We start from the raw sequence: 110,725 nt of genomic DNA, 5'->3' as shown, positions 1-110,725 counted from the left end.
CGACTGCCGCTTCGTGCTCGACTACTACCGCCTGACGGCCGACAAGCGCCTGCTGTTCGGTGGCGGAGCCAACTACTCGGGCAAGGATTCGCGCGATATCGAAGGCGAACTGCGCCCGTGCATCGAGCGCACCTTCCCGGCGCTCAAGGGTGTGCCGATCGAGTTCAAGTGGAGCTGTGCGATGGGCATCGTGGTCAACCGCATCCCGCAACTGGGCAAGCTGTCGGACAACGTATGGTACTGCCAGGGCTATTCCGGGCACGGCATCGCCACCAGCCACATCATGGGCGAGATCATGGCTGAGGCACTGACCGGAACGCTGGAGAAGTTCGACACCTTCGCGCAGTGCAAGCACGTGCGGGTACCGATGGGGGACTTGCTGGGCAACCCGCTGCTGGCGGCGGGGATGTGGTACTACCAGATGCTGGAAAAACTGCGCTGACTTCACTGGCCCTGTGGGAGCGGCCTTGTGTCGCGAAAGGGCCGCAGAGCGGCCCCAGCAATTTCAGCATCACTGCTGAGACCCTGGGGCCGCTTTGCGGCCCTTTCGCGACACAAGGCCGCTCCCACACTGACCGTGCAGGTCTGGATCAGGCGATCTTCTTCAGCCCCTGTTTCTTCAGCTCTTCATCGCGCAATTCACGACGCAGGATCTTGCCGACGTTGGTGGTCGGCAGTGCATCGCGGAACTCGATGTAACGCGGCACCTTGTAGCCGGTGACGTTGGCGCGCATGTGCTCCATCACCTGCTCCTTGGTCACGGTCATGCCCGGCTTGACCACGATGAACACCTTGATCACTTCACCCGACTTCTCGTCCGGCACACCGATGGCTGCGCACTGCAGCACGCCCGGCAAGGCGGCGAGCACGTCTTCCAGCTCGTTGGGGTACACGTTGAAGCCCGAGACCAGGATCATGTCCTTCTTGCGGTCGACGATGCGCATGTAACCATCGGGCTGGATCAGTGCGATATCGCCGGTCTTCAGCCAGCCATCCGCGTCGAGGATCTCACTCGTGGCGTCCTCGCGCTGCCAGTAGCCTTTCATGACCTGCGGGCCCTTGACGCACAGCTCGCCGGTTTCGCCCAGCGGCAGTTCGTTGCCGGCATCGTCGATGACCTTGCACAGGGTCGACGGCACCGGGATGCCGATGGTGCCTACCTGGTTGGCCTCGGCCGGGTTCACCGCCGCCACCGGGCTGGTTTCGGTCATGCCGTAGCCTTCGCAGATGGCGCAGCCGGTGACGCTCTTCCAGCGCTCGGCCACGCTCAGTTGCAAGGCCATGCCCCCGGACAGGGTGATTTTCAGCGCGGAGAAGTCCAGGGCACGGAATGCCTCGTTGTTGCACAGGGCCACGAACAGCGTGTTGAGGCCGACGAAACCGCTGAACTTCCACTTGCCCAGCTCCTTGACCATTGCCGGCAGGTCGCGTGGGTTGCTGATCAGCACGTTGTGGTTGCCGATCAGCATCATCGCCATGCAATGGAAGGTAAAGGCATAGATGTGGTACAGCGGCAGCGGGGTGATGAGGATCTCGCAGCCTTCCTTCAGGTTGGCCCCCATCAGCGCCCGGCATTGCAACATGTTGGCCACAAGGTTGCGGTGGGTCAGCATCGCGCCCTTGGCCACCCCTGTGGTACCACCGGTGTACTGCAGCACGGCCACGTCGTTGGCCTGGGGGTTGGCTTCAGTGACCGGCTGGCCCTTGCCCAGTGCCAGCGTATCGTTGAAGCGCACGGCATGCGGCAGGTTGTAGGCCGGCACCATCTTCTTCACGTACTTGATCACGCTGTTGATCAGCAGGCGCTTGAGCGGTGGCAGCAGGTCGGCTACTTCGGTGACGATGACATGCCTGACCTGGGTCTTGGGCACCACCTTCTCGGCCAGGTGCGCCATGTTGGCCAGGCACACCAGCGCCTTGGCACCGGAGTCGTTGAACTGGTGCTCCATCTCCCGCACGGTATACAGTGGGTTGGTGTTGACCACGATCAGGCCGGCGCGCATGGCACCGAATACCGCTACCGGGTATTGCAGGACATTGGGCAGCTGGACGGCAATGCGGTCACCCGGCTTGAGGTCGGTGTGCTGCTGCAGCCAGGCAGCGAAAGCGCCTGACAGCGCGTAGAGCTCGCCGTAGGTGATGGTCTTGCCCAGGTTGCTAAAGGCCGGTTTATTGGCAAAGCGTTGGCAGGATTGCTTGAGTACCGCCTGGATATTGGGGAATTCGTCAGGATTGATTTCCGCCGTAATCCCGGCTGGGTATTTATCCTTCCAAAAATTTTCGATCATGGAAGCCCACTCCTTCAGCAACAGCGAAGTTCGATTCACGCGTCTATGCGTTTATTATTGATATGAGATGGCGGTTCGTTGCAAACCGGATCATCTGAAAAGCGCGCCGAGAGTAACAGCTTTGACTGGGGTCGCCTAGAGGCCAAGATAGGCCTCACGGTCATAAAAATGACTCAATGAAATATACGAGTCATTTTTAGAGTAATTGACCAAAATGTCGCAAATCGGGCTGCAAGCTGCCTGCTAGAGCACCTCCCGGCTTTCGCGGGCAAATTCGCTCCCGCAGGTGCAACACAAGCTTCAAGCCTGTGCGGTCTCTGTGAAAGCGGGCGCCCGCGAAGAAGCCAGCGCGCTATCAAGCGATGTCGCGCAACTCCCTGCGCAGGATCTTGCCCACGGGTGTCATGGGCAGCGACTCGCGCACCACGATGTGCTTGGGCACCTTGTAGGCGGTGAAATTGGCCTTGCAATAGGCCTTGAGGTCGTCGACATTCACCCCACCTTCCCGCGCCACCACGAACAGCTTCACCGCCTCGCCCGAGCGCTCGTCCGGCACGCCGATGGCGGCGCAGCTGGCTACCTGCGGATGGCCCATCACCACATCCTCGATCTCGTTGGGGTACACATTGAAACCGGAGACGATGATCATGTCCTTCTTGCGGTCGACGATGCGGGTGAAGCCATCCGGGTCGATCACTGCGATATCGCCGGTCTTGAACCAACCCTCGGCATCCAGTGCCTGCGCCGTGGCCTCTGGCTGTTGCCAATAGCCCTTCATCACCTGTGGCCCCTTGATGCACAACTCGCCGCGTTCGCCCAACGGCTGTTCGTTGCCGTCATCATCGATGACCTTGAAAGCCGTGCCCGCCACCGGAATGCCCACGGTACCCAGCCGCGCCAACTGGCCATAGGGGTTGGTGCTGGCTACCGGTGAAGTCTCGGTCAGGCCATAACCCTCGACGATGCGGCAGCCTGTGAGTGTTTCCCAGCGTTCGGCAGTGGCCTTGACCAGCGCCGTGCCACCGGAGTTGGTGACCTTCAGGGCGGAAAAATCCAGCTGGCGGAAGCCCGGGTGGTCCATCAGCGCGACGAACAAGGTGTTCAACCCCAGCAGCGCCGAAAACCGCCACTTGCCCAACTCCTTGATGAAGCCGGGGATATCGCGCGGGTTGGTGATCAGCACGTTATGGTTGCCGGTGACCATCATGCACATGCAGTTCGCGGTGAAGGCATAGATGTGGTACAGCGGCAGCGGTGCGATCATCACCTCCTGGCCCTCCTTGATCAGCCGCTGCCCGTCCGGGCCGTGCTGGGAGAAGCAGGCCAGCACCTGCAGCATGTTGGCCACCAGGTTGCCGTGAGTGAGCATGGCGCCCTTGGCCAGGCCCGTGGTGCCGCCGGTGTATTGCAGCACGGCGATGTCATCGAGCGAGAGCGGCACCGGCTTGTGCGTCAGGCTGCGGCCTTGGCGCAATACCTGTTTGAACGGGACGGCCTGGGGCAGATGATAGGCCGGGACCATCTTCTTGACCTTGTCGACCACGGTATTGACCAGCCAGCCCTTGGCCGCAGGCAACATGTCGCCCATCTTCGCCTCGATCAGGTACTCGATGCCGGTATCGGGCAGCACTTCCTGCACGCGCTTGCCGAACATGTTCAGGTACACCAGGGCGCGCGCGCCGGCATCCCTGAACTGGTGACGCATTTCGCGCTCGGTGTACAGCGGGTTGGTATTGACCACGATCAGCCCGGCGCGCAGCGCGCCGAACACGGCGATCGGGTATTGCAGGACGTTGGGCATCTGCACCGCGATGCGGTCACCGGGCTTGAGGTCGGTGTGCTGCTGCAGCCAGGCAGCGAAGGCTGCCGAATGGCGCTCGAGTTCGGCGTAGCTCAGGGTCACGCCGAGGTTGCTGAATGCCGGGCGCTCGGCAAAGCGCTTGCAGCTGCGCTCGAACACCTCGACGACCGAGGTGTATGCGTGGATGTCGATGGTGGAAGGCACGCCCTCGGGGCGTTTGTCATTCCAGAAGTCGGCTTGCATTTATTATTGTTCCTCTGCCTGAGCCCGCACGGATCCTTTGCCCTGCCTGCCAGATGGCAGACAGGCGTTGAACCGACGTTAGCAGGTAAGCCCGAGGCGGCATATACGCCAAGTGCCGCCATTAACATTGTGAATCTTATTTGTGCCCTTCCTGCAATTCGACCGGTTGTGCATACACTGTGCGGGTCACCTTCGCGCAAAGGACTCGCCATGCCCCATGACGCTTTCTGGCTACCTGCCAGCGAACATTGCAGGCTGTACGTGCACCAGTGGCTGCCGGCCACACCGGTCAAGGCCGTCGTGCTGCTGGCGCATGGCATGGCCGAGCACGCTGGGCGCTACCAGCGCCTGGGCGAGGCCCTGTGCACTGCTGGCTACGCCCTGCTGGCAGCGGACATGCGCGGTCACGGGCGCACCGCCGAGCAGGGCAGCCTCGGCCTGTTCGCCCGGCAGCATGGCTGGAATGCCGTGGTCAACGACCTCGGCCTGCTGGCCCAGCACATCGGCCAGCAGTTCCCTTGCACACCGCTGTTCCTGTTCGGCCACAGCATGGGCAGCTACATCGCCCAGGCCTACCTCATGCACCACAGCGCCAGCCTGCAAGGGGCGATCCTCAGCGGCTCGAACTTCCAGCCCGCTGCGCTATACCGGGTGGCGCGCCTGATTGCACGCGTGGAAGCCTGGCGCCAGGGGCCACTGGGCAAGAGCGCGCTGATCGAGTGGCTGTCGTTCGGCTCGTTCAACAACGCCTTCAAGCCCACCCGCACGGCGTTCGACTGGCTCAGCCGTGACCCGGACGAAGTGGACAAGTACGTCAACGATCCGCTGTGCGGCTTTCGCTGCAGCAACCAGCTGTGGCTCGACCTGCTCCAGGGGCTGGCGCAGATCAGCCAGGCCCGCAATCTGGCGCAGATCGACCCGAACCTGCCCCTGCTGGTGATTGGCGGTGAATGTGATCCGGTGAGTGCTGGCAAGCGTCTCACCCATCTGGCCGACGCCCTGCGTGCGACCGGCAATAGACATGTACAGCTGCGCGTCTATCCTGATGCGCGGCACGAAGTACTCAACGAACTCAACCGCGACGAGGTCACCGCTGATATCCTCGCCTGGTTAGAGCAAGCGCTGGCCCTTGGCCGCCCTGCGCGCAGTGAATGATAGGCGCCCTCGCCCGCCCCTTAAGGAAGCCCAATGACCCAGGTCACCAACACGCCGTACGAAGCCCTTGAAGTCGGCCAGAAGGCCACCTATGAAAAATCCGTGGAAGAACGTGATATCCAGCTGTTCGCCGCCATGTCCGGTGACCACAACCCCGTGCACCTGGATGCCGAGTTCGCCGCCAAGAGCATGTTCAAGGAACGCATCGCCCACGGCATGTTCAGTGGCGCGCTGATCAGCGCTGCGGTGGCCTGCACCCTGCCGGGCCCCGGCACCATCTACCTGGGCCAGCAGATGAGCTTCCAGAAGCCCGTGAAGATCGGCGACACCCTGACCGTGCGCCTGGAAATCCTCGAGAAACTGCCGAAGTTCAAGGTGCGTATCGCCACCAACGTCTACAACCAGAACGATGAGCTGGTGGTCGAGGGCGTGGCCGAGATCCTCGCGCCGCGCAAGCAACAGACCGTCGAGCTGGTATCGCCGCCGAACTTCGTCGCCAGCTGAAAATCGGCGTTGGATTCTTCGCGGGTAAACCCGCTCCCACAGTTGATCCTTGTGAGAGCGGGTTTATCCGCGAATGGGCCGGTAGAGCCACTAGATCAATCCGCGCAATCGCCTTTCGATATGCCGCCGCTCCGGCCCTTGGCTGGTCAACTCCAGCGCCCGCTGCCAGGCCGCTCGCGCCTCTTCGACATTCCCCAACTGTTGATGCATCTCTGCCCGCGACGCATGGGCCAGGTGATAGTCACGCAAATCACCCGCCGCCAGAATTGCCTCCACCGCGTCCAGCCCCGCCTGCGCACCATCGCGCTTGGCCAGCGCCACCGCCCGATTGAGCGCCACCACGGCTGACGGCCAATGCCGTTGAAGCACATCATATAGCCCGACGATTTCTGCCCAATCGGTTTCCTCAGCCGTCACGGCCTCGGCATGCACGGCCGCGATCGCCGCCTGCACGGTATAGGCACCAAAAGCCCGGCTGGCCAATGCCAGGCGCACCAGCTCGCAGCCTTCGGCGATTTGCTCGCGGTCCCACAGGCTGCGGTCTTGCTGGTCAAGCAGCACCAGATTGCCCTCGGCATCGCAGCGTGCCCGCTGCCGCGATGCCTGCAGCAGCATCAGCGCCAGCAACCCGACGGCCTCGGCGTCCGGTAGCAGTTGCACCAGCAGGCGGCCGAGGCGGATCGCCTCGTCACTCAGTTCCTGTTGCAGCACGGCCTCGCCCGAGGACGCCGAATAACCTTCGTTGAATACCAGGTAAATCACACGAAGCACGCTCTCCAGGCGCTTGGGCAGCTCATGCAGTTCCGGGACCTGATAGGGAATGCCGGCATCACGAATCTTGGCCTTGGCGCGGACGATGCGCTGGGCGATGGTCGCAGGGCTTTGCAGGAAGGCGCGGGCGATCTGCTCGGTGGTGAGGTCGCAGACTTCACGCAGGGTCAGCGGTACCTGGGCATCGGCCGCCAGGGCCGGGTGGCAGCAGGTGAAAATCAACCGCAGGCGGTCATCGGCCAGCAGTTCCTCTTCACTGGGGTTTTGCCCCTGGCCTTCGATCAACATGATCAGGTCGGCCTGGGAGCGGTCGAAGCGGGCACGCCGGCGCAATGCGTCAATGGCCTTGAAGCGCCCGGTCGAGACCAGCCAGGCCCGTGGATTGTCAGGGATGCCGTCACGCTGCCAGCGTTCGACGGCGACAAAGAAGGCATCGTGCAGGGCCTCCTCGGCCAGGTCGAAATCCCCCAGCAGGCGGATCAACGTCGCCAGGATGCGCCGTGAATCCCGCCGGTACACCGCTTCGACTTCAGCACGAACCTGCGCCGGCCCCGTCATCAGTCCGGCATCCGCTGGGTCACGACCTCCACCAGGCGGTCCAGGCTCTCTCCCCAGCCCTGATGGAAACCCATTTCTTCATGGGCGCGGCTGTCGGCCGCGTTCCAGTGCCAGGCACGTGCGGTATAGCGGGTCTTGCCGTGTTCTTCGTCAAAGCTGATCACCGCAGTCATGAAGGCTTTGTCCGACGGCACCCAACCGGGCGTGAAGGCATCGGTGAACACCAGCCGGCGCGGGGCGGCAATTTCCAGGAACACGCCCTGGGTCGGGTACTCGGAGCCATCCGGGGCACGCATGAGGGTACGGAAAAGGCCACCGACCCACAGCTGCATCTCGCATTCCGGGGTGGTCATGCCGTGGGGCCCCCACCACTGCATCAGCCATTCGGGCTCGGTCCAGGCACGGAATACCTTGGCCGGCGGGGCATCGATCAAGCGACTGATGGAGAGTTCGTGCTGCGCGGGCGCGGGTTGGACAAGTGTCATTCCTGTTGTTCTCCGATGCTGTCAGGGTTGCAGTTCACGCACTGGCCGCACTTCCACGCTGCCGACTCGCGCCGCCGGGATGCCCTTGGCGATGTTCAGCGCCTCGTTGAGGTCACGGGCATCGACCAGATAGAAACCGGCAAGCTGCTCTTTGGTCTCGGCAAATGGGCCATCGGTAATGCTCATTTGCCCGGCACGCACACGCACGGTGGTTGCGGTCTGCACGGTTTTCAGCGCCTCGGCCGCAATGATGCGACCGGAGCGGTGCAGGGCTTCGGCGTAAGCCATGCATTCGGCGTCTTCCGGGCTGTCGGGCAGGCTGTGCAGCAGCCCTTCGTCACAATAGACCAGGCAGAGGTATTTCATGGTCGTCTCCAGGCGTTGGCAACGTGCATTTGGCGATAGCCGATCAAGGCTTGAGATCGAACAGTGCTTTCTGGGTCTGCATGTCGAACGGAGCCGACCAGTGCTCGTGAATCACTTGCCACTGGCCAGCGGCCTTGCGGTAACCGACGGTGGCACGCATGAAGCCGCACTGGCTCTCGTCATCCCCGGGGCCGCAGCGGTTCAACCAGTGAGCCAGGCCCAGCTCGCCCTCGGCGTGCACGGTGAGTTGGGCAAGTTCGAAGACCATTGGCCCGGGGCACATGCCCATGCACATTTCCCAATGCGCCTGGTAGGCGGCCTTACCCTTGAACTGCAGGGACTGGATGGCATCGAAAGCGACGATGTCGTCGGCGTAGGGCGCCGTGATGGCGGGGATATCACGGTCACGCACGGCTTGCATCCAGCGGTCGATAAGCTGACGGATTTCATTTTCGGCTGCCGTGTTCATCGGGTGTTCCTCCGATCGTTCATGAGCGTTCTGGCACAAGGATGCCTTGCGCCTTCAGCTCATGGTCGAACGGTAGCCGGAGAAATCGACCGGCCACGGGATAATTTTGCTGGAGACAGGCATGTGTCCACAGCCAACAGGGTGAGTGATCAAGCCAGAGCTGCCTGCTCGAACACCTCATCCGCCCACTGATTGAGACTTTTGCCGGCAGCGCGGGCTGCAACACTGGCTGCCGCATGCACCTCTGGACGAATGCGCAGCATGACCTTGCCTGAAGCCGGTTTTTCCGGGGTAATGCCTTGCTCCGCGCAGTCGGCCAGATAATCCTCCAACGCCTCCCGGAAGGCTTCATGAAGCTCGGGCACCGAGCTTGCGTGAAAACTGATGATGTCGCGCATGCCCAGCACACGGCCAACAAAAATATCATCACGCTCATCGTATTCGATACGGGCGGCATAGCCCTTGTAGCGCATGCAACTCATAGGCTTACTCCTGCCCGCAGCAAAAATTCGCGGGCCTCTTCAATCTGATACCGTTTGGCTTCCTTGCCAGGATGGGGGCGATGGCACCTCCAGCTCTGGCCGCCAAGCACCACCTTGACCCTGGAGCCTTGCCGCTCAAGCACCTGCCCACCCAGGTGAAGCACCAGTGCTTCGACCTCGGAAAACGCCAGAGAGGCCGTGGTGGGCGTTCTGAAGATAGCGTCGTAGATTTTTCGGTATCGAGTGTTCATCGGAAAATGCTATCAAATTAAGATAGCACTTATTCCCCGATATCCATTCAGGATTTTTCCGTACCTGCCAACACCTGCGCATAACGCTCGCGGTCCACGTTGGCCCCGCTCAGCACCACGGCCACACGCTTGCCGCCCTGGCGCTGGCGCTCCTGCAGCAATGCGGCCAGCGCTGCGGCACCAGCGCCTTCGGCGGTGTTGTGGGTGGTTTCGTGATAGATGCGCATGGCCGCTGCCACTTCGCTGTCGGTAACCCGCACGATGCGTGCGGCATGTTCACGGACCAGGGCGAAAGCATCCGGGTGAGGTACCCGGCAGGCCATGCCATCAGCAAAGGTATCGGCCGTGGCCGTGGTGACGATGCGGCCTTGCTCGAAACTCTGCGCATAGGCATCGGCGGCACTGGAGACCACACCGACAATCTCGGTCTTGAGTCCCAGCAGGTTGCGCGCCTGGATCAGCCCGCAGATGCCCGAGCCCATGCCGATCGGCACGTACACGCAATCCAGCTCGCTCACCGCCTCGAACAGCTCCAGGGCATAGGTGGCCACACCGCGTACCAACTCTGGGTGGAACGACGGCACCATGTCATAACCCAGCTCCTGCGCCAGGCGGGCTGCCTCTTCGCGGGCCACGTCGAAGTCGACACCGTGTTCCACCAACTCGGCGCCCAATGCACGCATGGCAGCGTTCTTCTCTTTCGAGTTGCCCTCAGGCACCACGATCACCAGCGGCACACCCGCCTGGCTCGCAGCCAGCGCCATGCTCTGGCCGTGGTTGCCACGGGTGGCGGTAACCAGGCCCCGCGGAGGCTTGCCGGCGGCCAGTAGCGAACGCACATACACCAACCCGCCGCGCACCTTGAAGGCACCCGTAGGGGCGTGGTTTTCGTGCTTGACCCAGAGCTTGCAGCCGACTCGCTCGGCCAACAGCGGCCAGACGCGCTGTGGCGTGGGCTGGACATGCTGGTGAACGAAATCGGCGGCTTCGCGCAGGGCGGCGAGGTCGAACATGGCGATCATCCTTATCGGTCGGTAAGGCACCGATCCTAATCGCCTTGGGCAGGTTTGGTAAATTGCGCAGGGCCCTGTCACCGACCGAGCGGCGACAGGGCCATCAGCGCATCAGCCTTGCTGGCAACCTTCGCCCATCGCCCGGTACTGAATGGTATGTACCTGGCCCTGATGGTCTTCATAGGTCATGGTCGCAGGCACCACTTCGCAGACATTGGGGATGGTCGACAGGTTGATCACCCGCTTGATGTCAAGGTTCATGGAATAGTCGTACTGCTGGGCCACGGGCTCGCTGGAGGCCGGCTTGGCCTCATCGGCGAGGGCGAACGAGGACATACCGACCAGTGCAAGAATCAGTAATGGTTTCATGGGGTTTGGCCTTTAGAGCAATCCAGCTGATCGAGTGACTTCTGATGCCGTCAATGGCGCGGAGAAGTTGTCATCAACTGCAAAGATGACACGAAGTACCGATCCCGCTTCGTCTACTGCGAGTGGGAATAGCTGAAATTCTACTCTCGACCAGGAATAGTTGAACCCTGAACTCGGACATTCACCCTTGCGGGATTTGCAACAATCTGCGACAAAGCGCAACAGCTCGATGACCCTGGCCCCTGGGTAGAGCCCATCGCTCCAGGTATCGCCATGACTGCCCTGCATTGCACCCGGCTTTTCGGCCCCGAGCGTCGATTGCTCGAACATTTCTACAAGCACCAGGGTTCGCGCATGCGCGCAGCCAATGACGGTGAATCATGGGTGGCACGCAGTGATGGGATCATTGCCGGCCTCTGCCTCACTGCCGTCGCTGACGGCCACTGGCTCACCGGCTTGTTCGTCGCCCCAGACCACCGCAAGCGCGGGGTGGCCGCGCAACTGATCGAGGCGGCGCTGGCCGGGCACAGCGGCCCGACCTGGCTGTTTTGCCACCCCGACCTCACGGCTTACTACCAGCGCCTGGGCTTCAGCATCACTGCGCAACTGCCCGAAGCCCTGGCCTCGCGCCTGCAACGCTACCAACGCAGCAAGGACTTGCTGGCCATGGTACGCGCTCAGTCGTCGTGGTCATCCAGCCCCGGGAACAGCACATCGGTATAGCCGAACCGGGAAAAATCCTGAATACGCGAGGGGTACAGCCGGCCGATCAGGTGATCACACTCGTGCTGCACCACCCGCGCATGAAACCCGTCGGCAAAACGGCTGATCGGATTGCCCTGCGGGTCGATGCCTTCGTAGCTGATGTGCTTGAAACGCGGCACCACCCCGCGCAGGCCGGGCACCGAGAGGCAGCCCTCCCACCCCTCCTCGATCTCGGTGGTCAGCGGGGTGATCACCGGGTTGAGCAGGATGGTCTGTGGTACCGGCTCGGCATCCGGATAACGCTCGCTGCGTTCGAAACCAAAGATCACCAGCTGCAGGTCGATGCCGATCTGCGGTGCAGCCAGCCCTACTCCACCCACGTGGTGCATGGTTTCGAACATGTCGTCGATCAAGTGCTGCAATTCGCTGCTGCCGATCAGACGTTCAGGCACCGGCGGCGCGATGCGCAGCAGGCGCTCGTCGCCCATCTTGAGAATGTCACGGATCATCGCGGGTTCGGCTCGGTCGGTTGGGGCTCGACCGGGTGTTCATGGCCGAGCACGGTGATGGTTTCCTGGGGTTTGGCGCCCTCGAAATCCTTCTCGCCCGGGTCCTTGCCTTCGCTGGACATGTGCTCGATCACCGCGTTCATTTCAGCGCCCAGCAACAGCACGGCGGCAGAGATGTAGAAGTACAGCAGCAGCACGATGATCGCACCGATGCTGCCATACATGGCGTTGTAGTCGGCAAAGGTCTTGACGTAGTAGGCAAAGCCCAGGGAGGCGATGATCCATACTACTACCGCCAGCACCGAGCCGGGGGTGATGAAGCGAAACTTCTGTTTGACGTCCGGCATCACGTAATAGATCAACGCCACCGCGATCATCATCAGGATGATGATGGCGGGCCAGCGCAGCACGGTCCATACGGTGACGATCACTTCCTGCAGGCCGACCTGGGCGGCAATCCACTCCATCACCTGCGGCCCCAGCACCATCAGCGCGGCTGCCGCCAGCAGCATGCCGGCAATACCGACGGTATAGATGATCGACAAGGGAATGCGTTTCCACACCGGGCGGCCCTCAGGCACGTCATAGGCAGCATTCATGGCGCTCATCATCAGGCGCACGCCGGCCGATGCAGTCCACAGCGCGATCACGATACCCACCGACAACAGCCCACCCTTGGACTGCTGCAGCTGGTCGATGACCGGGTTCACCTGCTCCAGCGCCTGGGGCGGCAGCACCAGCTCTGATTGCAGGCGTAACCAGGAGAAGAAATCCGGAAGGTGCAGAAAACCGATCAGGGCAATCAGGAACAGCAGGAACGGGAACAGCGAAAACAGCATCTGGTAGGCCATTGCCGACGCATAGGTCGACATCTCGTCATCGAGGAACTCCTTGACGGTGCGTACCAGTACGCGGTGCACGGGCAGGCCGCGCAGGTCGGGGAAAATCATAGCGTCTCCTTTCGCCGCTTGATTCGTAAGTACAACGGTGAAGTCTAATAGACCGCGCCGGTGATGTACTGCTCCCGGCCATGCCAGAAGAAAATGCCTACACCTGTTTCCGCCTCTCAAAGAGGCAGAAACAGGTCCGTTCCCCTTAAGGCTTCTTCACCGCATCCTTCACATTGCCCTTGATCTGCTGTGCCTCGCCTTTGAGTTCCTGGGCCTTGCCCTCGGCCCGCAGCTTGTCGTTGTCGGTCACCTTGCCGACGCCCTGCTTGACGTTACCGACCGCTTCGTTGGCCAGGCCTTTGGCTTTGTCTTTGGTACCGCTCATGGCAAAACTCCTGCGAATAGAGACACGTGGACCGTGTCGACAGTCGGTGGACCGGACACTTTCTCCAAGAGTTTCAAACAATTTGCCAGGTTCAAGCCAAGCGGTGAATCTGCGGGCGAATATCGCACCGAATAGGGCCTGGCGCACTGCTCACGGGCCGAAGGCTGGCCTAGAATCGCTGCCAACCTGCGTATAAGAACAACAGTTTCCGGATATTTGCCCCATGCGTTTGATGCCCCTGTTCGCGGCCATGCTGCCGTTGTTGCCCTTGCCTGCCCTGGCCGCCGCACCGGCCAGCGAAACCCTGAAAGTCGAGCGTTACGCCGACGATGGCCAACCCGGCACCCTGCGCTGGGCCATCGAGACCAGCAACCAGAACCCCGGCCATTACCGCATCGAGATCGCAGCCGTCGGCAAGCCGCCGTATGTCATTCGCCCGACCCGCGCGCTGCCGGAGATCAAGGGGCCAGTGCAGATCACCGGCTTGCCCTGGGCCCGTGACGGCCAGTACATCGCCATCGACGGCTCGGGCTACATCAAGGACCAGGGCGTGCGCACCTGCCCAGGCGCCCTGCCCGGCCAGTTCGGCACCAACGTGCGCACCACCACCCACCCGGGGCTGGTGCTGCGCGACACCCAGGGCGTGCACCTGAGTGGCCTGGAGGTGCGCAACTTCTGCATTGGCATCCTGGTCAACCGCGCCAGCGGCAACGTCATCGAAGACAACCGCATCGTCGCCAACAAGGGCGGCGCCGGCATCATGCTCACCGGCGACGACGGTGCCGGCAACCCGACTGCCAGCACCACGGTCAACAACAAAGTGCTGCGCAACCAGCTGATCGACAACGGCGATGGCCTGGAGCTGACCCGCGGCGCGGCGTTCAACCTGGTGGCCGACAACCTGTTTCGCTCGACCCCGGCCAACCCTGAGCCGTCACAGGGCATCGAGATCCTGTTGGGCAACGACAACAGCGTGGTGCGCAACCGCTTCGAAAACTACTCCGACGGCCTGCAGATCAACTGGGGCAAGCGCAACTACCTGGGCGCGAACACCTTCAGCGGTAACTCGATTGGCGTCAGTGTCACTGGCGAAGGCAACATCCTCGACGGCAACCTGATCCACGGCAACCGCATCGGCGTAGCCTTGCGACCGGAACCGGACGTCACTACCACGCGCCTGAGCGGCAATCGCATCTGGGGTAACAGCCAGGACATCCGCCGCTGTGAAGCCGGTGGTTCCTGCGTGCCGAACCAGCGTACCGGCGCCATCGTCTTTGGCGTGCCGGCCCAGGCACATGCGCTGTACGTGGGATCGCGCGGGGTCGGTGCAGACCTGCCGAAAAAGGACCAGGCGATCATTTGCGATGCCAAGGGCGAACCCACGCCGTGCCAGCCGCTGCCCAACCGCAACCAGCAGGCGCCACGGCTGATCGCCCTGGACGGCAATGTACTGCGTGGCGAGGTGCAGGGGCCGGTGTCGAGCCTGTTGCGCATCGAGGTGTTTGGCAATGCCCAGGCGGATGGCACCGAGGCGGAGCAATATCTGGGGGATGTGCTGGTGAGCACGGATGAACAGGGGCAGGCGCGGTTTGCCCAGGTGCTGGAGAACATCAGTGAATTGAAGAGCTTCACTGCGACGGTCACTACGGCGGATGGCGCCACTTCCGAGTTGAGCCTGCCGGTTCGTCGCTAACGCTGATGGCCCTTTCGCGGCTGAACCCGCGCCTACAGGGATAGCACTGCCTTCGAGGTATGTGCTGAACCTGTGGCAGCGGGTTCACCTGCGAAGAGGCCGTCAAACCTTGCGAGGGGCGGTGGCACCCCTCACAATGCAGCCCTAATCAAGCGTCAACCCGCAGGAACCTGCATGAAACTCGACAAACCCACAGCCATCGCCCGCCGTAACCAGGCCTTGGCCAACCCGGTGCTGACCAGCGCCAACACCCTGTTCGCCATCCTCGACCGCAAGCGCAACCTGTGGTGGTTCGAGGTGCCGGTGGCATTGCTGCGCAAGGGCCAGCCCGACTGGGTCAACCTGCTGTTGCACACCCCGGAAAGCGACGAGTTGCAGCACCTGAAGGTGCCGGTCAACTTCCTTCGTGCTCACCAGGAGCAGATGGAAGTGCGCAACCCCGGCAAGCGCCGCTCGACCATCAGCCTGGCCTTGAGCGCCGACCGTGATTCGCTGCTGCGCGACACCCGCCCGGGTGGCGAGCAGCTGGACTTCCGCACCTTCGTGCAGGCCTGATCAGGCCTTTTCGATGCGATCGTCATGGATGACGATGCGCCCCTGCTTGAACAACCCACCAATGGCCTTCTTGAAGTTGCCCTTGCTGACGTTGAACATCTGGCTGATCACTTCCGGAGCGCTCTTGTCGCTCACCGCCAGCACTCCGCCTTCGGCCTCCAGGCGCGCCATGATCCGCGCCTGCAGGTCATCGCCCAAGGCCTTGCCGACCGGCTGCAGGCTCAGGGCGATCTTGCCGTCATGGCGCACTTCCTTGATGAAACCCTCCACATGCATGCCCGAACGCAGGAACTTGAACACTTCGTTCTTGTGGATCAGGCCCCAATGGCGGTTGTTGATGATGGCCTTGAAGCCCATCGGCGTTTCGCCGGCCACCAGCAACTGGACAGGCTGGCCAACCTGATAGTCAGCCGGGGTGCGGTCGAGGTAGCGGTCCAGGCGCGAGGTGGCGGTAATGCGCCGGGTACGCTTGTCGAGATAGGCGTGCACCACGCAGTAGTCGCCGATCTTCAACTGGCGTGACTCTTCCGAATACGGCATCAGCAAGTCCTTGGACAGGCCCCAGTCGAGGAAGATGCCAGCACCGTTGATGTCCTTGACCTTGAGGCTGGCGAACTCGCCAACCTGCACCTTGGGCTTCTCGGTGGTGGCAATCAGCTGGTCTTCGCTGTCCAGGTAGATGAACACGTTCAGCCAGTCGTCGACCTCGGTTTCGGCGTCCTTCGGGATATAGCGCCCGGGCAGCAGGATTTCGCCATCGGCGCCGCCGTCCAGGTACAGGCCGAATTCCACGTGTTTCACGATTTGCAAACTGTTGTAACGCCCAAGCAGAGCCATTTCCGATGTTCCTCAAGACAAGGCGGCTATTCTACACCTGAAGCCACTGCGCTGCCCGATCGCCGATGCGGCGGAACCGCGCTGGCGCCCATTGCGTCATACCCGTATCCGTCAGCACCAGGACCTGAACATGCCGGTACGCCTGTGCAAAGCCCTGCTCATCGCCATCGCCTGCGCCGTGGCGCTGGCGGCCTGTAGCCGCATCGACCTGGCGTACCGCAACCTCGACCACCTGGTGCCCTGGTCACTGGGCGACTACCTGGCGATGAACCGCGAGCAGAAGGCATTGCTCGACGAACGGCTCAAGGAGCACCTGGCCTGGCACTGCAAGACCCAGCTGCCGGGCTACCTCGACTGGCTCGACCGGGTGCGCGACATGGTCGCCAAGGACCAGGTGACCGACCAGGCCTTGCAGCAACGTACTGTCGAGGCACGCCAGGCAATCGGCCGGGTAGCGGAAGCGATCACCCCTTCGGCCACCGAACTGCTGCGTGGCATGAGCGACAAGCAGGTGGCCGAGATGCAGCAGGCCTTTAACGACGATATCAGCGAGCGGCAGAAGGAATACGTCGACACCCCGCTGCCCAGGCAGATAGCCCGCCGTAGCGAACGCATGGAAAAACGCCTGAACAACTGGTTTGGTGAGCTCAATGCCGCCCAACACCAGCGTGTCCAGGCCTGGTCGCAAGCGCTGGGTGACCAGAACCGCCAGTGGATCGCCAACCGCCAGCACTGGCAGCAACAGTTGATGCTCGCCATGAACCAGCGCAACGACGCCAGCTTCGCGCCGCGCATGGCCACCTTGCTGCAACGCAAGGAAAGCCTGTGGACGCCGGAATACCGCGCCGCCTACCAGAATACCGAGCAGCAGGCCCGCAGCCTGTTGATCGACCTGCTGCACCTGAGCACGCCGGCGCAACGCCAATACCTGCAAGAGCGGCTGGCCAAGGTGCGCACCGATTTCAGTGAATTGAAATGCCTGAAGGGTTGAGCTCAGCGAGCCTTGCGCCGATACGGAAACACGTCGATCACCTTGCCTTCACGGATCGCCGCCTGCAGCCCCTTCCAGTAGTCCGCATCATACAACTCCCCATGCAACCGGCTGAACAGCCGGCGCTGGCCGATATCGGCAAACAGGAACGGCGGAAACTCCTCGGGAAACACATCGTGTGGCCCGATCGAGTACCACGGCTCGCCGGACATCTCATCCTCCGGGTAGCGCGGTGGCGGGATGTGCCTGAAGTTCACCTCGGTCAGGAAGCTGATTTCGTCGTAGTCGTAGAACACCACCCGCCCATGCCGGGTAACGCCAAAGTTCTTCAGCAGCATGTCACCCGGGAAGATGTTCGCCGCCGCCAGTTGCTTGATGGCCAGCCCGTAGTCCTCGAGCGCTTCGAGCACCTGCCCTTCACTGGCATGCTCCAGGTACAGGTTGAGCGGGGTCATGCGCCGCTCGGTCCAGCAGTGGCGCACCAGCACCGTGTCGCCTTCAAGCGCCACGGTCGAGGGTGCCACTTCCAGCAGTTCGGCCAGGCACTCGGGCTCGAACTTGCCACGCGGGAAGCGGAAATCGGCGAATTCCTGGGTATCGGCCATGCGCCCTACCCGATCGACGCTTTTCACCAGCCGGTACTTGTCGATCACCGTGGCGCGGTCCACGGTCTTGGACGGCGAGAAGCGGTCCTTGATGATCTTGAACACGGTATTGAAGCCCGGCAGGGTGAACACGCTCATGACCATGCCGCGCACCCCGGGGGCCATGACGAAGCGGTCGTCGCTGCTGGCCAGGTGGTTGATCAGGGCGCGGTAGAATTCTGACTTGCCTTGCTTGTAGAAGCCGATCGACGTGTACAGCTCGGCAATGTGCTTGCCCGGCAGGATGCGCTTGAGGAAGTTGACGAACTCCGCCGGTACCGGCACATCGGCCATGAAGTACGAACGGGTGAACGAGAAAATGATCGACACCTCGGCCTCGTCGGTGATCAAGGCATCGGCCTCGATGCCATGGCCCTCACGGTGCAGCAGCGCGATCACCAGCGGCCATTGCTCGTCACTGTTGTACAGGCGGCCGACCAGGTAGGCGCCCTTGTTGCGGTACAGCACCGGTACGAACAGCTCCACGGCCAGCGCCGGGTCCTTGCATACCCAGTCTGGCAGGCATTCGCGCAGTTGCTCCTCGAGGCGTACGAGGTCGCCTTCCAGGTCACCGTAGGGCGCGTCGAACGGGTAATCGGCGAAGATGGCCCGCAGCAGGCTCTTCAGGCCGGCCCCGAGCGGGTAGGTGCGAGTCTGCGCCGCGCGCTCGTGGGCACGAATCGACGGCCGGGTGGTGTGGATGAACATGCAGCCGTCGCTGATCTGGTCGTGGCTGAACAGGCTGCAGAACAGCGAGTTGTACCAAGTCTCCGCCAGCTCGTCGTCAAGCCGCGGGTCGATCAGGCGGATGTAGGCATTTTTCACCAGCGGCCACTGCTCCACATCCAGCAACACCGCTTCCGGGAAAGCCTGGCGCAGCCAGCCGTTGACCTCGGCGACCTTTTCTTCATACAGGTTGATGCGCGCCGCCGAGGCACGCTGGATGTCCTGCCAGCGCGCCTGCTCGAAGCGCTCGCGGGCGCCCAGCGTGATCTGGCGAAAGTGCTCGCGGTAGTGGTCGAAGCCGTCGAGGATCGTCCGGGCGATATCGGCTGCGGGCCAGGGCTGGGGCATGCTAAGGACCTCGGGGCTGGGTGAGCTTATGAGATTAGCCTGTACCGGCCTCTTCGCGGGCATGCCCGCGAAGAGGCTGATACAGGTTTACAGCGCAAGAAAGCACAAGAATCACCCCAGCGAGTCACGTACACTCGCGCCCTGCCCTGTACCCGGAGACCGCTGTGAGCCCCATCGCCCTAGCCCGCCTGCTGACCCTTGCCGCTGTCTGGGGGGCGAGCTTCCTGTTCATGCGCATCATCGCCCCGGAGCTAGGCACCCTGCCCACGGCGTTCTTCCGCGTCGCCATCGCCTGCCTGGGCCTGATCGCCATCCTCGCCGCCACCCGGGTGCGCTGGAACTTCGATGGCAAGCTCGGCGCCAGCCTGGTGCTGGGCATGATCAACTCGGGGATACCCGCTACCTTCTATTCCGTGGCCGCACAAGTACTGCCCGCTGGCTATTCGGCCATCTTCAACGCCACCACTCCGCTGATGGGGGTGTTGATCGGCGCGCTGTTCTTCCGCGAAGCCATGACCCTGCCCAAGCTGGGCGGCATTTTCCTCGGCCTGTTCGGGGTCGGCATTCTCAGCGGCGCCGGCCCGGTCGCCCTGGACATGGCCCTGGTGCAAGGCGCCCTGGCCTGCCTGGCTGCCACCACCTGCTACGGCTTCGCCGGTTTCCTCGCCCGGCGCTGGATCAGCGGCCTGGACAGCCGCCTGTCGGCCCTGGGCAGCATGCTCGGCGCCACCTTGATGCTGAGCCCGCTGTTCGCCTGGAGCGCCCTGACCCAGCCACCGGCGAGCTGGGGCGGCTGGCAGGTCTGGCTGTCGCTGCTGGGCCTGGGCCTGCTGTGCACCGCCTTCGCCTACATCCTGTACTTCCGCCTGCTGGCCGAGATCGGCCCGGTCAAGGCCAGTACGGTGACCTTCCTCATCCCGGTGTTCGGTGTGCTGTGGGGCGCTTGGCTGCTGGACGAGCCGCTGTCGATGGCGCACCTGTACGGCGGCATGCTGATTGGCGTGGCGCTGTGGCTGGTGCTGCGGCCGGCGCGCACGTGAGGCGATCCGGACCATGAGCAACACAGTCAAGAAGGTGCTGTTCCGCCTGGAACAGGACGCAAGCGGTTACCCGCCAGCCTCGGTGGAAGGCTTGTGGACACGGTCGGTCGCAGGGGGCTATCGGGTCGACAGCATTCCCTTCCACGTCTATGGAATCGCCCCCGGCGACATCATCAGCATTCGCCACGAGGGCGACCAGGCCTGGTTCGACGCCTTGCAGCAAAGCGCCGGGACGTCGGTGTTCCGGGTCGTCGTCAGGCCACCGGAAACCGTGGAGCAGGTGTACGCGGCCCTGACCGAGTTCGGCTGCACCTGCGAGGTGGAAAAAGCGGTGAGGATGCTAGCTGTCGAAGTGCCGGAAAGGCTATCGGCCGACACCCTGCTCTACTACCTGCTGACCCAGCGCGAAGCCGGCACCCTGGACTTCGAGGAAGGCGTGTTGCGCCACGCCATTCCCGAAGAGTTCCGCTAGGCCTTACGCCTCGGCCAGCCGCGCCGCCGGTTTGCGGAACACGAACAGCAGGCCGACCACGATCAACCCCATGCCCAGCAGGCTCAAGGGCGCCAGGCGATTGCCGAAGATCAGCAAGTCCATCACTGCTGTCACTGCCGGCACCAGGTAGAACAGGCTGGTGACGTTGACCAGGTTCCCCTTGGCGATCAGCCGATACAGCAGCAGGGTGGCCAGCAGCGACACCACCAGCCCCATCCACAGCAGCGCACCGACGAAACCACCGGTCCACTCCACGTTCAGCGGCTGCAGCGGCGCGAATACGGCGCACAGGGCGAACCCGGCCATGTACTGCAACGGCATAGTGCCCATCGGGTTGTCGGTGATGCGCTTCTGCAGGATCGAGCCGAAGGTCATGCTGGCCAGGGCCAGCAACGCGAACAGCATGCCGAGCAGCGACACCCCGCCGAGGTTGATGCCCTGATAGACCACCATCACCAGCCCACCCAGCCCCAGGCCCAGGCCGAACAAGCGGCTCCATGAGCGCTGGCGCTCCATCAGCACCACGGTGAGGATCGGTTGCACGCCCATCACCGTGGCCATCACGCCGGGGGTGACATGGGTGTTAAGCGCCAGCAGGTAGAAGATCTGGTAGGCGCCGAGCAGCACGCAGCCAGTGCCCAGGGCACGCAAGATCGACCCACGTGTACGCGGCCAGCGCAGGCCGAGCAACGGGCCGATCAGCAGCAGGCCGGCCAGGGCCAGCGCCGAGCGCAGCAACAGGAAGGCGAAGGGGCTGGCATGGGCCAGGCCGAGTTTGGAAACGATCGCGCCACTGCTCCAGAGCAGGACGAACAGGCTGGTGGTGGCCGCCGAGGCCACGGATGCTTTGTTGAAGACAGACATGTATTGCCACCTGATGTAAGGCAAATAAGCCAGACGGCGGGCGTGAACTTCAGCTAGGGAAGGTGCCGACCGTGTTCAGTAGGTTGCGGGTGCGAAGGGATGCGGCCAGAAGCCGATCAGCCCAGTACGACCACGCAAGGAGGCGGAGCTACGCCGCCTACGACGCCACTGACAGGTGGTGGTGGGTAGTGACTGATCATGACCGGCTGCTGGCTGCCACGCACGACCATGCCCGCGACTGGCGCGAGGGCAAAGCTTGTGGTGGAAGGGATGGCTGGCATGATCGGGTCTTCAGGGAACAGACGTGGTTCGGAATATAGCGGTGAATCAGAGGATGAGCAATAGCAGGGCGGGCCTCTTCGCGGGTTTACCCGCGAAGAGGCCCGCCCTGCTATCAGAACAACCAGCGGTACAGGAAGTAAGCCACCACCACCGCCAGCACCGGCCGCAGGATGCGATAGGCCTTGGGGTTGGCGCGCTTGAACTGCTTCATGCGGCTGCTGATCCTGTTGCTGAAGCGCTTGCTCCAGGCATACGCCTGGTTGATCCCGCCGACACGCTCGTCATCGGTGTTCTGCGGCGCGGTGGCGCGGCCGAGGAAGGCACTGACCTTGCGGTTGATGCGGGTCATCAGCGGGCTGCTCAACGGGCGCTCGATATCGCAGAACAGGATCACCCGAGTCACGTCGGTTTCGTTCTTGACCCAGTGCACGTAAGTCTCGTCGAACATCACGTCCTCGCCGTCACGCCAGGCATATTCCTCACCATCGACGTAGATGCGGCAGGCGTCGGAGTTGGGGGTCGACAGGCCCAGGTGGTAGCGCAGCGAACCGGCAAACGGGTCGCGGTGCGGGTTCAGGTGGCTGCCACCGGGCAGCAGGGCGAACATCGCCCCCTTGACGTTGGGAATGCTACTGACCAGCTCGACGGTTTTCGGGCACAGGGCTTGGGCAGACGGCAGCGGCTTGTCGTACCACTTCAGGTAGAAGCGCTTCCAGCCCTTCTTGAAGAACGACCCGAAGCCGGCGTCGTTGTCCTTCTCGGCGGCACGGATGTAGCCCTCGTCGAACAGGCGCATGGCCTCCTCGCGGATCACCTGCCAGTTGTCCTTGAGCACATCCAGCTCCGGGAAGCGCTGGCGGTCCAGGTAGGGCTTGGACGGCACCCCGGAGAACAGGTACATCAAGCTGTTATAAGGTGCGAACAGCGCCGAATGGTTGACGAACTGGCGCAGTACTGGCAGGCGCGCCTTGCCGCGCAGATGCACGTACAGCACGCTGCCGAAGAACACCAGCAGCACACCTGCCTTGGCGAGGAAGGAAAAGGTCATGCAACACTCCTTGGAGTGGGAGCAGGCCAGCGCTGCCAGCTCCCAGAAAAATCATCCGGCCATCATAAACCCATCCCGCCCTGGTAAAAACAACCCGGGCGGGATCTCACTCATGAAGATTTTGCAATGAACCAGGCCGCCGAATGTTGCGCCGGGTCAGCGGCAGGGCCGATTACTGCTGGTTTTCCTGCTCGCTGAACAGGTCGCTGAACAGCATGCTGGACAGGTAGCGCTCGCCCGAGTCGGGCAGGATTACGACGATGGTCTTACCTTGCATCTCCGGTTTTTCGGCCAGACGCACCGCGGCTGCCATCGCCGCGCCACAGGAAATACCGCAGAGGATGCCTTCTTCCTGCATCAGGCGAATGGCCATGGCTTTGGACTCCTCATCCGTCACGGTCTCGACCTGGTCGACAATCGACAGGTCGAGGTTTTTCGGCACGAAACCGGCGCCGATGCCTTGGATCTTGTGCGGGCTGGGCTTGAGCTCTTCACCGGCCAGGGTCTGGCTGATCAGCGGCGAAGCCACAGGTTCCACTGCCACCGACAGGATCGACTTGCCCTGGGTGTGCTTGATGTAGCGCGACACGCCGGTAATGGTGCCACCGGTACCCACGCCGGCAACCAGCACGTCGACGGCGCCGTCGGTGTCGTTCCAGATCTCCGGCCCGGTGGTCTTCTCGTGGATCGCCGGGTTGGCCGGGTTGTCGAACTGGCCCGGCAGGAAGTACCGGGCAGGGTCGGACGCCACGATTTCGTTGGCCTTCTCGATGGCGCCCTTCATGCCCTTGGCCGGCTCGGTCAGCACCAGCTCTGCACCCAGCGCCTTGAGCACCTTGCGGCGCTCCAGGCTCATCGAGGCTGGCATGGTCAGGATCAGCTTGTAGCCACGGGCGGCGGCGACGAACGCCAGGCCGATACCGGTGTTGCCCGAAGTCGGCTCGACGATGGTCATGCCCGGCTTGAGTTTGCCGCTGCTCTCGGCATCCCAGACCATGTTCGCGCCGATCCGGCACTTGACCGAGTAGCCCGGGTTGCGCCCTTCGATCTTGGCCAGGATCGTCACCCCGCGCGGGGCGATGCGGTTGATCTGTACCAGCGGCGTATTGCCGATGGAATGGGCGTTGTCTGCGTAGATACGGCTCATGGCAGGGTCCTTGACATGAAAAGAGCAGGGAAAGACCTCAAGGGTAAGCCTGCCCCGGCACCCCGTAAAGCCCGTTCGAACCAAGCCAGGCGCGGCGTGGTCAACCGCTCGACCGGCTTTGGAGAACCCTGCGATGAAAGCTCGCTATCGCTGGCCGTTGATCGGCCTGGCCAGCTTGGTCGTGCTATTGGTGGCACTGCATGTTGCCCTGCCCTACCTGGTGCGCGACTACCTCAACGACAAACTGGCCGACATGGGCGAATACCGTGGCCAGGTCACGGATGTCGACCTGGCCTGGTGGCGCGGCGCCTATCAGATCAACGGCCTGAAAATCGTCAAGACCAGCGGCAAGGTGCCGGTTCCGTTCCTGGAGGCACCGTTGATCGACCTGTCGGTGAGCTGGCATTCGCTGATCTATGACAAAGCCGTGGTGGCCAAGGTGGCGTTCGCCCGCCCCGTGCTCAACTTTGTCGACGGCGGCAGCAAACAGGCCTCGCAGACGGGTCAGGGCACCGATTGGCGCCAGCAGCTGGACAAGCTGCTGCCCATCACCCTGAACGAGGTGCACGTCGAAAACGGTACCTTGACCTTTCGCAATTTCAACTCCACGCCACGGGTCGACCTGAAAGCCACGCAGCTGAACGCCGATATCCGCAACCTGACCAATGTGCGCGACGAAAAAGGCCGACGCGATGCCAGTTTCGACGGGACTGCGCTGATCGCCGGGGACGCCAAGGTGGAAAGCCGCGCCACCTTCGACCCGTTCAGCGATTTCGATGATTTCGAGTTCCGGCTGCGTGCCACCGGCATCGAATTGCGCCGGCTCAATGACTTCGCCAGCGCCTACGGCAAGTTCGATTTCAATGCCGGGCACGGGGATGTCGTGATCGAGGCCCAGGCCGAGAATGGCAGGCTCAATGGCTACATCAAGCCGCTGCTGCGCGATGTCGATGTATTCGACTGGCAGCAGGACGTGGAGGAAAAGGACAAAGGGTTTTTCCGCTCGGTCTGGGAAGCGGTGGTAGGTGCCACCGAGACCGTGTTGAAGAACCAGCCGAAAAACCAGTTCGCCACCCGCGTCGAGCTCAGCGGCAGTGTGCACCAGCAGAACATCAGTGGTTTCGAGGCGTTCTTGCAGATACTGCGCAACGGTTTCATCGAGGCGTTCAATGCACGTTATGAACAACCCCCACCCAAGACTGACTGATTTTTCGTGACGGGCCATTCAGGGACTGAATACCCGGTCTGCGTTTCCAGCTGCCTGGGCCCGCGTTATAGTCGTTGGCAAACTATAGGCACCCTGCAGAGGACAGACCCATGAAGTTCGAAGGCACCCGCGACTACGTCGCCACAGACGACCTGAAACTGGCGGTGAACGCGGCCATCACCCTCGAACGCCCGCTGCTGGTCAAGGGCGAGCCCGGCACCGGCAAGACCATGCTCGCCGAGCAACTCGCGGCCTCGTTCGGCGCACGCCTGATCACCTGGCACATCAAGTCCACCACCAAGGCCCACCAAGGCCTCTACGAGTACGACGCGGTCAGCCGCCTGCGCGACTCGCAGCTGGGTGTGGACAAGGTCCACGACGTGCGCAATTACCTGAAGAAAGGCAAGCTGTGGGAGGCCTTCGAGGCCGACGAGCGGGTAATCCTGCTGATCGACGAGATCGACAAGGCCGACATCGAGTTCCCCAACGACCTGCTGCAGGAACTCGACAAGATGGAGTTCTACGTCTACGAAATCGACGAGACCATCAAGGCCAAGCAGCGCCCGATCATCATCATCACCTCCAACAACGAAAAGGAGCTGCCCGACGCCTTCCTGCGCCGCTGCTTCTTCCACTACATCGCCTTCCCTGACCGCAGCACCCTGCAGCAGATCGTCGACGTGCACTACCCGAACATCAGCCAGTCGCTGGTCAGCGAGGCACTGGACGTGTTCTTCGATGTACGCAAGGTGCCGGGCCTGAAGAAAAAGCCCTCCACTTCCGAACTTGTCGACTGGCTCAAGCTGCTGATGGCCGACAACATCGGCGAAGCCGTGCTGCGCGAACGCGACCCGACCAAGGCCATCCCGCCGCTGGCCGGCGCCCTGGTGAAGAACGAGCAGGACGTGCAACTGCTCGAGCGCCTGGCCTTCATGAGCCGGCGCGGCAACCGCTGACAGGAGCCGGGCCATGCTGCTCAACCTGTTCAATGAAATGCGTGCGGCCAAGGTACCGGTTTCGGTGCGCGAACTGCTCGACCTGCATCACGCCCTGCAAAAAGGCGTGGTGTTCGCCGACATGGACGCCTTCTACTATCTGGCCCGTGCCATCCTGGTAAAGGACGAGCGCCACTTCGACAAGTTCGACCGCGCGTTCGCCGCCTACTTCAAGGGCCTGGAAAACCTCGACCGGCACATTGAGGCGCTGATTCCCGATGAATGGCTGCGCAAGGAATTCGAGCGCTCGCTGACCGACGAGGAACGCGCACAGATCCAGTCGCTGGGCGGCCTGGACAAACTCATCGAGGAATTCAAGAAGCGCCTCGAAGAGCAGAAGGAACGCCACGCCGGTGGCAACAAATGGATCGGCACCGGTGGCACCAGCCCGTTCGGCTCGGGCGGCTTCAACCCCGAAGGCATCCGCGTCGGCGAGGCCGGCAAGCGCCAGGGCAAGGCGGTCAAGGTCTGGGACCAGCGCGAGTACAAGAACCTCGACGATCAGGTCGAGCTGGGTACGCGCAACATCAAGCTGGCCCTGCGCCGCCTGCGCAAGTTCGCCCGCGAAGGTGCCGCCGAAGAGCTCGACATCGACGGCACCATCGACCACACCGCCCGTGACGCCGGCCTGCTGAACATCCAGATGCGCCCGGAACGGCGCAACACGGTGAAACTGCTGTTGCTGTTCGACATCGGCGGTTCGATGGACGCCCACGTCAAGGTCTGCGAAGAGCTGTTCTCAGCCTGCAAGACCGAGTTCAAGCACCTGGAGTACTACTACTTCCACAACTTCGTGTACGAATCGGTGTGGAAGAACAACCTGCGCCGCACCTCCGAGCGCTTCTCCACCTTCGACCTGCTGCACAAGTACGGCGATGACTACAAAGTGGTGTTCGTCGGTGATGCGGCCATGGCGCCGTACGAGATCACCCAACCAGGGGGCAGCGTCGAGCACTGGAACGAAGAAGCCGGGTATGTGTGGATGCAGCGCTTCATGGAGAAATTCAGGAAGATCATCTGGATCAACCCGTATCCCAAGCAGGCCTGGGACTACACCGCTTCGACCCATCTGGTGCGAGATCTGATCGAGGACAAGATGTATCCGCTGACCTTGCAGGGGTTGGAAGACGGGATGCGTTACCTGTCCAAATGAGGTTGCCAGGCCCGGCCCTTTCGCGGTCTTTCCCGCGAAAGGGCCGGTAGCCTTACAACCAACGCCCCAGAAATGCCTGCTGCTCCCGCCAGGCCTCCTCCTGCACCACGGCCCTGAATCGCACCACTGCACCTGGCATGCACTGCGCCAGCTGGGCCAACGCCAACGGCGTCAACGCCCCCAGCCGCGGATAGCCGCCAATGGTCTGCCGATCATTGAGCAGCACGATCGGCTGCCCATCCGGCGGCACCTGCACCGCCCCCAACGGAATCCCTTCGGAAATCATTGGCGCCCCCTGGTAGACCAGCTCTGGCCCCAGCAAACGGATCCCCATGCGATCGGCCCGGCTGTCCAGCGTCCAGTCACGGTTGAACGCTTCAAACAGGCTGGTCCCGCTGAAATCACCGATCTGCGCACCCATCACCAGGTCGAGCACAGGTTTTGCCACGTAGCGCGGGCACATGGCCGCCGGCACCTCACGCAAAGCCGGCAAACCACCGGCAAAAGTGAGCGTTTGCCCTTTGCCAAGTGCTGAACCCCGTCCATCGATACCACCCAGCCCCTCGCGCACCACCGTGGCACAGCTGCCCAGCACATCTTCACCCTGGAACCCGCCCGGGGCGGCCAGGTACACCCGTACTCCTTGCTTTGGCTGCTTCAGGGTCAAGCGCTGCCCTTTGGCCAGCACGAAGCTGCGCCATGGCAGCAGTGGCTGCTCATCCACCCGTGCATCCAGGTCAGCCCCGGCCAGCGCCAGCACACAATCCTGCTCGGCCACCAGCGCAAAGCCACCCAGCGCCACCTCGACCACCGGCGCACCCAGCGGGTTGCCCAGCAGCCAGTTGGCCCAATGCATCGCCACCCAATCCAGCGCCCCGCCCTGGGTCACGCCCAGGTGGCGCACGCCAAAACGCCCGTCATCCTGCATTTGGCACAGGGCAGTACTGGCTTCGATCTTCAACCGCGTCATCCTTGCGCCTCCACATCGCCGCCCAGGGCCAGGAACTCGTCACGCGACACCGCCACGAAGCGCACCCGGTCGCCCGGTTGCAGCAGGCTGTAGCCCTCGCGTTCGCGGTCGAACAGGCGCACCGGTGTGCGCCCGATCAGGTTCCAGCCGCCCGGCGATACCGCGGGGTAAGCCGCCGTCTGGCGTTCGGCAATGCCCACGCTGCCCGCCGCCACGCGCTTGCGCGGGGTGCTCAGCCTCGGGCTGGCCAGACGTTCGTCGACCAGCCCCATGAAGCCGAAGCCGGGGGCGAAGCCAAGGGCAAATACCGGGTACTCGCGTTCGCTGTGCAGGCGGATCACCTCGGCTTCGCTCAGCCCGCTGCGCGCTGCCAGCACGGGCAGCTCCGGGCCGACGCTGGCGTCGTACCACACCGGGATTTCATGCTGCCGGCCACCGCTGCCAGGGTCCGGCTGCAGCCCGTCCAGCGCCTGGCTGATCAGCGCCCGCGCTTCACGCGGCGGTAGATCGAACTGCACCATCAGCGTGGTGTAGGACGGCACCAGATCCACCAGGTGTTTGCCGAACGCCGCACTGAGGCGCTGGCTGGCGGCAAGCATCCACGGCATGTTGGCTTCGTCGATACGGTCGAACAGGCGCACCATCAGGCTGTCGATGGCCACGACTTCGATACGCAGCTTCATCGCGCCTCCAGCGCATCGAGGGCCTGACGGATCTGCCGCACGGCGGCTACCGAACTGTCGTTGTCGCCATGCACGCAGAGGGTGCTGGCCAACAGTTTCAGCGCACTGCCGTCCGCCGCCACCAGCGCTTCGCCGCGGGCCAGGCGCAAAGCCTGCTCGACCACCTGTGCCGGGTCATGGTGCACCGCGCCCGGCAGGCGCCGCGACACCAGGTGACCACTGGCGGTGTAGGCGCGATCGGCAAAGGCTTCGAACCACAGCGGCACGCCGACTTCATCGCCCAGCGCCTGAGCCGCGCGGTTGTCGGCGGTGGCCATGAGCATCAGCGGCAGGCCGCTGCCATAGGCCGCCACGGCTTCCAGCACGGTGCGCAGCTTGAGCGGGTCGGCCATCATGTCGTTGTACAACGCGCCGTGGGGCTTCACATAGGCCACGCGGCCGCCGAGCACCTTGCAGATGCCGTCCAGGGCACCGATCTGGTAATGCAGCAGATCGCGGATTTCTTCCGGGCTGCAGGCCATGGAGCGGCGGCCGAAGCCGACCAGGTCCGGATAGGCCGGGTGCGCGCCGACGGTCACGCCGTGCTCCAGCGCCATGGCCACGGTGCGGCGCATGATGCCCGGGTCGCCGGCGTGGTAGCCGCAGGCGATGTTGGCGCAGTCGATATAAGGCATCACTTCGGCATCCAGGCCCATGTGCCAGCTGCCGTAACTTTCGCCCATGTCGCAATTGAGTAGCAGGGGTTTCACCTGACGTGCTCCCGTGTCGATGTTCATAGGCCTACCTTAGCGCGCCTGGAGTTGTTTGCCGCGGGTTTCCGGCAGGCTCAGCGCCGCCACGATCACCACCCCATAAGACACCGCAGAGAACACGCCGATACCCAGGCCCAAAGGGATCTTTTCGCCGAGCATGCCGATCAGCAGCGGGAACAGTGCAGCGATGACCTTGCCGACGTTGTAGCAGAAGCCCTGCCCCGAACCCCGCACCCGGGTCGGGAACAGTTCGGTCAGAAACGCGCCCATGCCACTGAAGATGCCCGAAGCAAAGAAGCCCAGCGGGAACCCGAGCCACAGCATCACGCCGTCACTGACTGGCATCTGCGTATACAGCAGCACGATGATGAACGAGCCCACCGCGAACAGGATGAAGTTCTTCTTGCGCCCCAGCAGGTCGGACAGGTACGCGCTGACCACATAACCGATGTAGGACCCGACGATCACCATCGCCAGGTAGCCGCCCGTGCCGAGCACGCTCAGGCCGCGCTCGTTCTTGAGGAACGTCGGCAGCCACGAGGTGATGGCGTAGTAGCCACCCAAAGCGCCAGTGGTCAGCAGCGAGGCGCGCACGGTGGTCCAGAGCATGCCGGGGGCGAAGATCTCGTAGAAATGCGAGGGCGCCTCGGCTTTTTCCTCGGCCTTGGCCTGGCGATAGACCTCCGGGTCCTTGACCAGGCGACGGACGAAGATCACGAAGATCGCTGGCACCAGCCCCAGCAGGAACAGCGCACGCCAGGCCTGCTCGGCCGGCAGCCAGGAGAATAGCAGCGCATACAGGACCGCTGTCAGCCCCCAACCCAGCGCCCAGCCCGACTGCACCATGCCCACTGCCTTGCCACGGTCCTGGGCCCGGATGACCTCACCGATCAGCACGGCGCCAGCGGTCCACTCGCCGCCGAAACCAAAGCCCATCAACGTGCGGGCGATCAGCAGCTGGTCGTAGTTCTGGGCAAAGCCGCAGAGGAAGGTGAAAAAGGCGAACCACAGCACCGTCAATTGCAAGGTGCGCACGCGGCCGATGCGGTCGGAGAGGATGCCGGCGACCCAGCCACCGATGGCCGAGGCAATCAGCGTGCTGGTGTGGATCAGCCCGGCTTCGGCAGTGCTGATGCCCCACAGCATGATCAGGGTCGGGATGACGAAACTGAGCATCTGGGTGTCCATGCCGTCCAGGCCATAGCCGATCTTGCAGCTCCAGAATGTGCGCCGCTGCTGGTGGTCGATGTCGCGGTACCAGGCGAACGGCCCGGTCGAAGGGGGGGATTGCACCTGCTGCTGCACGCCGCTTGGGTTCATGCTTGCCTCGGCTTGTTGGTATTGTTTTACGGGCGACGTCGGGCGTCGCGGCCTGGGCGTCATGTTCAGAGGCCGTGCTGCCTGAGTCCAACGAGAAAAACCGCCGGTCTGGAACAAGAAAAACTGATCATGAACCTTCGCTTCCTCGAAACCTTCGTCTGGGTCGCTCGGCTCAAGAGCTTCCGCCTGACTGCGGAGAAGCTGTTCACCACCCAGGCCTCGGTGTCCAGCCGCATCGCCGCGCTGGAGGCCGACCTTGGCGTGAAGCTGCTGCTGCGCGACTCCCGCGGGGTCAGCCTGACGCCGGAAGGCAGCAAAGTGCTGGAGTACGCCGAGCGCATGCTCGACACGGCCAAAGCGATGAAGCAGTCGCTCGACAGCGATCGGACGAAGGTCGGGCACATTCGCATCGGGGTGATGGACACGGTGATCCACACCTGGATGAGCGCGCTGGTAGCGGAATTGACCGAGCGCTACCCGCAGGTGGAGATCGAACTGGTCGCCGACACCGCACTGAACCTGCGCGAGCAGTTGCAGAAGGGCTTTCTCGACGTGATCGTGCAGACCGACCTGCTGCGCGAGCAATCGATCCGCAGCCAGGACCTGGCGCGCTACCCGATGGGTTGGGTGGTGGCGGCCGGCTCCGTGTACCACCGCGACTTCGCCTCGCTCACTGAGCTGGGCCGCGAGCGCATCGTGACCTTTTCCAGGAACTCCCGGCCGCACCAGGAGCTGCTCAGCCTGCTGCACAGTGCCGGTGCCGAGACGCCGCGGTTGAACTGCGTGAACTCGGTGGCGGCGATTACCCGGTTGTTGCGTGACGGGTTCGGCATTGGTGCCTTGCCACCGGCGTTGGTCGATGCCGAATTGAGCCGGGGTGAGCTGGTGCTGCTGGAGGGATTGCAGCCACCGCCGAGCCTGGAGTTGGTGGTGGCCTGGCAGACCGGGGTGGCATTGGTCGATGAGGTGGTCGGCGTGTGCCGGCAGGTGCTGCAGCGCTATGCGCGGGATGTGGGTGGGCAGCGGATTGTGCTGGTCTGAAAAATCAGCGCCAGCTTTCCTTCACCACTCCACGCCGCCCGCCAAGGATCACCCAGCCAATCCCCAGCAGCAGGCTTTCGACCACAAAGGCCAGCACAAACCCGGCCCCGACGCCCCAGCCGATCGCTTCAGGCACCAGCAGAATCTGGTAGCTGTAGCCCTTGAGCGTCTCTTCGCGCAGCTGCGGATCCGGCTGCACCAGCACATGCCAGGTGCGGCTCAGCCACGACCCTTGCAGCGCCTGCCATTCGTCTTCCAGCAACTGATTGCGAATCAGCAGGCTTTCGATGCTGTTGGCATCACTGAGGAACACCGGGTCGTCACTGGTCCGGTAATGCCGCACCAGCGCCTGCAGATCACCGTTGAAGAAGCGCTCGGCAGTCTGCTTGAAGCCATCCAGCGCCTGGCGCGACTCGAACAGATGCGCCTCGGCCCGCTGGCTGTAGTCCTTGACCAGCCCAGGCACCTGGATACCGGCCAGCAGGCCGAAGGTGAACAACAGCAACCGCAGGTAACTTCTGAACATGCAGCGTCCTTAGCTCTGGCCTTGCGAAACGCACTCGCCGTGCCGCCACAGGCCCCACTGGCCGGGCTCGTAGCGCCGCCAGGTCTCGTTCTCGGTCAAGGCCTCGGTGGCGATCACCGTGACTACGTCATTGGGCGTGGTTTCGGTGTGAAAATCGACGATCAGGTCGACATCCTTCAAGCGGGCAGCACCAAAAGGCGCACGCCGTGTAATGTGTACCAGCTTGGTCGAACAGAAACAGAACAACCAGTCGCCGTCGCTGAGCAGGCAGTTGAACACGCCCTTGCCACGGTACCCGGCACAGGCTTCGACCAGCACCGGCAGTAGCTGTTCCACCTCGACCGGCTCGGGGAACGCCGCACGAATGCGGTTGAGCAAATCGCAGAAGGCCGCCTCGCTGTCCGTGTCGCCCACCGGGCGATAGAAGGTCGCTTCGCCCCTGAAATCGCCCAGTTGGCCGTTGTGCGCGAAGCACCAGTTGCGGCCCCACATTTCACGCACGAACGGGTGCGTGTTGGACAGGCACACCCGACCGACGTTGGCCTGGCGGATATGGCCAATCACCACTTCGCTCTTGATCGGGTAGCGCTGCACCAGGTTGGCCACCTCCGATTCACTGCTCGCGGCCGGGTCCTGGAACAGGCGCAGGCCGCGCCCTTCGTAGAAGCCGATACCCCAGCCATCGCGGTGCGGGCCAGTACGCCCGCCGCGCTGCATGAGCCCGGTGAAGCTGAAGACGATATCGGTGGGGACGTTGGCACTCATGCCCAAAAGTTCGCACATGATGGTGGCTCCGCTTACAGGCGTGGCTCGACCCGGCCACGGCCGCCGCCCGGCACGGCAGGTGGCGGGTCATCGCGGTAGCGATCATTGCGCTCGGCGGCCATGGGCGCTGCCGCGATGACCGCATTGTCCTCGGCCGCGCGGCGCTGGGCGGCGGCTTCGGTCTGCGCGCGGCGCTCGCGGGCGCGTTTTTCCAGCGGCCAGCGGATCAGCACGAAGACCATGTACAAGGCAAAAGCGATCATGCCGTACATGGCGAAATCGGAAATCGCCCGCCAGGCGTTGTTGCCGACCTTGAACGCAAGGTCCAGGGCGGTAATGGCAATGGCCGGGGCGAAGCTGTCCTTGACCGGGTCGACGATGGTCGGGGTCAGCAGCAGCACCGCCAGGATCACCCGCAGCGGTTCACGCAGCCAGCGCCACATCCAGCCGGTGAGTTTGAAGCCCACCAGCAGGCAACCCAGGGCGGCGACAGCGTAGAGGCCCCAGGCGAAGGTGTAGTCGTTCTCGATCATGGTGTTCGTGCAAGCCAGGCAAAGAGATGCCTATGATAAACACTTTTCAGGGCGCAGACAGCGTCTCCCTGTCCCGGCCAAGAGATCCCCGATGCCAACCAAACCTCAGCCCCCCATTGCCCGCCAGGACCAGGCCACTGATCCCTACGCCTGGCTGCAACAGCGCGACACCCAGGAAGTGCTCGATTACCTGCAGGCGGAAAACGCCTATCAGGAAGCCTGCCTGGCCGACCAGGCAGCGCTGCGCGAGCAGTTGTTCGAAGAGATCAAGGGCCGCATTCTCGAAACCGACCTGTCGCTGCCCTCGCCCTGGGGCCCCTACCTCTACTACACCCGCACCACCGCAGGCGACGAGTACCCGCGCCACTACCGCTGCCCGCGTCCGGCGGACGACTCCAACACGGTCGATGAAAGCCAGGAACAACTGCTGCTCGACCCCAATGCCCTGGCCAACGGCGGCTTCCTGTCGCTGGGCGCGTTCAGCGTCAGCCCGGACCACCGCCGGCTGGCCTACAGCCTCGACACCAGCGGTGATGAAATCTACACGCTGTACGTCAAGGACCTGAGCAGCGGCGACCTGACCGCCCTGCCCTTTGACGACTGTGACGGCAGCGTGACCTGGGCCAACGACAGCCAGACGCTGTTCTTCGCCGAGCTGGACGATACCCATCGACCCTGGCGCCTGCGCCGCCACACCCTCGGCGAAGCGGGTGCGAGCACGGTCTTCGAAGAGGCCGACGGTCGCTTCTTCCTGCACTGCTACCGCACCAGCTCCGAGCGCCAGCTGGTGCTGCTGCTCAACAGCAAGACCACCAGCGAGGCCTGGGTGCTCGACGCCGAAACGCCGCAGGCACCGTTCACCTGCCTGGCGCCACGGGTCGAAGGCCACGAGTACTTCCCGGACCACGGCCAACTCGACGGCCAATGGCGCTGGTTCATCCGGACCAACCAGGACGGCATCAACTTCGCCCTCTGCCACGCACCGGCCACCCCGGTGCCCAGCCGCGACCAGTGGCAGGTGCTGGTGGCGCACCGCGACGACATCATGCTCGAAGGCCTGAGCCTGAATGCCGAGGCACTGACCCTGAGCCTGCGCGAAGGCGGCCTGCCGATCATCGAAGTGCGCCCGCAGGGGCTGGCCCCTTACCGGGTGGAGTTGCCCGATGCGGCCTACAGCCTGTACGTGCAGGACAGCCTGGAGTTCGCCAGCCGCCGCGTACGCCTGCGCTACGAAGCGCTCAACCGCCCGGCCCAGGTGCGCCAGCTGGAGTTGGCCACGGGCGCCCAGCATGTGCTCAAGCAAACCCCGGTGCTCGGCCAGTTCGACGCCGACGACTACGTCAGCCAGCGCCTGTGGGCCACCGCGCCGGACGGCACCCAGGTACCGATCAGCCTGGTGCGCCGCCGCGAAGACCTGGGCAAGACCGTGCCGCTCTACCTGTATGGATATGGCGCCTACGGCGAAAGCCTCGACCCGTGGTTCTCCCACGCCCGCCTGAGCCTGCTGCAACGCGGCGTGGCTTTCGCCATCGCCCACGTGCGCGGCGGCGGCGAGCTGGGAGAAGCCTGGTACCGCGCCGGCAAGCAGGAACACAAGCACAACACCTTCAGCGACTTCATCGCCTGTGCCGAACACCTGATCGCCGAGGGTGTGACCGCCCCGCAGCGCCTGGCCATCAGCGGCGGCAGCGCCGGCGGCCTGCTGATCGGCGCCGTGCTCAACCTGCGCCCAGAGCTGTTCCGCTGCGCCATCGCCGAGGTACCGTTCGTCGACGTGCTCAACACCATGCTCGACCCCGAACTGCCGCTGACCGTCACCGAGTACGACGAATGGGGCAACCCGGAAGAGCCCGAGGTGTACGCGCGCATCAAGGCCTATGCGCCTTATGAGAATGTCCGCGCCCAGGCCTACCCGGCCATGCTGGTGGTGGCCGGCTACAACGACAGCCGCGTGCAGTACTGGGAAGCGGCCAAGTGGGTGGCGCGCCTGCGCACGCGCAAGACCGACGACAACCTGCTGCTGCTCAAGACCGAGATGGGCGCCGGGCATGGCGGGATGAGCGGGCGGTACCAGGGGCTGCGCGATATGGCGCTGGAATATGCGTTCGTGTTTGGCGAACTGGGTATCGCTTGAGAATGCCGGGGGCGCTTTACGCCCCTTTCGCGACACAAGGCCGCTCCCACAGGGACAGCGCAAATTCAGGACATGTGCAGTCCCTGTGGGAGCGGCCTTGTGTCGCGAAAGGGCTGCAAAGCAGCCCCAGGATCGTGCAGCCATCACACAACTTTCAGTCAATCATCCTGCGCAGGCGGTTTCGCCGGTGGTTGGCGCAACCCCGGCAAGTCCTGATCCTTGGGCGGCCCTGGCACCGGCATCGGCGGCAGCAGCGGCGCGCCCGGCGTGCTGTCGTAGGCCTTGGGCGGGATGCTCGGGGTGATTTGCGGGTAAGGCGTGGGCGTGGGCGTGCCCGGCGCCCCGGGTACCGGGGTGTTCAGCCGTGGGGGCGTGCCTGCCGCTTCAACTAGGGGCATGGCGGTCATCAGCAGCGCGGCGAGGATCGCATGAAACATCAGCAACCTCCTGTCGGGAACCTCTCTACAGGCTACGCCGATATTCGAGTTTTCGCCTGTCCGCCTGCCCCGCAAGCGCGCTAGACTCAATGGCATAACCGTCATCTGCCTGATCAGAACAAAGGAAACACCATGAGTTCGGCTTCCACCTCCGCCGCCACCGCCCGCCTCGATCGCATCCTCGCCGACGCCAAGCGCGACAAGGAGATGGGCTACCGCGACAAAGCCCTGAAAATGTACCCGCACGTGTGCGGCCGCTGCGCCCGCGAATTTTCCGGCAAGCGCTTGAGCGAGCTGACCGTGCACCACCGCGACCACAACCACGACAACAACCCGCAGGACGGCTCCAACTGGGAGCTGCTGTGCCTGTACTGCCACGACAACGAGCACTCGCGCTATACCGACCAGCAGTACTTCAGCGAAGGCTCGACCAGCACCCCAAGCATCGCCAAGGCCACCCACAACCCGTTCGCCGGGCTGGCAGGCATGCTGAAAAAAGACTGACTGTCACACCAAACCCCGCTGCTGCCGGCAAGCCCGTATAATCGCGCTCTTTTTTTTCGCGAAAGGCCCCGGCACGTGGCAAACAAACGGTACAGCTGCATCGGCCTGTTCAACCCAAAGTCCGCGGAGAACGTCGGTTCGGTGATGCGTGCAGCGGGTTGCTACGGCGTCAACTCGGTGTTCTACACTGGCAAGCGCTATGAGCGCGCGCGTGACTTCGTCACCGACACCAAGCGGGTGCACTACGACATCCCGCTGATCGGCATCGACGACCTGCAACGCATCATCCCCTTGGGTTGCACGCCGGTAGCGGTGGAGCTGGTGGACGGCGCACGGCCGCTGCCTGAATACACCCACCCGGACCGGGCGATCTATATCTTCGGGCCTGAGGATGGCTCGTTGAGCGAAGACGTGCGGGGCTGGTGCGAAGAGACCATCTACATCCCCACCGAAGGCTGCATGAACCTCGCCGCGACGGTGAATGTGGTGCTGTATGACCGCATGGCCAAAGGGCTCAATACCCGCTCAGGGCCCAAGTTCAAATAGCCGGCTGCGCGTGCGACGCCTGCGCGAGCCCGCTGGGCAAACCAAGTGAACGGTCGTTCACGGCTGCTGGTCAGCTGTTAACACTTCACACGGAGGGTTTGCCATGCTCGATATTCATTCCAGGGCTTCACGGGAACACAATGTTCAGGGGCTGGAACGCGCCGGCTCACTGGCAGGCGGCGCCTTGATGTTCACCAAGGGCATGCGCCACGGGGGCCTGATCGGGTTGCTGCAGATGGTGGCGGGCGGCCTGGCGGTAGCCCGGGGAGTCAGTGGCCACTGCGCGACCAAGGCCTGGTGGCAACGGCATCGCCAGGAATATCACCGCCTGCGTTCGGATATCGAGCGCAGTGCCGCGGAGCTGAAGGAACTCAAGACCAGTGCCGAGGCGGCTACCCAGGGGGTGACAGTGACCGGCAAGGACCCTTTGACGGGCAACTGAGTCTTGTGACGCCTCGGCCCCTTCGCAGCGGTTCGAGGCCTCGACGCGCCCGCGCCCACAGGTACAGCGCTGCCGTGAGGTCCAGCACTCTGTCAGTGGGAGCGGGCATGCCCGTGAAGAGGCCCGCAACTGGCTAGCGCAGCGCCTTGCTTTGCAGCACCTCGGAGCGGCGCCCGAGCACACTCTCGCTGATCTGGACGAATTCTTCGGTGCTCACACTGGGCAGGCGCATGAGCGCGCGGGTGACATCGTCCAGCGAACGCTTGGCCTGGGTATGGATACGGATTTCCTTGTCCAGGGCCTGCAGCAGCATCACCCCCCGGGCAACCTGTGCCGGGCTGGCGTGCTCGGCACGCAGTTGGCTGACCTGGCCGCCCAGTTTCTGCAAACGTGCCTGCGCTACCTCATAACGGTCATCGCTGATGCCGCCGGCACGGCGCAGCAGCTCGGTAGCGTAATACTCGGTCAGGCCCTGGCCCAGCCAGTCGCTGTTGTCACGTACACGAATCTGCGCGAACAGCTGCACCAGTTCGCGCAACAACAGGCTGCTGCCATTCTCGCTGACCATTGGCCGGCTGCTGTGCAAGTAGATCGAACCCTGCGCCGCCGTCGCTCCGCGCCACATGCCATCACGGGCGCCTACCAGGAGCAGCTTGGTCGGGTTGCGCGGGAATACGGCCTGCAATTGCGGCCAGACGAAGGTCAGCAGGGTCAGGCTGTCCATCCGTCGCATACCCTGCCCTACCGGCGCGGCGACGGTGACGTCGGTTTCGCCAAGGCGGGCGCGGCGGCTGCCAAGGTTCCCCGCAAGCATCCAGCCGGTCGGGCGGTCGAACAGGCGGGACACGTTGTCGATCCGGAACTTGTCCTTGCCGATACGGGGCCAGGGCGTCTCGATGCTGTTCCAGCCTTCAGGCAAGTCGACCGTCAGTCGTGCCACCAGCTCGGTACCGTCCTGCTGATCGAGGTGCGCAGGCGGCACCAACTGGTCACCGAGGAACAGCGCCCAGTGCGGGGTGATGCGGGAGGAGTAGGCACCGCTGCGCAGCTTCTGGTCCAGTTTGACCCGGTAGCTGAGGCTGGTCTTGCCATTGGCCGGGTGCCACACACCGCGCTCGCCCTGCTGCTGCCACTGGCCATCGGCCTGGAAACCACTGTAGGCACCGGCCGTGCCCAGGTCGAAATCCAGGCTGCGCACGGCGCTGCCTTCGGCCAGGGTCAGGCGCACTTCGGCCTGGCCATTGGCAGGCAGCAGGCGTACCTGGTAATCGAGGTCGACCTTTTTTGCCCAGGCCGGCGAGCAGGCCACAAGCCCGAGGAGCAGCAACAACAGGCAACGCATACCGAAACTCCTTGTTCCTCAGAGGCGACGCGGGTGGGGCGTTCAGCTGGCGCGGAAAATCAGATGGTCTTCCCAGTCGTCTTCGTCGACATCATGTTCACTGAGCATACGCCCCGATTGCGATATGCGCTGTTCATGCACCTGTTTACGGTCGCCGCACACCAGGTGATGCCACTCGGGCAAGTCCTTGCCCTCGCTGACCAGGCGATACCCACAGGTGCTCGGCAGCCATTTGAACTGGTCGGCCTTGCCTGGGGTGAGCTGGATGCAATCGGGCACATGGGCGAAGCGATTGGGGTAGTCGCTGCACTGGCAAGTATCGAGGTCGAGCAGCTTGCAGGCGATGCGCGTGTAGTAGACGCTGTTGTCGTCTTCATCCTCGAGCTTTTGCAGGCAGCACAGGCCGCAGCCGTCACACAGCGACTCCCACTCTTGCGGGCTGAGTTGTTCGAGGGTCTTGCGCCGCCAGAACGGCGCGCTGTCAGCGATCATCACACGGGTTTCCTGCAGTCTTGTTCGGGCCGCGGGGCGCGGCGGCGCCAGTCTAGAGCCTGGCCTTCGGCAACGCCAGACCGCTTGTCAGTGGCAGGCGGACGCAGTAGCGTGCAGGCTTTGCCATCCACTTGCAGGAGCCGCCATGAGCGCCACCCCCCGCATTGCCGATTACGCCATCAACGAGCAGTTCATCAACCGCTGGTCGCCGCGTGCCTTCACCGCCGAACCGATCAGCGAAGAGACCCTGCTGAGTTTCCTCGAAGCGGCACGCTGGGCGCCGTCGGCCTACAACTCGCAGCCTTGGCGCTTCCTGTATGCGCGGCGCGACACGCCGAACTGGGAGCGTTACCTGAGCCTGCTGGTACCCTTCAACCGCAGCTGGGCGCAGCAGGCTTCGGCGCTGGTGCTGATCATTTCCAAGACCACCTTCGCGGCGCCAGGCGCCAGCGAAGAAAAGCCGGCGCTGTGGCACACCTTCGATACCGGTTCGGCCTGGGGCCACCTGGCGTTGCAGGCCAGCATCAGCGGCTGGCACACCCATGGCATGGCCGGCTTCGACCAGGCACTGGCGCGCCAGGAGCTGAAGATTCCGGAAGGTTACGAACTGCATGCCATGGTGGCGATCGGCAAGCTGGGCGACAAGGCCAGCCTGGACGAGGCGCTGCAGGCGCGTGAAGTACCGAGCCCGCGTCGACCGTTGAGCGAGCTGGCGGCTGAAGGGGATTTCAGCCTGTAAGGCTTGTAGTGCCGTGCTGCCCTCTCGCGGATAAATCCGCGAGAGGGCAGCACAGGAGACAGAAATCAGTAACCCCGGGCGAAATCGACTTCGCCGCGCAACCCCTGCCCCGCTGCATACGCCCGCGCATTCCCGGCAAACAACCGCACCATGGCCGCCGGCGAGGTGGGCGCCGAGCTGTGCCCGGTCAGCAACAAGCCCCAGGCGGTCCAGAACGGATGGCGTTGCGGCAGCGGCTCCTGCCGGCACACGTCGATCACCGCCCCGGCCAGATGCCCCTGTTTCAGCGCCTCGACCAGGTCGGCATCGACCACCGCCGCGCCGCGCCCGGCGTTGATGAACAGCGCCGTGGGCCGGAAGCACTGGAACAGCGCCGCATCGTACAAGTCATGGGTTGCCGGCGTGTCCGGCAACAGGTTGAGCACATAGTCCACTTGCCCGACCATGCGCGGCAAATCCGCCAGCCCCGCCACTTCGACGAAGGGCGCCTGCTCGCGGGCGCTGCTGGCGATACCGTACAGGGTCACGCCAAACGGCACGAGGAACTCGGCGACTCGCTGGCCGATATCGCCGGTCCCGACGATCAATACCTTGCGCCCCTCCAGGCTGCGCCCCGGGCGGTCATCCCAGCGCCGCTCGACCTGGCTGACCAGGCGCGACAACACTTCGCGCTCGTGGCCGAGCATGTAGGTCAGCATGTATTCGGCCATCACCTGGCCGAAAATACCTACGGCGCGGGTCAGGCGGTAGTCACGTGGGAGGCCTTCGGCCAGCAATGGCGTGATGCCGGCCCAGGTCGACTGCATCCACTCAGGCTTGTGGCCCTGGCGCAACAGGCTCGCCAGCAGATCCGGCTGGCCCAGCCAGACCGGGCACTGCGGTGCCTGGCGGGCCAGTTCGGCGGAGTCGTTGCTGGTCAGCACTTCCAGTTCCGGCATCGCTTCGCGCAACAATTCGGCATAACGAGCATGATCATGCTCAGCGATCAGTACACGCATGATCAAACCGGGTCGTTGCGGCGCAGCAGTTCTTCGGGCAGATGCTCGATGTATTCATCGTCCGGCGGTGGCATCTGCAGGTGGTAGCCCTGGTTGTCGAGGTTCTCCAGGACCTTGGCGATGTCTTCGCGGGCCAGCTTGCGCTCGGGGCTGAGCACCAGGTCGAAAGCATGCTTGGGCGTACCGAAGAACGGTAGCAGGGCTTCGGGCACGCGCTCCAGGCCATCGGCCTTGAGCACATACAGGTACATTTCGTTCTTGCGTGGGCTCTTGTAGATCGAGCAGATACGTTTCATTGCTTGTCTCCGGCACCTGCCAGGTCGTCCAGCAGGGCCTGGCCCATCCGCTCACGGCGCCAGCCGCGCAGCGAATCGGGCAGTTGATAAGGGCCGTTCGGGTAGCCGCTCTTGAGCAGGGCTTCCAGGGCTTTCTTGCGCAGCATCAGTTCGGGGGCGATGCCCAGGCGCTCGCCTTCGGCCTGGCCGATGGCACGCAGGCGCTTGAGGATACCGGCGGCTTCGATCGGCAGCGGCTCGGGGAGCGGCTGTGGCCATTGCTCGGCCGGCAGGTTGCCGGCACGCTTGATCAGCTCGAGCAGCAAGGCGCCGTCCTGGCGGATGGTGCGCGGGTGCATTTCTTCAATCTTGGCCAGGGCCGAAAGGTTATCCGGCTGGCTCTTGGCCATGGGCCACAGCGAGTGTTCCTTGAGGATACGGTTGCGCGGTACATCACGGCTGCGTGCTTCACGCTCGCGCCAGGCGCACAGTTCGCGCAGCACCGCCAGTTGCTGCCGGCTCAGCTTCCAGGCGAGCTTGACGTCGCGATACAAAGTCTCGGGTTCGACTTCACGGCGCAGCGCAGCCACCAGCTCGGCGCCGTCTTCCAGCACCCAGGCGTACTTGTCGCCGGACAGGCGTGGCTGCAGGGCGGCGAACAGCTCGGCCAGGTGCACGGCATCTTCGGCGGCGTAGCTGACCTGGGTTTCCGACAGCGGGCGCTGCAACCAGTCAGAGCGGGTTTCGCCCTTGGGCAGCTCGATACCCAGCACGTCCTGCACCAGGCGCGAATAGCCCATGGAGAAGCCCAGGTTCAGGTAACCGGCGGCCAGCTGGGTGTCGAACAACGGTTGCGGCAGCTTGCCAGTCAGGCGCAGCAGCACTTCGAGGTCTTCACTGCAGGCGTGCAGCACCTTGACCACGTTGCTGTCGTCGAGCAGTTCGCCCAGCGGCTGCCAGTCGCCGATCAGCAGCGGGTCGATGAGGAAAGCCCGCTGCCCGTCGCCAACCTGGACCAGGCCGGCTTTCGGGTAGAAGGTGTCGACCCGCATGAATTCGGTGTCGAGTGCCACGAAGGGCAGTTCGCGCCACTTGCGGCAGTGTTCGGCCAGGGTCTGGTCGTCACGGATCCAGTGTATTTCGATGGCCACAAGGCTCTCCCACAAACATTGGCGCGCAGTATATACGGCGCGGGCCCTGCTGGTGAAACCTGCGCCATCCCTGGATTAGATGAACGGCCTCAACGCTGGGCTGCCAGCCACGGCCGGCAGCTGGCAAACATGTCCAGCGACTGCTGGTAGACCTCGGTGTGCACCTGCAGCAGGCCCAGCATCGAGTGGAACAGGTTGTCCTGCGACAGCGGCGCATCGCTGAGCTTGGCCAGGCAATCGGTGTCGATGCCAAAGTCTTCCTTGTAGCTGTCGGAGAACCAGGTCAGCAGCGGCACATGCTTTTGTTGTTCCGGAGCAATGGCATAGGGAGTGCCGTGCAGGAACAGGTTGTACTCGCCCAGCGACTCGCCATGGTCGGAGAGGTAGATCATCGCCGTGTCGACCTTGTCCTGCTTGCTGCGCAGGGTATCGATCAGCGAAGACAGCACTTTGTCAGTGTAGGCCAGGGTGTTGTCGTAGCCGTTGATGATCTCCTGCTCGCTGCACTGGTTCAGCGCGTTGCTCTGGCACACCGGGGTGAAGCGCTCGCCGTCTTGAGGGTAGCGCTTGAAGTATTCGGGGCCGTGGCTGCCCATCTGGTGCAGCACCAGCACGGTGTCCTTGTCAAGGTTGTCGATCAGCTCGCCCAGGCCTTGCAGGAGGATTTCATCATGGCATTCGCCGCTGGCGCACAGCTGCGGGTCCTTGAGGTTGCTGACGTCGATGAACTGCACGCGGTCGCAGGTGCCCTTGCAGCCCGACTGGTTGTCGCGCCACTGCACGGCCAGGCCGGCACGCTGGAGGATGTCCAGCAGCCCTTCGCGGTTCTTCGCCACCCGAGCGTCGTATTCCTTGCGCTTCATGCCGGAGAACATGCACGGCACCGAGACGGCGGTTTCAGTACCGCAGGAATGCACATCGGAGAAGCTCAGCAGGCCCTGCTCCCGGGCCAGGTTCGGGGTGGTATCGCGCGGATAGCCGAGCACGCCGAAGTGGTCGGCACGGGCACTTTCGCCGACGACCAGCACGGTCAGCGATTTGCGCTCGTGCTTCTGCCAGGCCGGGTCGCGCTTGGCATCTTCGCCATAACTCTGGAATGGGCGCGCTGCAGTACCGACGCGCTCGTTGACATAACCGATGGTCGCGCCGACGACATTGCTCGGGGTGAGCATCAGGCGCAGTTCATGGTGGTTGCGAAACAGCGACGACAGCCCTTGATAATTGACCAGTGCCACCGAGCCCAGCGCCACCACGCAGGCGCCGCTGACCACCAGTTTGCCGAGCAATTCGCGGTGCCATGGGCGGTAGGCGATCTTCGCCTTCCACAGCACGACCGACGGCAATACACCAAGCAGCAGAATATAGGCAGCGAACTTGAACGACATCAGGTCGCGCACTTCCGTAACGTTGGTTTCGGCCATGTTGCGGAACATGCCAGCGTCAATAAGCACGCCGTACTGGTTCATGAAGTAGGCAGCACTTGCACCACTGATGAACAACACGATCAATAACGGCTTCAATACATAACGGAAGGCGAACAGCGTCAACACCAGGTTGAACGCGAACAACATCAGCACGGCGAACGCCAGGCTCAGCCAAAGCCCCGTCATCCCGGCAGGCACCACCTCTTGCAGGTGCTCCCAGAGGAACATGTTGAGACCCACCAGCAGGTAAACGCTGGCCAACAGCGTGACCCATTCAGTCCGCAGGGATTTGAAGTTGAGCATCGGCATTCGCAATCGAGAGTAATTATCACCCACAGGCCGGATGGCACTGTGGGAAAGTCGGGCGAACTCTAGAAAGCGCACCATCAATTTTTCGTGAAAAAGACGGTAACAAATTCGTAAGCCGATGCATTTTTTTACATTAAATCAACTTCATTCAGCCGCCGTTCAGCCGTGCAGACGCGCCTTGGCATAAGGTTCGCGGTCGATGTCGAGCACTTCCACGCACAACTGGGTGTCCACTCCGGCCTTGGCCGGGATCGCTTCGCGCAACACCTCGAGCAAGCCGTTCGACAGTTGCTGCTTCACCTCGGGCGAGCGCCCGCTGAGGATGGCCAGGCGCACATGGGCGAAAGCTCGCTCTCCCGGCGCGGTACCCACCCGGTACTGCTTGAAGGCCTCGGCCCGGCTCTTGATGTCGCCCTCGTCGGCAAACTGGCCGCTACCCACCAGGGCGTGGTTCAGGCGCAGCAACAGCACATCGACATTGAGTTCGCGCAGGTTGTCGCTGTATTCCAGGTTCAGGTGAGGCATGGCGCAGGTTCCAGGCACAGGGAAGGATGCGACAGCCTACCCCAGTCCCCCACCTGCGCAAAGGCGGCTATCCTCAAAGGTCAGGACCTTACCGACAACCCTGACAGAGGTGAAGAAATGCCAGTTCCGCATGATCTGCTCGCTGACCTGCACATTACCGCTGACGCATTCCAGGCGGCCATAGACAAGGACCAGGACCTTCACAAGCTGCACAAGGAATACAACACCAAGGACAAAGAGGTGCTGGCCGCCGAGGCCAATGGCACCAACGACGACGCGGTCAACCGCCTGCGCAAGGAAAGGCTGCTGATCAAAGACAAGATCGAACGGATCATTCATCCGCCCAAGTCCTGATAGCCCTTCATTGAATACACTGGCCCTTCGCGGCTGAAGCCGCTCCTACAGGGGTATCGAGATCCCTGCAGGAGCGGCTTCAGCCGCGAAGAGGCCAGCAGCCATTACCCCGCAGCCGAAGCCTTCAACGCCCCATCCAGGTCTTCGATCAGGTCGCGATAATCCTCGATCCCCACCGACAACCGCAGCAGGTTCTCGCTGATCCCCATCTCGCCCTTCTGCGCCGGGCTCAACGAGTTGTGCGACATGCTCCACGAGTGGTTGATCATGCTTTCCACCCCGCCCAGCGAGTCGGCCAGCACGAAGATCTGCAAGGCCTCGATCAAGCGGTTGAGCGCTGCCCGGTCTGCGCCTTTGACTTTCATCGCCACCACCGCCCCGCCACTGCGCATCTGCCGCAGGCACAGTGCGTGTTGCGGGTGGCTTTCAAGCCCCGGGTAGAACACCTGCTCGACCTGCGGGTGGCCTTCCAGGAAGCGCGCCACCTGCAGCGCGTTGGTGCACTGGCGCTCCATGCGCACATCCAGGGTCTTCAGCCCGCGCAGGGCCAGGTAGCAGTCGAACGGCCCCTGGATCGCCCCGACCGCCATGCTGATCTTGCGCAGCCGGGCGAGCAGCTCGTCATTGGCGGCGACCACCACGCCCCCGGTGAGATCGGAGTGGCCGCCGATGTACTTGCTCGCCGAGTGCATCACCAGGTCCACGCCGAGGGTGATCGGGCGCTGGTTCCACGGCGAGCAGAAGGTGTTGTCGATACAGGTGAGGATGCCACGGGCACGGGCCAGGTCGCACACCGCCTTGATGTCCACCAGGTGCAGCAACGGGTTGGTCGGGGACTCGATCCAGATCAGCTGGGTTTCCGGCTTGATTGCTGCAGCCACCGCCTCGACGTCATTCAGGTCGACATACGTGGTGGTCAGGCCCGAGGTGCGCCCGCGGTAGTCTTCAAGGATGCGGAAGGTGCCGCCGTAGACACCATTCATCACCACCACGTGGGCGTCCTTGGGCAGCAGCTCGAGCACGGTGGCGGTGGCATTCACCCCCGAGGCACAGGCCACCGCACCGACGCCTTCCTCCAGCGCGGCAACACAGCTCTCATAGGCATGCCGGGTCGGGTTGCCGACACGGCTGTAGGCGTATTCGGGATTATCGTCCAGGCTGCGCTTGATGTAGGAGCTGGCGGTATAGATGGGCGGGAAGATGGCGTTTGCGGCAACGCTGGACTGCTCGCCGGCGTGGATGGTACGGGTGGCGAAATTACGCGGCTTGTCAGACATGGTCAGGCCCATTGGCAGGATTCAAGCCTGCAACTATGGCAATTACCTGGCGCGGCGGCAATGCCCGCCCGGTGCAGGAAATTTTCCTAGGCCTGGGGTAATCTGGGGAAAATTTTTCTCGGTGAAGTTTTCCCTGCCATGGACATCTTCGATCAGCACATTCTCACCCTGTTGCAGCGCGACGCCTCGATCTCGCTCAAGGACCTGGCCGAGGCGGTCAACCTGTCGACCACACCGTGCTGGAAGCGGGTCAAACGCCTTGAAGAAGACGGCTACATCCTCGGCCGCGTCGCCCTGCTAGACCCCGTGCGCCTGGGGTTGGGGCTGACTGTGTTCGTCCAGCTCAAGACCCAGCGCCACGACAGCGCCTGGCTGGAGCAGTTCGCAGCGACGGTGCAGGGGTTCGAGGAGGTGATGGAGTTCTACCGGATGTCCGGGGACTGGGACTACATGCTGCGGGTGGTGGTGGGTGACATCGCGGCGTATGACCGCTTCTACAAAAAGCTGATTACCCGCACTGAGGGGCTGTCGAACATCACCTCCAGTTTTGCCATGGAGCAGATGAAGTACACCACGGCCTTGCCGGTGCATCGTCCTTGAATCGGCGCTGGATGCTTCGCGGCTGAAGCCGCTCCTACAGGGGTATCGAGATCCCTGCAGGAGCGGCTTCAGCCGCGAAGAGGCCAGCCCAGGCAACCCTTCAATCGGCAGCGAGCACCGCCTCGATCCGGTTCCCGGCCTTGGCTTTCTCCAGCTTGATCGCAATGAACTTGGAAGTCGGCGTATAAGTCCCTTCGCCATAACTCTCCAGCGGCACCAGCGGATTGGTCTCGGGGTAATAGGCCGCTGCCTGCCCATCCGGAATGTCATAAGGCACCAACCGGAAGCCCGACACCCGTCGCTCGACACCATCCTCCCACAGCGACACCAGGTCCACGTGCTCGCCCGGCTCGAAGCCCAGCCGGCGGATGTCCGCCTCGCTGACAAACACCACTTCACGCAGGCCGAATACCCCGCGATAACGGTCATCCAGCCCGTACAACGTGGTGTTGTACTGGTCATGCGAGCGCAGGGTCTGCAGGATCAGGTCCGGCGTGTCACCCCGCGCCAGCACCTTGGCATTGACCAGTTCCTCCGGCAGCGCGTGGGGCATGAAGCGGGCCTTGCCGGTGGCCGTGCGGAAGTTGCGATCGGCCGCGTTGTTGCCCAGGTGGAAACCGCCCGGGTGCTGCAGGCGCTCGTTGAAGTTAGCGAAGCCCGGAATCACGTCGGCGATCATGCTGCGAATGCGGTTGTAGTCGGCAACCGCGTATTCCCAGTCGATCGGCTGGTTGCCCAAGGTGGCCTTGGCCATGCCGGCGATGATCCACGGCTCCGAACGCAGGTGCGGCGAACGCGCGCGCAGCTGGCCGTTGGAGAGGTGCACCATGCTGAACGTATCCTCCACCGTCACGCCTTGCGGCCCCTCGGCCTGCATGTCGATCTCGGTACGGCCCAGGCACGGCAGAATCAGCGCATCGCGCCCGGTCACCAAGTGCGAGCGGTTGAGCTTGGTGGAGATCTGCACGGTCAGCGCGCAATTGCGCAGTGCCGCGTGGGTGCGCGGGGTGTCCGGCGTGGCTTGGGCGAAGTTGCCGCCCAGGGCGATGAACACCTTGGCCAGCCCCTCTTCCATGGCTTTGATCGCCAGCACCGCGTTGTGCCCGTGGGCCCGGGGCACTCGGAACTTGAAACGTTTTTCGATGGCATCGAGCAGCGCCGCCCTGGGCTTTTCGTCAATGCCCATGGTGCGGTCGCCTTGCACGTTGCTGTGGCCGCGCACCGGTGACAGACCGGCACCGGGCTTGCCGACGTTGCCGCGCAGCAGTTGCAGGTTGACGATTTCCTGCACGGTCGGCACCGAATGACGATGCTGGGTAACGCCCATGGCCCAGCACATGATCACTCGCTCGGCCTTGCGGTACATGCGCGCGGCCAGTTCGATCTCGGCCAGGGTCAGGCCCGATTGCTTGACGATGTGCTCCCAGGAGGTGGCATCCACGGCCGCCAGGTAGTCGTCGAGGCCACTGGTGTGCTCGGCGATGAAGGCATGGTCGAACACCGCTGGCTCGCCCTTGGCCTGGGCTTCGCGCTCCCATTGCAAGAGGAACTTGGCGATACCGCGCATGGCCGCCATGTCGCCCCCCAGGGCCGGTCGGAAGTAGGCACTGGTGGTCGGCTCGGAGCCGTTGCTGAGCATCTCGAAGGGGTGCTGCGGGTGCTGGAAGCGCTCCAGGCCGCGTTCCTTGAGCGGGTTGAAGCACACCACCTGGGCACCGCGCTTGACGGCTTCGCGCAGCGGCTCGAGCATGCGCGGGTGGTTGGTGCCGGGGTTCTGGCCGATGACGAAGATCGCGTCGGCCAGCTCCAGGTCGTGAAACACCACGGTGCCCTTGCCCACCCCGAGGGTTTCGGCCATGCCGGCGCCGCTGGCTTCGTGGCACATGTTCGAGCAGTCGGGGAAGTTGTTGGTGCCGTAGGCACGGACGAACAGCTGGTAGAGAAACGCCGCCTCGTTGCTCGCCCGGCCCGAGGTATAGAACTCCGCCTGATCGGGCGAGTCGAGCGCGCGCAGGTGTTGGGCAATCAGCTCGAAAGCTTCTTGCCAGCTGGTTTCCACGTAGTGGTCGGTGGCCGCGTCGTAGCGCATCGGATGGGTCAGGCGGCCCTGGTATTCAAGCCAGTAGTCGCTCTGTTCGAGCAACGCACTGACGCTGTAACGGGCAAAGAACGCAGGGTCCACCGAGCGGCCGGTGGCTTCCCAGTTCACTGCCTTGGCGCCGTTTTCGCAGAACTTGACCATGTCGCTTTCCGGCGACTCGCCCCAGGCGCAGCCCGGGCAGTCGAAGCCACCGTTCTGGTTGGTCTTGAGCATGGCCCGCAGGTTCTTGAAGGCGTTGTCGCTGCCCAGCCAGCTCTTGGTCACGCTCTTCAGCGCGCCCCAGCCGGCGGCGGGGCCTTTGTAATCCCTGATGTGTTGGTCCTGGCTCATGCGGTCAATCCTCACGCGGCATGGAAATGTTCACCGAATCGCTATGCCCGGTGTTTTTTCCAGCCTATGGAGCCCGGCCCAGAGCCGTCCAATCGAAATACCTTACAGCACGATAAGCGCTTTCGATCATGCCCTGCAGCCCTTGCCGCACATGGCCTGCAGTGGTGATAGAAGGCATCGATCAAACAGTCGGGGAAAGCGATTTGACGGGGCTGGCCACAGGCTATAGCTTGAGTCCTGTGCCCCCATTTCCTTCGAGCGCCAACGTGGAACAGAACAGCCGGGCCCTGATCGACGGCTTCAACCGGAAAATCGACTACCTGCGGATGTCGGTCACTGACCGCTGCGACTTCCGTTGCGTGTACTGCATGGCTGAAGACATGCAGTTCCTGCCACGTCAGCAGATCCTCAGCCTTGAAGAACTGTTCCAGGTGGCCGAGCGCTTCGTCGCCCTCGGCACCCGCAAAATCCGCCTGACCGGGGGCGAGCCGCTGGTGCGCCAAGGCATCGTCGACCTGTGCGGGCGCATCGCCGCCCTGCCCGGCCTGCGTGAGCTGTGCATGACCAGCAATGGCTCGCAGCTCGGGCGCCTGGCCCAGCCGCTGTTCGACGCCGGGCTCACCCGCCTGAACATCAGCCTCGACAGCCTCGACGCCGCGCGCTTCAAGCAGCTGACCCGTACCGGCGATCTCCACCAGGTGATCGCTGGCATCGATGCCGCACGCCAGGCCGGCTTCCAGCGCACCAAGCTCAACTGCGTGGTGCTCAAGGGCCGCAACGACCACGAACTGGTCGACCTGGTGCGCTTCGCCATCGACCGCGAGCTGGACATCACCTTCATCGAAGAGATGCCACTGGGGGTGATCAACGAACACGAACGCGGCGAGTCGTTCTGCTCCAGCGATGAAGTGCGCGATCGCCTGGCCGAGCACTTCAGCCTGATCGAATCCACCGAGTCCTCCCAGGGCCCGGCGCGCTACTGGCGCCTCGCCGAAGCCGCCCATACCCGGGTCGGTTTCATTTCACCGCACAGCCACAACTTCTGCGCCACCTGCAACCGTGTGCGCCTGACCGTCGAAGGCCGCCTGCTGCTGTGCCTGGGCAACGAACACTCGATGGACCTCAAGCAGGTGCTGCGCGCCCACCCCGGCGATGCGGCGCGGCTGGAGAAGGCCATCCGCGACTCACTGCACCTCAAGCCCTACCGCCATCATTTCGAAGTCGGTGGCGAGGTGCAGATCCTGCGCTTCATGAACATGACCGGCGGCTGATCGGCCGCCTCTGGATTGCCATGATCGTCCACCCCCGCCCCGATGTACTGCGCGTGCTGTTCACCCTCAAAGGCTCGATCGTCAAACGCATTGCCCCGCGCTGCCTGATGGTCACCTTGCTGGCTGCGCTGATCGTGCTGGTCGAGCGGCACTTCCCGGCGTTTTTCTACCCGGTCAGCGCCACGCCGTTCACCCTGCTTGGCCTGTCGCTGTCGATCTTCATGAGTTTTCGCAACAACGCCTGCTACGACCGTTGGTGGGAAGGGCGCAAGGCCTGGGGCAGGCTGATCATCGAAACCCGTTCGTTCGTACGGGAGAGCGTGGTGATCGCCGATGAGCACCTGCGCGCCGAGCTGCTGCGCAGCCTGTGCGGCTTTGCACATGGGCTGAACGCGCGGTTGCGCAACGAAAGCGAAGTGAACGCCACCCGCCCATGGCTCAACCCGGCCACCCCGGTGGCCGAGCACAACGTGTGCGATGGCATCCTGCGCGACATCGGCATGCACTGTTCACGGCTGGCAGCGCAAGGGCAGATCAGCGAATGGCGCTACACCCTGCTGGAGCAGCGCCTGGCCGGGCTGACCGAGGTGCAGGCCAGTTGCGAGCGGATCAAGGGCTCGCCGCTGCCATTCCCCTACACCTTGCTGCTGCATCGTACCATCTACATCTTCTGCCTGCTGCTGCCGTTCGCCCTGGCCGAGCCGCTGGGCTGGCTGGCGCCGCTGTTCACCACCATCGTCGGCTACACCTTCTTCGGGCTCGATGCAATCGGCAACGAGCTGGAGGACCCGTTCGGGCGCGATGAGAACGACCTGCCGATGGATGCCATGGTGAGGACGGTGGAGCGGGATGTGCTTGGGGCCTTGGGCGTCGAGCCGCTGCCACCGGTTTTGCTGCCGGTGGATTATGTACTGAGCTAACCGCGGCTTTCGCAGGCTTCGATAGGCTTCAGATGCTTGACGAAATTACAGGGCCGGTGCCGCGCATCCAGCTGCTCCACCAGAATACCTTCCCAGGCCGTGCGGCAAGCGCCGGTCGAGCCGGGCAGGCAGCACACCAGGGTGCCGTTGGAAATCCCCGCCAACGCCCTGCTCTGTACGGTCGAGCTGCCGATATCGAGAATGGACAAGGCGCGGAACAGTTCGCCAAAGCCATCGACGGTCCGCTCCAGCAGGCACTGTACCGCCTCGGGTGTGCTGTCACGCCCGGTAAAGCCAGTGCCGCCAGTGATGAGCACCACCTGCACGTCGTCGTCGGCGATCCAGCTCGCCACCTGGGCGCGGATCTTGTACAGGTCATCCTTGAGCAGCGCCCGCGCCACCAGGCGATGGCCGACCTCCACCGAGCGGTTGGCCAGCAGCTGACCGGAGGTGTCGTTGTCATAGGTACGGGTGTCGCTGACGGTCAGCACGGCGATATTCAGCGGTACGAAAACCGCATCGGGTTGGACGCGCACGGTGAAGCTCCTCGAATGGCATTGTCGTCACGCTAGAGGCAAGCCAGAACAGCGTCCAATCGAAATGGCGAACCGGCCGATCAATGACATCTATCGCAGACGTGGGTTAAGGTCTGCACAACCAGACCCCAGGCACTCCCATGGACATCAAGCAGCTCAAGTTCCTCATCGCCCTCGACCAGACCCGCCACTTCGGCCAGGCTGCGGCGCTGTGCCATATCACCCAGCCGACCCTGTCGATGCGCCTGCGCAACCTGGAGGACGAACTGGACCTGGTGCTGGTCAAGCGCGGCCAGCGCTTCGAAGGCTTCACCGAGGCCGGCGAGCGCATCCTGGCCTGGGCCCGCACCCTGCTCGCCGCCCATGACGGCCTGCAAGCCGAGGCCGCCAGTTGCCGCGGCCAGGTGGTCGGCAGCCTGCGCCTGGGCACCGTGCCGCTGGCCAGCTTCAACCCCATGCACCTGCTGCTGCCGCTGCGCGAGAAGTACCCCGAGCTGCAATTCCAGCTCAGTTCGCACAGCACCGAGCAGATCATGGACGGCCTGAGCCGCAACCAGCTCGACCTGGGGATCTGCTACCTCGACCAGGTCAACGCCAACTTCTTCGAAGTGATCGAACTGGGTACCACCACCATGGGCCTGCTGTTCGACACCCAGCACTTCCAGTTCGACGTCGACAGCCTGCGCTGGGACGAGCTCGGCGACACCCCCCTGGGCCTGCTGAGCAAGGGCATGCACTACCGCCAGTCACTGGACCTGAGCCTGCGCAGCCGCGGCCTTGAACCCAATGCCGTGCTGGAAAGCGACTCGACCTTCCAGCTGGTGCAGGCCATCAACACCGGCGTGTGCTGCGCGATCATGCCGCTGGGCTGCGGCCTGGAAGACCTCAGCGAACACATGCGCATCATCCCCATCGCCGACGCCAGCATCCACAGCCCGGTCGGCCTGCTGCTGCGCCGCAGCGAACCGCGTTCGGCGATTGCCGAGCAGTGCTTCGCCGAAGCGAAGCTGCTGTTTCAACCCAGCTGATCCGCGGTTGCCTGGCGATACTGCCGCGGCGTGAAGCCCGTCAGTTGCTTGAACTGACGGCTGAACGCGCTGTGGTCGGTGTAGCCGCAGCGCAACGCCACTTCGGTGATCGGCAAATCGGAATGCAACAACCGGTGGGCGTGCTCCAGGCGTGCCTTGTGGATCATCTGCCGCGGCGTGAGGTGGAACACCCGCTTGCAATAGCGCTCCAGCTGCGCCACGGAAATCCCGGCGATGCGGGTCAGCTCGCTCATGCTGATCGGCTGGTGGAAATGTTGACGGATGTGCTCGTCCACGGCAGCCAGGCGCTGATAGGCGGGGTGGGTATCGGCGGCTGACTGCAGGTCGACGGAGATGCCCACCAAACCGATGATCTCCCCGGCCGGGTTGCGCAGCGGGCGCTTGTGGGTCAGGCACCAGCCCGGTTCTCGGCTGCCGTACAGGTGTAGTTCTAGCTGGTCTTCCAGCACCAGCCCATCCTTGAGCACGCGACGGTCCTGCTCGGTGTAGCCGGGGCCCAGTTGCGCCGGGAACACTTCGGCACTGGTCTTGCCCAGCAGCGGCTGCAGGCGCTTGAGGCCGCAGCGCTGGACCAGGGTGGTGTTGGCCAGCACATAGCGGGCGGCCGGGTCCTTGATGAAGATCGCAGCGTTGGGGATGGCGTCGAGGATCGGCAACAGCAGCGACACACCGGCCAGCAGGGCCTCCAGGGTGGCGGGGCGGTGCTGGTCGAGGGACTGGTACAGGGTGGTCAGTTCCGAGGGATTCATCTGTTCTCTACAGCCCTTATGCAGCGTGGCCTCCAGCCTACCCATCGGCGCTTCACAGTCGCCAGCACTTTTTTCGACTGTGCCGATTTCGTCATTCACCCTGCAGAAAACCATCAAGAACCCCTGACCCGTTCGGGTCCACTCTATGCCCCACGCAAGCCGCCCAAGACCTACAAAAGCGCGGCCGTGGAAAGCCGCATCACGTGACATCAGACCTGCCTATCCAAAACCTACAAAAAGGCGCACCCATGTCAGGCAAATTCAAGAAACAGCTGTCGTTGCTCGACCTCACCTTCATCGGCCTCGGCGCCATCTTCGGCTCCGGCTGGCTGTTCGCCGCCAGCCATGTTTCGGCCATCGCCGGCCCGGCCGGTATCCTCTCCTGGTTCCTCGGCGGTTTCGCCGTGCTGCTGCTGGGCATCGTCTACTGCGAACTCGGCGCCGCCCTGCCGCGTGCCGGTGGCGTGGTGCGCTACCCGGTGTACTCGCACGGCCCGCTGCTCGGCTACCTGATGGGCTTCATCACCTTGATCGCGTTCTCCAGCCTGATCGCCATCGAAGTGGTCGCCTCGCGCCAATACGCCGCAGCCTGGTTCCCCGGGCTGACCAAAGCCGGTTCCAGCGACCCCACGGTGCTCGGCTGGCTGGTGCAGTTCGCCTTGCTTGGGCTGTTCTTCTTCCTCAACTACCGAAGCGTGAAGACCTTCGCCAAGGCCAACAACCTGGTCAGCGTGTTCAAGTTCATCGTGCCGCTGCTGGTGATCGGCGTGCTGTTCACCTTCTTCAAGCCGGAGAACTTCGAGGTTCAGGGCTTCGCCCCGTTCGGCCTGTCTGGCGTGGAAATGGCAGTATCGGCGGGTGGCATCATCTTCGCTTACCTGGGGCTGACGCCGATCATCTCGGTGGCCAGCGAAGTGAAGAACCCACAACGCACCATTCCCATCGCGCTGATCCTCTCGGTGCTGCTGTCCACCGCGATCTACGCCCTGCTGCAACTGGCCTTCCTCGGCAGCGTGCCGACCGAAATGCTGGCCAACGGCTGGGCCGGCGTGACCAAAGAACTGGCCCTGCCCTACCGTGACATCGCCCTGGCCCTGGGTGTGGGCTGGCTGGCCTACCTGGTGGTGGCCGATGCGGTGATCTCGCCCAGCGGCTGCGGCAACATCTACATGAACGCCACCCCGCGCGTGGTCTATGGCTGGGCGCAGACCGGCACCTTCTTCAAGTACTTCACACGTATCGATGCCGAGTCTGGTATCCCGCGCCCGGCGCTGTGGCTGACCTTCGGCCTGTCGGTGTTCTGGACCCTGCCGTTCCCCTCCTGGGAAGCGCTGATCAACGTGGTGTCTGCCGCGCTGGTACTGAGCTACGCCGTGGCCCCGGTCACCGTCGCCGCCCTGCGTCGCAATGCGCCGGACATGCCGCGCCCGTTCCGGGTCAAGGGTATGGGCGTGCTGGGCCCGCTGTCGTTCATCATCGCCGCGCTGATCGTCTACTGGTCGGGCTGGAACACCGTGTCCTGGTTGCTGGCCCTGCAGATCGTGATGTTCGTGCTGTACCTGCTGTGCAGCCGCTTCGTGCCGACCCAGCACCTGTCGCTGGCCCAGCAAGTGCGCTCGTCGGCCTGGCTGATCGGCTTCTACGCCGTGACCATCCTGCTGTCCTGGCTGGGCAGCTTTGGCGGCCTGGGCGTGCTCGGCCACCCATTCGACACCGTGGCGGTGGCCGCCTGCGCCCTGGGCATCTACTACTGGGGCGCGCTCACTGGCGTACCGGCTCACCTGGTACGCCTGGAAGGCGAAGACGAAAGCGAAGCCTCCACTGAAACCTACAGCGCCCGCCCCGCCGTCGCCTCCTGATCCTCCTCGCAATGGACAAGCCCATGAAACAGATCCACGTCATCGACTCGCATACCGGCGGCGAACCGACCCGCCTGGTGATGAAAGGCTTCCCGCAGCTGCAGGGGCGCAGCATGGCCGAGCAGCGCGACGAACTGCGCGAGCTGCACGATCAATGGCGCCGTGCCTGCCTGCTGGAGCCACGCGGCAACGATGTGCTGGTCGGCGCGCTGTATTGCCCACCGGTGTCGGCTGATGCCACCTGCGGGGTGATTTTCTTCAACAACGCCGGCTACCTGAGCATGTGTGGCCACGGCACCATCGGCCTGGTCGCCTCGCTGCAGCACCTGGGCCTGATCGAACCCGGCGAGCACAAGATCGACACCCCGGTCGGCCAGGTCAGCGCCACCCTGCACGCCGATGGCGCCGTCACCGTCGGCAACGTGCCGTCCTATCGCTACCGCCAGCAGGTGGCGGTGGATGTACCTGGGCATGGCGTGGTGCGCGGCGATATCGCCTGGGGCGGCAACTGGTTCTTCCTGGTGTCCGAGCACGGCCAGCGCATCGAACTGGACAATCGCGACGCCCTCACGGAGTACACCTGGGCCATGCTCAAGGCCCTCGAGGCCCAAGGCATCACCGGCGAAAACGGCGCGCTGATCGACCATGTCGAGCTGTTCGCCGACGACGCCAATGCCGACAGCCGCAACTTCGTCATGTGCCCCGGCAAGGCCTACGACCGCTCCCCTTGCGGCACCGGCACCAGCGCCAAGCTGGCGTGCCTGGCCGCCGACGGCAAGCTCGAAGCAGGCCAGACCTGGGTCCAGGCCAGCATCACCGGTAGCCAGTTCCACGGCCGCTTCGAGCGCGACGGCGAACGCATTCGCCCGTTCATCACCGGCCGCGCCTACATGACCGCCGACAGCACCCTGCTGATCGACGAACAGGATCCATTCGCCTGGGGCATCTGACCCGGCTTTTCAAAACAACCGAATATCGCCAGGAGTGACAACAATGACTGACAACATCTTCACCGGCACCATGCCTGCCCTGATGACCCCGTGCACCGCCGAGCGCAAGCCGGACTTCGACGCCCTGGTGCGCAAGGGCCGGGAGCTGATCGAGGCGGGCATGAGCGCCGTGGTGTATTGCGGCTCGATGGGTGACTGGCCACTGCTGACCGAAGCCGAGCGCCAGGAAGGCGTGGCCCGCCTGGTGGCCGCCGGCATTCCGACCATCGTCGGCACCGGTGCGGTCAACACGCGCGAGGCCGTGTCCCACGCGGCCCACGCGGCCAAGGTCGGTGCCGCCGGCCTGATGGTGATCCCTCGCGTGCTCAGCCGCGGTGCTTCGCTGATCGCCCAGAAACACCACTTCTCGGCCATTCTCGCTGCGGCGCCGAAGCTGCCGGCGGTGATCTACAACAGCCCCTACTACGGCTTCGCCACCCGCGCCGACCTGTTCTTCGAACTGCGCCGCGAATTCCCCAACCTGATTGGTTTCAAGGAGTTCGGCGGCGGCGCCGACCTGCGCTACGCCGCCGAGCACATCACCTCGAAGGATGACGATGTGACCCTGATGGTCGGTGTCGATACCCAGGTCGTGCATGGCTTCGTCAACTGCGCCGCCACCGGTGCCATCACCGGCATCGGCAACGCCCTGCCGCGTGAAGTGCTGCAGCTGGTGAGCCTGAGCAAGCAGGCCGCCAAAGGCGACGCCAAGGCCCGCCGCCTGGCGCGTGAACTGGAAGCGGCGCTGGCAGTGCTGTCGTCGTTCGATGAAGGCTGCGACCTGGTGCTGTACTACAAGCACCTGATGGTGCTCAACGGCGACACCGAGTACAGCCTGCATTTCAACGAAACCGACGTGCTCACCGATGCCCAGCGCAACTATGCCGAACAGCAGTACGCGCTGTTCCGCAACTGGTACGCCAGCTGGTCGGCCGAGCAGAACCTGGCCTGATCCCTGGGGCTGCTGCGCAGCCCTTTCGCGACACAAGGCCGCTCCCACATTGAACGGCGTACACAGGTCTTTTGTGGGAGCGGCCTTGTGTCGCGAAAGGGGCGCAAAGCGCCCCCCGATCCAGAATCTGATTCCGAAGGAGGCCCCATGACCCTGACAGGCAACCTGCTGATCGGCCAGTCTGCCGTGCCCGGCAGCGGCGACGCGATCCGCGCCATCGACCCGGCGACCAACCAGCCCCTCGAGCCCGCCTACGCCGGCGGCACCGGCGAACACGTGGCCCAGGCCTGCGCACTGGCCTGGGCGGCGTTCGATGTCTACCGCGAAACCTCGCTGGAACAACGCGCACATTTTCTTGAAACCATCGCCAGTGAAATCGAAGCCATTGGCGATGCCCTGATCGATCGCGCCGTGGCCGAAAGCGGCCTGCCCAAGGCGCGCATCCAGGGCGAGCGTGGCCGCACTTGCACGCAACTGCGCACCTTCGCCCGAGTGGTCCGCAGCGGCGAATGGCTCGATGTGCGGGTCGACAACGCCCTGCCCGAACGCCAACCGCTGCCACGCGCCGACCTGCGCCAACGCCAGGTGGCGCTGGGCCCGGTGGCGGTGTTTGGCGCCAGCAACTTCCCCTTGGCCTTCTCGGTAGCGGGTGGCGACACCGCATCGGCCTTGGCCGCCGGCTGCCCGGTGGTGGTCAAGGCCCACGCCGCGCACCCCGGCACCAGCGAACTGGTCGGCCAGGCCGTGGCCCGTGCCGTCAAGCACTGCGGCCTGCCTGAAGGGGTGTTCTCGTTGCTGTATGGCGCCGGTCATGACGTCGGTATCGCCCTGGTCAGCGACCCGCACATCAAGGCGGTCGGCTTCACCGGGTCGCGCAGCGGTGGCACAGCCCTGTGCAAGGCAGCCCAAGCCCGCCCGGAGCCGATTCCGGTGTACGCCGAGATGAGTTCGATCAACCCGGTATTTCTTTTCGATGCCGCGTTGCAAGCCCGCGGCGACGCACTGGCGCAAGGCTTCGTTGCCTCGCTGACCCAAGGCGCCGGGCAGTTCTGCACCAACCCTGGGCTGGTGATCGCCCGCCAGGGGGCGGCGCTGCAGCGCTTCATCGAGGCGGCCAGCGCGCAGGTTCGCCAGGCCGCCGCGCAGACCATGCTCACCCCAGGCATTTCCAGGGCATACGCCGCGGGTGTCGACGCCCTGGCCAGCAACGTCAACGCCAGGCGTGCCGCCAGCGGCCTGACGCAACAAGGGCCGAACCAGTGCCAGGCGCAGCTGTTCGTGACCCAGGCCGAAGCGTTTCTCGGCGACCCGGCATTGCAGGCCGAAGTGTTCGGCGCCGCTTCGCTGGTAGTGGCCTGCACCAGTGACGCGCAGGTGCGCCAGGTGGCCGAACAGCTTGAAGGCCAGCTGACCGCCACGCTGCATCTGGACGATGCCGACCTCGACAGTGCCCGCGCCCTGCTGCCGACCTTGGAGCGCAAGGCCGGGCGCATCCTGGTCAACGGCTGGCCGACCGGTGTCGAGGTGTGCGACGCGATGGTTCACGGCGGGCCGTTCCCTGCCACCTCAGATGCCCGTACCACCTCGGTCGGCACCGCAGCGATCCTGCGTTTCCTGCGCCCGGTGTGCTACCAGGACTTCCCCGATGCCCTGCTGCCGCAGGCGCTCAAGCACGGCAACCCGCTGCAATTGCAGCGTTTGCTCGACGGCAAACGGGAAGCTTGAGCATGGTCGATACCCCCGAAAACGATATCGCCGTGGTGGGTGCCGGCATTGTCGGCGTCGCCTGCGCGCTGCAACTGGCCCGCCAGGGCCGTCGGGTGCTGCTGCTCGATCATCAGGCGCCGGGCCACGGTGCCTCCTACGGCAACGCCGGGCATCTGGCCACCGAGCAGGTGTTCCCGATCGCCGACCTGTCGATCCTCAAGCGCCTGCCGCGCATGCTGCTCGACCCGATGGGCCCGCTGCGCCTGGACTGGAAGTACCTGCCCAAGGCCATGCCATGGTTCGCCCGCCTGCTGCTGAACCTGCGCCCGGCGCCGTTCCAGCGCAGCGTGGCCGGCATCCGCGCACTCAACGAAGGTAGCCTGGGAGCCTGGCAGCGTTTGCTGGGCTCGATCGGGCGTAGCGAGTTGTTCAAGGAGGACGGCTCGCTGCTGGTGTTCGAGCGGCCCGAGTCGCGTGTCGCGCTGCAGGCCCTGCGCGCACGCATGCAGCAGCAGGACGTGCAGGTGGACCTGTGGTCGGCCGATCACCTGCGCGAGGCCGCGCCGCAATTGAACCCATCGCTGCTCGGCGGGCTGTTCTTCCCGCGTACCGGGCACTTCATCGACCCGTACCGGGTGGTCTGCGCACTGTTCGAGGTCGCCAAGGCCAACGGCGTGCGCTTCGTGCAGGCACGGGTTACGGGCGGTCAACTGCACAGCGACGGGGTCAACCTGGCCAGTGACCGGGGGACGTTCAAGGCGCGCCAGGTCCTGCTCAGCTGCGGCGCCCATTCAGCGCCATTGACGGTGGCGCTGACCGGCAAACGCGTACCGCTGGATACCGAGCGCGGCTATCACCTGATGCTGCCGCAAGAACAGCAGCGCCTGCCGTTCGCGGTCACGTCGCTGGAGCGCAAGTTCATCATGACGCCCATGGCTGAGGGGCTGCGCCTGGCTGGCACGGTGGAGTTCGCCGGGCTCGATGCGCCGCCCAGCATGCAGCGGGCGTGGCAGTTGCACCGGCTGAGCAAGGGGTTGTTTCAACGGGACTTGAGCACGGAAGGGGCGACGCCGTGGATGGGCTTCAGGCCATCGTTGCCGGACTCGTTGCCGGTGATCGACCGCGTGTGTGACGGGCGGGTGCTGCTCGCCTTCGGCCATCAGCATCTGGGGCTGACCCAGGCGGCGGTGACGGCGGAATGGGTGGGGCGGTTGGCGGCGCAATCGGCCGGGCCAGAGACAGCGGCTTACCGGTTGGATCGGTTCTAGCCTGTACCGGCCGCTGCGCGGGCACGCCCGCACAGGGTCGTCACAGGCCTTGAGCCTTGGTTTGAAGGGCTGCAGAGCAGCCCCGTCAAGCACTCAGCGATAACGCTCGAGCCAGTGGGCATACGGTGCCGGCAAGGTCCAGGAGGCCTTGTCCACACCCAGTTCCTTCGCCGCAAAGTAAGCCCAGTGCGGATCGGCCAGGTGTGCACGCCCCACCGACACCAGGTCGAGCTGGTTGGCCTGCACCGCCTCTTCAGCCAGTTGCGGCGTGCCAAAGCCCCACGCCGAGGTCACTGGCAAGCCCGCCTCGCGACGCACACGTTCGGCAATCGGCCCCATGAATGCCGGACCCCACGGAATGTTGGTGTCGGGAATGGTGAAGCCGACGCTGACGCTCAGCAGGTCCAGCCCGCCAGCCTTGAACCGGCGCGCCAGTTCGATCGACTCTTCCAGGGTCTGCTCATCGCGGCCGTCATACTCCAGCACACCAAAGCGAGCGGTCAGTGGCAGGTTCTCCGGCCATACCTCACGCACCGCTGCCAGGGTTTCCAGCAGAAAGCGACTGCGGTTTTCGAAGCTGCCACCGTAGGCATCGGTGCGCTGGTTGGAATGCTCGGAGAAGAAGCTCTGCCCCAGATAGCCGTGGGCGAAGTGCAGCTCGATCCACTCGAAGCCGGCGTCGCGGGCACGGCGCGCAGCGTCGACGAAATCCTGTTTGACCCGGGCAATGTCGTCCAGGGTCATTTCGCGCGGGACTTTCGGCAGGTGCGCACCAAAGGCGATGGCCGACGGGGCGATAGTGTCCCAGCCACGGGCATCGTCGGCAGCAATGTGGTCATCGCCTTCCCACGGGCGGTTGGCGCTGGCCTTGCGCCCGGCGTGGGCAATCTGGATACCCGGCACCGAGCCTGCCGCCTTGATCGCCTGCACCACCGGCACGAAGGCCTGGGCGTGGGCGTCGCTCCAGATCCCGGCGCAACCGGGGGTGATGCGCCCTTCCGGTGCCACGGCGGTGGCCTCCACCACCAGCAGGCCTGCACCGCCACGGGCCAGGCCGGCCAGGTGCACGTGGTGCCAGTCGTTGATCATGCCGTCCTCAGCCATGTACTGGCACATCGGCGGGATGGCGATGCGGTTGCGCAAAGTGACATCTTTCAGGGTGTAGGGTTGGAACAGGGCAGACATGGGCAAACTCCGGGTCGTCTGAATACGATAGTTCGATCATAATCGAACTATGGCAATTAATGAAACCCCCGTTATCATGTCGGCCATGCGAGCCTACCAACACCCCAATTCCGAAGACCTGACTCTCGAGCGTGTGCTCTATGCACTGAGCGACCCGGTGCGCCTGGGCATCGTCCGCCATCTGGCCGGCGTGGCTGAGGCCAGCTGTGGCGAACTCGATGGCGGGCGGCCGAAGTCGAGCATGTCGCACCACTTTCGCGTGTTGCGTGATGCGGGGTTGGTGCATACCCGCAACGTCGGGACCACCCACATGAATTCGTTGCGCAGCGAGATGCTGGCCGTGCGTTTTCCCGGCTTGCTGGACTGCATTCTGCGTCAGGTCTGATCGCTACCGTGCCGCCCCGGCACGCCGGCAAGGTCAGGCGCTGATGGCGTCAAAGCTGCGTATGGGGGTGGGTGCCGCACAGAACAGCGGGAACTCTTCTTCGATGATCCACGGCTCTTTCATGACCAGGTACACATCGAGAAAATCAGAGAAGCCAGGCCAGATGAACAGGTCATTGGCTTCGGCGACGGCACGCGACAGCACGCCGACGCCGCCAAAGCTCTTGATCATGGAAACACTGACGATCTCGCTGCCGGAATGGAACACGGTGGCGGCGTCCAGCATGCCGGGCCGGCGCTCGGCGAAGCGGGAAAAGATCGAGGAATAAGGGCACTCGGGCAACGGCTTGATCACCGCGCAGGCGGGTGCACGGTCATTGCTGGATGACGAGGCGACGACTTCGATACGCAACCCCTTGAGCGGCAGCGAATGGTAGTTCTCAGGCACACTGTCGCCCAGCACCACCACCATGTCCGCTTCGTCCTTGGCCAGCTTGGTCAGGTTGTCGGGCGATTCCGAGCAACTGAAGATCGGGTTGTAGCCTGCAAGCTTGCTGACCACCCCGCCCATGATCTGTTGGTTGATTTCCATGGACAAGGTGCTGTTCAAGGCCACGCGTAGCGGCAGCCGCTGGTTGCGGCTCTGGCGCAACTGATTGATCTTCAGTTGCATGCGCTCGGAAGAGCGGACGATTTCCAGCACGTGCGGCAGGATACCCACGCCCTCCTGGGTCAGCGATACCCCTTTGTTGGTGCGGTCGAACAACTTGAAGCCGCAATGATCCTCGAGCTTTTTCAACTGAGCGGCCAAGGCCTGGACCGTAACGTGAACCTGTTCGGCCGCATCGGTGATCGACCCCGTTCGGGCCACGTTCACGATGTTCTTGAGCACCTTGATGTCCATTCAATCTCCCTCCCCGATTTGTTGACGCAGTCCGGCAACAAAGGCCAAGAGGATAACGCACAAGGCCTTGCACTGTCTGCCCGCTTAGGGTGCACGCGGCCCGGGTAGCAAGCAACGGTTGAGGCACCTGAAAAAAATGTGAAGTTTCACCGCGCAAAGCAACTGTTAGATTTTTGCCAGCTTTTGAATAAGAAGAGATGGCCATGCTGACACTGAACAGAAACATCGAAACTGCCCTGCGACAAAACAAGACGGTCAATGTCATGGGCAGCGATTATGCCTTGACCGGCGGCTTCAAGGAGTTCGTCGAGTTTTCCAAAAGTTGGGAAACCATGGGCGTCGACCGTTATTACGGTCAGGCGGACAAGGGCACCCGCTACCGCCGTTACAGTGATTTCGACTTCAACCCGGTCACCGGCGAACTGAACCAACTCAGCCACCGCGCCTACGAACAATCCGAGGCCCACAACGCCTACGTCGGCGGCATGGCGCGTCATTTCGATGACATCGGCGCCGATGTATTCAACTCACCGATCCTGCGGGCGCTGATTCGGCTGGATTTCGACGTGTACAAGGCCGTCTTGCCGGAAGAACTGCATACCGTCAACTGGCAGTGCCAGGTGCACCAGATCCGTATCGAGATCAAACCCGGGGCGCAGATTGAAATCACCCCTGAAGGTATTCACTGTGACGGTTACCCGTTCAGCGGCGTGCACTTCTGGGGCCGTCATAATGTCGAAGGTGCTACCAGCAAGATTTACGATAAACAGTCCAATGTTATCGATTCCGGCACCTACCTGAATATTCTCGACACCACTTATTTCCTCGACCGCGAACTTCAGCACTATGTAACGCCGGCCATCAACCCGAGCAATTCCGAAATGGGCTACCGGCAGATCATTGCCATTTCCTTCTCTCGACCGGGTAGCGAGCATGACATTATCGACTAATTGCATCGGCACGGCGCCAAAACTGTTCCCGGCCGAACACATCAATGGCCTGAGCATCAAGAAAGCCACGCCCTTCCATGCGCGCAAGATCGTCGACTTCTTCCGCCGCTTCGAAGAGACCTCATTCTGCGACTGGCAGGACGAAGGGCTGCTCAAAGGTTTGCTCGGCACCGAGCACACCTATTGCTACGTGGCCGAGAACCAGACCGGGGCCATCGTCGGCGCGGTCGCGGGGGGACTGATGGGCACACGAGGCACCATCAATCACATGGCCGTGGAGCCGGACTATCGCCAGAGCAGGATCGGCACTTCATTGGCCAACTCGATTCTCAGTGATTTCCGCCAGCACGGCATTCGCCGGGTGTTCCTGTTCGTTGAGCATGACAACACCCAGGCACTGAGCTTCTGGCAGAAACAAGGCTTCCTGCAGACACGTGGTGAAATCACCTGCGAGGTCGACCTGTGACCTCGTCGGTGCTGCTATCCGCCACGCGCAAAGAAAGCCTGGTCGACGCCCTGCCGATCATTACCGGCTATTTCGTCGTCAGCTTCGTGTTTGGTGTCATGTGCATCAATGCCGGCCTGCCCTTGTGGCTGCCGGCCGCCATGTGCCTGTTCGTCTATGCCGGGGCGGCGCAGTTCGCCGCACTGGCCCTGATGACCACCAGCGCGCCGCTGGTCACCATTGCCTTGTCGACCTTGCTGATCAATTCGCGGCACATGCTGATGGCGATGTACATGTCCAAACGCAGCGCACAACTGCCGATCAGCAAGCCACAGAAGCTGCTGTACGCTTTTGGCCTGACCGATGAGTCCTTTGCCTTTCATAGCCAGCGCCTGGAAAACGGCAGGCCGACCTCGCCGGGCTATCTGTTGCAGTTCAATACCTACTGCCATGCCAGCTGGATCGCCGGCGCGGTGTTTGGTGCGGTGGCCTCGGATGCATTGAACCGGTTCTCCCAGTTCAAGCTGGACTATGCCCTGACGGCAATGATGATCTTCGTGCTGATATCGCTGTGCAGCAACTTCACCAAAGCGCTCATCGCCCTGGTGGTGATCGTCACCACCTGCCTGTTGAACCTGTACGCACCGTCGCCCTTGAACGTATTCATCGCAACCGCCGTAGGCTGTGGAGCAGGGTTATGCCTGAAAAGAACTACCTGATCGCAGCGGTGATGCTGATGGCTGCCATCACCTATCTCACCCGTGCGACACCTTTTCTGCTGAAGATGGAGAAATCTCCCAAGCTGTTCAATGACGTCATTGAATACTTGCCGGTGGCAATCATCGCCAGCATCACCGTACCCGCCCTGCTGGTGGCCAAGGATGGCTCATTGCTGGGCCTGAATGCCGACCTGCTGGCAGCGATCCCGGTGGTCATCGTCGCCTACTGGTCACGTAGCCTGATCTACAGCGTGTGTGCCGGTGTCGCCGGGCATGTGGCAATCACGCTGCTGGCGTGAGGTGCGGTTCTGAAAAGGAAGCGGTTATGAGCCTTGCACGCCGGAAAGTCACGCTGACCAACCTGAGTGAGTTTTCCCGCCTGATGCCCAAGGTTCCTCGTGACCAGGTGATCGAGGAAATGGCTGACCTGTCGCTGGAATGCTCACTGGCTTACGCCTTGGGCAAGACGTTCCTGCGCGATGGCTGGATTGCGGAATATCGCCATCTGCATGCGGCCGCGCACTTGAGCCCCTGCACCGACCTGCTGCTTTTCGCCACCTCGGGAAGCTTGGATCTGGAGCTGGCCGACGGCTCGCAAATACACGTCATGCACGGCGATCAGGTGGTACTCAGGGCTGCCACCGAGGCGAAGGTCTTTCCCGTCAGTGACGAAGGTGATGTGAGTTTCCTGGCGTTGGCCATCGACCTCAACCTGACCGAGGTGCTGCAGGACCTCGTCGTCGACAGCGACCTGCCGAAACGCCCATAAAAAAAGCCACGGGGTCACCCGTGGCTTTCGCGAACCCACATCGCCGCCCGATCAGAGCGCCATGTCGTTTGCTGGCTTGCTTTCAACCGGTTGGCTCGGCGCAACGCTGGTGCCGACGCTCTCGTCGATCACTGGTGGCTTCTCCAGTTGCAGCACTTCAGCGGTGTAGTTCCACTCTTTCTGGGTAGCCGCTGCCGAATCGTTCAGCTTGGTACCGTAGCTCGGCACGATCTGCTTGATCTTGGCCTGCCACTCTGGGGTAGCGACCTTTTCCTTGAACACGGTTTCCAGCACGTTCAGCATGATTGGCGCAGCAGTCGAAGCACCTGGCGAGGCGCCCAGCAGGCCGGCAATGGTGCGGTCCTGGGAAGCCACCACTTCGGTACCCAGCTTCAGCACGCCGCCCTTCTCTTCGTCACGCTTGATGATCTGCACGCGCTGACCGGCCTGCCACAGTTTCCAGTCTTCCTTCCTGGCATTCGGGAAGTAGGTGCGCAGCGCTTCGAAACGGTCGTCATCCGACAGCATCAGCTGGCCAGCGAGGTACTCGACCAACGGGTACTGGTCGATACCGACCTTGGTCATCGGCCACACGTTGTGGGTGGTGGTGCTGCTCAGCAGGTCCAGGTACGAGCCGTTCTTCAGGAACTTGGTCGAGAAGGTGGCGAATGGGCCAAACAGGATCACGCGCTTGCCATCCAGCACGCGGGTGTCCAGGTGCGGTACCGACATGGGTGGCGCGCCGGTCGAGGCAATGCCGTAGGCCTTGGCCATGTGCTGCATGGCCACGGTCGGGTTCTCGGTCACCAGGAACGAACCGCCCACCGGGAAGCCTGCGTACTCCTTGGCTTCTGGAATACCCGACTTCTGCAGCAGCTTCAGTGCGCCGCCGCCAGCACCGATGAACAGGAACTTGGCGTCGGTGGCCGATTCGGTACCGTCCTTGAGGTTCTTGTACTCGACGTGCCAGGAGCCGTCTTCGTTGCGGGTGATGTCCTGCACTTCGCTGGACAGCTTCAGCTCGAAGCCTTTCTGGGTCTGCAGGTGGCCAACGAACTGGCGGGTGATTTCGCCGAAGTTGACGTCGGTGCCGATTGGCGTCCAGGTGACCGCCAGCTTCTGGTTCGGGTCACGGCCTTCCATCATCAGCGGGACCCACTTGGCGATCTGTGCGTGGTCCTCGGAGTACTGCATCGGGCGGAACAGCGGGCTGGCCTGCAGCGCGTCGTAACGCTTCTTGAGGAACTTGATGTTGTCATCACCCCAGACGAAGCTCATGTGCGGGGTGGTGTTGATGAACGAGTGCGGGTTCTTCAGCACGCCCTGGCGAACCTGCCAAGACCAGAACTGGCGGGAGATCTGGAAGGCTTCGTTGATTTCGATGGCCTTGGCGATGTTGACGTTGCCGTCTTTGTCTTCCGGGGTGTAGTTCAGCTCGGCCAGCGCGGAGTGGCCAGTACCGGCGTTGTTCCAGCCGTTGGAGCTTTCTTCGGCGACGCCGTCCAGGCGCTCGACCATTTCCATCGACCAGCTCGGCTCCAGCTCGTGCAGCCACACGGCCAGGGTAGAGCTCATGATGCCGCCGCCGACCAGCAGCACATCGACTTTCTTGGTTTCTGCGGCGTGCGCTTGCATGAAGCTCGCAGCGACAGCCAGACCCAGCAAGGTCTTGCCAGCTTTCTTGAACATTGATCAATTCCAGTCAGTAGAACGGAGGGTGGACCTGTGGCTGGCCCAAAGTGTTCCTTGTTCTTCAGCGCAGGCTTGTTGTTAATGATTGTTCAGCAGCCAGAGAACCAGAAAACGACTCAGGCTTTTGTCGAATTGACCGACCAGGCTGAATCGTTTCGCCGATTGTAACCGAAATGCCAGCACAAACAAATTGCCGCTGGGGGGTCAACGCGACGGGTTGTCTCAGTGAATGTCGCCCAGCGCAAAAGCGTTCGGGCAACAAAAACCCCCGGCCATCTGCATGACCGGGGGCATCGGATCAGGCCACCAGGGGCGAGATCTGGGGATCGCCAGGCTTACTGCGGCTGAGGCAGTTTATCGATAGGGCCGCAGCCACCAATGACCTTGGAGATGGAAACCGAAGGGTGGAACAGGTAGTCGTACGAGCAGTTTTTCTGCTGGTTGTAGACTTGGCCAGTGCAGCCCGACAGCAGGGCAACGCCGGATACGACAGCAACGGCGACAGTGGCCTTGAACAGCTTTTTCATACTAAGTCCTTTAAATGCTTCATCTTCGACCATCTTTCTGATGGCGGCGGGATGATACAGAACCCAGGCATTGGATCCAAGTCGCAATTAGCCATCGACAACAGGGGCCTTGTCCGGGCAAATCACTTCTATCGACAGTCAATCCGTTTTACCCCAAATAGAAAACGCCATTTCCCCAATAACGGCGATATCCCACCCAAAGGTGGGCAGTCCATATCACGCCCCAGTGCAATGCCAATAAAATTTTTACAATTAGTAATAGTTTTTTCGGGGTTCGCTGTTGCAAACCGGCACTGGCACAACACGTGCTTTGACCGATATGGCTCAAGGAACTCTCTGGCGAACATGTCCGGAACCGGCCAGTTCATCGCCGCTCGAGACCGATGGGCAATACCCTGGTCGAGCCGTTTATTCGATATCCGTATCGCTCCGTAGTTATTGCACAGGCACTCGTGCAACACGAGCCCTCTGACGGTAGATCGAATGCTTGCAACGTGGCTGGAAGCATTTCGGAGACCATTATGAGCATATCTGCAGGACTCAAGACTTCGGCCGCAGCCCTCGCTCAAGCGCGGCTCAACACGCTGTTCGCTCAACCGGCACTGCTGGCAGGTGCAATAGTCGCCGCACTGGCATTGACTGTTGCCTCGCCCGGCGATGCCTGGGCCAAGGGCGGGACCGACAAACCGGTCAAGGGCACGACATCACCGTTCACAACGCCCACCCTTCCTGACCCGGTCTTTGCCGACCCGCTGGCCATCCACGGCTTCGATATCACCGGTTTCATTCAGGACATGACCGTCGACAGCAGCAACAGCAATTGCCCGAATACCAGTAGCCCGGACCGATTGGGCGGTACGGTGGTGGTCAATGGCACAACCATTACCGTGCCCTGCAATTCGGTCATCCAGATGCCCGCCAATACACTCACCTGGGCGGACTTCGTCCACGGCGGCCCATTGGGCCTTAAACAACTACCGGCCACCTACCCATCGTTTGAAGTGCATGTTGTCGGTAATACCGTCGCCGGCAAACAAATCGCCGGGCTGATCTTTGTCTCCCAGCAATCGGCCCAGGTCGGCAGTGGTTATATCAGCAGAATTGACCAGACCACCGGGAACATAGAAGTGACGAGTAGCAACTCGCCGCAACCGACCATCTTGCAGATCAATGACCCCAACGGGCGTTTCGGTCGAGCCCAGAGCCCCGATGCGCGCTTTTCGGTGGATGACGCCAACCCGACCATTCACTCGGCCACGGGTTACCCGATGTGCGTGCCGCGTACCGGTGATGACCCGCTGTGCCCTCAGAAAAACCGGCCGAAAGTGGTCACGCCAACCACGACCAACAACTGCCGCAACTTTGCCCAGGCTGGCGTAGCGTTGCCTGCATCCGGTGAATTGACACCACCGAAGGCTGGCCAGCTGTATTGCAGCCAGTTCGTCATGAAGCGCTTCAGTGACCCGACACGGACCGCAACCGACCCGGACCCGACGCAACAAGTACCCTTTGAAGTCGGCGACTTCATTACCTACTCCGGCACGCTGTTCAAATCGACCACGGCCGGTGTGCCGGACTTCATTTCCGCCCACACCATCGAGGCCAACCTCGGTATCTATACCCAACCGGGCTCTCAGCCCAGCTATCTGGCCATTGGCGAATTCGGCGTCGGCACTGCAGACCCGGCTGCGGTAGCAGTCAACGGTGCAGCCCAGGAAACCCAGGACCGCATCTTCCTCGAAGCCGAGACCACCGACGTCAAGACCCCGGTGGACATCTACCTGATTGATGTCGACCCAACCACCGGCGTACAGCGCAACCGCTGGATCACGCCGTTTGAAATGACCGGGGAATGCGACCCTGCCGCCGTTCTGGCGCCCACCTGTGCCGGCGCCTCAGGCGGGATCACCACGCAAAACGTAGGCCCACAACCACAACGCGCACGGTTGCGTGCATCCAAGGCGCCGACCGGCCTGCTCAGCCAGCCAACCCGTACCCTGCGGGTGGTCGCTCGCTCACTGTGCGTCCCCAGCAACACCCTTGCGCAACCGGGTGTCGATAGCTGCCTGCAGAACGCCAGCCGGCTGACCGTCGCCAACGGCCTGACTGCCGGGCAGTACGTGGCACCCGTGTTCGAGTTCATCTTCCCGGAGAACGTCAAGCCTGGGGACGAGATCGTGCCCAACGACTTCTGGCACCTGCCGTTCCTGCGTAATGGCGAGGGCAGCACAACCCCAACAGGGGTTGGCGCGCTGGAGCCAACGCCTTGGTGAGCTGAAACGAAGATAAGACCGCCATAAACGAAAAAGCCCCGCAGACGTTAATCTGCGGGGCTTCATCTTGTATGGCGGAGAGATAGGGATTTGAACCCTAGGTACTGTTGCCAGTACAACGGATTTCGAATCCGTCCCGTTCGACCACTCCGGCATCTCTCCAATGCCGCGCATCATACCAGCGTTTTCTTGAAACGCAAATCTTTTTTCCAAAAAAATCGCGTGGTATCAGACGCTTGCGTGAACGTGCGGCTTACAGCGGCACGCCCAGGCGCTTGGCAACTTCTTCGTAGGCCTCGATCACGTCGCCCAGCCCCTGACGGAAGCGGTCCTTGTCCATCTTCTTGCGGGTTTCCTTGTCCCACAGGCGGCAGCCGTCCGGGCTGAACTCGTCGCCCAGGACGATCTGGCCGTGGAACACACCGAATTCCAGCTTGAAGTCGACCAGCAGCAGGCCGGCGTCATCGAACAGCTTGCTCAGCACTTCGTTGACTTTCAGCGACAGCTTCTTCATCTCGACCAGCTGCTCGGCGGTGCCCCAGCCGAAAGCGACAACGTGGGATTCGTTGATGAACGGATCACCCTTCTCGTCGTTCTTCAGGAACAGTTCGAAGGTAGACGGCTCCAGCTTGATGCCCTCCTCCACGCCCAGGCGCTTGACCAGGCTGCCGGCGGCGTAGTTGCGCACCACGCACTCGACCGGGATCATGTCCAGCTTCTTCACCAGGCACTCGTTGTCGCCCAGCAGTTTGTCGAACTGGGTCGGCACGCCGGCTTCTTCGAGCTTCTGCATGATGAAGGCATTGAACTTGTTGTTCACCATGCCCTTGCGGTCGAGCTGCTCGATGCGCTTGCCATCGAACGCCGAAGTGTCGTTACGGAACAGCAGGATCAAGCGGTCGGCGTCGTCGGTCTTGTAAACCGATTTGGCCTTGCCGCGGTAGAGTTCGTCGCGTTTTTCCATGATTGGGCTCCGCTTGCTGAGGTGTTGGGCTAGGCGATTTCGCGCCAGTCGAGCCCGTGTTCCTGATTCGCCACCTGGAGCCAGTCCGGGTCGCACCCAAGGGTGTCGACGAAGCACTGACGGGCCAAGTGTGGCAGGTTGTTCTTGCTGCTGAGGTGGGCCAGCACCAGGTGCTGCAAGGTGTTCCAGCCCAACTCCTGCACCAGGCGCGCGGCCTGGTGATTGTTCAAATGTCCTTGCATGCCACCTACCCGCTGCTTCAGGAAGGCCGGGTAGTGACCGCGCGCGAGCAGCTCGCGGCAGTGGTTGGCTTCGATCAGCAGTGCGTCCAGGCCCCGGTAGCGCTCGAGCAGCAGCGCATCGTACGACCCCAGGTCGGTGAGCATGCCGAAACGCCGGCGACCGTCGCTGAACACGTACTGCAACGGTTCGTAGGCGTCGTGCTCGACCCGCGCCGGGCTCACTTCCAGCTCACCGATCTGCAGCTGCTGGCCACAGGCGAGAAAACCGGCCACCTCAACCGGCTTGCGCATGCCGCGCAATGTGCCTTGGCTGAGGTAGACCGGTACATTGTAGCGCCGCGACAGCAACCCCACCCCATGCACGTGGTCGGCATGTTCATGGGTGACCAGCACAGCACTCAGTTGCGCCGCCGACACCCCGAGCAGCGCCAGGCGCCGCTCGGTTTCACGCAGGGAAAAGCCGCAATCGACCAGGATGAACGTGTCACCACTGGCGATCAGCGTGCCATTTCCCTGGCTGCCGCTTCCAAGTACCGCGAAGCGCACTTAGCCCAGATGGTCCTGAATGGCGCTCAGCACGCGGCGGGCGACGTCGGCCGGGGCCACGGTATTGATGTTCTTCTCGACGGTGACCTGCACGCTCTCGCCTACCTTGCTCAGGCGTACCTGATAACGCTCGGCGCGGGCTTCACGCTCTTCCTTGGTCGGAGCACTGCCGAACACACGGCTGAAGAAGCCAGGCTCGTTCTGCTTGTCGTCAGGCTTTTCCGACAGGTTGATGTAGTACAGGCCCAGGCTGCGGTTGATGTCCTCGACACGCCACTGGCCACCCTGCTCCAGGGCGCGGCCTACGCCGGACCAGGCACGGTCCAGGTCCGAGCCCAGGAACAGCACCGGGTTGCCGCTGCCATCTTCGCTCAGGGTGACACGGCTAGGCGCGTCGAAATCACGCGCAGCCAGCAGCGATACCGAACCGCCCTTCTCGGCGCTGCGGCTCATGCTGGCAAGCATTTCGTCGACCAGCAGCGCGTCGGCGCCGGTATTGGCCGAAGTGGACGGGAACGCAGTGTCGGCGGTGCTGCCGGCCGGGCGCTCGACGCTGACGATGTACACCTCGGAGGTGTTGCGCTGCACGCCGGGCTCGATGCGCACACGCACGCGCACTTCACTGTCGCCACTGCTGGCAGTGCTCGACAGACGCTGACCGAGCGATGCCGACAGTTCGTCGAAACGCTGCCAGGTGGTGCTGAACTCACCGGTCTGCGGGCGCTCTTCAGCGATGCGGAAGCCATTGTCCTCGAAGAACTGGTGCGCCACCGGCCATACTTCGGCCGGCGAATGCTGGGCCAGCACCCAGCGGCTGTTGCCGCTGCGTTGCAGGGTGTAGTCGCTGGCTTCGGCGCCAGCGGTGAGTGGTTGCGGGCGCGGCACTTCGAACTCGCCAGTGGCATGATCGTCGGCGACGTTGCGCGGGATCGGCAGCAACGGATCAAGGCGCTTGACGTTGCCGGCGTCTGGCGGCAACTGCATCGGCGCGGTCGGGTGCGCCTGCAGGTAATCGCTGCCGCGGTCGCGGAAATAGCCATCCTCGCCCCACAGCCAGCCACACCCACTGGTGCTGGAAATGATCAGGGCGAGCGCGGAAAGACCAGCCAGTCGCTTCATGCGGTGTACTTCCTCTTAAACCAGTACGCCGGACTGGCGCAAGGCAGTACGGACTTTTTCGTGGCAACCTTCGCTCAGCCAGGTGAGCGGCAGGCGAATGCCCTTTTGCATCAGGCCCATTTCCACCAGCGCCCACTTCACAGGGATCGGGTTGGCTTCGCAGAACAGGTCTTTGTGCAGCGGCATGAGTTTTTCGTTGATTGCGCGGGCCTTCTCGGCATTGCCCTGAAGGGCGGCCTCGCACAGGTCGGCCATTTCGCGCGGGGCGACGTTGGCAGTGACGGAAATATTGCCCTTGCCGCCCATCAGGATCAGCTCGACGGCGGTCGGGTCATCGCCGGACAGGACGATGAAGTCCTTGTCGACACCCTCGAGGATGGCCTTGGCACGGGCCAGGTCGCCAGTGGCTTCCTTGATGCCGATGATGTTCTTGACCTTCGACAGGCGGATCACGGTCTCGGCCTGCATGTCGCAGGAGGTGCGACCCGGCACGTTATAGAGGATCTGCGCAATGTCGACGGCTTCGGCAATGTGCTTGAAGTGCTGGTACAGGCCTTCCTGGGTCGGCTTGTTGTAGTACGGCACAACCAGCAGGCAGGCATCGGCGCCGGCATTCTTGGCGTTCTGGGTCAGGTGCACGGCTTCGGCAGTGGAGTTGGCACCGGTGCCGGCGATGACCGGGATCGGCTTTTTGCTGCGCTTGACACGCTCGACCACGTGCTTGATGACCAGGATGTGTTCTTCGACATCCAGCGTGGCCGACTCACCGGTGGTGCCGACAGCGACGATCGCGTGGGTGCCGTTTTCCAGGTGGAAGTCTACAAGTTTGTCGAGGCTGCCCCAGTCCACACGCCCTTGTGCATCCATGGGTGTGACCAATGCCACCATACTGCCCGCAATCATGTAACTGCTCCTGCCGGAAAAAGAGAGCGGTAATGGTACTGGGGGCATCGGCCTTGCACAAGCGAAGCAGGCGGGTGGAGCATTCCCCTCGGCGGCTTATTTCGCTACCCTTGATCCTTTGATCGGTGCAGCGCGGCCCGCCGGGCCGTCGACCCTGCTCCCCGGCCAGCGTCCACGTCCTCGCATGCGAGCCCCGGGCCCTGCCGACAGGAGGCTTTCGCTCGTCCTGCACCGACCGCTCATCGCTTTAGGAATGCTGCATGTCCACCCCCACCGTCCGCGAACAATTCCTTGTCATCAGCGCCTTGGGCCCCAACCCCATGGAGCTGGCCAACGTCCTCAGCCGCGCCGCCTTCGAAAACCGCTGCGCGGTGGTCACATCGCGCCTGAGCCGCCACGGCGAGACCAGCGCCCTGGTGCTGCAGGTAGGTGGCAGCTGGGATGCCCTGGCACGCCTCGAAGCCATGCTACCGGGCCTGGGCAAGAAGCACGGCCTGACCCTCGACGTGGTGCGCAGCGCCGATCAGGAAGTGCGCCCACAGGCCCTGCCCTACGTGGCCTACGTCAGCGCCGCCTATCGCCCGGACATCATCAACGAGCTGTGCCAGTTCTTCCTCGACCACCGCGTCGAGCTCGAAGCCATGACCTGCGACACCTACCTGGCGCCGCAGACCGGCAGCAGCATGCTCAACGCCCAGTTCACCGTGATCCTGCCGGCTGGCACGCAGATCAGCTGGCTGCGTGACCAGTTCCTGGACTTCGCCGATGCCCTGAACCTCGATGCGCTGATCGAGCCATGGCGTCCACAGAACCCCATGTAAGGAAACCGACCATGGCAGTAGCTCTCGACCAACCCGTCGCCGACTTCCAGGCCCAGGCCACCAGTGGCCAGACCGTCAGCCTTGCCGAGCTCAAGGGCCGGCAGGTCGTGGTGTACTTCTATCCAAAGGACAGCACCCCGGGCTGCACCACCGAAGGCCAGGGTTTCCGCGACCAGCATGATGCCTTTGCCGCCGCCAACACCGTCGTGTTCGGCGTGTCGCGCGATGGCATCAAGTCGCATGAAAACTTCAAGGCCAAGCAAGGCTTCCCGTTCGAGCTGATCAGCGACAAGGACGAGGCCCTGTGCCAACTGTTCGACGTGATCAAGCTGAAGAAGCTGTATGGCAAGGAATACCTGGGCGTCGATCGCAGCACGTTCCTGATCGACAAGGATGGCGTACTGCGTCAGGAATGGCGTGGCGTGAAAGTACCGGGGCATGTGGATGCCGTGCTGGCAGCGGCCCAGGCCTTGAATAAAGCCTGAGAATCGGGGCTGCAAAGCAGCCCCGATGACCTCAGAGCATCGGCGAGACGCTCGGTTCCTGCCGCGGCCAGGCATCCAGCACTGCCTTGATCAAGGTCGCCAGCGGGATCGCAAAAAAGATTCCCCAGAAACCCCACAGCCCGCCAAACAGCAGCACCGCGCAGATGATCGCCACCGGGTGCAGGCTCACCGCCTCGGAGAACAGCAGTGGCACCAGCACGTTGCCATCCAGCGCCTGGATGATCGCGTACACCGTCATCAGGAAAATGAACTGGTCGCCCCAGCCCCACTGGAACAGCGCGATCAGCGTCACTGGCACGGTCACGACCACCGCGCCCACGTAGGGCACCACCACCGACAACCCCACCAGCAGCGCCAGCAACGCGGCGTAATTGAGCCCCAGGCTGATGAAGGCAATATAGGTGGCGATCCCGCAGATCAGGATTTCGATGCCCTTGCCGCGAATGTAATTGGCGATCTGCCGGTTCATCTCGCTACCCACGCGGTTCAGCAGGGTGCGCTGACGCGGCAGGTAACCACTGACCCAGCGCCCGATCAGCTCGCGGTCCTTGAGGAAGAAGAACACCAGGATCGGCACCAGCACCAGGTAGATCATCGCGTTGACCAGCAGCGGCAGGCTCGACAGCGAGAAGGTCAGCGCCCATTGGCCGAACTTGCCGATTTCGCCGCGCACCGACTCGATCGCATGCAACACCTGCTCATCCGACACCAGGTGCGGATAACGCTCTGGCAGCAGTAGCAGCAGCGACTGCCATTTGCCGAGCATCCCCGGCAATTCGTTGAACAACGTGATCAGTTGATGCCAGAGCAGCGGCACCAGCACCAGCATGAACACCGCCAGCGCCCCCATGAACAGGGCGAACACCAGCATCACCGCGAACCGGGTCGGCACCCGCATGCGCTCCAAGGCATTGACCAGGCCCTGCATCAGGAACGCCAGGACCATACCGGCCAGCACAGGCGCCAGCATGCCGCCGAGGGTGAGCACTGCGGTGAAGGCGAGGAACAGCAGGACCGCCAGCACCACCGCTTCCTCATCGGAGAAGTAGCGCTCTATCCAGTCGCGAAGCACTTTGAACATTGACGATCCTTCGGTTGGCTCAGGCCTTGCGGAGCCAGTAGGTATAGGTACCGGCCTCGGCCGTTTCTTGCAGCAGGGTATGACCGGCAAGCTGGGCGAAAGTGCGGAAGTCGCGCTGCGAACCTGCATCGGTGGCGACGACTTTGAGGACCGCACCGCTGGCCAGGCGATTGAGTTCCATCTTCGCCTTGAGCAGCGGCAGCGGGCAGTTCAGCCCGCTGGCGTCGAGTTCGGCGTCGCAGGTCAGGGGGTCACTCATCGGGTGCGTCTCCAGGGCGAGGCAGAAAGTCTTGGGTAAGGCTCGGTAGCATACCGCCACTGGTCGGCTCCGCGCGACCCGGCTACAGTAAGGCTTTTCATCGACGCGAGCTTCTGCATGAATCTACTGCGCCCTACCCTGCTGGCGCTGGCCTGCCTCATGGCCCTTCCCGGCCACGCCGACGACCTGCCGTCACTGGGCGACGCCAGTTCCGCCATCGTTTCACCCAAGCAGGAGCACGACCTTGGCCGCGCCTGGCTGAGCCTGCTGCGCGGCCAGGTCAACCAGCTCAACGACCCACAGCTCAAGGACTACGTCGAAACCACCGTCTACCGCCTGGCCGAAACCAGCCAGCTGCAGGACCGGCGCCTGGAATTCATCCTCATCGACAGCCGCGAACTCAACGCCTTTGCCGCGCCGGGCGGCATCGTCGGCGTCAACGGCGGCTTGTTCCTCAATGCCCAGACCGAAGGCGAATATGCCTCGGTGCTGGCGCACGAACTGGCGCACTTGTCGCAACGCCACTTCGCCCGCGGCGTCGAGGCCCAGCAGCGCATGCAACTGCCGATGATGGCGGCCCTGCTGGCTGGCATCGTGCTGGCGGCGGGCGGCGCCGGTGATGCCGGCATCGGCATGATCGCCGGTACCCAGGCGGCGGCTCTTCAGGAACAACGGCGCTTCTCGCGGCAGAACGAGCAGGAAGCCGACCGCGTGGGCATACAGAACCTGGAAAGGGCCGGCTACGACCCGCGCAACATGCCCACCATGTTCGAGCGCCTGGCGCGCCAGTACCGCTACGATGCCAAGCCTCCAGAATTCCTGTTGACTCACCCGGTAACCGAATCGCGTATCGCCGACACCCGCAACCGCGCCGAACAGGCGCCCAAAGGCGGCGTCGAGGACAGCCAACGCTACCAGCTGATCCGCGCCCGCGTGGCACTCACTTACGAAGGCACCCCAGGTCTGGCAGCCAAGCGCTTCCGCGCCCAGCTCGACGAAGATCCAAAACTCGATGCCGCCCGCTATGGTCTGGCCCTGGCGCAGATCAAGGGTGGCCAGCTCAACGAAGCGCGAGAAAACCTCAAGCCATTGCTGGCCAAAGCACCTAACGACATTACCTACAACCTGGCGCAGATCGACCTGGATATCACCAACAACCGCCTGGCCGACGCACAGCAACGTGCCGAGCGCATGCAGGGGCTATACCCGGCCAACTACCCGCTGAAACAGGTACGTGCCGATCTGCTGGTCAAGCAGAACAAGCCCGCCGAGGCCGAGAAGGTGCTGGAAGACCTGCTCAAGAGCCGACCGGATGACCCGGACGTCTGGTACGACATGGCGGAAGTGCGCGGGCTGTCGGGCAATACCATCGGGCTGCATCGGGCGCGCGCCGAATACTTCACGCTGGTGGGGGATTTCGACCAGGCGGTACAGCAGCTGGACTACGCCAAGCGCCGGGCGGGCAGCAACTTCCCGCTGGCTTCGCAGATCGACCAGCGTCAGCGCGAAATCATGGAGCAGAAGCGCATGGTTCAGGAAATGATGGGGCGCTGATGGCCTATTCGCGGGCATGCCCGCTCCCACAGGGGTCGCATTCCCCTGCAGGAGCGGGTTTACCCGCCAAGAAGGCGACGCGGTTCGGCGTCAGGCGTTACCGGAGAGCTTCAGGCGAGCCGCCTGGGTAAAGTCGAGCATGCGGTTCAGCGGCTTGATGGCCTTCGGCACCAGCGCCGGGTCAACGAAGATCTCGTTGCTCCCGTGCCGCAGGCAATCCAGCACTCGCTCCAGGGTATTCATCGCCATCCACGGGCAATGCGCGCAGCTGCGGCAGGCCGCGCCGTTGCCGGCCGTGGGCGCTTCGACGAATTCCTTGTCAGGGCACAGCTGCTGCATCTTGTAGAAGATGCCGCGGTCAGTGGCGACGATAAAGGTCTTGTTCGGCAGGGTTTGCGCGGCCTTGATCAGCTGGCTGGTCGAGCCTACCGCGTCGGCCAGCTCGATGACGGCTTCCGGCGACTCCGGGTGAACCAGGATGGCGGCATCCGGGTACAGCGCCTTCATGTCGGCCAGCTGGCGCGACTTGAACTCTTCGTGAACGATGCAGGCACCGTCCCACAGCAGCATGTCGGCACCGGTCTGCTTCTGGATGTAACGGCCCAGGTGCTGGTCCGGGCCCCAGATAATGGTCTCACCGTTATCCATCAGGCTTTCGACGATCTCCAGCGCGCAGCTGGAGGTCACTACCCAGTCAGCCCGAGCCTTCACCGCAGCGGAGGTGTTCGCATAAACCACCACGGTACGCTCGGGATGCTGGTCGCAGAAGGCCGAGAACTCTTCGACCGGGCAGCCCAGGTCGAGCGAACAGGTGGCCTCCAGGGTCGGCATCAACACGCGTTTTTCCGGGGTGAGAATCTTGGCGGTTTCGCCCATGAAGCGCACACCCGCGACGATCACCGTCTCGGCAGGGTGGTTCTTGCCGAAGCGGGCCATTTCCAGCGAGTCGGACACGCAACCGCCCGTCTCTTCAGCCAGCGCCTGGATGACCGGGTCGCAGTAATAGTGGGCTACCAGCACGGCGTTCTGGGCTTTCAGCTCGGCAGCGATGGCCGCACGGTATTCGGCCTCCTGCACGGCGGTCAGCGGGTTGGGCTGCTTGGCGTCAAGGTGGGCCTGAACCAACAGGCGTTCGGAAATCTGGGTCATGATCGCTGGACCTGCAGGCGCGCGTGCGCGTCAAATCGAGTGTATCACCCGGCCCTGGCAGATCGGCCAAGGGTGCCGGACGGCATGGGCGCCGCCACGGCCCTCTGCGGGCGCGGATTGTTATCGGACGCCGAAGGCTACAGACAATCAAGGGAATTCTAAAGTGGTTTTTGTGGCGCCTGAACCGGCCTCTTCGTGGCTGAAGCCGCTCCCACAAGTACTGTGCAGGTCTCTGGCCTGAAGTGATCCTGCGGGAGTGGCTTCAGCTGCGAAGCGGCCGGTTCAGGTCAACCCCTCAACCCTGCGGTTGCATGGAAGCAAAATGCGCCGCCAGCAACATGGCGAACGCTTCGACGGTCATCTTCTTGCCGTTGAAATCGACCATGCCATCGGCATAGTGCAGGCTCGACACCACATCGTTGCCCTGCACGGTGGCCAGGCCGCTCTGCAGCGCCATCATGCCGACCATCTCCCCGGCCTGGCCGGACTGCATGGCAATCGCCTGGGCATCGGTCTGCCCGTCCAGCAGCGCCTGCAAGGTCGCCAGGTCGCCGATCATCGGCTTGGACAAGGTCAGCTTGCTCTTCACCTCGGTGATCAGTTGCTTGCTCAGCTGGTCCGGCGGCAGGTCGAACGAAGCCGGGTTGGAAAAGTCCATCGACAGTTCGAAGCGGCTCTCGCCATTGGCAGTGCGCAACGCCAGGTTCTCGATCGCCAGCTTGGGCTTGGAGGCCAGCAACTGTTGCAGATCGCCGTGGAACCGGGCTTTCTCCGCCTCATCCATCTGGATTTCCGGCACCGGTTGACCGGCAGCCTGGGCCGCTTCGAACTCCGGCAGGTGGGCCTGGTACCACTTCGACAATGATTGCAAGGCCGGCGCATTGAGCGACTTGATGCTCACGCCCATCTGCACATTGCCGACCGCACGGCCATCCCAGGTGATATCAGCCACCCGATAATCCACGCGACCGGCCACGGTGTCGGGGCCATCCAGGGTCTGCTGGACAGTCTGTTGGAGCCCCTTGAGCACCAGTACCTGCTGCTTGTCACCCAAGGTCGCCTTGGCCTGCGCCAAGAGCATGTCGACATCGCCGACGTATACGGCGTCGTGCTTGCTGGCCGTGAGGTTGCCGCCAACCTTCAGGCCCGACAGTTCGAGGGTGGTTGGTGGCTGGTCGTCGCCGACCAGCTTCATCTCGAAGCGATCCGCGCTGCCGTGGAACTTCGACGCCTTGCCTTCCTGATCACCGCTGACCTCCAGGGTCATGCCGGAGAAGTCCAGGCTGCTGCCATTGGCCTCGGTGTGCTTGAGCGGTGCCACGGTGATGGTGCTGTCGACGTTGCCAGAAAAGCCCAGGCTGGTATGCGCGCGGATCGGCGATTGCTCGCCTGCCGCAGCGAACCACGGCGCAGTCAGGTCATCCTTCTGCAAGCTGCTGTTGCTGGCGGCCAGCACGGGCATCAGTTGCAGCGCCTTGACCCGCGACCACGGGAACGGGCCGTGTTCGATCTGGTCGGTCATGCCCAGGTCGAAGTTGAGCACTTCGCCTTGGCCGAGGTTGATGTCCTTGGCCTTGAGCCGATACTGCGCCGTGCTGCTGAACAAATGCTGATCGAGGGATACCAGCTCAACCGTCATGCTGCCGCCATAGTTGACCAGGGCTTTCTTGAGCTGTTCGTTGCTGCGGCTGACAGCGTTTTCCAGCTCCCCCGGCAGTTGCTTGCCGGTGTACCAGGCGCCAGCGGTGGTCACGACGGCGATGGCGATGGCCAGGCCGGAAAGAATGCCTACTGATTTCTTCATGAATAGAACCGATCGATGTCCATATGGGCAGATTCACAGCCAATCGGCTGCGAGGGGTGCAAAAGGATATCATCGCCGCGCCAGACGAGTGACGGCCCCAGAGCAGAAAGGATGAATTTGGGAAACGTCCGACAATCGTTAATTTTTACGAACATTCGACTCGCTCGAAACCGCAAAAAAACGCGCAAAAATCGAACATTCAGGGTCTTTACCTAATAAATATTTCAATTTCGCAACATCTTGTCATGTTTAACTTGACGCCTCCCTACCAATCGTTTTTTATTTTCACCACCTCGCTCAGCGCCCGATCCACGAAGAAGAAAAAGTCGCGCCGTCATGATGCTCGGATGCCCCTGCCTGCACGCTTCAACCTCCTCGCCAAGGCACTGCAAGCCTGACGTCGGCGCCTAGCCCGCGCCTATCTCTGCTCCAAACAAAAAGGTGAACAACATGGAGCCACACCAGCATGCAGCATGACCACAACGCCACCGGCAACGGCCAATTCCGTAAATCCCTGCGCCTCTGGCACGTGGTCATCATCGGTCTGGCGTACCTCACGCCGATGACCGTGTTCGACACGTTCGGCATCGTGTCCGGCGTTACCAACGGCCACGTTCCCAGTGCCTATCTGCTGGCCCTGGCCGGCGTTCTGTTCACCGCTGTGAGCTACGGCACACTGGTACGCCGTTTCCCGCAGTCCGGCTCCGCCTATACCTACACCCAACGCGCCATCAATCCGCACGTGGGCTTCCTGGTCGGCTGGTCTTCGCTGCTGGACTACCTCTTGCTGCCCATGGTCAACGCCCTGCTGGCCAAGCTCTACCTGTCGGCGATGTTCCCTGAAGTGCCGGCGTGGATGTGGGTGGCCGGCTTCGTCACCCTGATCAGCCTGATCAACATGCGCAGTATCAATCTGGTCGCGCACTTCAACCTGCTGTTCGTGGTAGTGCAGCTGATGATCATGTCGGTGTTCATCTACCTGTGCATTCGCGGCCTGGGTCAGGGCGAGGGGCTGGGGAGCACCTGGAGCCTGATCCCGTTCGCCGACTCGCAGACGCAACTCAGCGCCCTGGCTGCCGGTGCAACCATCCTGTGCTTCTCGTTCCTGGGCTTCGACGCAGTGACCTGCCTGTCCGAAGAAACCAAGGAGCCAGGCAAGATCATCCCGCGCGCGATCTTCCTCACCGCCCTGATCGGTGGCGTGGTGTTCATCGCCGTGTCGTACTTCATGCAGGCCTACTTCCCGACCAACGCACGCTTCCACGACCCGGAAGCAGCATTGCCGGAAATCGCCTTGTATGTCGGTGGCAAACTGTTCCAGTCGGTTTTCATCGCCTGCACGGTGATCAACACCATCGCCTCGGGCCTGGCTTCGCAGACCAGCGTATCGCGCCTGCTGTATGTGATGGGCCGCGACAATGTGATCCCGAGCGGCGTGTTCGCCCGCCTGCACCCGCGCTACAAGACGCCGATCGTGAACATCGCCGTGGTCGGCGTGATCGCCCTCTCGGCCATCTTCTTCGACCTGGTCACCGCCACCTCGATCATCAACTTCGGCGCCCTGGTCGCGTTCAGCTTCGTCAACCTGTCGGTGATCAGCCACTGCTACCTGCGCGAGGGCAATCGCCAGGGGCTGGCCAACCAGATGAAGTACCTGGTGCTGCCCACCATCGGCTTCTGCATCATCGCCAAGCTCTGGCTCGACCTCAACGAGCATTCGTTGATCTTCGGCGGCCTCTGGGCACTGGCCGGGCTGCTGCACCTGGCCTGGCTGACCAAGGCCTTCCGGGTCTCGCCACCGAACTACGTCGCTGATTGACTCCAGCCTCCGACAACGCCCGCGCCTGAACGCGGGCGTTGTTGTTGCCCGATAAGGAAAGTCCTCATGCTGCTGCGTCGCCTGTCCATCCAGTGGAAAATCACCCTGCTAGCCGGCCTCTGTCTGCTGGTCATCGTCGCCTTGCTGGTCGCCAGCTCACTGACCCAGTCGCGGCGCAGCGCAGCGCTGGTCAACCAGGCCAACACCGAAATGCTCGAACACAGTGCGCGCCTGCGCCTGCAGGCCCACGCCGAAACCCAGGCGCTGCGCATTCAGCGCTACTTCATGGACGCCTACCAGTACGCTAACGGCTTCGCTCGCCTGGTCCAGGTGCTCAAGGCCCGCGGTGGCAGCGACCTGCGCACCGAGCTGACCCGCCAGGCCCACGCCAGCCTGGCCGGCAACCCGGACGTGATCGGCCTGTACCTGGTGTTCCAGCCCAACGCGCTGGACCATCAGGATCACCAGTTCATCGGCCAGGAGGCCAGCGGCAGCAACGAAAGCGGACGTTTCTCGCTGTACTGGTCGCAACCCCGCCCTGGCACCCTGGAACTGGAAGCGATGCCCGAGTCCATGCTGGGCGACAACAGCCCCGGCACCAATGGCCTGGCCAAGAACCGCTGGCTGACCTGCCCGCAGGAAACCACACGGGCCTGCGTGCTTGAACCCTACCTCGACGAGGTCAACGGCCACCAGGTGCTGATGACCAGCATCGCCCTGCCGCTGCTGGAAAACGGCAAGGTGGTGGGCGTGGTCGGCCTGGACATCGGCCTGGACAACCTCCAGCAACTGAGCCTGGATGGCCGCCAGGAGCTGTTCGATGGCCAGGGCCAGGTCAGCATCGTCAGCACTGCCGGCCTGCTCGCCGGGCATAGCCGTGACGCCAGCAAGCTGGGCCAGCCGCTGGACAAAGAAGTGGACCAGGGCCTGCTGCGCGTCGCCCGGCCATTCGCGCCGATCCCCGACGCCACCCCGTGGCAGGTGCAACTGGAACTGCCTGAAGCCGTGCTGCAAGCGCCGGCCCTGGCCCTCAACCAGCGCCTGGACGCCCATAACCAGAGCGCCAACCTGACCAGCCTGCTGATCGGCCTGGGCGCCGCCATCATCGGCCTGCTGCTGGTCTGGCTGACGGCGCGGGGCGTGACCCGGCCGATCCTCGCCGTGGCCGCCCGGCTGAAAGACATCGCCAGTGGTGAAGGCGACCTGACCCGTCGCCTGGACTACGCCCGTCAGGACGAACTGGGCCAGCTGACAGGCTGGTTCAACCGCTTCCTCGACAAGCTGCAGCCGGTGATCGCCCAGGTCAAAGGCTCGCTGCTCGAAGCCCGCGGCACCGCCGACCAATCCGCCGCCATCGCCAGCCAGACCAGCAATGGCATGCAGCAACAGCAGCGGGAAATCGAACAGGTCGCCACCGCCGCCAACGAAATGAGCGCCACTGCCCAGGATGTCGCCCACAACGCGGCCCAGGCCGCCCAGGCTGCACGCGGCGCCGATCAGGCCAGCCGTGAAGGCTTGCAGTTGATCGCCAGCACCCGCCAGACCATCGACCAGCTGGCCACCGGCATGGACGCCGCCATGGGCGAGGCCCGAGCGCTGGAGCAGCGCAGCGAGCAGATCGGCTCGGTGCTTGAGGTGATCCGCGCAATTGCCGAGCAGACCAACCTGCTGGCCCTCAATGCCGCCATCGAAGCCGCTCGCGCGGGCGAGGCCGGGCGTGGCTTTGCCGTGGTCGCCGATGAAGTGCGCAGCCTGGCCCAGCGCACCCAGGTGTCGGTGGAAGAGATTCGCCAAGTGATCGAAGGGCTACAGCAAGGCACCCAGGACGTGGTGGGCGCCATGCATGAAGGCCAGCGCCAGGCTCAGGCCAGCGCCACGCGCATGGAGCAGGCGCTGCCCGCACTGGAGCGCATCGGCGAGGCCGTGGCGGTGATCAGCGACATGAACCTGCAGATTGCCTCGGCCGCCGAGGAGCAGAGCGCGGTGGCCGAGGAAGTGAACCGCAATGTGGCCGGGATTCGCGACGTGACCGAATCGCTCTCGGGCCAGGCGGATGAATCGGCACGCATCAGCCAGGCGCTCAATCGACTGGCGAATCAACAGCAGGCATTGATGGAACAGTTTCGCGTCTAGCCTGTAAGGGCCTCTCCGCGGGCACGCCCGCTCCCACAGGAATATCGCCAGGAGAGCTGCGCTGTATCTGTGGGAGCGGGTTCACCCGCGAAGAGGCCAGCACAGCCAATATAGAAATATCGCTATTTACCGAGCACACCCCATGCAAACCGCAACCCGTTCTTCCTTCTTCGATATCACCAGCGAACAGGGCCTGTTACGCACCTCGATCGCCGTTACCTTGTTCATCGCCACCATCGGTATCGGCTTCGGCCTGGCCTCCGGCTCCTTCTCGATCGTCTTCGATGGCGTCTATTCGCTGGTCGACGCCAGCATGAGCGGCCTGTCGCTGGTGGTGGTCAAACTGATCACCTCGCACGCCACCAGCCTGCAACTCTCGCGCAAGCTGCGCGAGCGCTTCACCATGGGCTTCTGGCACCTGGAGCCGATGGTGCTGGCACTCAATGGCATCCTGCTCAGCGGCGTCGCCATCTACGCGCTGATCAACGCGGTCAGCAGCCTGCTGCAAGGCGGCCGCCACCTGGAGTTCGGCATCGCCATGGTCTATGCGCTGCTGACCGTGGTCGCCTGCGCGACCATCGCCGTGGTGGAACAACGCGCCAACCGCAAGCTTAAGTCAGACTTCGTGCGCATGGACGTCAAAGGCTGGGTGATGTCGGCCAGCATCACCGCCGCCCTGTTGATTGCCTTCTGCTTTGGTTATGCCGTGCAGGGCACGCAATGGGAGTGGGTATCGCCGTACATCGACCCGGCGGTACTGGCACTGGTCTGCCTGGTGATCATTCCGCTGCCGCTGTCGGTGGTGCGTCAGGCACTGTCAGAGATTTTCCTGGTGACACCGGGCGACCTCAAGCTGCATGTCGACACCGTCGCCCGACAGTTCGTCGCCAGGCACGGCTTGAAGTCCTACAAGGCCTACGTGGCCAAGGTCGGGCGCTCACGCGAGATCGAGCTCTATTTCATCGTGCCGGCGGACATGCCGCCACGCTCGATCGCCGAGTGGGATGCCTTGCGTGACGAAGTCGGCGAGGCCGTCGGCGGCGAAGGCCCGGATCGCTGGATCACCGTGGTGTTCACCGGCGACCCGGCCTGGGCGGAATAACCTCCCCGCGTCAGTACTCGCGGCCGTCCAGCTGGCCGAGGTCAGCAGCCAGTTGCAGGCGCGCGGTGTACCAGTCGACCACCGACGCGACCCGCCGCTGCTGCGCGTTGGCCAGATCGTTCTGGGCATTCAGCAGCTCGATGATGCTGCCGACGCCGGCCTTGTACCGCCCCAGCGCCACCCGGTGCGACTGACGGGCGCTGGCGACCAGCCGACGGCTGATGACCAGCGCCTGGGTACGCGCCTCCAGGGACTGGCGGCTGCGCCAGACACTCAGGGCGATGGCCCGCTGGGCACCGTACAGGTCCTGCTCCCGCGCCGCCGCTTCCGCTTCGGCCGCCCGCGCCCGTCGGCGGGCCAGAAAGCCATCGAAGATCGGCACGCTGACCTGCACGCCCACGGTCCAGGTTTCGATCTGCTGCCGCGAGGCCACCTGTTCGACCGGCGTATCCTCATGCCGGTAGTCGCTGTACAGCGAGATCGTCGGCCGCCCCTGGGCCCGCTCCGCTTCGGCCTTGGCCAGGCTGGAGGCCCATTGGGCGCGAGCGCTGTCCACCGACGGGTGGGTCTGCCGGGCCTGTTCCATCAACGCATCGACACTTTGCATGAAGCGCGCTTCCTGGCCTTGCGGCTCGTCCAGTGCTTCCAGGCGCAGCGGCGCGGAAGGCGACAGGTTCAAGGCGCTGGCCAGCGCACCGTGGGCAATGGCCAGGTCACCTTCGGCCAACACCCGCTCCAACTGCGCCTGCTCGAAGGTGGTCTGTGCCTGCAAGCGATCAGCGCGCTCCCCTGCCCCGGCCTGGTGCTTGGCGGTGGTCACGCGCAAGCTGTCGGCCGCCAGCGCCTCGATGCTGCGCCGGGCCTCGAGCAAGGCGGTGCTGGCCTGCACCTGGTAGAACGCCTTGCTGGTGCCGAGTACCACCTGCTGGATCTTTTCCACCCGACTGCTGCTGGCCGCATTGAGCAACTGGCGGGCGCTTTCAACCCTGGCGTCGCGCAGGCCGAAGTCGTACAGCACCCAGTTGAGGCTCAGCCCATAGCCGCTGGTTCGGGCGTCGAGGCTGGTGTTGGCTTCGGGAAAACCGTCATAGCGCGTCTTGCGGTTGGCCCGGCCAGTGTTCGCCTGCCCCTGCAAGGTCGGCCAGTAGGCCGAGCGTTCGGCCTCCATGCTGGCCTGGTTGCTCAACTCCGTACGCCAGGCAGCCTGCAGCTCGGGGTCGGCGCACAAGGCCATGGCCACGGCGCGGGACAACGACAGCGGCTGGTCGGCAGGCCATGGCCCGGGGCAGGCTTGCAGGGGCTGCGCGGCCTGGCCCTGAAGGCCGCACAGACAAAGCAGCATGGCCAGCATTGCGCGGCGCTTCATGATGCGCTCGTCAGCCGCCCGTCGAGCAGCGCCACCACCCGCTGGGCCGAGCGGATGGTATCCGGCCGATGGGCGACGATCACGCGGGTTATGTGCAGCGCTTCCAGCGCCTGGTTGACTGCCGCCTCGCGCTGGATGTCCAGGTGGCTGGTGGCTTCGTCGAGGAACAGCAGCTTCGGGCGCCGGTACAGTGCGCGGGCCAGCAGGATACGCTGCTTCTGCCCGCCGGAAAGCACTGCGCCCATGTCGCCGACCAGCGTGTTGTAGGCCATCGGCATACGCGCGATGTCGTCATGCACGGCAGCCAGGCGTGCACACTGTTCGATCCAGGCCGGGTCGGCGTCGGTGGCGAAGAAGCTGATGTTGTCGGCGATCGAGCCAGCGAACAGCACGTCGTCCTGCAGCACCGTGGCGCTGATCCGGCGCAGCCGGCCTATCGAGCGGGCGTCGATGGGCTCGCCATCGAGCAGTACCTGCCCTTCCACCGGCACGAGGATGCCCAGCATCACGTTCAACAGGGTACTTTTGCCGCAACCTGAAGGACCGACGATGGCCAGCGACTCACCCGGTTCGATGACCAGCGAAACACCGTCCAACACCCACGGCTCGTAGGCGTTATAGCGGAACCTCAGCCGACGCACTTCCAGGCGCGGCACCGGCCCTGCGTCTGCCTCCGGCAATGGCGGAGACTGCGGTTCGGCGGCCTCCAGCACAATGTCCGACAGGCGCTCACCCTGCAGGCGCAGCATCACCACGTCGACCAGCTTGTCGATCAGCCCGGACACGCGGCTGTTGAACTGGTCCTTGTAGGCACTGAAGGCGATCAGCATGCCGGCGCTGAGCGCACCGTCCATCACCTGCCGGGCGCCCAGCCAGATCACCAGCAGGGTCACCAGGCCGAACAGCAAACCGTTGAAGGCGCGGTACAGCAGTTGCAGCTTCTGCGGCCGCAAACCGGCATTGATCTCGTCGATCAGCAGGCCACTCCAGGTCGTCGCGCGCTGCTCCTGATGAGCGAACAGCTTCAGCGTGCGCACGCCGCGCATGGTTTCGAGAAAATGGCTCTGCTGCCTGGCTGCATGCACCAGTTCATCTTCGCTGGCCCGTCGCAGCGGCCCGAACCAGGCCCAGCGCGCCAACCCGTAGAGCACCATGGCAAACACCGCAATGAACGCCAATGGCGGGCTGTAGAGAAACATCAGGGCTAGCGTGACCACGGTCATCAGGCCATCGAGCAGGGCTTCGATGAACGAGGTGGTGAGGGTGCGCTGGATCGCCTTGAGCGAACCGAAGCGAGAAATGATATCGCCCAGATGGCGCCGCTCGAAGAACGCCACCGGTAGGCGTACCAGATGGTTGAAGACATTGATCTGCCACTGGCTGCCAAGCAGCGTACCCAGGTACATCAAGGCCCACGAACGCCCCAGCGACAGCACCTGCTGGGCCAGCAGCATCAGGCCGAAGCCGATAGCCAGCACCGCCAGCAGGTCGCGATCGGCGCTGACCAGCACTTTGTCGATCACCGTCTGCATGAAGAACGGCGCCAGCACCATACACAGCTCCAACGCCAGGCCCAGCGCCAGTACCTGGGCGAATACGCCGCCAAATCCCTCGACCTTGCCCAGCAAGCGCCGCAGGGACAGCCGCGTCTTCGCCACGCCTGGCTGGAAATCGCTGTGAGGCCATAGCTCCAGGGCGACGCCAGTGAAGGCCCTGGAGACCTCTTCGAGGCCAAGCTTGCGCACCCCGTGCGCCGGGTCATGGATGACCACGCCCCGCGGGCCGACCTCCTTGAGCACCACGAAGTGATTGAACTCCCAGTGCAGTATGCACGGAAGACGCAATTGCGGCAGTGCCTCCAGCTCCAGGCGCAGCGGTCGCGTGGCCAGCCCCAAGTGGCCGGCCATGGCCATCAGTTGCTTGAGCGTGGCCCCCTTCATGGAAGGCGCGAGCTTCTGGCGCAGGCCCTGCATGTCGTGCACCTGGCCGTGATAGGCGGCAACCATCGCCAGGCAGGCCTGGCCACATTCGGCAGCTTCGACCTGCAGCATCACAGGCAGCTTGCGGCCGATGCCAAAGCTCAGGGATTGGTAAAGGCTCACAAGCGTTTTCCTATGCCGCGCAGGGGCTCGAGCAGCCATTCGTAGAGCGGCAACTCCTCCAGCATGATGTCCGCGTCCAGCTGCATGCCGGAGCGCAGGGGTTCTTCAACGCCGCGGGCGAACAGGCTTTGTCGCTCCAGCGTGACCTTGACCCGATACAGCGGCCCTTGTTCGCGCAGCGCCTCGGAGGGCACGCCAACGCTCATGACCTCGTCAGCCGGCATGGCGCTGCGGGAAACCGAGGCCACGGTACCGCGGGCCAGGCCAAAATGCTGGTAGGGGAAGGCCTGGTAGCGCAGCAGCACCGTATTCCCTGGCCGCACGAAGCCGGCCGAGCGGCTGGGCACATGGAGTTCCGCATAAAGACGGCTGTCCTGCGGTACCAGGCTAAGCAGCGGGCGACCGGTATCGGCGCGCGCCCCGTTGACCACGCCTAGCGCCGCCACCTCCCCGGTCACCGGGGCGGTGATCGTCACCTGGCGCTTGACCTCGCTTTCCAGCAGGCTGCTCTGGCTCTCCAGCAACCGGCGCTGCAGCTCCGCCATCTGCTTGGTCTGCTGGTAAGGCAACTCGGCAAGTTCGGCGCGCAACGCGGCGCTTTCGTTGCGCAGTGCCAGCAGCGAGCGGTTCAGTTCTTCGGCGCGCAGGCGCATTTCCAGCACGGCATCCTGACGGGCCTGGAGCAAGTCACGGGAAACGAAGTCCTGACGTTGCAGCTCGGCGTAGCGTTCGGCGATTCCCTGGGCCAGCGCCAGGCGCTGGCGAGTCAGGGCAATCTGCGCGGCGACTTTTTCCTGTTCACCTTCCAGCATGCCGAGGCGACGGGTCTTGCCCTCACGTTCTTGCTGATGAAGCACGCGGGTTTCGTCAATCTCGTCGGCCAGGCTGTTGTTGCGCCGGGCAAGCAGGCGGCTGATGGCATCCTGGTTGGCAGCTGCCTCACCGTTGCGGGTGTCACTGGCCAGGGTCAACAGGACCTGCCCCGCCTTGACGTGCTCGCCATCGCTGATCTGAAGGTCTTGCACCACCCCAATCTGCGGGGCGAAGACCTTGACCACCCCGGCTTCGGGCACCAGCACGCCGCTCACGGCTTCACGCCGCGTGTAGCTGGCAAAGGTGATGAACAGGCTTACGGCGATGCAGAACAGCAGCGCACAGGCGCTGGCGATGCGCAAGGAGGGTGGCGATACCAATATCACGCTGCCCAGGTCGTTGCGTGCCCCTGATTGCAGTGCTTCCTTACGAAATAGCATTCCCTGGCCTACTACTGGCAGTTGCGAAATCGCCCGCAGCAAGTCCGGCTTCGGGCCAGGCCAGACTAATCAAGCCAGTCACAACGGGCACTAGTACAGATGCACTAGTGCGCGACGCAGCGAGAACGGCATCACATTGTGGCACTAGGACACTAGGTCACCCGTGCTATTGCTTCAAGCGGCAGGCCCTTCACATGATTTGCCAGGTCCGGTAAACGCTTTGCCGGTGACGGAACAACACAACTTGAAGAGGACTCATCCGTGAATACCGAACTTGAAAACCTGCGCACACTCGACGATGACGAACTGGAACAGGTCAGTGGTGGCATTTCAGCTTTTGGCTACCACGCCGATGCCAGCGTCGTTAACTATGGCCAAGGCTCGATCTTGCATGTGAGCTGGGGCAGTAACGGCGGCAAGTACAACTTCTTCGAACTGAAGCTGTGCTGATTGGCCAGGCCCACAGCCTTTGAGGATGTGGGCCTCTGCCGTTCTTCAAGGCCCGGAACGACAAAGCCCGCGACCATTGCTGGTTGCGGGCTTTGTGCTACTGCATATGGTGGGTCGTGTAGGATTCGAACCTACGACCAATTGGTTAAAAGCCAACTGCTCTACCAACTGAGCTAACGACCCGCTGGTTGGCGCGTATAATACTGATTTCTAACGGGAAATCAATACCCGTGCCAACCTTTTGTCAGAAGTAGCGGGTTGGATCTGCTACGCCCGCCGCCTTGAAACCGTCAGCACGCAGGCGGCAGCTGTCGCATTTGCCACAGGCCTGGCCTTCATCATTGGCCTGGTAGCAGGACACCGTCAGGCTGTAGTCCACGCCACGGGCGATACCCGCCTGCACAATCTGCGCCTTGCTCATGTTCTGCAGCGGCGCCTGGATGCGGAAGCCCTGCCCTTCGACACCTGCCTTGGTGGCCAGGTTGGCCATGCGCTCGAACGCCTCGACGAACTCGGGGCGGCAGTCCGGGTAGCCGGAGTAGTCCACTGCGTTGACGCCGATAAAGATGTCACGCGCTTCCAGCACTTCCGCCCACCCCAGTGCCAGCGACAGGAACACGGTGTTGCGGGCCGGCACGTAGGTGACGGGAATACCCTCGCCCGGAGTCTCCGGCACATCGATGCTGCTGTCGGTCAGGGCCGAGCCACCGATACCATCGAGGTTGAGGCCAATGACCTTGTGTTCGACCACGCCCAGGTCACGGGCGACGCGGGCGGCGGCGTTCAGTTCGGCGCGATGGCGCTGGCCGTAGTCGAAGCTCATGGTGTAGCAGCTGTAGCCTTCGGCCTTGGCCATGGCCACGACCGTGGCCGAATCGAGGCCGCCTGACAGCAGGATTACAGCGCGTTTATCAGTCATCTGTTTCATTCCTCAATCAACGTCCAGGTTCGTCGTTCCACAGCAGCTTGTGCAGCTGCATCTGGAAACGCACGGGCAGGTTGTCGGCGACGATCCAGTCGGCCAGGTCGGTCGCGCTCACCTGGTGATAGCTGGGCGAGAACAATACCTCGCCCGCACGTTCGGCCAGGTTGTACTGGATCAGCTTGGACACTGCCCAGTCGTAGTCCTCGCGGGAACAGATGACGAACTTGACCTGGTCGTTGCGGGTCAGCTGCTCGATGTTCTCGTAGCGGTTGCGGTGCGACTCTTCCGACCCTGGGGTCTTTAGGTCGACCACGCGGCTGACGCGCACATCGGTGCCCGAGATATCGAGGGCGCCGCTGGTCTCCAGCGACACTTCGTAGCCGGCATCGCACAGGCGCTGCAGCAGCGGCAAGGCGTTCGGCTGGGCCAACGGCTCGCCGCCAGTGACGCAGACGTAACGCGGCTTGAAGCCGGCCACCTGCTCAAGGATCGAATCGAGGGTGCGAATGGTGCCGCCAGTGAAGGCGTAGGCACTGTCGCAATACTGGCAGCGCAGGGGGCAACCGGTCAGGCGCACGAATACCGTGGGCAGCCCAGCCGTTCGTGTTTCACCCTGCAAAGAGTAAAAGACTTCGGTGATGCGTAATGTGTCTTGCATGCTCGCCACGGGCGTGACAGCTAAACAGGCTGTCCGCCTCCGTCAGGCACTGTCGCGGACTCGACATGGCGTTATCCGCTACAGCGTGTTTATAAAAGGGCAGTGATTCTAACGAAAAAACCCGCGACAGGCGCGGGTTTCTTGCAAGGGTGCAACTTAGAGCTTCTGCAGGTCGCGTTGCGCCAGTTGCGCGGCGGAGGTGCCGGGGTACTGGGTGATGACCTGTTGCAGGATGCCCTTGACCTTGTCGGTGTGGCCCATGCGGCGCTCGACGTCAGCCAGCTTGTACAGCGAATCTGGCACCTTGCTGTGCTTGGGGTACTTCTGGCTGACCTGGGCGAACGCCTGGCTGGCCGCAGGCAGGTCGCCCTTGGCCAGGTTCACCTCACCCAGCCAGTACTGGGCGTTGCCGGCGTACTGGCTGTTCGGGTACTTGCGCAGGAAGGCGTTGAACGCCTGGCTGGCCTTGTCGAAGTCCTTCTGCTTGATCTGGTCGAAAGCGGCGTCGTAATAGAGCTTTTCTTTCGCCGGATCACCGGGCTCGCTGCTGGCGGCCGGTGGTTGTGCAGCAGCGCCAGCGGCGCCTGCTGCGGCACCGGCGGCGGCATTGGATGCACCACCGGTGGAGGAATTGTCGGGGGTCGCGGCAGGCGCGGCACCACTGTTGATGCGACGATCAAGGTCCTGGTAACGCTCCAGGTTTTCCTGCTTCATGCGCGACACATCGTTCTGCAGCTCTTCGATGATGCCTTGCTGGCGGGAAAGTTGATCCTGCATCTGTTGCAGCTGCATGAACAGCTGGCCCTGTGCCGAAGCAGGGGCCGAAGCCCCTGCGCCGGCATAGGCGCCGCTCGTGCCATAACCGGAAGGTGGGTAAGCACCCCCGTTGTCATCAACTACAGGAACCGCAGCCCACGCCGAGAGCGGAAGGCTGAGTGCGAGGACGGTTACAGCACGACGGCACATACGCATAAGAACTTACTTACGCAGTTCTACGCGACGGTTCTGAGCCCAGGACTGCTCGTCGTTGCCGGTGGCAACTGGACGCTCTTCGCCGTAGGAAACCAGTTCCAGCTGAGCAGGGGAAACACCCTGCAGAACCAGGTAGCGCTGAACGGCTTTCGCACGACGCTCACCCAGAGCCATGTTGTACTCGCGGGTGCCGCGCTCGTCGGTGTTGCCTTCCAGGACAACGCGGTTGCCGTTGGCTTTCAGGTCCTTGGCGTGAACGTCCAGAGCGCGCATGGCTTCTGGCTTCAGGTCCGAGCTGTCGTATTCGAAGTAGAAGGTGGTGATTGCGCGCAGGGCAGCTTCTTCGCTCAGGGAGCCGTCAACTGCGCCAGTGTTGGCACCGTAGCCAGCGTTCGGGTCAACAGCGCCTTCACCAGCGTTGTCACCGCCTTTCGAGGAGCAACCTACAGCTACGGCCATGGCCAGAGCCAGCGCAGCAAATTTACCAAACTTCAGCATTTCCATCGTGAAACTCCTAATGAAACCCCAGTGTGTTAAGCAAAAACGTATTACGCCGCATCAGTTCAGGTAAGGGGACCAGGACGGTTCTCTGACTTCGCCTTGAGCGGTAGGAAGTGGGAGCCTCACACGGCCGTTAAGCGACACGAGCATCAAGACTCCCCGGCCCTGCTGGCGGGTGGCGTAGATTAGCATGGTGCCGTTAGGCGCAACAGTGGGCGACTCATCAAGACTTGTTTCCGAGAGAATCTTTACACTTCCGCGCTGCAAGTCCTGTGCCGCCACCTTGAAGTTGGTGAAGCCTTGCTGACGATGGATCATCACCAGGGTCTTTTCGTCCGCCGACAGTTTCGGGTTGGCGTTGTAGTTGCCCACGAACGTCACACGCTCGGCACCACCACCGCTGACCGATTGCTTGTAGATCTGTGGCTTGCCACCGCGGTCGGAGGTGAAGTACAGGGTGTTGCCATCCTTACCCCAGAACGGTTCGGTGTTGATGCCTGGGCCGGCGGTCACACGGCTGATCTGGCGCGAGGCCACGTTCATCACGTAGATGTCCGGGTTGCCGTCCTTGGACAGCACGAACGCCAGGCGCGAACCATCAGGCGACCAGGCAGGTGCACCGTTCAGGCCTTCGAAGTTGGTCACCTGCTCGCGGCGACCGGTATCGATGTTCTGCACGAAAATCCGCGGGCGCTTCTGCTCGAACGACACATAGGCGATACGCTTGCCATCCGGCGCGAAGCGTGGCGACAGGATCGGTTCACGCGACTGCAGCAGGGTTACGGCACGGGCGCCGTCGTAGTCCGAACGCTGCAGGGTGTAGCGGGTATTGTTGGTGGAAAAGCGCTCGGCCGTCACGTACAGCATGCGGGTGGAGAATGCCCCCTTGATGCCGGTGAGCTTTTCGAACGACTGGTCGGCAATGTAGTGCGCCATGTCGCGCAGCTGGTCGGTGCTGCCTGCCACGCTACCGGTCAGCACTTGCTGCTCGGTGGCGACGTTGAACAGCGCGTACTGCACCTGCAGGCGACCGCCCGAAGGCACGATGCTGCCAACCATCACGTACTGGGCACCCAGCGCTTTCCAGTCGCGGAAGATGACTTCGCTGGCCTGGGTAGGCTGGCTGATCATGTTCTGACGCGGAATCGGCGAGTAGTAGCCCGAGTTGCGCAGGTCGTTGCCAATGATGTCGGCGATGTCTTCCGGCAGCACACTGCCACCCTGCAGACCGAACGGCACTACCGCGATGGGCGTGGCCCGATCGCTGCCGCTGGTGACCAGGATGTTCTTTTCCTCTGCCATGGCCATGCCAGCCACGCAGCAGAGCATGACCAGCATTCCTCGAAGGAGTTTAATCACAACGCTAGATCCTCAGGTGTAAATGTCATCTTGAACGAACGATAACGATTGAAATCGCTCGGCTTCATACCCTGCATCTCGGTCAAGCGACCGATGTTCTTCACTGCCGCCACCGCCGAACTGTCGAACGGCCCATCGCCGCTGGACTTGATCACGCTGACACCGGTGACGGTGCCGTCCGGCAACATGTTGACCTGCAGGGTCACCGTCATGCCCTTACGCGCGGAAGGCGGACGTGCCCAGCCCTCGGCCGCGCGCATGCGGATCAGGTCGTCGAAATCGCCGGCCACCTGGTCACCCTGCTCGTCAGCCAGGGCCTGCTGCCGCTCGGTGGTGTCGGACAACAGCTCGGCCAGTGCCTGAGCTTTCTTGTCTTCCGCCGACTTGCGGGCCGCTTCCTGTGCTTTCTTCTTCTGCGCATCTGCAGCGGCCTTCTTCTTGGCCTCTTCAACTGCCTTTTTCTTCGCTTCCTCGGCCGCCGCTTTCTTCTTGGCGTCCTCGGCTGCTTTCTTCTTCGCCTCCTCGGCGGCCTGCTTCTTGGCCTCCTCGGCTGCCTTTTTCTTGGCTTCTTCCTCGGCCTGCTTCTTCGCCTCTTCCTCGGCCTTTTTCTTGGCGATGTCAGCCTGCTGCTTCTCAGCGGCCTTCTTCGCCTCTTCGGCTTTCTTGGACTCGGCGGCTTTCTTGGCTTCGGCAGCCTTTGCAGCCTCCTCGGCCTTCTTGGCTTCGGCGGCCTCGCGTGCTTCTTCAGCCTTTTGAGCGGCGTCGGCTTTCTTTTGTTCCGCGGCCTTGATGGCCTCCTGCTCGACCTTCTTCTGCTCCAGCTGCTCGACTTCGGTCTGGCGCGAGGCGGTTTTCTTCGCCTCCCCGGCAATCTTCTGATTGGTCTGGGTAGTTGCCTGACTCTTGGACTTGAGCTGATACAGGGTAGCCTGAACGATCGGCTTGGAAGGCGGCAGTTCAGGCGTCATGGCAAAGCTGACGAACAGCAGGGCGAACACCAGCACATGCAGGCCGATGGCCCAGACACTGGGCCAGAAGTAGCTTTCCGAGGCGGATGGCTCTCGCTGTTGCATCAGGGCGCCTCGGTAATCAGGCCAACGTTACCGACACCGGCCTTCTGCAACCCGCCCATGGCGCCCATGACGGCGCCGTAGTCGACAGCCTTGTCGCCTCGAATGAAGACCTGGGTCTGCTTGCCCTGATCGCGACCGGCGGCAATGATCTTGGTCACTGCGCTGGTCATGTCCGGCAAGGTCATGGCCTTGTCCATCTGCTTGTCGGTATCGACTTCGCTGCCGAGGTTCCAGTAGTAGGTCTTGTCGGCCTTGATGGAGATGGTGAGGATCTGGACGTTGTTGTCCTGCGGCAAGGCTTCGCTGGAAACCTTGGGCAGGTCGACCTTCACGCCCTGGTTGAGCATGGGCGCCGTCACCATGAAGATGACCAGCAGCACCAGCATCACGTCGATGTAGGGCACCACGTTCATCTCGGCGACGGGCTTGCGTTTGTGGCGAACTCGGGCCATGGGCTTCTACCTGATTACTCTTCGCTGGTGTGCACTTTGCGGTGCAGGATCGCCTGGAACTCGTCGGCGAAGGTGTAGTAACGGCCGATCAGCACTTCGCTGCGCGCCGCGAAACGGTTGTAGGCGATCACCGCAGGAATGGCCGCGAACAGGCCGATCGCGGTGGCGACCAGCGCTTCGGCGATACCCGGGGCAACAGTGGCCAGGGTGGCCTGCTGGGCACTGGCCAGGCCGCGGAACGAGTTCATGATGCCCCACACGGTACCGAACAGGCCGATGTACGGGCTGGTCGAACCTACGGTGGCGAGGAACGGCAGGCTCTGCTCGAGTTTTTCTTCTTCACGCGAGATGGCCACGCGCATGGCACGCGCCACGCCCTCCATGACCGCGTCCGGGTCAACGCCCGGCTGCTGGCGCAGGCGCGAGAACTCCTTGAAGCCGGCACGGAAGACCTGCTCCACGCCGGAGTCCGGGTCCGGGTTGCTGCCTGCCTGACGATACAGCTTGGACAGGTCGATACCCGACCAGAAGCGCTCCTCGAAGGCATCCAGCGCACGGCGACCGGCGCGCAGCATGGTGCTGCGCTGGAAGATCATGATCCATGAGGTGACCGAGGCGGCCACCAGGGTCAGCATTACCAGCTGTACCACCACGCTGGCATTGCTGACCAGACTCCACATGGAGGTATGGTCGACGACGTTAGCTTCCACGCTTATTCTCCTGCGTTCGATTGATTACCCGAGCCGTCCGCCACAAAGGCGTCGCGCAGCTCTGGGGGTATGGCTCGGGGTTTGAAAGTGTCGGCGCGCACGGCGGCCACCAGGAACTGCCCTTCGCAGAGCAGCGTTTCATCCTTTTCCCGCCAGACCTGCTGCACGAAGCGCAGGCTGGCGCGATTGAGTTCAAGTACTTGCGCGGTGACCCTCAGCTCGTCATCCAGGCGTGCCGGCGCGTGATAGCGGGCTTCGCTGGAATGAACCACGAACAGCAGGTTGTCCTCGGCCAACTGCGCCTGGGAAAAGCCCAGATGCCGCAGGCGCTCGGTGCGCGCGCGCTCCATGAATTTCAGGTAATTGACGTAATACACCACGCCACCGGCATCGGTATCTTCGTAATAGACGCGACAACGGTGTGCGAACGGTTCCAGGCCATTTTGCGCGCGCATACTCTAGTGCTTACTCCTCAGCTTGCCAATCCGCCGCGGCAACTGTTTTTGATCATTAATGTCGAATTGCCAGCGCACCATCGGCATGCCAGCGGTAGGACCACGAAAAGCAGGTTTTGATCGGTCATTCATCGCCTGGCTCGGAAAATTCGGATTGCCCGCCGAGGCTGCCAGGCACATTCAAGCCAAAGTGCAGGTAGGCATGCCGGGTTACCACGCGACCGCGCGGGGTGCGCATGATATACCCCTGCTGGATCAGGTAAGGCTCGAGCACATCCTCGATGGTATGCCGCTCCTCGCTGATGGCCGCAGCCAGGTTGTCCACACCCACCGGACCACCGTCGAACTTCTCGATCATGGTCAGCAGCAGGCGGCGGTCGGAATGGTCGAAACCCCGCTCATCGACGTCCAGCAGGTTCAGCGCCATGTCGGCCACGGCCTTGGTGATCTGGCCCTTGCCGCGCACCTCGGCGTAATCGCGCACCCGGCGCAACAAACGGTTGGCGATACGTGGCGTGCCACGGGCACGCCGGGCGATCTCATAGGCGCCGTGGTCCTCGATGGCCAGGCCAAGGATGTTGGCCGAACGGCTGACGATGGTCGCCAGGTCCTTGTCGCTGTAGAACTCAAGGCGCTGGACGATACCGAAGCGGTCACGCAACGGGTTGGTCAGCATCCCGGCCCGGGTGGTCGCGCCAACCAGGGTAAACGGCGGCAGGTCGAGCTTGATCGACCGGGCCGCAGGGCCTTCGCCGATCATGATGTCCAGCTGGAAGTCTTCCATCGCCGGGTACAGCACTTCCTCGACCACCGGTGACAGGCGGTGGATTTCATCGATGAACAGCACGTCGTGCGGTTCGAGGTTGGTCAGCATCGCCGCCAGGTCACCCGGCCGCTCGAGGATCGGCCCCGAGGTGCTCTTGACCGATACCCCCATCTCCTGGGCGATGATATTGGCCAGGGTGGTCTTGCCCAGCCCGGGCGGGCCGAAGATCAGCGTATGGTCGAGCGATTCGCCGCGCCCACGGGCCGCCTGGATGAACAGCGCCATCTGCTCGCGCACCACCGGCTGGCCGATGTACTCGTCCAGGCGCAACGGGCGGATCGCACGGTCCTGGACTTCTTCACGGTCGCGGCCACTGGCGGCGATCAGACGGTCGGCTTCGATCACTTGGCAATCATCCCTTTAAGGCTGCGACGAATGAGTTCCTCGCTGCTCAGGCCGGCCTTGTCCTTGATCGCGGCGATGGCCTTGCTCGCTTCCTGCGGCTTGTAGCCCAGAGACACCAGGGCGCTGACCGCATCGGCCTCGGCGGAAGACTCGCTGGCCAGCGGCAGTGGGCCATCAGAGACCAGGGTGAACATGGCCGGTGAGGTTTCCCAGGCCTTGAAGCGGTCCTTCAGTTCGACCAGCAGGCGCTCGGCGGTCTTCTTGCCAACGCCTGGCACGCGCACCAGCACCGCAGCATCCTGAGCCTGCACGCAGCGCACCAGCTCGTCCACTTCCAGGCCAGACATCAGCGCCAGCGCCAGCTTTGGGCCCACACCATTGAGGCGAATCAGCTCACGGAACAGCTCGCGCTCGCGCTTTTCGGCAAAGCCGTACAGCAGGTGGGCGTCTTCACGCACCACCAGGTGGGTATGCACGGTCACCGACTCGCCAACCTTCGGCAGACGGTACAGGGTGGTCATCGGCACTTCCAGCTCGTAGCCTACGCCGTTGACGTCGATAATCAGGTGCGGCGGCTGTTTTTCCGCCAGGGTGCCGCGCAAACGTCCAATCACGTTCCGATCCTTCCTCTCGGGGAGCCGGTCGAAGACCGCTCAACCCTATCAGCAAATGCACCGGGAGAATGGTTCACCCGGACAAAATGTGTATCAGCGCATGAAGCGCTTACAGACGCAAGCGCCCGCCTCGCCGCCGCGCCGTGGCCAGGCCGTGGGGCACCAGGCTGGAGCGGGTATGGGCATGGCACATCGCGATGGCCAAGGCATCCGAAGCATCGATCTGTGGCTTTTGGGTCAGCTTGAGCAGATGCATGACCATCAACATCACCTGTTCTTTATTGGCCCCGCCGCTGCCAGCGACTGCCTGCTTGACCTGGCTGGCGCTGTATTCGGCGATCTCCAGCCCGGCCTCGATGGCAGCAACGATGGCCGCGCCGCGAGCCTGGCCCAGCTTGAGCGCCGAATCGGCGTTGCGTGCCATGAACACCCGTTCGATGCCCATGGTCACCGGGCCGTGCTGGGCGATGATCTCGCTGACGCCGCGAAAGACAATCTGCAACCGCTCAGGCAACTCGCCGCTGCCGGTGCGGATGCAGCCCGACGCCACGTACTCGCAACCACGGGCGGTCTGGCGGACCACACCATAGCCGGTGATGCGCGAGCCGGGGTCGATACCAAGAATCAGAGTCATAGGGCCCGTTTTTAAAAGCATGCATGTGTGCAAACTGTACCGGCCCTTTCGCGGGTAAACCCGCTCCTGCAGCTACTGCACCAACCTCGGATTGAGCGCAGTCGTTGCAGGAGCGGGTTTACCCACGAAAGGGCCGGTACAGACACCGACAAATTCAAAGCGCCGGCACTGATCGCCAGAACACCTTAGCCGAGTTTTTCCATGATCTCGTCAGAGATCTGCGCATTGGAGTAGACGTTCTGCACGTCATCCAGGTCCTCGAGCATGTCGATCAGCTTGAGCACTTTCTCGGCGCCCTCCTGGTCCAGTTCCGCGCTGGTGGTCGGCTGCATGACGATTTCCGCGTCGGCAGCCTTGAAGCCCGCCTCTTCCAGCGCGTTACGCACGGCATAGAAGCTATTGAACGAGGTGAAAACGTCGAACGATCCGTCGTCGTGGGCCACCACGTCGTCGGCATCGGCCTCCATTGCGGCTTCCATCAGGGCATCTTCGTCGATGCCCGCAGCGAAGCTGATCTGGCCCTTGCGCTCGAACAGGTAGGCGACCGAGCCGTCGGTGCCGAGGTTGCCGCCACACTTGGTGAAGGCATGGCGCACGGCGGCAGCAGTCCGGTTGCGGTTGTCGGTCATGGCCTCGACCATGATCGCCACGCCACCCGGGCCGTACCCTTCGTAGCTGAGCTCTTCGACGTTGTCGCTTTCGTTGGTGCCGGCACCCCGGGCCACGGCGCGATCGATGATGTCGCGGCTCATGTTGGCGCCCAGCGCCTTGTCCAACGCCAGGCGCAACCGCGGGTTGGAGCCTGGGTCGGCACCGCCTTGCTTGGCAGCGACGGTCAGCTCACGGATCCACTTGGTGAAGATCTTGCCTCTCTTGGCATCCTGGCGCTCTTTGCGGTGCTTGATGTTCGCCCACTTGGAATGACCAGCCATAACGACTCCGAATCCTTGAAACAGAAACAGGTTCCGCCCCGAAGGGCGGAACGTGGGAATACTGCGCCGAAGCGCCGGGGCGCACCCGCCGGGATGCGCCCGGGGCCGATTACTCGACCTTGGTCTGCTCGCGCAGACGGATGTGCAGCTCGCGCAGGGCCTTGGCGTCGACCATGCCAGGCGCCTGGGTCATGACGCACGCGGCGCTCTGGGTTTTCGGGAAGGCGATCACTTCACGGATCGACTGGGCGCCGGTCATCAGCATGACCAGACGGTCCAGGCCAAAGGCCAGGCCGCCGTGAGGTGGCGCACCGAACTTCAGGGCGTCGAGCAGGAAGCCGAACTTCTCTTCCTGTTCCGCAGCTTCGATGCCCAGCAGGCGGAACACCGCTTGCTGCATCTCCTTGCGGTGGATACGGATCGAACCGCCACCGAGCTCGGTACCGTTCAGCACCATGTCGTAGGCGCGGGACAGCGCGGTGGCCGGGTTGGCCTCGAGCTCTTCCGGAGTGCACTTCGGCGCGGTGAACGGGTGGTGCAGCGCGGTGAAGCTGCCGTCTTCGTTCTCTTCGAACATCGGGAAGTCGACGACCCACATCGGCGCCCACTCGCAGGTCAGCAGCTCGAAATCGTGACCCAGGCGGATACGCAGCGCGCCCAGGGCTTCGCTGACGACCTTGAACTTGTCGGCACCGAAGAACACGATGTCACCGTCGACGGCGCCAACGCGGTCGAGGATGTTGTTGAGGTTGGCCTCAGGGATGTTCTTGACGATCGGCGACTGCAGGCCTTCGACGCCCTTGGCGCGCTCGTTGACCTTGATGTAGGCCAGGCCCTTGGCACCGTAGATGCCGACGAACTTGGTGTACTCGTCGATCTTGCTGCGCGGCATGCTGGCGCCGCCTGGCAGGCGCAGTGCGGTGACGCGGCACTTCGGATCGTTGGCCGGGCCGGCGAAGACCTTGAACTCGACATCCTTCAGCTGGTCGGCGACGTCGACCAGCTCCAGCGGGATGCGCAGGTCAGGCTTGTCGGAACCGTAGCGGCGCATGGCCTCTTCGAAGGTCATGTGCGGGAATTCGCCGAACTCCAGATCCAGCACTTCCTTGAACAGCTTGCGGATCATGCTTTCGGTGAGGCCCATGATCTCGGCTTCGTCGAGGAAGCTGGTCTCGATGTCGATCTGGGTGAATTCCGGCTGGCGGTCAGCACGCAGGTCTTCGTCGCGGAAGCATTTGGCGATCTGGTAGTAGCGGTCGAAACCGGCAACCATCAGCAGCTGCTTGAACAGCTGAGGCGACTGCGGCAAGGCAAAGAAGCTGCCTGCATGGGTGCGGCTCGGCACCAGGTAGTCACGTGCGCCTTCTGGCGTGGCACGGGTGAGGATCGGGGTTTCGACGTCGAGGAAGCCGTTTTCATCGAGGAACCGACGGATGCTGCTGGTGATGCGCGAACGCAGGCGCAGCTTGTCGGCCATTTCCGGGCGACGCAGGTCGATGAAGCGGTAGCGCAGGCGGGTTTCCTCGCCGACGTCGGAGTATTCGTTCAGCGGGAACGGCGGCGTTTCCGCTTCGTTGAGCACGTTCAGCTGGTAGCCGAGGATCTCGATCGCACCGGACGCCATGTTGGCGTTCACTGCGCCTTCCGGGCGCTTGCGCACCTTGCCGGTGATCTGCACGACGTACTCGCTGCGCACGCGGTCGGCGGCGGCGAAGGTTTCGGCGCGATCCGGGTCGAACACGACCTGGGCCATGCCTTCGCGGTCACGGATGTCGAGGAAGATCACCCCGCCGTGGTCCCGGCGACGATGGACCCAGCCGCAAAGGGTGACTTCCTGGCCGTCCAGGCTCTCGTTCAGTTGGCCGCAATAATGGCTGCGCATCATGATGGTGGTTTCGCTTCTCGTGATTCGTGTATTCGTTGGAGGCCTTGGCCGCCCGGAGGGCTAATACTGCAAGACCCGGCTACTGCAATTCAACTCAGTCGGCCTTGTCGCCGCCTGCCAGGTTCTTTTTTGCCCCGGTCTTGAAGTCGGTTTCGTACCAGCCGTTGCCACTCAGGCGGAAGCCAGGGACCGACAGCAGTTTCTTCAATGCCGGCGCCTGACAGGCCGGGCAGTCGGTCAGCGGCGCGGCGCTGATCTTCTGCAGCACCTCCATCCGGTGATCGCAGGAAGCACATTGATAGTCATAAAGGGGCATGAACGTCTCTCGTCAACCACAACGCTGGCTGCCGGGGCAGCAAAAAGCGGGATTATATATGGTTAACCGACACTGCGCAGCCCGGCGGGCGATCAGCGTGCACTCGGCGGATCACGCAACCAGGCGACACAAATCACCCGGATCAGCCCGCTGAAGTTGCGCACCCCACCCTGACGCAGGTGCACTTCACGGTCGACATAGGACAGCACGGCGCTGACCGAGCACTGGTTCGCCGCGGCGATCTGCTCGAGGATACCCCAATACACCGCCTCCAGGCGCAGGCACGTGGAAAAACCGTTCAACCGCACCGAACGCGATACCGGCTGCGTCTGCAACATGTCGAAATCGGCCTTGAACGGGTCGATGCACTGCTTGCCAGGCCAATGCCCCAACTTCACCGCACGCTTGATTGCTTGCATCGCGCCACCTCCTCAGTTCGTCAACTGGGGCTCAATGAAGCGCAGAGCGAGACGCCCAAAGCAGCGGCAAAACCTTCCCGCACAAGCGAAAAAGCCCGGCTGGAATGGATTCAGCCGGGCTTTCTGACAGGTCCTACACAATTTGCCGTTTATTTACCGTCGAGCAGCACCCGCAGCATCCAGGCGGTCTTTTCATGCACCTGCATGCGCTGGGTCAGCAGGTCAGCGGTGGGTTCATCGCTGACTTTGTCCACCACCGGGAAAATGCTGCGTGCAGTGCGCACCACAGCCTCTTGCCCCTGCACCAACTGACGGATCATTTCATCGGCAGGCGGCACACCCTCCTCCTCCTTGATCGAGGAGTGCCGTGCGTAGAAGGCGTACGAACCTGGCGCCGGGAAGCCCAGTGCACGGATCCGCTCGGCGATCGAGTCGACCGCCAGCGCCAGTTCGTTGTACTGCTCTTCGAACATCAGGTGCAGGGTGCGGAACGATGGGCCGGTGACGTTCCAGTGGAAGTTATGGGTTTTCAGATACAGCACATAGGTATCCGACAACAGGCGGGAAAGCCCTTCGACGATGGACTTGCGATCTTCTTCACTGATACCGATATCGATTGCCATGAAGTTCCCCTTTCCATAAGGCTTGATGATCAAGCAGGTACTACACACTGTATCAATGCCTGGCGCAAGGCGACCATGACACAGGGCAAACCATCGGTGCTTGCCGGCTGCGGTTTGAGAAGCCCCCGCCTTTGCTGTTAAATAGGCACGGTGCCACCCGTGCGGACTGTCATTGCCGGGTGCATAGGCTGGCCTCCACGTGTTCGCGCTTTACACCTCATGCGCACCGTGCCGCCAGCTCTTCCTGTGATCGGCCTTATCAACTGTGAGCCAACCCATGTTCAAGATCGTCCATCTGGTGACGGGCGTTGCGGCTTTGCTGCTATCGCTCATACCCAGCCTCAAACCCGACGCAATACCCTTCCTGCAGCAACCCGACGCGGTCTATCTGACCCTGCTGGGCCTGCTCAACCTGCTGCTGGCCCCGGTCGTGCCACTGTATTACCGCGGTGCGCGGCAACAGCTGCAATACCTGGCCTGCGCCCTGCTGGTGGTGGCCGTGGTCCTGCAGACCCTGACCCTGCTCGCGCGCCCGGAAATGGGCAACCTGGCGGCGCTGGTCTGCGCCGCGCTGGCTGTCGCCATGCACCTGGTGGCCGGCTTCGCCCGCAGCAGCAAGAAAGCACGTGCCAGCCAAGGTGCGCCACTGGAAGCCGGCAAGCGTGATACCGGCACCGTTAAGTGGTTCAACACTTCCAAAGGCTTCGGGTTCATTTCCCGCGACTCGGGCGACGACATCTTCGTGCACTTCCGCGCGATCCGCGGCGAAGGTCACCGCATCCTGGTCGAAGGCCAGCGCGTGGAGTTCTCGGTGATGCACCGCGACAAAGGCCTGCAGGCCGAAGACGTGGTCGCGGTGAACCGCCGCTGAGCCCGCACCGCCCTGGGGCAAGCCCAGGGCGGCCACTCATCAATAATGAGGTGGCGGCGCCTCTTCCCCCTCACTGCCAACCTGCCCGACCATTTCTTCATACCGCTTGATCAGCTCGGCCATCTGCAGTTGCAGACGCTCGATGACCCGCCCCTGCTCGACCACCACATCATTCAGCGCCTGGATCGTGTCGTCCTGGAACGCCTGACGGGTTTCCAGCTCGATGATGCGCAACTCCGCCGACATGTCAGACCTCCCGATAATCATGGGTCAGCAGCGCACGCAGACGCTGACGAATGGTGTCCACCTGCTCCGGTGCATACCCAACGGCCGGGACCTTGCCCCACACCGGCGCAGGCCAGGCTGGATCGTCATGACGGCGAACGATCACATGCATGTGCATCTGGCTGACCACGTTACCCAAGGTGGCAACGTTCATCTTGTCAGCCGCGAACGCATGCTTGAGCGTTTCGGCCAGGTAGGTGGTTTCTTTCCACAGCTGCGCCTGGTCTTCGTGACCGAGATCGAACAACTCGCTCACACCCTCACGCCTGGGCACCAGAATGAACCACGGGTAATTGGCATCTTTGCTCAGCAGCAGGCGGCACAGCGGAAAGTCACCCAGCACCAGGCAATCCTGCTGCAAACGCGAATCCATATCAAACACGATCAATCTCCAAACAAAACCCTGTGCGCCAAGGATACGCTGCTTCGCCCCGTTCGAGCATGTTGCCAGACGCGTGAATGCACGCTTTAAGCCCATGAGTCTTCACGAATTGCACAACCGCGGTAACACAGCGCTACTTTTCGCACCAAAATGAGGCCAGCAAAGTGTGCGCCACTACGCTTCTACCCACATTAACCACTCAGGATCAACAGTGGGCGGTAACACATTGACTTTTAAGGCAGCTTTTTCTTTCGACCTGCCGAATGAAACCGGCACACCATCAGACAACGCCCGCCCCGTAATTGCGGCACTTTCCGACCTCTGGCGGCCGGTTCTGTGAAAATTTCATGAACCGTTGTTAATTTTGAGCATGCTTGTTGCATTCTCTCCACGCCAAGTCGGCACGACACCTGCATTGACCAGGTGACGCGACAAATAACAACAGCGAGATTGGGCACACCAGGGAGTTTCCCAGCCAGAGTCTGTAGTTACAGAATTCTTACGGCGATGGAACAGCGCTGGCGTTGTACGAACCGGTTAAACGGGGCGTGATTTGCGACATGGAAATACCTGAAAGCGACATGGCCATAAAGTTCCCGAAAGGATGAATTTTGCCATATCGCCAAGAACAGTCAGCGTGCTATACATTTCCGCCGACATAACAAGAAAGAGCTGTTCCATATAACTAAAAGACTTGGACGCAGCGGTACTCTTCCTAAAAACCAAAGGAGCAAATCACGATGCGCGTGATGAAGTGGAGCATGATCGCCCTGGCCGTTGCGGCAGGGACCTCACAGATGGCAGTGGCCTCGTCCCAGGATGAGTCCAAGGGTTTCCTCGAAGACAGCAAGCTGAACGTCAAGACTCGCATGCTGTACTTCAGCCGTGACTTCCGTAACAACGAGCGTAACCCTCGTACCGGCTTGCGTCAGAGCCGTGTTGAAGAAACCGGCCTCGGCTTCCTCGGCACTTATGAGTCGGGCTTCACCCAAGGCGTGATCGGCGTGGGCGTCGATGCCATCGGCATGCTCGGCGTGAAACTGGACAGCGGCAAAGGCCGCCACAGCACCGGCCAGTTCCCGACTGATGCCGACGGCCGTGCGCAGGACGAGTTCTCCGAAGGCGGCGGCGCGGTCAAACTGCGCGTCTCCGATACCGTGCTGAAAGTCGGCGACCAGTTCACTGCCCTGCCAGTGCTCGCGACCGATGACAGCCGCCTGCTGCCAGAAGTGGCCCAAGGCGCGCTGATCACCAGCAACGAAATCAAGGGCCTGACCCTCAACGCCGGTCACTTCACCGCGCTGAATGCCCAGTCCCAGACCTTCCACGACAGCCTGCACCTGAAGCAGGCCGACGTTTTCGGTGGCACCTACGCCTTCACCGACAACCTGTCTACCAGCCTGTACTACTCCAAGGTCGAAGACTACTGGCGCAAGTACTACGCCAACCTGAACTGGGCGCTGCCGCTCTCGGACAAACAAGGTCTGGTGTTCGACTTCAACATCTATGACACCAAGAGCGATGGCCGAGGCCTGCAGCGCGCCGAGAAAGATGACGTGACCAAGCTCGACAACCAGGCCTACAGCCTGTCGGGCGCTTACAACATCGGCGCTCACACCTTCACCCTGGCCTACCAGAAGGTCCATGGTGACGGCGACTACGGCTACGGCGTGGACGGTGGCGGTACCATCTTCCTGGCCAACTCCGTTGCCCGTTCCGACTTCAACGCCGAAGACGAGAAATCCTGGCAGGCTCGCTACGACCTGAACTTCGCCGAATACGGCGTTCCAGGCCTGACCTTCATGACCCGTTACGTGCGTGGTAGCGATGCCAACACCGGTTCCACCAGCAATGGCAAGGAATGGGAACGCGACGTAGACGTCAAGTACGTCCTGCAGGAAGGCCCGGCCAAAGACCTGAGCTTCCGCGTTCGTCAGGCCACCTACCGCTCCAGCGATGGCGTCTACTACGGTTCGAGCTCGATCGACGAACTGCGCCTGATCGTCGAGTACCCGCTGAGCATCCTGTAAGCCTGGCTTATAGTGCCCCGCACCTGAAAAAGCCCGGCACACTTGCCGGGCTTTTTCTTGGCTGACAACTGCCACGCCCTGGGGCATTCTGTACGCCTTCGTTTCGCCCCCGTACAATGCGGGGCTATTTCAACGTCTTAGGCAATCGACACGGCTAACCATGCGCACCAGTCAATATTTGCTCGCCACCCAGAAAGAAACCCCTGCCGACGCAGTGGTCATCAGCCATCAGCTCATGCTGCGTGCCGGCATGATCCGCAAACTGGCTTCCGGCCTGTACACCTGGCTGCCGATGGGCCTGCGGGTGATGCGCAAGGTCGAAAACGTTGTGCGCGAGGAAATGAACGCCGCCGGCGCCCTGGAAGTGTTGATGCCCAGCATCCAGCCTGCCGAACTGTGGCAGGAATCCGGCCGCTGGGAACAGTACGGTCCTGAGCTGCTGCGCCTGAAGGACCGCCATCAGCGCGAGTTCTGCGTCGGCCCGACCCACGAAGAAGTGATTACCGACCTGGCCCGCAACGAGCTGTCCAGCTATAAACAGCTGCCGCTCAACCTGTACCAGATCCAGACCAAGTTCCGTGACGAGATTCGCCCACGCTTCGGCCTGATGCGCGGCCGCGAATTCATCATGAAGGATGCCTACTCCTTCCATGCCGACCAGGCTTCCCTGCAGGAAACCTACGACCGCATGCACCAGGCGTACACCAACGTCTTCACCCGTCTGGGCCTGGACTTCCGCCCGGTGCAGGCCGACACCGGCTCCATCGGTGGCAGCTACTCCCACGAATTCCACGTCCTGGCCGAGTCGGGCGAGGACGACGTGATCTTCAGCGACAGCTCCGATTACGCCGCCAACATCGAGAAGGCCGAGGCCATCCCGCGTGAAACCGTGCGCCCTGCGCCTGCCGAGGAGCTGCGCCTGGTCGATACCCCGGATGCCAAGACCATTGCCCAGCTGGTGGAAAACCACGGCCTGCCGATCGAAAAAACCGTCAAGACCCTGATCGTGCGCGGCGCCGAGGAAGGCAAGCTGGTCGCCCTGATCGTCCGCGGCGACCACGAGCTCAACGAAATCAAGGCCGCCAAGCTGGAACAGGTTGCCGACCCGCTGGTCATGGCCACCGACGCCGAACTGCGCGAGGCCATCGGTGCCGGCGCCGGTTCGCTCGGCCCGCTGAACCTGCCGCTGGAAATCGTGATCGACCGCTCGGTCGCCCTGATGAGCGACTTTGCCATCGGCGCCAACATCGACGACAAGCACTACTTCGGGGTGAACTGGGAGCGTGACCTGCCGGTTCCA

117 protein-coding genes, 2 tRNA genes and 1 pseudogene (2 of these 120 only partly in view) are annotated in these 110,725 nt (G+C 63.0%); 46 read left to right on the top strand and 74 right to left on the bottom strand.

The window, feature by feature from the left end; translation table 11 throughout:
- Positions 1 to 442 carry the final stretch of an NAD(P)/FAD-dependent oxidoreductase gene (locus tag HU738_RS09440; RefSeq protein WP_186603408.1) on the top strand. It extends 866 nt beyond the left edge of the window, so 442 of the gene's 1,308 nt are visible here — the last part of the coding sequence; its start codon lies beyond the left edge, outside the window; the stop codon is at positions 440 to 442.
- Between the two features lie 148 nt (positions 443 to 590).
- On the opposite strand, the gene fadD1 is transcribed toward HU738_RS09440, so the two are convergent.
- Together fadD1 and fadD2 are read right to left on the bottom strand one after the other, a co-directional pair.
- A complete protein-coding gene (gene fadD1, locus HU738_RS09435; RefSeq protein WP_176507879.1) occupies positions 591 to 2,288 on the bottom strand; it encodes a long-chain-fatty-acid--CoA ligase FadD1 in 1,698 nt (565 codons plus the stop codon).
- A 355-nt stretch (positions 2,289 to 2,643) separates the two neighbouring features.
- Positions 2,644 to 4,332, bottom strand: a complete 1,689-nt coding sequence (gene fadD2, locus HU738_RS09430; RefSeq protein ID WP_186603409.1) for a long-chain-fatty-acid--CoA ligase FadD2 — start codon at positions 4,330 to 4,332, stop codon at positions 2,644 to 2,646.
- Between the two features lie 210 nt (positions 4,333 to 4,542).
- Here fadD2 and HU738_RS09425 point away from each other — a divergent pair, with 210 nt between their 5' ends.
- Together HU738_RS09425 and HU738_RS09420 are read left to right on the top strand one after the other, a co-directional pair.
- The gene (locus HU738_RS09425; RefSeq protein WP_186603410.1) at positions 4,543 to 5,487 is read left to right on the top strand and encodes an alpha/beta hydrolase; all 945 of its coding nucleotides are present in this window, start codon (positions 4,543 to 4,545) and stop codon (positions 5,485 to 5,487) included.
- Between the two features lie 33 nt (positions 5,488 to 5,520).
- The gene (locus tag HU738_RS09420; protein ID WP_054885695.1) at positions 5,521 to 5,991 is read left to right on the top strand and encodes a MaoC family dehydratase; all 471 of its coding nucleotides are present in this window, start codon (positions 5,521 to 5,523) and stop codon (positions 5,989 to 5,991) included.
- A gap of 90 nt (positions 5,992 to 6,081) precedes the next feature.
- Here the strand turns inward: HU738_RS09420 and HU738_RS09415 are convergent, their stop codons facing one another.
- From HU738_RS09415 to HU738_RS09380, 8 genes are all read right to left on the bottom strand, one after another.
- Positions 6,082 to 7,320, bottom strand: a complete 1,239-nt coding sequence (locus tag HU738_RS09415) for an RNA polymerase sigma factor (RefSeq protein ID WP_186603411.1) — start codon at positions 7,318 to 7,320, stop codon at positions 6,082 to 6,084.
- On the bottom strand, positions 7,320 to 7,805 hold the full coding sequence (locus tag HU738_RS09410) for an SRPBCC family protein (protein ID WP_186603412.1): 486 nt from the start codon (positions 7,803 to 7,805) through the stop codon (positions 7,320 to 7,322). The genes HU738_RS09415 and HU738_RS09410 overlap by 1 nt, the downstream gene beginning before the upstream one ends.
- A gap of 21 nt (positions 7,806 to 7,826) precedes the next feature.
- Positions 7,827 to 8,171, bottom strand: a complete 345-nt coding sequence (locus HU738_RS09405; RefSeq protein WP_186603413.1) for a YciI family protein — start codon at positions 8,169 to 8,171, stop codon at positions 7,827 to 7,829.
- A 43-nt stretch (positions 8,172 to 8,214) separates the two neighbouring features.
- The gene (locus HU738_RS09400; RefSeq protein WP_186603414.1) at positions 8,215 to 8,640 is read right to left on the bottom strand and encodes a YybH family protein; all 426 of its coding nucleotides are present in this window, start codon (positions 8,638 to 8,640) and stop codon (positions 8,215 to 8,217) included.
- 149 nt (positions 8,641 to 8,789) lie between these two features.
- Positions 8,790 to 9,122, bottom strand: a complete 333-nt coding sequence (locus HU738_RS09395; RefSeq protein ID WP_054885700.1) for a type II toxin-antitoxin system HicB family antitoxin — start codon at positions 9,120 to 9,122, stop codon at positions 8,790 to 8,792.
- Positions 9,119 to 9,373, bottom strand: a complete 255-nt coding sequence (locus HU738_RS09390) for a type II toxin-antitoxin system HicA family toxin (RefSeq protein ID WP_186603415.1) — start codon at positions 9,371 to 9,373, stop codon at positions 9,119 to 9,121. The genes HU738_RS09395 and HU738_RS09390 overlap by 4 nt, the downstream gene beginning before the upstream one ends.
- A 47-nt stretch (positions 9,374 to 9,420) precedes the next feature.
- Positions 9,421 to 10,386 (bottom strand): threonine dehydratase, encoded by a 966-nt coding sequence (locus tag HU738_RS09385; protein ID WP_186603416.1) that lies wholly within the window; start codon positions 10,384 to 10,386, stop codon positions 9,421 to 9,423.
- A 111-nt stretch (positions 10,387 to 10,497) separates the two neighbouring features.
- On the bottom strand, positions 10,498 to 10,755 hold the full coding sequence (locus HU738_RS09380) for a DUF2790 domain-containing protein (protein WP_176507873.1): 258 nt from the start codon (positions 10,753 to 10,755) through the stop codon (positions 10,498 to 10,500).
- Positions 10,756 to 11,109: 354 nt separating this feature from the next.
- Here HU738_RS09380 and HU738_RS09375 point away from each other — a divergent pair, with 354 nt between their 5' ends.
- Positions 11,110 to 11,478, top strand: coding sequence for a GNAT family N-acetyltransferase (locus tag HU738_RS09375; RefSeq protein ID WP_186603471.1), 369 nt, complete (start codon positions 11,110 to 11,112; stop codon positions 11,476 to 11,478).
- On the opposite strand, the gene def is transcribed toward HU738_RS09375, so the two are convergent.
- The 3 genes from def to HU738_RS09360 all read right to left on the bottom strand — a co-directional run bounded on the left by def (position 11,433) and on the right by HU738_RS09360 (position 13,244).
- The gene (gene def / locus HU738_RS09370; RefSeq protein ID WP_186603417.1) at positions 11,433 to 11,969 is read right to left on the bottom strand and encodes a peptide deformylase; all 537 of its coding nucleotides are present in this window, start codon (positions 11,967 to 11,969) and stop codon (positions 11,433 to 11,435) included. The genes HU738_RS09375 and def overlap by 46 nt on opposite strands.
- Complete coding sequence (locus HU738_RS09365) at positions 11,966 to 12,919, bottom strand: YihY/virulence factor BrkB family protein (RefSeq protein WP_186603418.1); 954 nt, start codon at positions 12,917 to 12,919, stop codon at positions 11,966 to 11,968. The genes def and HU738_RS09365 overlap by 4 nt, the downstream gene beginning before the upstream one ends.
- Positions 12,920 to 13,064: 145 nt before the next feature.
- On the bottom strand, positions 13,065 to 13,244 hold the full coding sequence (locus HU738_RS09360; RefSeq protein ID WP_060510377.1) for a CsbD family protein: 180 nt from the start codon (positions 13,242 to 13,244) through the stop codon (positions 13,065 to 13,067).
- Positions 13,245 to 13,467: 223 nt separating this feature from the next.
- On the opposite strand from HU738_RS09360, the gene HU738_RS09355 reads away from it, so the two are divergent.
- Complete coding sequence (locus HU738_RS09355; protein WP_186603419.1) at positions 13,468 to 14,937, top strand: right-handed parallel beta-helix repeat-containing protein; 1,470 nt, start codon at positions 13,468 to 13,470, stop codon at positions 14,935 to 14,937.
- Positions 14,938 to 15,111: 174 nt separating this feature from the next.
- The gene (locus tag HU738_RS09350) at positions 15,112 to 15,492 is read left to right on the top strand and encodes a hypothetical protein (RefSeq protein WP_099815538.1); all 381 of its coding nucleotides are present in this window, start codon (positions 15,112 to 15,114) and stop codon (positions 15,490 to 15,492) included.
- Here the strand turns inward: HU738_RS09350 and HU738_RS09345 are convergent, their stop codons facing one another.
- On the bottom strand, positions 15,493 to 16,329 hold the full coding sequence (locus tag HU738_RS09345) for a CvfB family protein (RefSeq protein ID WP_186603420.1): 837 nt from the start codon (positions 16,327 to 16,329) through the stop codon (positions 15,493 to 15,495).
- Between the two features lie 130 nt (positions 16,330 to 16,459).
- Between HU738_RS09345 and HU738_RS09340 the strand changes: the two genes are divergently transcribed.
- On the top strand, positions 16,460 to 17,320 hold the full coding sequence (locus HU738_RS09340) for a DUF6279 family lipoprotein (protein WP_186603472.1): 861 nt from the start codon (positions 16,460 to 16,462) through the stop codon (positions 17,318 to 17,320).
- 2 nt (positions 17,321 to 17,322) lie between these two features.
- Here the strand turns inward: HU738_RS09340 and aceK are convergent, their stop codons facing one another.
- The gene (gene aceK, locus HU738_RS09335; RefSeq protein ID WP_176507868.1) at positions 17,323 to 19,038 is read right to left on the bottom strand and encodes a bifunctional isocitrate dehydrogenase kinase/phosphatase; all 1,716 of its coding nucleotides are present in this window, start codon (positions 19,036 to 19,038) and stop codon (positions 17,323 to 17,325) included.
- A gap of 164 nt (positions 19,039 to 19,202) precedes the next feature.
- On the opposite strand from aceK, the gene HU738_RS09330 reads away from it, so the two are divergent.
- Complete coding sequence (locus HU738_RS09330; protein WP_186603421.1) at positions 19,203 to 20,078, top strand: DMT family transporter; 876 nt, start codon at positions 19,203 to 19,205, stop codon at positions 20,076 to 20,078.
- Positions 20,079 to 20,091: 13 nt separating this feature from the next.
- Complete coding sequence (locus HU738_RS09325; RefSeq protein WP_186603422.1) at positions 20,092 to 20,550, top strand: DUF4265 domain-containing protein; 459 nt, start codon at positions 20,092 to 20,094, stop codon at positions 20,548 to 20,550.
- A 3-nt stretch (positions 20,551 to 20,553) separates the two neighbouring features.
- Here HU738_RS09325 and HU738_RS09320 read toward each other — a convergent pair whose 3' ends face one another.
- The 4 genes from HU738_RS09320 to cysK form a co-directional block, all read right to left on the bottom strand.
- Positions 20,554 to 21,435, bottom strand: a complete 882-nt coding sequence (locus tag HU738_RS09320) for a DMT family transporter (protein WP_186603423.1) — start codon at positions 21,433 to 21,435, stop codon at positions 20,554 to 20,556.
- A 116-nt stretch (positions 21,436 to 21,551) separates the two neighbouring features.
- Positions 21,552 to 21,716: a hypothetical protein gene (locus tag HU738_RS09315; RefSeq protein ID WP_186603424.1), complete on the bottom strand. Its 165-nt coding sequence runs from the start codon at positions 21,714 to 21,716 to the stop codon at positions 21,552 to 21,554.
- A 113-nt stretch (positions 21,717 to 21,829) separates the two neighbouring features.
- Complete coding sequence (locus HU738_RS09310) at positions 21,830 to 22,765, bottom strand: aspartyl/asparaginyl beta-hydroxylase domain-containing protein (protein WP_186603425.1); 936 nt, start codon at positions 22,763 to 22,765, stop codon at positions 21,830 to 21,832.
- Between the two features lie 172 nt (positions 22,766 to 22,937).
- Positions 22,938 to 23,912, bottom strand: a complete 975-nt coding sequence (gene cysK / locus HU738_RS09305; RefSeq protein ID WP_054883960.1) for a cysteine synthase A — start codon at positions 23,910 to 23,912, stop codon at positions 22,938 to 22,940.
- Positions 23,913 to 24,045: 133 nt separating this feature from the next.
- Here cysK and HU738_RS09300 point away from each other — a divergent pair, with 133 nt between their 5' ends.
- The 3 genes from HU738_RS09300 to HU738_RS09290 all read left to right on the top strand — a co-directional run bounded on the left by HU738_RS09300 (position 24,046) and on the right by HU738_RS09290 (position 27,267).
- Positions 24,046 to 25,119 carry a DUF748 domain-containing protein gene (locus tag HU738_RS09300; RefSeq protein WP_186603426.1) on the top strand — a complete coding sequence of 358 codons (1,074 nt, stop codon included), beginning with the start codon at positions 24,046 to 24,048 and terminating at the stop codon, positions 25,117 to 25,119.
- A 110-nt stretch (positions 25,120 to 25,229) separates the two neighbouring features.
- Positions 25,230 to 26,075, top strand: coding sequence for an AAA family ATPase (locus HU738_RS09295; protein WP_054883962.1), 846 nt, complete (start codon positions 25,230 to 25,232; stop codon positions 26,073 to 26,075).
- 13 nt (positions 26,076 to 26,088) lie between these two features.
- Positions 26,089 to 27,267 carry a vWA domain-containing protein gene (locus HU738_RS09290; protein ID WP_186603427.1) on the top strand — a complete coding sequence of 393 codons (1,179 nt, stop codon included), beginning with the start codon at positions 26,089 to 26,091 and terminating at the stop codon, positions 27,265 to 27,267.
- A gap of 52 nt (positions 27,268 to 27,319) precedes the next feature.
- On the opposite strand, the gene HU738_RS09285 is transcribed toward HU738_RS09290, so the two are convergent.
- From HU738_RS09285 to HU738_RS09270, 4 genes are read right to left on the bottom strand one after another with little or no spacing between them, the layout of a single operon-like run.
- Positions 27,320 to 28,237 carry a 5-oxoprolinase subunit C family protein gene (locus HU738_RS09285; protein ID WP_186603428.1) on the bottom strand — a complete coding sequence of 306 codons (918 nt, stop codon included), beginning with the start codon at positions 28,235 to 28,237 and terminating at the stop codon, positions 27,320 to 27,322.
- The gene (gene pxpB / locus HU738_RS09280; RefSeq protein WP_186603429.1) at positions 28,234 to 28,920 is read right to left on the bottom strand and encodes a 5-oxoprolinase subunit PxpB; all 687 of its coding nucleotides are present in this window, start codon (positions 28,918 to 28,920) and stop codon (positions 28,234 to 28,236) included. Before pxpB ends, HU738_RS09285 begins: the two co-directional genes overlap by 4 nt.
- On the bottom strand, positions 28,917 to 29,696 hold the full coding sequence (locus HU738_RS09275) for a 5-oxoprolinase subunit PxpA (protein WP_186603430.1): 780 nt from the start codon (positions 29,694 to 29,696) through the stop codon (positions 28,917 to 28,919). Before HU738_RS09275 ends, pxpB begins: the two co-directional genes overlap by 4 nt.
- Positions 29,697 to 29,705: 9 nt before the next feature.
- Entirely contained in the window at positions 29,706 to 30,992 is a 1,287-nt protein-coding gene (locus tag HU738_RS09270; RefSeq protein WP_186603431.1) for an MFS transporter, read from the bottom strand.
- 129 nt (positions 30,993 to 31,121) lie between these two features.
- Here HU738_RS09270 and HU738_RS09265 point away from each other — a divergent pair, with 129 nt between their 5' ends.
- A complete protein-coding gene (locus tag HU738_RS09265; RefSeq protein WP_186603432.1) occupies positions 31,122 to 32,033 on the top strand; it encodes a LysR family transcriptional regulator in 912 nt (303 codons plus the stop codon).
- 4 nt (positions 32,034 to 32,037) lie between these two features.
- Here HU738_RS09265 and HU738_RS09260 read toward each other — a convergent pair whose 3' ends face one another.
- The 3 genes from HU738_RS09260 to HU738_RS09250 are packed head-to-tail and all read right to left on the bottom strand — an operon-like array spanning position 32,038 to position 33,857.
- A complete protein-coding gene (locus HU738_RS09260; protein WP_186603433.1) occupies positions 32,038 to 32,559 on the bottom strand; it encodes a DUF2937 family protein in 522 nt (173 codons plus the stop codon).
- Between the two features lie 9 nt (positions 32,560 to 32,568).
- On the bottom strand, positions 32,569 to 33,342 hold the full coding sequence (locus tag HU738_RS09255; protein WP_099815521.1) for a class II glutamine amidotransferase: 774 nt from the start codon (positions 33,340 to 33,342) through the stop codon (positions 32,569 to 32,571).
- 14 nt (positions 33,343 to 33,356) lie between these two features.
- Positions 33,357 to 33,857: an MFS transporter gene (locus HU738_RS09250; RefSeq protein ID WP_176507855.1), complete on the bottom strand. Its 501-nt coding sequence runs from the start codon at positions 33,855 to 33,857 to the stop codon at positions 33,357 to 33,359.
- A 91-nt stretch (positions 33,858 to 33,948) separates the two neighbouring features.
- On the opposite strand from HU738_RS09250, the gene HU738_RS09245 reads away from it, so the two are divergent.
- A complete protein-coding gene (locus tag HU738_RS09245; RefSeq protein ID WP_186603434.1) occupies positions 33,949 to 35,991 on the top strand; it encodes a S9 family peptidase in 2,043 nt (680 codons plus the stop codon).
- Between the two features lie 158 nt (positions 35,992 to 36,149).
- Here the strand turns inward: HU738_RS09245 and HU738_RS09240 are convergent, their stop codons facing one another.
- Positions 36,150 to 36,428 carry a hypothetical protein gene (locus HU738_RS09240; RefSeq protein WP_186603435.1) on the bottom strand — a complete coding sequence of 93 codons (279 nt, stop codon included), beginning with the start codon at positions 36,426 to 36,428 and terminating at the stop codon, positions 36,150 to 36,152.
- 132 nt (positions 36,429 to 36,560) lie between these two features.
- Between HU738_RS09240 and HU738_RS09235 the strand changes: the two genes are divergently transcribed.
- The 3 genes from HU738_RS09235 (at position 36,561) to HU738_RS09225 (ending at position 37,920) form a co-directional block, all read left to right on the top strand.
- Positions 36,561 to 36,932 carry a YajD family HNH nuclease gene (locus HU738_RS09235; protein WP_023381762.1) on the top strand — a complete coding sequence of 124 codons (372 nt, stop codon included), beginning with the start codon at positions 36,561 to 36,563 and terminating at the stop codon, positions 36,930 to 36,932.
- Between the two features lie 75 nt (positions 36,933 to 37,007).
- Positions 37,008 to 37,478, top strand: a complete 471-nt coding sequence (locus tag HU738_RS09230; protein ID WP_085675738.1) for an RNA methyltransferase — start codon at positions 37,008 to 37,010, stop codon at positions 37,476 to 37,478.
- Between the two features lie 103 nt (positions 37,479 to 37,581).
- Positions 37,582 to 37,920: a DUF2892 domain-containing protein gene (locus HU738_RS09225; RefSeq protein WP_186603436.1), complete on the top strand. Its 339-nt coding sequence runs from the start codon at positions 37,582 to 37,584 to the stop codon at positions 37,918 to 37,920.
- Between the two features lie 133 nt (positions 37,921 to 38,053).
- Here the strand turns inward: HU738_RS09225 and HU738_RS09220 are convergent, their stop codons facing one another.
- The gene (locus HU738_RS09220) at positions 38,054 to 39,262 is read right to left on the bottom strand and encodes a hypothetical protein (RefSeq protein ID WP_186603437.1); all 1,209 of its coding nucleotides are present in this window, start codon (positions 39,260 to 39,262) and stop codon (positions 38,054 to 38,056) included.
- Positions 39,263 to 39,304: 42 nt separating this feature from the next.
- Positions 39,305 to 39,754 (bottom strand): YcgN family cysteine cluster protein, encoded by a 450-nt coding sequence (locus HU738_RS09215; protein ID WP_060510309.1) that lies wholly within the window; start codon positions 39,752 to 39,754, stop codon positions 39,305 to 39,307.
- 145 nt (positions 39,755 to 39,899) lie between these two features.
- Between HU738_RS09215 and HU738_RS09210 the strand changes: the two genes are divergently transcribed.
- Positions 39,900 to 40,493 (top strand): nitroreductase family protein, encoded by a 594-nt coding sequence (locus HU738_RS09210; RefSeq protein WP_176507849.1) that lies wholly within the window; start codon positions 39,900 to 39,902, stop codon positions 40,491 to 40,493.
- Positions 40,494 to 40,558: 65 nt separating this feature from the next.
- Here the strand turns inward: HU738_RS09210 and HU738_RS09205 are convergent, their stop codons facing one another.
- The 5 genes from HU738_RS09205 to HU738_RS09185 form a co-directional block, all read right to left on the bottom strand.
- Positions 40,559 to 41,491 (bottom strand): D-2-hydroxyacid dehydrogenase, encoded by a 933-nt coding sequence (locus HU738_RS09205; RefSeq protein WP_186603438.1) that lies wholly within the window; start codon positions 41,489 to 41,491, stop codon positions 40,559 to 40,561.
- 2 nt (positions 41,492 to 41,493) lie between these two features.
- Positions 41,494 to 41,787 (bottom strand): YcgL domain-containing protein, encoded by a 294-nt coding sequence (locus tag HU738_RS09200; RefSeq protein ID WP_054887238.1) that lies wholly within the window; start codon positions 41,785 to 41,787, stop codon positions 41,494 to 41,496.
- Positions 41,784 to 42,917, bottom strand: a complete 1,134-nt coding sequence (gene rnd, locus HU738_RS09195) for a ribonuclease D (protein WP_176507847.1) — start codon at positions 42,915 to 42,917, stop codon at positions 41,784 to 41,786. Before rnd ends, HU738_RS09200 begins: the two co-directional genes overlap by 4 nt.
- An 89-nt stretch (positions 42,918 to 43,006) precedes the next feature.
- Positions 43,007 to 44,644, bottom strand: coding sequence for a phosphoethanolamine transferase (locus HU738_RS09190; RefSeq protein ID WP_186603439.1), 1,638 nt, complete (start codon positions 44,642 to 44,644; stop codon positions 43,007 to 43,009).
- A 165-nt stretch (positions 44,645 to 44,809) separates the two neighbouring features.
- Positions 44,810 to 45,175, bottom strand: a complete 366-nt coding sequence (locus HU738_RS09185; protein WP_176507845.1) for a 5-carboxymethyl-2-hydroxymuconate Delta-isomerase — start codon at positions 45,173 to 45,175, stop codon at positions 44,810 to 44,812.
- 117 nt (positions 45,176 to 45,292) lie between these two features.
- Between HU738_RS09185 and HU738_RS09180 the strand changes: the two genes are divergently transcribed.
- Entirely contained in the window at positions 45,293 to 45,529 is a 237-nt protein-coding gene (locus tag HU738_RS09180; protein WP_176507844.1) for an HP1242/YdcH family protein, read from the top strand.
- 104 nt (positions 45,530 to 45,633) lie between these two features.
- Here HU738_RS09180 and HU738_RS09175 read toward each other — a convergent pair whose 3' ends face one another.
- Positions 45,634 to 46,818: a trans-sulfuration enzyme family protein gene (locus HU738_RS09175; protein WP_186603440.1), complete on the bottom strand. Its 1,185-nt coding sequence runs from the start codon at positions 46,816 to 46,818 to the stop codon at positions 45,634 to 45,636.
- Between the two features lie 126 nt (positions 46,819 to 46,944).
- On the opposite strand from HU738_RS09175, the gene HU738_RS09170 reads away from it, so the two are divergent.
- On the top strand, positions 46,945 to 47,406 hold the full coding sequence (locus tag HU738_RS09170) for an Lrp/AsnC family transcriptional regulator (RefSeq protein ID WP_186603441.1): 462 nt from the start codon (positions 46,945 to 46,947) through the stop codon (positions 47,404 to 47,406).
- Between the two features lie 100 nt (positions 47,407 to 47,506).
- Here the strand turns inward: HU738_RS09170 and HU738_RS09165 are convergent, their stop codons facing one another.
- Entirely contained in the window at positions 47,507 to 49,837 is a 2,331-nt protein-coding gene (locus tag HU738_RS09165; RefSeq protein WP_186603442.1) for an FdhF/YdeP family oxidoreductase, read from the bottom strand.
- Positions 49,838 to 50,103: 266 nt separating this feature from the next.
- On the opposite strand from HU738_RS09165, the gene moaA reads away from it, so the two are divergent.
- Positions 50,104 to 51,108, top strand: a complete 1,005-nt coding sequence (moaA, locus tag HU738_RS09160; protein ID WP_054883354.1) for a GTP 3',8-cyclase MoaA — start codon at positions 50,104 to 50,106, stop codon at positions 51,106 to 51,108.
- A gap of 20 nt (positions 51,109 to 51,128) precedes the next feature.
- The gene (locus HU738_RS09155; protein ID WP_176507839.1) at positions 51,129 to 52,028 is read left to right on the top strand and encodes a bestrophin family protein; all 900 of its coding nucleotides are present in this window, start codon (positions 51,129 to 51,131) and stop codon (positions 52,026 to 52,028) included.
- Here HU738_RS09155 and moaB read toward each other — a convergent pair.
- Positions 52,025 to 52,564 (bottom strand): molybdenum cofactor biosynthesis protein B, encoded by a 540-nt coding sequence (gene moaB, locus HU738_RS09150; protein WP_186603443.1) that lies wholly within the window; start codon positions 52,562 to 52,564, stop codon positions 52,025 to 52,027. The genes HU738_RS09155 and moaB overlap by 4 nt on opposite strands.
- A 140-nt stretch (positions 52,565 to 52,704) precedes the next feature.
- Here moaB and HU738_RS09145 point away from each other — a divergent pair, with 140 nt between their 5' ends.
- A complete protein-coding gene (locus tag HU738_RS09145) occupies positions 52,705 to 53,592 on the top strand; it encodes a LysR family transcriptional regulator (protein WP_186603444.1) in 888 nt (295 codons plus the stop codon).
- Here the strand turns inward: HU738_RS09145 and HU738_RS09140 are convergent.
- Positions 53,580 to 54,362, bottom strand: a complete 783-nt coding sequence (locus HU738_RS09140; protein ID WP_186603445.1) for an AraC family transcriptional regulator — start codon at positions 54,360 to 54,362, stop codon at positions 53,580 to 53,582. The two genes, HU738_RS09145 and HU738_RS09140, sit on opposite strands and share 13 nt — an antisense overlap.
- 248 nt (positions 54,363 to 54,610) lie before the next feature.
- Here HU738_RS09140 and HU738_RS09135 point away from each other — a divergent pair, with 248 nt between their 5' ends.
- The 5 genes from HU738_RS09135 (at position 54,611) to HU738_RS09115 (ending at position 61,137) form a co-directional block, all read left to right on the top strand.
- A complete protein-coding gene (locus HU738_RS09135; protein WP_186603446.1) occupies positions 54,611 to 56,221 on the top strand; it encodes an APC family permease in 1,611 nt (536 codons plus the stop codon).
- A gap of 23 nt (positions 56,222 to 56,244) precedes the next feature.
- Positions 56,245 to 57,171: a 4-hydroxyproline epimerase gene (locus HU738_RS09130; RefSeq protein ID WP_186603447.1), complete on the top strand. Its 927-nt coding sequence runs from the start codon at positions 56,245 to 56,247 to the stop codon at positions 57,169 to 57,171.
- A 43-nt stretch (positions 57,172 to 57,214) separates the two neighbouring features.
- Positions 57,215 to 58,162 carry a dihydrodipicolinate synthase family protein gene (locus HU738_RS09125; RefSeq protein ID WP_186603448.1) on the top strand — a complete coding sequence of 316 codons (948 nt, stop codon included), beginning with the start codon at positions 57,215 to 57,217 and terminating at the stop codon, positions 58,160 to 58,162.
- A gap of 147 nt (positions 58,163 to 58,309) precedes the next feature.
- On the top strand, positions 58,310 to 59,887 hold the full coding sequence (locus tag HU738_RS09120) for an aldehyde dehydrogenase (NADP(+)) (protein WP_186603449.1): 1,578 nt from the start codon (positions 58,310 to 58,312) through the stop codon (positions 59,885 to 59,887).
- Positions 59,888 to 59,889: 2 nt separating this feature from the next.
- Positions 59,890 to 61,137 carry an NAD(P)/FAD-dependent oxidoreductase gene (locus tag HU738_RS09115; RefSeq protein ID WP_186603450.1) on the top strand — a complete coding sequence of 416 codons (1,248 nt, stop codon included), beginning with the start codon at positions 59,890 to 59,892 and terminating at the stop codon, positions 61,135 to 61,137.
- Positions 61,138 to 61,230: 93 nt separating this feature from the next.
- Here HU738_RS09115 and xenA read toward each other — a convergent pair whose 3' ends face one another.
- Positions 61,231 to 62,322 carry a xenobiotic reductase XenA gene (xenA, locus tag HU738_RS09110; protein WP_186603451.1) on the bottom strand — a complete coding sequence of 364 codons (1,092 nt, stop codon included), beginning with the start codon at positions 62,320 to 62,322 and terminating at the stop codon, positions 61,231 to 61,233.
- Positions 62,323 to 62,371: 49 nt separating this feature from the next.
- On the opposite strand from xenA, the gene HU738_RS09105 reads away from it, so the two are divergent.
- Entirely contained in the window at positions 62,372 to 62,707 is a 336-nt protein-coding gene (locus HU738_RS09105; RefSeq protein WP_176507829.1) for an ArsR/SmtB family transcription factor, read from the top strand.
- A gap of 33 nt (positions 62,708 to 62,740) precedes the next feature.
- Here HU738_RS09105 and HU738_RS09100 read toward each other — a convergent pair whose 3' ends face one another.
- The gene (locus HU738_RS09100; RefSeq protein ID WP_054883366.1) at positions 62,741 to 63,610 is read right to left on the bottom strand and encodes a LysR family transcriptional regulator; all 870 of its coding nucleotides are present in this window, start codon (positions 63,608 to 63,610) and stop codon (positions 62,741 to 62,743) included.
- Positions 63,611 to 63,813: 203 nt separating this feature from the next.
- Here HU738_RS09100 and HU738_RS09095 point away from each other — a divergent pair, with 203 nt between their 5' ends.
- The 5 genes from HU738_RS09095 to HU738_RS09075 are packed head-to-tail and all read left to right on the top strand — an operon-like array spanning position 63,814 to position 66,493.
- A complete protein-coding gene (locus HU738_RS09095; protein ID WP_176507828.1) occupies positions 63,814 to 64,560 on the top strand; it encodes a 2OG-Fe dioxygenase family protein in 747 nt (248 codons plus the stop codon).
- Positions 64,544 to 65,026 (top strand): GNAT family N-acetyltransferase, encoded by a 483-nt coding sequence (locus HU738_RS09090; protein WP_176507827.1) that lies wholly within the window; start codon positions 64,544 to 64,546, stop codon positions 65,024 to 65,026. The genes HU738_RS09095 and HU738_RS09090 overlap by 17 nt, the downstream gene beginning before the upstream one ends.
- Positions 65,023 to 65,724: an AzlC family ABC transporter permease gene (locus tag HU738_RS09085; protein ID WP_197896267.1), complete on the top strand. Its 702-nt coding sequence runs from the start codon at positions 65,023 to 65,025 to the stop codon at positions 65,722 to 65,724. The genes HU738_RS09090 and HU738_RS09085 overlap by 4 nt, the downstream gene beginning before the upstream one ends.
- Positions 65,703 to 66,023: an AzlD domain-containing protein gene (locus HU738_RS09080; RefSeq protein WP_027918627.1), complete on the top strand. Its 321-nt coding sequence runs from the start codon at positions 65,703 to 65,705 to the stop codon at positions 66,021 to 66,023. The genes HU738_RS09085 and HU738_RS09080 overlap by 22 nt, the downstream gene beginning before the upstream one ends.
- A gap of 26 nt (positions 66,024 to 66,049) precedes the next feature.
- Complete coding sequence (locus HU738_RS09075; RefSeq protein WP_186603452.1) at positions 66,050 to 66,493, top strand: hypothetical protein; 444 nt, start codon at positions 66,050 to 66,052, stop codon at positions 66,491 to 66,493.
- A gap of 51 nt (positions 66,494 to 66,544) precedes the next feature.
- Here the strand turns inward: HU738_RS09075 and mqo are convergent, their stop codons facing one another.
- Positions 66,545 to 68,182, bottom strand: coding sequence for a malate dehydrogenase (quinone) (gene mqo / locus HU738_RS09070; RefSeq protein WP_186603453.1), 1,638 nt, complete (start codon positions 68,180 to 68,182; stop codon positions 66,545 to 66,547).
- 338 nt (positions 68,183 to 68,520) lie between these two features.
- A complete protein-coding gene (locus tag HU738_RS09065) occupies positions 68,521 to 68,712 on the bottom strand; it encodes a DUF4223 family protein (RefSeq protein ID WP_008097338.1) in 192 nt (63 codons plus the stop codon).
- 521 nt (positions 68,713 to 69,233) lie between these two features.
- On the opposite strand from HU738_RS09065, the gene HU738_RS09060 reads away from it, so the two are divergent.
- Entirely contained in the window at positions 69,234 to 70,985 is a 1,752-nt protein-coding gene (locus tag HU738_RS09060) for a hypothetical protein (RefSeq protein WP_186603454.1), read from the top strand.
- Between the two features lie 72 nt (positions 70,986 to 71,057).
- Here the strand turns inward: HU738_RS09060 and HU738_RS09055 are convergent.
- The 5 genes from HU738_RS09055 to dapA all read right to left on the bottom strand — a co-directional run bounded on the left by HU738_RS09055 (position 71,058) and on the right by dapA (position 74,759).
- A tRNA-Ser gene (locus HU738_RS09055) sits at positions 71,058 to 71,147 on the bottom strand.
- 91 nt (positions 71,148 to 71,238) lie between these two features.
- On the bottom strand, positions 71,239 to 71,949 hold the full coding sequence (purC, locus tag HU738_RS09050) for a phosphoribosylaminoimidazolesuccinocarboxamide synthase (protein WP_011535129.1): 711 nt from the start codon (positions 71,947 to 71,949) through the stop codon (positions 71,239 to 71,241).
- A 29-nt stretch (positions 71,950 to 71,978) separates the two neighbouring features.
- Positions 71,979 to 72,737 (bottom strand): MBL fold metallo-hydrolase, encoded by a 759-nt coding sequence (locus HU738_RS09045; RefSeq protein WP_176507823.1) that lies wholly within the window; start codon positions 72,735 to 72,737, stop codon positions 71,979 to 71,981.
- Positions 72,738 to 73,856 carry an NlpB/DapX family lipoprotein gene (gene bamC, locus HU738_RS09040; protein WP_186603455.1) on the bottom strand — a complete coding sequence of 373 codons (1,119 nt, stop codon included), beginning with the start codon at positions 73,854 to 73,856 and terminating at the stop codon, positions 72,738 to 72,740.
- A gap of 15 nt (positions 73,857 to 73,871) precedes the next feature.
- Positions 73,872 to 74,759: a 4-hydroxy-tetrahydrodipicolinate synthase gene (gene dapA / locus HU738_RS09035; RefSeq protein ID WP_186603456.1), complete on the bottom strand. Its 888-nt coding sequence runs from the start codon at positions 74,757 to 74,759 to the stop codon at positions 73,872 to 73,874.
- A gap of 260 nt (positions 74,760 to 75,019) precedes the next feature.
- Between dapA and HU738_RS09030 the strand changes: the two genes are divergently transcribed.
- Together HU738_RS09030 and HU738_RS09025 are read left to right on the top strand one after the other, a co-directional pair.
- On the top strand, positions 75,020 to 75,580 hold the full coding sequence (locus HU738_RS09030; protein ID WP_013973793.1) for a glycine cleavage system transcriptional repressor: 561 nt from the start codon (positions 75,020 to 75,022) through the stop codon (positions 75,578 to 75,580).
- Positions 75,581 to 75,591: 11 nt separating this feature from the next.
- A complete protein-coding gene (locus tag HU738_RS09025) occupies positions 75,592 to 76,065 on the top strand; it encodes a peroxiredoxin (RefSeq protein ID WP_186603457.1) in 474 nt (157 codons plus the stop codon).
- 31 nt (positions 76,066 to 76,096) lie between these two features.
- Here the strand turns inward: HU738_RS09025 and HU738_RS09020 are convergent, their stop codons facing one another.
- A complete protein-coding gene (locus HU738_RS09020; RefSeq protein ID WP_176507819.1) occupies positions 76,097 to 77,167 on the bottom strand; it encodes an AI-2E family transporter in 1,071 nt (356 codons plus the stop codon).
- Positions 77,168 to 77,186: 19 nt separating this feature from the next.
- Entirely contained in the window at positions 77,187 to 77,426 is a 240-nt protein-coding gene (locus HU738_RS09015) for a sulfurtransferase TusA family protein (RefSeq protein WP_176507818.1), read from the bottom strand.
- 117 nt (positions 77,427 to 77,543) lie between these two features.
- Between HU738_RS09015 and HU738_RS09010 the strand changes: the two genes are divergently transcribed.
- Positions 77,544 to 78,980, top strand: coding sequence for a M48 family metalloprotease (locus HU738_RS09010; RefSeq protein ID WP_186603458.1), 1,437 nt, complete (start codon positions 77,544 to 77,546; stop codon positions 78,978 to 78,980).
- A gap of 90 nt (positions 78,981 to 79,070) precedes the next feature.
- Here HU738_RS09010 and nadA read toward each other — a convergent pair whose 3' ends face one another.
- A complete protein-coding gene (gene nadA / locus HU738_RS09005) occupies positions 79,071 to 80,129 on the bottom strand; it encodes a quinolinate synthase NadA (protein ID WP_186603459.1) in 1,059 nt (352 codons plus the stop codon).
- 295 nt (positions 80,130 to 80,424) lie between these two features.
- Entirely contained in the window at positions 80,425 to 81,933 is a 1,509-nt protein-coding gene (locus tag HU738_RS09000) for a YdgA family protein (RefSeq protein WP_186603460.1), read from the bottom strand.
- A gap of 466 nt (positions 81,934 to 82,399) precedes the next feature.
- On the opposite strand from HU738_RS09000, the gene HU738_RS08995 reads away from it, so the two are divergent.
- The 4 genes and pseudogenes from HU738_RS08995 (at position 82,400) to HU738_RS08985 (ending at position 86,987) form a co-directional block, all read left to right on the top strand.
- On the top strand, positions 82,400 to 83,752 hold the full coding sequence (locus HU738_RS08995) for an APC family permease (protein ID WP_186603461.1): 1,353 nt from the start codon (positions 82,400 to 82,402) through the stop codon (positions 83,750 to 83,752).
- A 66-nt stretch (positions 83,753 to 83,818) separates the two neighbouring features.
- Positions 83,819 to 85,027: pseudogene (locus HU738_RS26340) on the top strand (cache domain-containing protein); the annotation flags it as partial.
- A gap of 102 nt (positions 85,028 to 85,129) precedes the next feature.
- Complete coding sequence (locus HU738_RS26335) at positions 85,130 to 85,885, top strand: methyl-accepting chemotaxis protein (protein WP_437182023.1); 756 nt, start codon at positions 85,130 to 85,132, stop codon at positions 85,883 to 85,885.
- 142 nt (positions 85,886 to 86,027) lie between these two features.
- A complete protein-coding gene (locus tag HU738_RS08985; protein WP_176507813.1) occupies positions 86,028 to 86,987 on the top strand; it encodes a cation diffusion facilitator family transporter in 960 nt (319 codons plus the stop codon).
- A gap of 10 nt (positions 86,988 to 86,997) precedes the next feature.
- On the opposite strand, the gene HU738_RS08980 is transcribed toward HU738_RS08985, so the two are convergent.
- The 3 genes from HU738_RS08980 to HU738_RS08970 are packed head-to-tail and all read right to left on the bottom strand — an operon-like array spanning position 86,998 to position 91,708.
- A complete protein-coding gene (locus tag HU738_RS08980) occupies positions 86,998 to 88,353 on the bottom strand; it encodes a TolC family protein (RefSeq protein WP_176507812.1) in 1,356 nt (451 codons plus the stop codon).
- Positions 88,350 to 90,455 (bottom strand): peptidase domain-containing ABC transporter, encoded by a 2,106-nt coding sequence (locus tag HU738_RS08975; protein ID WP_186603463.1) that lies wholly within the window; start codon positions 90,453 to 90,455, stop codon positions 88,350 to 88,352. The genes HU738_RS08980 and HU738_RS08975 overlap by 4 nt, the downstream gene beginning before the upstream one ends.
- Complete coding sequence (locus HU738_RS08970) at positions 90,452 to 91,708, bottom strand: HlyD family secretion protein (RefSeq protein ID WP_186603464.1); 1,257 nt, start codon at positions 91,706 to 91,708, stop codon at positions 90,452 to 90,454. The genes HU738_RS08975 and HU738_RS08970 overlap by 4 nt, the downstream gene beginning before the upstream one ends.
- 261 nt (positions 91,709 to 91,969) lie before the next feature.
- Between HU738_RS08970 and HU738_RS08965 the strand changes: the two genes are divergently transcribed.
- Positions 91,970 to 92,158: a bacteriocin gene (locus HU738_RS08965; protein ID WP_099815429.1), complete on the top strand. Its 189-nt coding sequence runs from the start codon at positions 91,970 to 91,972 to the stop codon at positions 92,156 to 92,158.
- 107 nt (positions 92,159 to 92,265) lie between these two features.
- Here HU738_RS08965 and HU738_RS08960 read toward each other — a convergent pair.
- From HU738_RS08960 to HU738_RS08875, 18 genes are all read right to left on the bottom strand, one after another.
- Positions 92,266 to 92,341: transfer RNA gene (locus HU738_RS08960), tRNA-Lys, on the bottom strand.
- A 61-nt stretch (positions 92,342 to 92,402) separates the two neighbouring features.
- A complete protein-coding gene (queC, locus tag HU738_RS08955) occupies positions 92,403 to 93,077 on the bottom strand; it encodes a 7-cyano-7-deazaguanine synthase QueC (protein WP_176507809.1) in 675 nt (224 codons plus the stop codon).
- Positions 93,078 to 93,093: 16 nt separating this feature from the next.
- On the bottom strand, positions 93,094 to 93,741 hold the full coding sequence (gene queE, locus HU738_RS08950; RefSeq protein WP_186603465.1) for a 7-carboxy-7-deazaguanine synthase QueE: 648 nt from the start codon (positions 93,739 to 93,741) through the stop codon (positions 93,094 to 93,096).
- A 156-nt stretch (positions 93,742 to 93,897) separates the two neighbouring features.
- Positions 93,898 to 94,713 carry a tol-pal system protein YbgF gene (gene ybgF, locus HU738_RS08945; protein ID WP_186603466.1) on the bottom strand — a complete coding sequence of 272 codons (816 nt, stop codon included), beginning with the start codon at positions 94,711 to 94,713 and terminating at the stop codon, positions 93,898 to 93,900.
- A gap of 6 nt (positions 94,714 to 94,719) precedes the next feature.
- Positions 94,720 to 95,217: a peptidoglycan-associated lipoprotein Pal gene (gene pal, locus HU738_RS08940; RefSeq protein WP_023381906.1), complete on the bottom strand. Its 498-nt coding sequence runs from the start codon at positions 95,215 to 95,217 to the stop codon at positions 94,720 to 94,722.
- Between the two features lie 54 nt (positions 95,218 to 95,271).
- On the bottom strand, positions 95,272 to 96,552 hold the full coding sequence (tolB, locus tag HU738_RS08935) for a Tol-Pal system beta propeller repeat protein TolB (protein ID WP_176507941.1): 1,281 nt from the start codon (positions 96,550 to 96,552) through the stop codon (positions 95,272 to 95,274).
- A 17-nt stretch (positions 96,553 to 96,569) separates the two neighbouring features.
- Positions 96,570 to 97,646: a cell envelope integrity protein TolA gene (tolA, locus tag HU738_RS08930; RefSeq protein ID WP_186603467.1), complete on the bottom strand. Its 1,077-nt coding sequence runs from the start codon at positions 97,644 to 97,646 to the stop codon at positions 96,570 to 96,572.
- Positions 97,646 to 98,098, bottom strand: a complete 453-nt coding sequence (tolR, locus tag HU738_RS08925; RefSeq protein WP_008090221.1) for a protein TolR — start codon at positions 98,096 to 98,098, stop codon at positions 97,646 to 97,648. The genes tolA and tolR overlap by 1 nt, the downstream gene beginning before the upstream one ends.
- A 14-nt stretch (positions 98,099 to 98,112) precedes the next feature.
- Positions 98,113 to 98,808 (bottom strand): protein TolQ, encoded by a 696-nt coding sequence (gene tolQ, locus HU738_RS08920; RefSeq protein WP_027919953.1) that lies wholly within the window; start codon positions 98,806 to 98,808, stop codon positions 98,113 to 98,115.
- Positions 98,809 to 98,810: 2 nt separating this feature from the next.
- On the bottom strand, positions 98,811 to 99,263 hold the full coding sequence (gene ybgC / locus HU738_RS08915) for a tol-pal system-associated acyl-CoA thioesterase (protein WP_054883399.1): 453 nt from the start codon (positions 99,261 to 99,263) through the stop codon (positions 98,811 to 98,813).
- Between the two features lie 124 nt (positions 99,264 to 99,387).
- Entirely contained in the window at positions 99,388 to 100,434 is a 1,047-nt protein-coding gene (ruvB, locus tag HU738_RS08910) for a Holliday junction branch migration DNA helicase RuvB (RefSeq protein WP_176507805.1), read from the bottom strand.
- Positions 100,431 to 101,048: a Holliday junction branch migration protein RuvA gene (gene ruvA / locus HU738_RS08905; protein ID WP_099814856.1), complete on the bottom strand. Its 618-nt coding sequence runs from the start codon at positions 101,046 to 101,048 to the stop codon at positions 100,431 to 100,433. Before ruvA ends, ruvB begins: the two co-directional genes overlap by 4 nt.
- 109 nt (positions 101,049 to 101,157) lie before the next feature.
- A complete protein-coding gene (gene ruvC / locus HU738_RS08900; protein WP_054883402.1) occupies positions 101,158 to 101,682 on the bottom strand; it encodes a crossover junction endodeoxyribonuclease RuvC in 525 nt (174 codons plus the stop codon).
- Positions 101,683 to 101,867: 185 nt separating this feature from the next.
- Entirely contained in the window at positions 101,868 to 102,614 is a 747-nt protein-coding gene (locus tag HU738_RS08895) for a YebC/PmpR family DNA-binding transcriptional regulator (protein ID WP_176507804.1), read from the bottom strand.
- A gap of 109 nt (positions 102,615 to 102,723) precedes the next feature.
- Positions 102,724 to 104,499, bottom strand: a complete 1,776-nt coding sequence (gene aspS, locus HU738_RS08890; RefSeq protein ID WP_176507803.1) for an aspartate--tRNA ligase — start codon at positions 104,497 to 104,499, stop codon at positions 102,724 to 102,726.
- 94 nt (positions 104,500 to 104,593) lie between these two features.
- The gene (locus tag HU738_RS08885) at positions 104,594 to 104,815 is read right to left on the bottom strand and encodes an FmdB family zinc ribbon protein (RefSeq protein ID WP_043209521.1); all 222 of its coding nucleotides are present in this window, start codon (positions 104,813 to 104,815) and stop codon (positions 104,594 to 104,596) included.
- Positions 104,816 to 104,907: 92 nt separating this feature from the next.
- Entirely contained in the window at positions 104,908 to 105,234 is a 327-nt protein-coding gene (locus HU738_RS08880; RefSeq protein ID WP_176507802.1) for a ribbon-helix-helix domain-containing protein, read from the bottom strand.
- Positions 105,235 to 105,383: 149 nt separating this feature from the next.
- Positions 105,384 to 105,857 carry a Dps family protein gene (locus tag HU738_RS08875; RefSeq protein ID WP_103445281.1) on the bottom strand — a complete coding sequence of 158 codons (474 nt, stop codon included), beginning with the start codon at positions 105,855 to 105,857 and terminating at the stop codon, positions 105,384 to 105,386.
- 277 nt (positions 105,858 to 106,134) lie between these two features.
- Between HU738_RS08875 and HU738_RS26130 the strand changes: the two genes are divergently transcribed.
- A complete protein-coding gene (locus tag HU738_RS26130) occupies positions 106,135 to 106,728 on the top strand; it encodes a cold-shock protein (RefSeq protein WP_176507801.1) in 594 nt (197 codons plus the stop codon).
- 39 nt (positions 106,729 to 106,767) lie between these two features.
- Here the strand turns inward: HU738_RS26130 and HU738_RS08865 are convergent, their stop codons facing one another.
- Positions 106,768 to 106,974 (bottom strand): SlyX family protein, encoded by a 207-nt coding sequence (locus tag HU738_RS08865; RefSeq protein ID WP_186603468.1) that lies wholly within the window; start codon positions 106,972 to 106,974, stop codon positions 106,768 to 106,770.
- A 1-nt stretch (position 106,975) separates the two neighbouring features.
- Positions 106,976 to 107,395, bottom strand: coding sequence for an HIT family protein (locus tag HU738_RS08860; RefSeq protein WP_186603469.1), 420 nt, complete (start codon positions 107,393 to 107,395; stop codon positions 106,976 to 106,978).
- Between the two features lie 740 nt (positions 107,396 to 108,135).
- Between HU738_RS08860 and HU738_RS08855 the strand changes: the two genes are divergently transcribed.
- On the top strand, positions 108,136 to 109,425 hold the full coding sequence (locus HU738_RS08855) for an OprD family porin (RefSeq protein WP_176507799.1): 1,290 nt from the start codon (positions 108,136 to 108,138) through the stop codon (positions 109,423 to 109,425).
- Positions 109,426 to 109,585: 160 nt separating this feature from the next.
- A protein-coding gene (locus HU738_RS08850) for a proline--tRNA ligase (protein WP_186603470.1) crosses the window boundary here: on the top strand, positions 109,586 to 110,725 show its 5' portion. Its footprint extends 576 nt past the window's final position; 1,140 of the gene's 1,716 nt are visible here — the first part of the coding sequence; it begins with the start codon at positions 109,586 to 109,588; its stop codon lies off the right edge, out of view.

This window comes from Pseudomonas vlassakiae, from assembly GCF_014269035.2.
GTDB lineage: Bacteria > Pseudomonadota > Gammaproteobacteria > Pseudomonadales > Pseudomonadaceae > Aquipseudomonas > Aquipseudomonas vlassakiae.
The sequence above is the reverse complement of the archived record's forward strand: the minus strand, read 5'-3'. Positions and strand labels throughout refer to the sequence as shown.

Coding starts and splice junctions, on each gene's coding strand:
- fadD1 (WP_176507879.1), bottom strand. CDS start 2,288: ATGATCGAAAATTTTTGGAAGGATAAATACCCAGCCGGGATTACGGCG.
- fadD2 (WP_186603409.1), bottom strand. CDS start 4,332: ATGCAAGCCGACTTCTGGAATGACAAACGCCCCGAGGGCGTGCCTTCC.
- HU738_RS09425 (WP_186603410.1), top strand. CDS start 4,543: ATGCCCCATGACGCTTTCTGGCTACCTGCCAGCGAACATTGCAGGCTG.
- HU738_RS09420 (WP_054885695.1), top strand. CDS start 5,521: ATGACCCAGGTCACCAACACGCCGTACGAAGCCCTTGAAGTCGGCCAG.
- HU738_RS09415 (WP_186603411.1), bottom strand. CDS start 7,320: ATGACGGGGCCGGCGCAGGTTCGTGCTGAAGTCGAAGCGGTGTACCGG.
- HU738_RS09410 (WP_186603412.1), bottom strand. CDS start 7,805: ATGACACTTGTCCAACCCGCGCCCGCGCAGCACGAACTCTCCATCAGT.
- HU738_RS09405 (WP_186603413.1), bottom strand. CDS start 8,171: ATGAAATACCTCTGCCTGGTCTATTGTGACGAAGGGCTGCTGCACAGC.
- HU738_RS09400 (WP_186603414.1), bottom strand. CDS start 8,640: ATGAACACGGCAGCCGAAAATGAAATCCGTCAGCTTATCGACCGCTGG.
- HU738_RS09395 (WP_054885700.1), bottom strand. CDS start 9,122: ATGAGTTGCATGCGCTACAAGGGCTATGCCGCCCGTATCGAATACGAT.
- HU738_RS09390 (WP_186603415.1), bottom strand. CDS start 9,373: ATGAACACTCGATACCGAAAAATCTACGACGCTATCTTCAGAACGCCC.
- HU738_RS09385 (WP_186603416.1), bottom strand. CDS start 10,386: ATGTTCGACCTCGCCGCCCTGCGCGAAGCCGCCGATTTCGTTCACCAG.
- HU738_RS09380 (WP_176507873.1), bottom strand. CDS start 10,755: ATGAAACCATTACTGATTCTTGCACTGGTCGGTATGTCCTCGTTCGCC.
- HU738_RS09375 (WP_186603471.1), top strand. CDS start 11,110: ATGCGCGCAGCCAATGACGGTGAATCATGGGTGGCACGCAGTGATGGG.
- def (WP_186603417.1), bottom strand. CDS start 11,969: ATGATCCGTGACATTCTCAAGATGGGCGACGAGCGCCTGCTGCGCATC.
- HU738_RS09365 (WP_186603418.1), bottom strand. CDS start 12,919: ATGATTTTCCCCGACCTGCGCGGCCTGCCCGTGCACCGCGTACTGGTA.
- HU738_RS09360 (WP_060510377.1), bottom strand. CDS start 13,244: ATGAGCGGTACCAAAGACAAAGCCAAAGGCCTGGCCAACGAAGCGGTC.
- HU738_RS09355 (WP_186603419.1), top strand. CDS start 13,468: ATGCGTTTGATGCCCCTGTTCGCGGCCATGCTGCCGTTGTTGCCCTTG.
- HU738_RS09350 (WP_099815538.1), top strand. CDS start 15,112: ATGAAACTCGACAAACCCACAGCCATCGCCCGCCGTAACCAGGCCTTG.
- HU738_RS09345 (WP_186603420.1), bottom strand. CDS start 16,329: ATGGCTCTGCTTGGGCGTTACAACAGTTTGCAAATCGTGAAACACGTG.
- HU738_RS09340 (WP_186603472.1), top strand. CDS start 16,460: ATGCCGGTACGCCTGTGCAAAGCCCTGCTCATCGCCATCGCCTGCGCC.
- aceK (WP_176507868.1), bottom strand. CDS start 19,038: ATGCCCCAGCCCTGGCCCGCAGCCGATATCGCCCGGACGATCCTCGAC.
- HU738_RS09325 (WP_186603422.1), top strand. CDS start 20,092: ATGAGCAACACAGTCAAGAAGGTGCTGTTCCGCCTGGAACAGGACGCA.
- HU738_RS09320 (WP_186603423.1), bottom strand. CDS start 21,435: ATGTCTGTCTTCAACAAAGCATCCGTGGCCTCGGCGGCCACCACCAGC.
- HU738_RS09315 (WP_186603424.1), bottom strand. CDS start 21,716: ATGCCAGCCATCCCTTCCACCACAAGCTTTGCCCTCGCGCCAGTCGCG.
- HU738_RS09310 (WP_186603425.1), bottom strand. CDS start 22,765: ATGACCTTTTCCTTCCTCGCCAAGGCAGGTGTGCTGCTGGTGTTCTTC.
- cysK (WP_054883960.1), bottom strand. CDS start 23,912: ATGAGCCGTATCTACGCAGACAACGCCCATTCCATCGGCAATACGCCG.
- HU738_RS09300 (WP_186603426.1), top strand. CDS start 24,046: ATGAAAGCTCGCTATCGCTGGCCGTTGATCGGCCTGGCCAGCTTGGTC.
- HU738_RS09295 (WP_054883962.1), top strand. CDS start 25,230: ATGAAGTTCGAAGGCACCCGCGACTACGTCGCCACAGACGACCTGAAA.
- HU738_RS09290 (WP_186603427.1), top strand. CDS start 26,089: ATGCTGCTCAACCTGTTCAATGAAATGCGTGCGGCCAAGGTACCGGTT.
- HU738_RS09285 (WP_186603428.1), bottom strand. CDS start 28,237: ATGACGCGGTTGAAGATCGAAGCCAGTACTGCCCTGTGCCAAATGCAG.
- pxpB (WP_186603429.1), bottom strand. CDS start 28,920: ATGAAGCTGCGTATCGAAGTCGTGGCCATCGACAGCCTGATGGTGCGC.
- HU738_RS09275 (WP_186603430.1), bottom strand. CDS start 29,696: ATGAACATCGACACGGGAGCACGTCAGGTGAAACCCCTGCTACTCAAT.
- HU738_RS09270 (WP_186603431.1), bottom strand. CDS start 30,992: ATGAACCCAAGCGGCGTGCAGCAGCAGGTGCAATCCCCCCCTTCGACC.
- HU738_RS09265 (WP_186603432.1), top strand. CDS start 31,122: ATGAACCTTCGCTTCCTCGAAACCTTCGTCTGGGTCGCTCGGCTCAAG.
- HU738_RS09260 (WP_186603433.1), bottom strand. CDS start 32,559: ATGTTCAGAAGTTACCTGCGGTTGCTGTTGTTCACCTTCGGCCTGCTG.
- HU738_RS09255 (WP_099815521.1), bottom strand. CDS start 33,342: ATGTGCGAACTTTTGGGCATGAGTGCCAACGTCCCCACCGATATCGTC.
- HU738_RS09250 (WP_176507855.1), bottom strand. CDS start 33,857: ATGATCGAGAACGACTACACCTTCGCCTGGGGCCTCTACGCTGTCGCC.
- HU738_RS09245 (WP_186603434.1), top strand. CDS start 33,949: ATGCCAACCAAACCTCAGCCCCCCATTGCCCGCCAGGACCAGGCCACT.
- HU738_RS09240 (WP_186603435.1), bottom strand. CDS start 36,428: ATGTTTCATGCGATCCTCGCCGCGCTGCTGATGACCGCCATGCCCCTA.
- HU738_RS09235 (WP_023381762.1), top strand. CDS start 36,561: ATGAGTTCGGCTTCCACCTCCGCCGCCACCGCCCGCCTCGATCGCATC.
- HU738_RS09225 (WP_186603436.1), top strand. CDS start 37,582: ATGCTCGATATTCATTCCAGGGCTTCACGGGAACACAATGTTCAGGGG.
- HU738_RS09220 (WP_186603437.1), bottom strand. CDS start 39,262: ATGCGTTGCCTGTTGTTGCTGCTCCTCGGGCTTGTGGCCTGCTCGCCG.
- HU738_RS09215 (WP_060510309.1), bottom strand. CDS start 39,754: ATGATCGCTGACAGCGCGCCGTTCTGGCGGCGCAAGACCCTCGAACAA.
- HU738_RS09210 (WP_176507849.1), top strand. CDS start 39,900: ATGAGCGCCACCCCCCGCATTGCCGATTACGCCATCAACGAGCAGTTC.
- HU738_RS09205 (WP_186603438.1), bottom strand. CDS start 41,491: ATGCGTGTACTGATCGCTGAGCATGATCATGCTCGTTATGCCGAATTG.
- HU738_RS09200 (WP_054887238.1), bottom strand. CDS start 41,787: ATGAAACGTATCTGCTCGATCTACAAGAGCCCACGCAAGAACGAAATG.
- HU738_RS09190 (WP_186603439.1), bottom strand. CDS start 44,644: ATGCTCAACTTCAAATCCCTGCGGACTGAATGGGTCACGCTGTTGGCC.
- HU738_RS09185 (WP_176507845.1), bottom strand. CDS start 45,175: ATGCCTCACCTGAACCTGGAATACAGCGACAACCTGCGCGAACTCAAT.
- HU738_RS09180 (WP_176507844.1), top strand. CDS start 45,293: ATGCCAGTTCCGCATGATCTGCTCGCTGACCTGCACATTACCGCTGAC.
- HU738_RS09175 (WP_186603440.1), bottom strand. CDS start 46,818: ATGGGCCTGACCATGTCTGACAAGCCGCGTAATTTCGCCACCCGTACC.
- HU738_RS09170 (WP_186603441.1), top strand. CDS start 46,945: ATGGACATCTTCGATCAGCACATTCTCACCCTGTTGCAGCGCGACGCC.
- HU738_RS09165 (WP_186603442.1), bottom strand. CDS start 49,837: ATGAGCCAGGACCAACACATCAGGGATTACAAAGGCCCCGCCGCCGGC.
- HU738_RS09155 (WP_176507839.1), top strand. CDS start 51,129: ATGATCGTCCACCCCCGCCCCGATGTACTGCGCGTGCTGTTCACCCTC.
- HU738_RS09145 (WP_186603444.1), top strand. CDS start 52,705: ATGGACATCAAGCAGCTCAAGTTCCTCATCGCCCTCGACCAGACCCGC.
- HU738_RS09140 (WP_186603445.1), bottom strand. CDS start 54,362: ATGAATCCCTCGGAACTGACCACCCTGTACCAGTCCCTCGACCAGCAC.
- HU738_RS09135 (WP_186603446.1), top strand. CDS start 54,611: ATGTCAGGCAAATTCAAGAAACAGCTGTCGTTGCTCGACCTCACCTTC.
- HU738_RS09130 (WP_186603447.1), top strand. CDS start 56,245: ATGAAACAGATCCACGTCATCGACTCGCATACCGGCGGCGAACCGACC.
- HU738_RS09125 (WP_186603448.1), top strand. CDS start 57,215: ATGACTGACAACATCTTCACCGGCACCATGCCTGCCCTGATGACCCCG.
- HU738_RS09120 (WP_186603449.1), top strand. CDS start 58,310: ATGACCCTGACAGGCAACCTGCTGATCGGCCAGTCTGCCGTGCCCGGC.
- HU738_RS09115 (WP_186603450.1), top strand. CDS start 59,890: ATGGTCGATACCCCCGAAAACGATATCGCCGTGGTGGGTGCCGGCATT.
- xenA (WP_186603451.1), bottom strand. CDS start 62,322: ATGTCTGCCCTGTTCCAACCCTACACCCTGAAAGATGTCACTTTGCGC.
- HU738_RS09105 (WP_176507829.1), top strand. CDS start 62,372: ATGGCAATTAATGAAACCCCCGTTATCATGTCGGCCATGCGAGCCTAC.
- HU738_RS09100 (WP_054883366.1), bottom strand. CDS start 63,610: ATGGACATCAAGGTGCTCAAGAACATCGTGAACGTGGCCCGAACGGGG.
- HU738_RS09095 (WP_176507828.1), top strand. CDS start 63,814: ATGCTGACACTGAACAGAAACATCGAAACTGCCCTGCGACAAAACAAG.
- HU738_RS09090 (WP_176507827.1), top strand. CDS start 64,544: ATGACATTATCGACTAATTGCATCGGCACGGCGCCAAAACTGTTCCCG.
- HU738_RS09080 (WP_027918627.1), top strand. CDS start 65,703: ATGCCTGAAAAGAACTACCTGATCGCAGCGGTGATGCTGATGGCTGCC.
- HU738_RS09075 (WP_186603452.1), top strand. CDS start 66,050: ATGAGCCTTGCACGCCGGAAAGTCACGCTGACCAACCTGAGTGAGTTT.
- mqo (WP_186603453.1), bottom strand. CDS start 68,182: ATGTTCAAGAAAGCTGGCAAGACCTTGCTGGGTCTGGCTGTCGCTGCG.
- HU738_RS09065 (WP_008097338.1), bottom strand. CDS start 68,712: ATGAAAAAGCTGTTCAAGGCCACTGTCGCCGTTGCTGTCGTATCCGGC.
- HU738_RS09060 (WP_186603454.1), top strand. CDS start 69,234: ATGAGCATATCTGCAGGACTCAAGACTTCGGCCGCAGCCCTCGCTCAA.
- purC (WP_011535129.1), bottom strand. CDS start 71,949: ATGGAAAAACGCGACGAACTCTACCGCGGCAAGGCCAAATCGGTTTAC.
- bamC (WP_186603455.1), bottom strand. CDS start 73,856: ATGAAGCGACTGGCTGGTCTTTCCGCGCTCGCCCTGATCATTTCCAGC.
- dapA (WP_186603456.1), bottom strand. CDS start 74,759: ATGATTGCGGGCAGTATGGTGGCATTGGTCACACCCATGGATGCACAA.
- HU738_RS09030 (WP_013973793.1), top strand. CDS start 75,020: ATGTCCACCCCCACCGTCCGCGAACAATTCCTTGTCATCAGCGCCTTG.
- HU738_RS09025 (WP_186603457.1), top strand. CDS start 75,592: ATGGCAGTAGCTCTCGACCAACCCGTCGCCGACTTCCAGGCCCAGGCC.
- HU738_RS09020 (WP_176507819.1), bottom strand. CDS start 77,167: ATGTTCAAAGTGCTTCGCGACTGGATAGAGCGCTACTTCTCCGATGAG.
- HU738_RS09015 (WP_176507818.1), bottom strand. CDS start 77,426: ATGAGTGACCCCCTGACCTGCGACGCCGAACTCGACGCCAGCGGGCTG.
- HU738_RS09010 (WP_186603458.1), top strand. CDS start 77,544: ATGAATCTACTGCGCCCTACCCTGCTGGCGCTGGCCTGCCTCATGGCC.
- nadA (WP_186603459.1), bottom strand. CDS start 80,129: ATGACCCAGATTTCCGAACGCCTGTTGGTTCAGGCCCACCTTGACGCC.
- HU738_RS09000 (WP_186603460.1), bottom strand. CDS start 81,933: ATGAAGAAATCAGTAGGCATTCTTTCCGGCCTGGCCATCGCCATCGCC.
- HU738_RS08995 (WP_186603461.1), top strand. CDS start 82,400: ATGCAGCATGACCACAACGCCACCGGCAACGGCCAATTCCGTAAATCC.
- HU738_RS26335 (WP_437182023.1), top strand. CDS start 85,130: ATGCAGCAACAGCAGCGGGAAATCGAACAGGTCGCCACCGCCGCCAAC.
- HU738_RS08985 (WP_176507813.1), top strand. CDS start 86,028: ATGCAAACCGCAACCCGTTCTTCCTTCTTCGATATCACCAGCGAACAG.
- HU738_RS08980 (WP_176507812.1), bottom strand. CDS start 88,353: ATGAAGCGCCGCGCAATGCTGGCCATGCTGCTTTGTCTGTGCGGCCTT.
- HU738_RS08970 (WP_186603464.1), bottom strand. CDS start 91,708: ATGCTATTTCGTAAGGAAGCACTGCAATCAGGGGCACGCAACGACCTG.
- queC (WP_176507809.1), bottom strand. CDS start 93,077: ATGACTGATAAACGCGCTGTAATCCTGCTGTCAGGCGGCCTCGATTCG.
- queE (WP_186603465.1), bottom strand. CDS start 93,741: ATGCAAGACACATTACGCATCACCGAAGTCTTTTACTCTTTGCAGGGT.
- ybgF (WP_186603466.1), bottom strand. CDS start 94,713: ATGCGTATGTGCCGTCGTGCTGTAACCGTCCTCGCACTCAGCCTTCCG.
- pal (WP_023381906.1), bottom strand. CDS start 95,217: ATGGAAATGCTGAAGTTTGGTAAATTTGCTGCGCTGGCTCTGGCCATG.
- tolB (WP_176507941.1), bottom strand. CDS start 96,552: ATGCTGGTCATGCTCTGCTGCGTGGCTGGCATGGCCATGGCAGAGGAA.
- tolA (WP_186603467.1), bottom strand. CDS start 97,646: ATGCAACAGCGAGAGCCATCCGCCTCGGAAAGCTACTTCTGGCCCAGT.
- tolR (WP_008090221.1), bottom strand. CDS start 98,098: ATGGCCCGAGTTCGCCACAAACGCAAGCCCGTCGCCGAGATGAACGTG.
- ybgC (WP_054883399.1), bottom strand. CDS start 99,263: ATGCGCGCGCAAAATGGCCTGGAACCGTTCGCACACCGTTGTCGCGTC.
- ruvC (WP_054883402.1), bottom strand. CDS start 101,682: ATGACTCTGATTCTTGGTATCGACCCCGGCTCGCGCATCACCGGCTAT.
- HU738_RS08895 (WP_176507804.1), bottom strand. CDS start 102,614: ATGGCTGGTCATTCCAAGTGGGCGAACATCAAGCACCGCAAAGAGCGC.
- aspS (WP_176507803.1), bottom strand. CDS start 104,499: ATGATGCGCAGCCATTATTGCGGCCAACTGAACGAGAGCCTGGACGGC.
- HU738_RS08885 (WP_043209521.1), bottom strand. CDS start 104,815: ATGCCCCTTTATGACTATCAATGTGCTTCCTGCGATCACCGGATGGAG.
- HU738_RS08880 (WP_176507802.1), bottom strand. CDS start 105,234: ATGCAAGCAATCAAGCGTGCGGTGAAGTTGGGGCATTGGCCTGGCAAG.
- HU738_RS08875 (WP_103445281.1), bottom strand. CDS start 105,857: ATGGCAATCGATATCGGTATCAGTGAAGAAGATCGCAAGTCCATCGTC.
- HU738_RS26130 (WP_176507801.1), top strand. CDS start 106,135: ATGTTCAAGATCGTCCATCTGGTGACGGGCGTTGCGGCTTTGCTGCTA.
- HU738_RS08865 (WP_186603468.1), bottom strand. CDS start 106,974: ATGTCGGCGGAGTTGCGCATCATCGAGCTGGAAACCCGTCAGGCGTTC.
- HU738_RS08855 (WP_176507799.1), top strand. CDS start 108,136: ATGCGCGTGATGAAGTGGAGCATGATCGCCCTGGCCGTTGCGGCAGGG.